General features: G+C 61.7%; 99 protein-coding genes, 1 tRNA gene and 1 pseudogene (1 of these 101 running past the window's edge). 52 read left to right on the top strand and 49 right to left on the bottom strand.

Translation table 11 applies throughout. The features are described 5' to 3' along the window. On the top strand, nucleotides 1–2,562 hold the 3' portion of the coding sequence (locus AC1DZP_RS04195) for a DUF4159 domain-containing protein (protein WP_477300309.1). The gene continues 258 nt to the left of window position 1, outside the view; the window shows 2,562 of its 2,820 coding nt (coding positions 259–2,820); its start codon lies beyond the left edge, outside the window; the stop codon is at nucleotides 2,560–2,562. A 63-nt stretch (nucleotides 2,563–2,625) separates the two neighbouring features. Further along, the gene (locus tag AC1DZP_RS04190; protein ID WP_477300307.1) at nucleotides 2,626–4,704 is read left to right on the top strand and encodes a hypothetical protein; all 2,079 of its coding nucleotides are present in this window, start codon (nucleotides 2,626–2,628) and stop codon (nucleotides 4,702–4,704) included. 2 nt (nucleotides 4,705–4,706) lie between these two features. Here the strand turns inward: AC1DZP_RS04190 and clpS are convergent, their stop codons facing one another. The 4 genes from clpS to AC1DZP_RS04170 form a co-directional block, all read right to left on the bottom strand. After that, nucleotides 4,707–5,012: an ATP-dependent Clp protease adapter ClpS gene (clpS, locus tag AC1DZP_RS04185; protein ID WP_477300305.1), complete on the bottom strand. Its 306-nt coding sequence runs from the start codon at nucleotides 5,010–5,012 to the stop codon at nucleotides 4,707–4,709. A 138-nt stretch (nucleotides 5,013–5,150) separates the two neighbouring features. After that, entirely contained in the window at nucleotides 5,151–5,516 is a 366-nt protein-coding gene (locus tag AC1DZP_RS04180; protein ID WP_477300303.1) for a hypothetical protein, read from the bottom strand. 214 nt (nucleotides 5,517–5,730) lie between these two features. Continuing rightward, a complete protein-coding gene (locus AC1DZP_RS04175; protein WP_095090827.1) occupies nucleotides 5,731–5,964 on the bottom strand; it encodes a hypothetical protein in 234 nt (77 codons plus the stop codon). Between the two features lie 39 nt (nucleotides 5,965–6,003). Then, nucleotides 6,004–6,306, bottom strand: coding sequence for a hypothetical protein (locus tag AC1DZP_RS04170; protein WP_457151218.1), 303 nt, complete (start codon nucleotides 6,304–6,306; stop codon nucleotides 6,004–6,006). A gap of 233 nt (nucleotides 6,307–6,539) precedes the next feature. Between AC1DZP_RS04170 and AC1DZP_RS04165 the strand changes: the two genes are divergently transcribed. After that, on the top strand, nucleotides 6,540–7,256 hold the full coding sequence (locus AC1DZP_RS04165; RefSeq protein WP_477300302.1) for a response regulator: 717 nt from the start codon (nucleotides 6,540–6,542) through the stop codon (nucleotides 7,254–7,256). Then, nucleotides 7,253–8,659: an ATP-binding protein gene (locus tag AC1DZP_RS04160; protein WP_477228234.1), complete on the top strand. Its 1,407-nt coding sequence runs from the start codon at nucleotides 7,253–7,255 to the stop codon at nucleotides 8,657–8,659. The genes AC1DZP_RS04165 and AC1DZP_RS04160 overlap by 4 nt, the downstream gene beginning before the upstream one ends. A gap of 60 nt (nucleotides 8,660–8,719) precedes the next feature. Here AC1DZP_RS04160 and choV read toward each other — a convergent pair whose 3' ends face one another. The 3 genes from choV to AC1DZP_RS04145 all read right to left on the bottom strand — a co-directional run bounded on the left by choV (nucleotide 8,720) and on the right by AC1DZP_RS04145 (nucleotide 11,826). Next, a complete protein-coding gene (gene choV, locus AC1DZP_RS04155; protein ID WP_095090823.1) occupies nucleotides 8,720–9,901 on the bottom strand; it encodes a choline ABC transporter ATP-binding protein in 1,182 nt (393 codons plus the stop codon). Further along, complete coding sequence (choW, locus tag AC1DZP_RS04150; RefSeq protein WP_095090822.1) at nucleotides 9,898–10,752, bottom strand: choline ABC transporter permease subunit; 855 nt, start codon at nucleotides 10,750–10,752, stop codon at nucleotides 9,898–9,900. The genes choV and choW overlap by 4 nt, the downstream gene beginning before the upstream one ends. A 138-nt stretch (nucleotides 10,753–10,890) precedes the next feature. Beyond that, complete coding sequence (locus AC1DZP_RS04145) at nucleotides 10,891–11,826, bottom strand: choline ABC transporter substrate-binding protein (RefSeq protein WP_095090821.1); 936 nt, start codon at nucleotides 11,824–11,826, stop codon at nucleotides 10,891–10,893. Nucleotides 11,827–12,084: 258 nt separating this feature from the next. On the opposite strand from AC1DZP_RS04145, the gene AC1DZP_RS04140 reads away from it, so the two are divergent. From AC1DZP_RS04140 to AC1DZP_RS04105, 8 genes are all read left to right on the top strand, one after another. Beyond that, nucleotides 12,085–12,696 (top strand): thymidine kinase, encoded by a 612-nt coding sequence (locus AC1DZP_RS04140; protein WP_457151216.1) that lies wholly within the window; start codon nucleotides 12,085–12,087, stop codon nucleotides 12,694–12,696. A 184-nt stretch (nucleotides 12,697–12,880) separates the two neighbouring features. Beyond that, entirely contained in the window at nucleotides 12,881–13,270 is a 390-nt protein-coding gene (locus tag AC1DZP_RS04135; protein ID WP_457151215.1) for a c-type cytochrome, read from the top strand. Nucleotides 13,271–13,578: 308 nt separating this feature from the next. Further along, on the top strand, nucleotides 13,579–14,667 hold the full coding sequence (locus AC1DZP_RS04130; protein ID WP_477300299.1) for a hypothetical protein: 1,089 nt from the start codon (nucleotides 13,579–13,581) through the stop codon (nucleotides 14,665–14,667). Nucleotides 14,668–14,698: 31 nt separating this feature from the next. Then, complete coding sequence (locus AC1DZP_RS04125) at nucleotides 14,699–15,844, top strand: hypothetical protein (RefSeq protein ID WP_095090818.1); 1,146 nt, start codon at nucleotides 14,699–14,701, stop codon at nucleotides 15,842–15,844. A gap of 24 nt (nucleotides 15,845–15,868) precedes the next feature. Further along, the gene (locus tag AC1DZP_RS04120) at nucleotides 15,869–17,779 is read left to right on the top strand and encodes an AAA family ATPase (RefSeq protein WP_477300297.1); all 1,911 of its coding nucleotides are present in this window, start codon (nucleotides 15,869–15,871) and stop codon (nucleotides 17,777–17,779) included. A gap of 9 nt (nucleotides 17,780–17,788) precedes the next feature. Next, entirely contained in the window at nucleotides 17,789–19,090 is a 1,302-nt protein-coding gene (locus AC1DZP_RS04115) for a DUF6638 family protein (RefSeq protein ID WP_457151373.1), read from the top strand. Between the two features lie 105 nt (nucleotides 19,091–19,195). Further along, nucleotides 19,196–20,320 carry a DUF2333 family protein gene (locus tag AC1DZP_RS04110; protein WP_477300294.1) on the top strand — a complete coding sequence of 375 codons (1,125 nt, stop codon included), beginning with the start codon at nucleotides 19,196–19,198 and terminating at the stop codon, nucleotides 20,318–20,320. 315 nt (nucleotides 20,321–20,635) lie between these two features. Then, the gene (locus AC1DZP_RS04105) at nucleotides 20,636–22,315 is read left to right on the top strand and encodes a formate--tetrahydrofolate ligase (protein WP_095090813.1); all 1,680 of its coding nucleotides are present in this window, start codon (nucleotides 20,636–20,638) and stop codon (nucleotides 22,313–22,315) included. A gap of 74 nt (nucleotides 22,316–22,389) precedes the next feature. Here AC1DZP_RS04105 and AC1DZP_RS04100 read toward each other — a convergent pair whose 3' ends face one another. Continuing rightward, the gene (locus tag AC1DZP_RS04100; protein ID WP_477228241.1) at nucleotides 22,390–23,034 is read right to left on the bottom strand and encodes a cysteine hydrolase family protein; all 645 of its coding nucleotides are present in this window, start codon (nucleotides 23,032–23,034) and stop codon (nucleotides 22,390–22,392) included. Nucleotides 23,035–23,161: 127 nt separating this feature from the next. Between AC1DZP_RS04100 and AC1DZP_RS04095 the strand changes: the two genes are divergently transcribed. After that, the gene (locus AC1DZP_RS04095; protein WP_477300292.1) at nucleotides 23,162–24,157 is read left to right on the top strand and encodes a GlxA family transcriptional regulator; all 996 of its coding nucleotides are present in this window, start codon (nucleotides 23,162–23,164) and stop codon (nucleotides 24,155–24,157) included. Nucleotides 24,158–24,218: 61 nt separating this feature from the next. On the opposite strand, the gene AC1DZP_RS04090 is transcribed toward AC1DZP_RS04095, so the two are convergent. Together AC1DZP_RS04090 and AC1DZP_RS04085 are read right to left on the bottom strand one after the other, a co-directional pair. After that, nucleotides 24,219–24,803 (bottom strand): cytochrome b/b6 domain-containing protein, encoded by a 585-nt coding sequence (locus AC1DZP_RS04090; RefSeq protein ID WP_477228243.1) that lies wholly within the window; start codon nucleotides 24,801–24,803, stop codon nucleotides 24,219–24,221. A 5-nt stretch (nucleotides 24,804–24,808) separates the two neighbouring features. Continuing rightward, the gene (locus AC1DZP_RS04085; RefSeq protein WP_457151368.1) at nucleotides 24,809–25,075 is read right to left on the bottom strand and encodes a PepSY domain-containing protein; all 267 of its coding nucleotides are present in this window, start codon (nucleotides 25,073–25,075) and stop codon (nucleotides 24,809–24,811) included. 166 nt (nucleotides 25,076–25,241) lie between these two features. Here AC1DZP_RS04085 and AC1DZP_RS04080 point away from each other — a divergent pair, with 166 nt between their 5' ends. Next, nucleotides 25,242–25,901, top strand: a complete 660-nt coding sequence (locus AC1DZP_RS04080) for a response regulator (RefSeq protein WP_477300290.1) — start codon at nucleotides 25,242–25,244, stop codon at nucleotides 25,899–25,901. After that, nucleotides 25,898–27,250, top strand: coding sequence for an ATP-binding protein (locus AC1DZP_RS04075; protein ID WP_477300288.1), 1,353 nt, complete (start codon nucleotides 25,898–25,900; stop codon nucleotides 27,248–27,250). Before AC1DZP_RS04080 ends, AC1DZP_RS04075 begins: the two co-directional genes overlap by 4 nt. Nucleotides 27,251–27,405: 155 nt before the next feature. Here AC1DZP_RS04075 and AC1DZP_RS04070 read toward each other — a convergent pair whose 3' ends face one another. Next, a complete protein-coding gene (locus tag AC1DZP_RS04070) occupies nucleotides 27,406–27,963 on the bottom strand; it encodes a sugar O-acetyltransferase (RefSeq protein ID WP_477300286.1) in 558 nt (185 codons plus the stop codon). Between the two features lie 184 nt (nucleotides 27,964–28,147). Between AC1DZP_RS04070 and AC1DZP_RS04065 the strand changes: the two genes are divergently transcribed. From AC1DZP_RS04065 to AC1DZP_RS04050, 4 genes are all read left to right on the top strand, one after another. Next, entirely contained in the window at nucleotides 28,148–28,609 is a 462-nt protein-coding gene (locus AC1DZP_RS04065; protein WP_477300284.1) for a DUF4126 domain-containing protein, read from the top strand. Beyond that, the gene (locus AC1DZP_RS04060; RefSeq protein ID WP_477300282.1) at nucleotides 28,606–29,982 is read left to right on the top strand and encodes an FAD-containing oxidoreductase; all 1,377 of its coding nucleotides are present in this window, start codon (nucleotides 28,606–28,608) and stop codon (nucleotides 29,980–29,982) included. Before AC1DZP_RS04065 ends, AC1DZP_RS04060 begins: the two co-directional genes overlap by 4 nt. A 121-nt stretch (nucleotides 29,983–30,103) precedes the next feature. Then, entirely contained in the window at nucleotides 30,104–31,282 is a 1,179-nt protein-coding gene (locus AC1DZP_RS04055) for an MFS transporter (protein WP_477300280.1), read from the top strand. 89 nt (nucleotides 31,283–31,371) lie between these two features. Beyond that, nucleotides 31,372–32,427, top strand: a complete 1,056-nt coding sequence (locus tag AC1DZP_RS04050; protein WP_477300278.1) for a M14 family metallopeptidase — start codon at nucleotides 31,372–31,374, stop codon at nucleotides 32,425–32,427. A gap of 1 nt (nucleotide 32,428) precedes the next feature. Here AC1DZP_RS04050 and AC1DZP_RS04045 read toward each other — a convergent pair whose 3' ends face one another. Beyond that, nucleotides 32,429–33,199, bottom strand: coding sequence for an isocitrate lyase/PEP mutase family protein (locus AC1DZP_RS04045; protein ID WP_477300277.1), 771 nt, complete (start codon nucleotides 33,197–33,199; stop codon nucleotides 32,429–32,431). A gap of 319 nt (nucleotides 33,200–33,518) precedes the next feature. Here AC1DZP_RS04045 and AC1DZP_RS04040 point away from each other — a divergent pair, with 319 nt between their 5' ends. After that, nucleotides 33,519–35,708: an anthranilate synthase gene (locus AC1DZP_RS04040; protein WP_477300276.1), complete on the top strand. Its 2,190-nt coding sequence runs from the start codon at nucleotides 33,519–33,521 to the stop codon at nucleotides 35,706–35,708. Between the two features lie 5 nt (nucleotides 35,709–35,713). Further along, the gene (locus tag AC1DZP_RS04035; protein ID WP_477300274.1) at nucleotides 35,714–36,661 is read left to right on the top strand and encodes a cation diffusion facilitator family transporter; all 948 of its coding nucleotides are present in this window, start codon (nucleotides 35,714–35,716) and stop codon (nucleotides 36,659–36,661) included. Between the two features lie 7 nt (nucleotides 36,662–36,668). Here the strand turns inward: AC1DZP_RS04035 and AC1DZP_RS04030 are convergent, their stop codons facing one another. Continuing rightward, on the bottom strand, nucleotides 36,669–37,760 hold the full coding sequence (locus AC1DZP_RS04030) for a hypothetical protein (RefSeq protein WP_477300272.1): 1,092 nt from the start codon (nucleotides 37,758–37,760) through the stop codon (nucleotides 36,669–36,671). Between the two features lie 102 nt (nucleotides 37,761–37,862). On the opposite strand from AC1DZP_RS04030, the gene AC1DZP_RS04025 reads away from it, so the two are divergent. The 4 genes from AC1DZP_RS04025 (at nucleotide 37,863) to AC1DZP_RS04010 (ending at nucleotide 40,678) form a co-directional block, all read left to right on the top strand. Continuing rightward, a complete protein-coding gene (locus tag AC1DZP_RS04025; protein ID WP_477300270.1) occupies nucleotides 37,863–38,300 on the top strand; it encodes a DsrE family protein in 438 nt (145 codons plus the stop codon). A gap of 61 nt (nucleotides 38,301–38,361) precedes the next feature. Continuing rightward, complete coding sequence (locus AC1DZP_RS04020; protein WP_477300268.1) at nucleotides 38,362–39,144, top strand: SDR family NAD(P)-dependent oxidoreductase; 783 nt, start codon at nucleotides 38,362–38,364, stop codon at nucleotides 39,142–39,144. Between the two features lie 62 nt (nucleotides 39,145–39,206). After that, a complete protein-coding gene (locus tag AC1DZP_RS04015) occupies nucleotides 39,207–39,521 on the top strand; it encodes a putative quinol monooxygenase (RefSeq protein WP_184874721.1) in 315 nt (104 codons plus the stop codon). 71 nt (nucleotides 39,522–39,592) lie between these two features. Then, nucleotides 39,593–40,678 (top strand): AbrB family transcriptional regulator, encoded by a 1,086-nt coding sequence (locus AC1DZP_RS04010; protein WP_477300266.1) that lies wholly within the window; start codon nucleotides 39,593–39,595, stop codon nucleotides 40,676–40,678. A gap of 119 nt (nucleotides 40,679–40,797) precedes the next feature. On the opposite strand, the gene AC1DZP_RS04005 is transcribed toward AC1DZP_RS04010, so the two are convergent. After that, entirely contained in the window at nucleotides 40,798–41,574 is a 777-nt protein-coding gene (locus AC1DZP_RS04005; protein WP_095090797.1) for an esterase family protein, read from the bottom strand. 4 nt (nucleotides 41,575–41,578) lie between these two features. Further along, on the bottom strand, nucleotides 41,579–42,745 hold the full coding sequence (locus tag AC1DZP_RS04000) for an ATP-grasp domain-containing protein (protein WP_477300264.1): 1,167 nt from the start codon (nucleotides 42,743–42,745) through the stop codon (nucleotides 41,579–41,581). Nucleotides 42,746–43,179: 434 nt separating this feature from the next. Here AC1DZP_RS04000 and leuA point away from each other — a divergent pair, with 434 nt between their 5' ends. The 4 genes from leuA (at nucleotide 43,180) to AC1DZP_RS03980 (ending at nucleotide 48,574) form a co-directional block, all read left to right on the top strand. After that, nucleotides 43,180–44,940: a 2-isopropylmalate synthase gene (gene leuA / locus AC1DZP_RS03995; protein ID WP_095090795.1), complete on the top strand. Its 1,761-nt coding sequence runs from the start codon at nucleotides 43,180–43,182 to the stop codon at nucleotides 44,938–44,940. Nucleotides 44,941–45,124: 184 nt separating this feature from the next. Further along, nucleotides 45,125–46,891 (top strand): tetratricopeptide repeat protein, encoded by a 1,767-nt coding sequence (locus AC1DZP_RS03990; RefSeq protein ID WP_477300261.1) that lies wholly within the window; start codon nucleotides 45,125–45,127, stop codon nucleotides 46,889–46,891. Between the two features lie 146 nt (nucleotides 46,892–47,037). After that, nucleotides 47,038–47,841, top strand: a complete 804-nt coding sequence (locus AC1DZP_RS03985; protein WP_477300259.1) for an alpha/beta fold hydrolase — start codon at nucleotides 47,038–47,040, stop codon at nucleotides 47,839–47,841. Between the two features lie 115 nt (nucleotides 47,842–47,956). Next, complete coding sequence (locus AC1DZP_RS03980; RefSeq protein ID WP_477300257.1) at nucleotides 47,957–48,574, top strand: hypothetical protein; 618 nt, start codon at nucleotides 47,957–47,959, stop codon at nucleotides 48,572–48,574. On the opposite strand, the gene AC1DZP_RS03975 is transcribed toward AC1DZP_RS03980, so the two are convergent. Beyond that, complete coding sequence (locus tag AC1DZP_RS03975; protein WP_477300255.1) at nucleotides 48,558–49,487, bottom strand: metallophosphoesterase family protein; 930 nt, start codon at nucleotides 49,485–49,487, stop codon at nucleotides 48,558–48,560. The genes AC1DZP_RS03980 and AC1DZP_RS03975 overlap by 17 nt on opposite strands. A gap of 52 nt (nucleotides 49,488–49,539) precedes the next feature. Here AC1DZP_RS03975 and AC1DZP_RS03970 point away from each other — a divergent pair, with 52 nt between their 5' ends. After that, complete coding sequence (locus AC1DZP_RS03970; protein ID WP_477300253.1) at nucleotides 49,540–50,037, top strand: NUDIX domain-containing protein; 498 nt, start codon at nucleotides 49,540–49,542, stop codon at nucleotides 50,035–50,037. Between the two features lies 1 nt (nucleotide 50,038). Here the strand turns inward: AC1DZP_RS03970 and AC1DZP_RS03965 are convergent, their stop codons facing one another. Then, nucleotides 50,039–51,028 carry a glutathione S-transferase family protein gene (locus AC1DZP_RS03965; protein ID WP_477300251.1) on the bottom strand — a complete coding sequence of 330 codons (990 nt, stop codon included), beginning with the start codon at nucleotides 51,026–51,028 and terminating at the stop codon, nucleotides 50,039–50,041. A gap of 270 nt (nucleotides 51,029–51,298) precedes the next feature. On the opposite strand from AC1DZP_RS03965, the gene AC1DZP_RS03960 reads away from it, so the two are divergent. From AC1DZP_RS03960 to AC1DZP_RS03935, 6 genes are all read left to right on the top strand, one after another. After that, nucleotides 51,299–51,835 (top strand): GNAT family N-acetyltransferase, encoded by a 537-nt coding sequence (locus AC1DZP_RS03960; protein ID WP_095091689.1) that lies wholly within the window; start codon nucleotides 51,299–51,301, stop codon nucleotides 51,833–51,835. A 62-nt stretch (nucleotides 51,836–51,897) separates the two neighbouring features. Continuing rightward, the gene (locus AC1DZP_RS03955) at nucleotides 51,898–52,659 is read left to right on the top strand and encodes a 3-hydroxyacyl-CoA dehydrogenase (protein ID WP_477300250.1); all 762 of its coding nucleotides are present in this window, start codon (nucleotides 51,898–51,900) and stop codon (nucleotides 52,657–52,659) included. A 6-nt stretch (nucleotides 52,660–52,665) separates the two neighbouring features. Beyond that, nucleotides 52,666–53,841, top strand: coding sequence for a CaiB/BaiF CoA transferase family protein (locus tag AC1DZP_RS03950; protein WP_477300248.1), 1,176 nt, complete (start codon nucleotides 52,666–52,668; stop codon nucleotides 53,839–53,841). Nucleotides 53,842–53,871: 30 nt separating this feature from the next. After that, the gene (locus AC1DZP_RS03945; RefSeq protein ID WP_477301146.1) at nucleotides 53,872–54,669 is read left to right on the top strand and encodes a HugZ family pyridoxamine 5'-phosphate oxidase; all 798 of its coding nucleotides are present in this window, start codon (nucleotides 53,872–53,874) and stop codon (nucleotides 54,667–54,669) included. Nucleotides 54,670–54,810: 141 nt separating this feature from the next. Further along, complete coding sequence (locus tag AC1DZP_RS03940) at nucleotides 54,811–55,155, top strand: ArsR/SmtB family transcription factor (protein WP_477228332.1); 345 nt, start codon at nucleotides 54,811–54,813, stop codon at nucleotides 55,153–55,155. Nucleotides 55,156–55,322: 167 nt separating this feature from the next. Next, the gene (locus tag AC1DZP_RS03935) at nucleotides 55,323–56,123 is read left to right on the top strand and encodes a TrmH family RNA methyltransferase (RefSeq protein ID WP_477300246.1); all 801 of its coding nucleotides are present in this window, start codon (nucleotides 55,323–55,325) and stop codon (nucleotides 56,121–56,123) included. A gap of 2 nt (nucleotides 56,124–56,125) precedes the next feature. Here AC1DZP_RS03935 and AC1DZP_RS03930 read toward each other — a convergent pair whose 3' ends face one another. Further along, entirely contained in the window at nucleotides 56,126–57,262 is a 1,137-nt protein-coding gene (locus AC1DZP_RS03930) for a coiled-coil domain-containing protein (RefSeq protein WP_477300244.1), read from the bottom strand. A gap of 107 nt (nucleotides 57,263–57,369) precedes the next feature. Continuing rightward, nucleotides 57,370–57,906, bottom strand: coding sequence for a DUF1134 domain-containing protein (locus tag AC1DZP_RS03925; RefSeq protein ID WP_246461785.1), 537 nt, complete (start codon nucleotides 57,904–57,906; stop codon nucleotides 57,370–57,372). A gap of 440 nt (nucleotides 57,907–58,346) precedes the next feature. Between AC1DZP_RS03925 and chpT the strand changes: the two genes are divergently transcribed. Both chpT and AC1DZP_RS03915 read left to right on the top strand, forming a co-directional pair. Beyond that, the gene (gene chpT / locus AC1DZP_RS03920) at nucleotides 58,347–58,976 is read left to right on the top strand and encodes a histidine phosphotransferase ChpT (protein WP_095091686.1); all 630 of its coding nucleotides are present in this window, start codon (nucleotides 58,347–58,349) and stop codon (nucleotides 58,974–58,976) included. A gap of 244 nt (nucleotides 58,977–59,220) precedes the next feature. Further along, on the top strand, nucleotides 59,221–59,589 hold the full coding sequence (locus AC1DZP_RS03915) for a response regulator (RefSeq protein WP_095090784.1): 369 nt from the start codon (nucleotides 59,221–59,223) through the stop codon (nucleotides 59,587–59,589). Between the two features lie 143 nt (nucleotides 59,590–59,732). Here AC1DZP_RS03915 and ctrA read toward each other — a convergent pair whose 3' ends face one another. Further along, complete coding sequence (gene ctrA, locus AC1DZP_RS03910; RefSeq protein ID WP_006203583.1) at nucleotides 59,733–60,428, bottom strand: response regulator transcription factor CtrA; 696 nt, start codon at nucleotides 60,426–60,428, stop codon at nucleotides 59,733–59,735. A gap of 452 nt (nucleotides 60,429–60,880) precedes the next feature. Here ctrA and AC1DZP_RS03905 point away from each other — a divergent pair, with 452 nt between their 5' ends. Next, entirely contained in the window at nucleotides 60,881–61,258 is a 378-nt protein-coding gene (locus AC1DZP_RS03905) for a flagellar export protein FliJ (protein ID WP_095090783.1), read from the top strand. 93 nt (nucleotides 61,259–61,351) lie between these two features. On the opposite strand, the gene AC1DZP_RS03900 is transcribed toward AC1DZP_RS03905, so the two are convergent. Further along, nucleotides 61,352–61,750: a winged helix-turn-helix transcriptional regulator gene (locus AC1DZP_RS03900; protein WP_477300241.1), complete on the bottom strand. Its 399-nt coding sequence runs from the start codon at nucleotides 61,748–61,750 to the stop codon at nucleotides 61,352–61,354. A gap of 89 nt (nucleotides 61,751–61,839) precedes the next feature. Here AC1DZP_RS03900 and AC1DZP_RS03895 point away from each other — a divergent pair, with 89 nt between their 5' ends. Continuing rightward, nucleotides 61,840–62,766, top strand: coding sequence for an NADP-dependent oxidoreductase (locus tag AC1DZP_RS03895; protein ID WP_477300239.1), 927 nt, complete (start codon nucleotides 61,840–61,842; stop codon nucleotides 62,764–62,766). A 134-nt stretch (nucleotides 62,767–62,900) separates the two neighbouring features. On the opposite strand, the gene sciP is transcribed toward AC1DZP_RS03895, so the two are convergent. Beyond that, the gene (gene sciP, locus AC1DZP_RS03890; RefSeq protein WP_006203587.1) at nucleotides 62,901–63,176 is read right to left on the bottom strand and encodes a CtrA inhibitor SciP; all 276 of its coding nucleotides are present in this window, start codon (nucleotides 63,174–63,176) and stop codon (nucleotides 62,901–62,903) included. A gap of 290 nt (nucleotides 63,177–63,466) precedes the next feature. On the opposite strand from sciP, the gene mnmA reads away from it, so the two are divergent. Then, a complete protein-coding gene (gene mnmA / locus AC1DZP_RS03885) occupies nucleotides 63,467–64,657 on the top strand; it encodes a tRNA 2-thiouridine(34) synthase MnmA (RefSeq protein WP_477228265.1) in 1,191 nt (396 codons plus the stop codon). Between the two features lie 65 nt (nucleotides 64,658–64,722). On the opposite strand, the gene AC1DZP_RS03880 is transcribed toward mnmA, so the two are convergent. Then, nucleotides 64,723–65,688 (bottom strand): Gfo/Idh/MocA family protein, encoded by a 966-nt coding sequence (locus tag AC1DZP_RS03880; protein WP_095081773.1) that lies wholly within the window; start codon nucleotides 65,686–65,688, stop codon nucleotides 64,723–64,725. Nucleotides 65,689–65,927: 239 nt separating this feature from the next. On the opposite strand from AC1DZP_RS03880, the gene AC1DZP_RS03875 reads away from it, so the two are divergent. Continuing rightward, nucleotides 65,928–66,004 (top strand) — tRNA-Met (locus tag AC1DZP_RS03875). Nucleotides 66,005–66,556: 552 nt separating this feature from the next. On the opposite strand, the gene AC1DZP_RS03870 is transcribed toward AC1DZP_RS03875, so the two are convergent. From AC1DZP_RS03870 to AC1DZP_RS03845, 6 genes are all read right to left on the bottom strand, one after another. Beyond that, nucleotides 66,557–66,769, bottom strand: coding sequence for a hypothetical protein (locus AC1DZP_RS03870; protein ID WP_477300237.1), 213 nt, complete (start codon nucleotides 66,767–66,769; stop codon nucleotides 66,557–66,559). 237 nt (nucleotides 66,770–67,006) lie between these two features. Then, entirely contained in the window at nucleotides 67,007–67,210 is a 204-nt protein-coding gene (locus AC1DZP_RS03865; RefSeq protein WP_477301144.1) for a hypothetical protein, read from the bottom strand. 392 nt (nucleotides 67,211–67,602) lie between these two features. Next, nucleotides 67,603–69,156 carry a response regulator gene (locus AC1DZP_RS03860; RefSeq protein ID WP_477300235.1) on the bottom strand — a complete coding sequence of 518 codons (1,554 nt, stop codon included), beginning with the start codon at nucleotides 69,154–69,156 and terminating at the stop codon, nucleotides 67,603–67,605. Further along, on the bottom strand, nucleotides 69,149–69,505 hold the full coding sequence (locus AC1DZP_RS03855; RefSeq protein ID WP_477228301.1) for an Hpt domain-containing protein: 357 nt from the start codon (nucleotides 69,503–69,505) through the stop codon (nucleotides 69,149–69,151). Before AC1DZP_RS03855 ends, AC1DZP_RS03860 begins: the two co-directional genes overlap by 8 nt. Before the next feature lie 220 nt (nucleotides 69,506–69,725). Next, nucleotides 69,726–74,165 (bottom strand): GAF domain-containing protein, encoded by a 4,440-nt coding sequence (locus AC1DZP_RS03850; RefSeq protein WP_477300233.1) that lies wholly within the window; start codon nucleotides 74,163–74,165, stop codon nucleotides 69,726–69,728. A 564-nt stretch (nucleotides 74,166–74,729) separates the two neighbouring features. Continuing rightward, on the bottom strand, nucleotides 74,730–75,023 hold the full coding sequence (locus tag AC1DZP_RS03845) for an HdeA/HdeB family chaperone (RefSeq protein WP_477300231.1): 294 nt from the start codon (nucleotides 75,021–75,023) through the stop codon (nucleotides 74,730–74,732). A 476-nt stretch (nucleotides 75,024–75,499) separates the two neighbouring features. Between AC1DZP_RS03845 and cax the strand changes: the two genes are divergently transcribed. The 3 genes from cax to AC1DZP_RS03830 all read left to right on the top strand — a co-directional run bounded on the left by cax (nucleotide 75,500) and on the right by AC1DZP_RS03830 (nucleotide 78,440). After that, nucleotides 75,500–76,594 (top strand): calcium/proton exchanger, encoded by a 1,095-nt coding sequence (cax, locus tag AC1DZP_RS03840; protein ID WP_477228303.1) that lies wholly within the window; start codon nucleotides 75,500–75,502, stop codon nucleotides 76,592–76,594. A gap of 57 nt (nucleotides 76,595–76,651) precedes the next feature. After that, a complete protein-coding gene (locus tag AC1DZP_RS03835) occupies nucleotides 76,652–77,008 on the top strand; it encodes a potassium channel family protein (RefSeq protein ID WP_095081969.1) in 357 nt (118 codons plus the stop codon). A gap of 172 nt (nucleotides 77,009–77,180) precedes the next feature. Next, the gene (locus tag AC1DZP_RS03830; protein ID WP_477228334.1) at nucleotides 77,181–78,440 is read left to right on the top strand and encodes an MFS transporter; all 1,260 of its coding nucleotides are present in this window, start codon (nucleotides 77,181–77,183) and stop codon (nucleotides 78,438–78,440) included. Between the two features lie 741 nt (nucleotides 78,441–79,181). Here AC1DZP_RS03830 and AC1DZP_RS03825 read toward each other — a convergent pair. Beyond that, entirely contained in the window at nucleotides 79,182–80,879 is a 1,698-nt protein-coding gene (locus AC1DZP_RS03825; RefSeq protein WP_477300229.1) for a tetratricopeptide repeat protein, read from the bottom strand. A gap of 403 nt (nucleotides 80,880–81,282) precedes the next feature. Between AC1DZP_RS03825 and AC1DZP_RS03820 the strand changes: the two genes are divergently transcribed. Further along, a complete protein-coding gene (locus tag AC1DZP_RS03820; protein ID WP_477300227.1) occupies nucleotides 81,283–81,939 on the top strand; it encodes a response regulator transcription factor in 657 nt (218 codons plus the stop codon). 150 nt (nucleotides 81,940–82,089) lie between these two features. Beyond that, on the top strand, nucleotides 82,090–82,449 hold the full coding sequence (locus AC1DZP_RS03815) for a response regulator transcription factor (RefSeq protein ID WP_477300225.1): 360 nt from the start codon (nucleotides 82,090–82,092) through the stop codon (nucleotides 82,447–82,449). Between the two features lie 83 nt (nucleotides 82,450–82,532). Here AC1DZP_RS03815 and AC1DZP_RS03810 read toward each other — a convergent pair whose 3' ends face one another. The 12 genes from AC1DZP_RS03810 to AC1DZP_RS03755 all read right to left on the bottom strand — a co-directional run bounded on the left by AC1DZP_RS03810 (nucleotide 82,533) and on the right by AC1DZP_RS03755 (nucleotide 98,387). After that, nucleotides 82,533–82,814, bottom strand: coding sequence for a hypothetical protein (locus AC1DZP_RS03810; protein WP_477300223.1), 282 nt, complete (start codon nucleotides 82,812–82,814; stop codon nucleotides 82,533–82,535). Between the two features lie 163 nt (nucleotides 82,815–82,977). Further along, nucleotides 82,978–84,060, bottom strand: a complete 1,083-nt coding sequence (locus AC1DZP_RS03805) for a cysteine peptidase family C39 domain-containing protein (RefSeq protein ID WP_477300221.1) — start codon at nucleotides 84,058–84,060, stop codon at nucleotides 82,978–82,980. A gap of 318 nt (nucleotides 84,061–84,378) precedes the next feature. Continuing rightward, on the bottom strand, nucleotides 84,379–85,449 hold the full coding sequence (gene ydiK / locus AC1DZP_RS03800) for an AI-2E family transporter YdiK (RefSeq protein ID WP_477301142.1): 1,071 nt from the start codon (nucleotides 85,447–85,449) through the stop codon (nucleotides 84,379–84,381). A 74-nt stretch (nucleotides 85,450–85,523) separates the two neighbouring features. Beyond that, a complete protein-coding gene (locus tag AC1DZP_RS03795) occupies nucleotides 85,524–86,840 on the bottom strand; it encodes an amino acid permease (RefSeq protein WP_477301140.1) in 1,317 nt (438 codons plus the stop codon). 103 nt (nucleotides 86,841–86,943) lie between these two features. Beyond that, complete coding sequence (arcC, locus tag AC1DZP_RS03790; RefSeq protein ID WP_477300219.1) at nucleotides 86,944–87,879, bottom strand: carbamate kinase; 936 nt, start codon at nucleotides 87,877–87,879, stop codon at nucleotides 86,944–86,946. Between the two features lie 4 nt (nucleotides 87,880–87,883). Then, nucleotides 87,884–88,888 carry an ornithine carbamoyltransferase gene (locus AC1DZP_RS03785; protein WP_095081987.1) on the bottom strand — a complete coding sequence of 335 codons (1,005 nt, stop codon included), beginning with the start codon at nucleotides 88,886–88,888 and terminating at the stop codon, nucleotides 87,884–87,886. A gap of 31 nt (nucleotides 88,889–88,919) precedes the next feature. After that, complete coding sequence (locus tag AC1DZP_RS03780; RefSeq protein ID WP_457152263.1) at nucleotides 88,920–90,149, bottom strand: arginine deiminase; 1,230 nt, start codon at nucleotides 90,147–90,149, stop codon at nucleotides 88,920–88,922. A 494-nt stretch (nucleotides 90,150–90,643) separates the two neighbouring features. Further along, entirely contained in the window at nucleotides 90,644–91,582 is a 939-nt protein-coding gene (locus AC1DZP_RS03775; RefSeq protein ID WP_477300217.1) for an amino acid ABC transporter substrate-binding protein, read from the bottom strand. Between the two features lie 38 nt (nucleotides 91,583–91,620). Further along, on the bottom strand, nucleotides 91,621–92,964 hold the full coding sequence (gene potE / locus AC1DZP_RS03770; protein WP_477228313.1) for a putrescine-ornithine antiporter: 1,344 nt from the start codon (nucleotides 92,962–92,964) through the stop codon (nucleotides 91,621–91,623). Between the two features lie 30 nt (nucleotides 92,965–92,994). Beyond that, a complete protein-coding gene (gene speC, locus AC1DZP_RS03765) occupies nucleotides 92,995–95,358 on the bottom strand; it encodes an ornithine decarboxylase (RefSeq protein WP_477300215.1) in 2,364 nt (787 codons plus the stop codon). After that, nucleotides 95,345–97,615: an Orn/Lys/Arg family decarboxylase gene (locus AC1DZP_RS03760; RefSeq protein ID WP_477300213.1), complete on the bottom strand. Its 2,271-nt coding sequence runs from the start codon at nucleotides 97,613–97,615 to the stop codon at nucleotides 95,345–95,347. Before AC1DZP_RS03760 ends, speC begins: the two co-directional genes overlap by 14 nt. A 193-nt stretch (nucleotides 97,616–97,808) precedes the next feature. Continuing rightward, nucleotides 97,809–98,387, bottom strand: a complete 579-nt coding sequence (locus AC1DZP_RS03755; RefSeq protein WP_477300211.1) for a VIT1/CCC1 transporter family protein — start codon at nucleotides 98,385–98,387, stop codon at nucleotides 97,809–97,811. Between the two features lie 428 nt (nucleotides 98,388–98,815). Here AC1DZP_RS03755 and AC1DZP_RS03750 point away from each other — a divergent pair, with 428 nt between their 5' ends. Next, nucleotides 98,816–99,691 (top strand): hypothetical protein, encoded by an 876-nt coding sequence (locus AC1DZP_RS03750; protein WP_477300209.1) that lies wholly within the window; start codon nucleotides 98,816–98,818, stop codon nucleotides 99,689–99,691. A gap of 48 nt (nucleotides 99,692–99,739) precedes the next feature. Here the strand turns inward: AC1DZP_RS03750 and AC1DZP_RS03745 are convergent, their stop codons facing one another. Then, on the bottom strand, nucleotides 99,740–100,666 hold the full coding sequence (locus tag AC1DZP_RS03745; RefSeq protein WP_477300207.1) for a cation diffusion facilitator family transporter: 927 nt from the start codon (nucleotides 100,664–100,666) through the stop codon (nucleotides 99,740–99,742). 376 nt (nucleotides 100,667–101,042) lie between these two features. Between AC1DZP_RS03745 and AC1DZP_RS03740 the strand changes: the two genes are divergently transcribed. After that, nucleotides 101,043–102,965 (top strand): sensor histidine kinase, encoded by a 1,923-nt coding sequence (locus AC1DZP_RS03740; protein WP_477300205.1) that lies wholly within the window; start codon nucleotides 101,043–101,045, stop codon nucleotides 102,963–102,965. 194 nt (nucleotides 102,966–103,159) lie between these two features. On the opposite strand, the gene AC1DZP_RS03735 is transcribed toward AC1DZP_RS03740, so the two are convergent. From AC1DZP_RS03735 to AC1DZP_RS03710, 6 genes and pseudogenes are all read right to left on the bottom strand, one after another. After that, nucleotides 103,160–104,260, bottom strand: coding sequence for a glycosyltransferase family 9 protein (locus tag AC1DZP_RS03735; RefSeq protein ID WP_477300203.1), 1,101 nt, complete (start codon nucleotides 104,258–104,260; stop codon nucleotides 103,160–103,162). Between the two features lie 140 nt (nucleotides 104,261–104,400). Next, nucleotides 104,401–105,099: a hypothetical protein gene (locus AC1DZP_RS03730; RefSeq protein ID WP_477300201.1), complete on the bottom strand. Its 699-nt coding sequence runs from the start codon at nucleotides 105,097–105,099 to the stop codon at nucleotides 104,401–104,403. Next, nucleotides 105,096–105,734 carry a hypothetical protein gene (locus AC1DZP_RS03725; RefSeq protein ID WP_245331086.1) on the bottom strand — a complete coding sequence of 213 codons (639 nt, stop codon included), beginning with the start codon at nucleotides 105,732–105,734 and terminating at the stop codon, nucleotides 105,096–105,098. Before AC1DZP_RS03725 ends, AC1DZP_RS03730 begins: the two co-directional genes overlap by 4 nt. Nucleotides 105,735–106,174: 440 nt before the next feature. Next, nucleotides 106,175–106,981 (bottom strand): hypothetical protein, encoded by an 807-nt coding sequence (locus AC1DZP_RS03720; RefSeq protein WP_477228323.1) that lies wholly within the window; start codon nucleotides 106,979–106,981, stop codon nucleotides 106,175–106,177. A gap of 610 nt (nucleotides 106,982–107,591) precedes the next feature. After that, nucleotides 107,592–109,757, bottom strand: a complete 2,166-nt coding sequence (locus AC1DZP_RS03715; RefSeq protein WP_477300199.1) for an adenylate/guanylate cyclase domain-containing protein — start codon at nucleotides 109,755–109,757, stop codon at nucleotides 107,592–107,594. A 154-nt stretch (nucleotides 109,758–109,911) separates the two neighbouring features. Next, nucleotides 109,912–110,325, bottom strand: a pseudogene (locus AC1DZP_RS03710) (LysR substrate-binding domain-containing protein); the annotation flags it as partial. A gap of 265 nt (nucleotides 110,326–110,590) precedes the next feature. Here AC1DZP_RS03710 and AC1DZP_RS03705 point away from each other — a divergent pair. The 3 genes from AC1DZP_RS03705 to AC1DZP_RS03695 all read left to right on the top strand — a co-directional run. After that, nucleotides 110,591–112,147 carry a VOC family protein gene (locus AC1DZP_RS03705; RefSeq protein WP_477300197.1) on the top strand — a complete coding sequence of 519 codons (1,557 nt, stop codon included), beginning with the start codon at nucleotides 110,591–110,593 and terminating at the stop codon, nucleotides 112,145–112,147. Between the two features lie 285 nt (nucleotides 112,148–112,432). Then, nucleotides 112,433–113,071 (top strand): response regulator transcription factor, encoded by a 639-nt coding sequence (locus tag AC1DZP_RS03700; protein ID WP_477228325.1) that lies wholly within the window; start codon nucleotides 112,433–112,435, stop codon nucleotides 113,069–113,071. 308 nt (nucleotides 113,072–113,379) lie between these two features. Continuing rightward, nucleotides 113,380–115,343: DUF5801 repeats-in-toxin domain-containing protein (locus AC1DZP_RS03695; protein ID WP_477300196.1), on the top strand; the 1,964-nt coding region annotated here is incomplete at its 3' end.

Below are 115,343 nucleotides of genomic sequence, written 5' to 3'. Positions count from 1 at the left end.
AAATTGCCGGCCGAGGGCGCGGCCGTTGCGCTGGTCATCGACAATGACTGGGCAAGTGCCGCCGACTGGAACAAGCGCGTCGCCACCGCCGAGCGGCTGATCAAAGACGCCGGCTCGAACGGCGTGCCGGTCATCGTCGCCTTCACCGCCGATAAGCCCAATTCGGAAATCGGCCCGTTCGATGCCGCCGCTGCACTCGACCGGCTGCGTGCCGCCAAGCCACGGCCGATCCCGACCGACCGGCCCGCCGTCTATGCCCGCGTCGCCGGGGTGCTGGACACCTTGCCCGGCGCCAGCGTCGCAGTGCTTGCCGACGGCCTGGCGGCGAAGGGCGACGAGGCCGCCTTCAACACGCTGTTGTCGAAAAATGCCGCCCGTGTCGTGTGGGCCAGTTCAGACCGGCTGTCGCTGACCGGCCTAACCGCCGCCGACAACCAGGTCGACGGCTTTGCACTGACCGCCATCCGCGCGCCGGGCGACCCGGCACCTGCACAAGTCATCGCCGGTGCCTTCGACGACAAGGGCCGCCGCATCGCCGATGCGACGCTGACCTTTTCCCCTGGCGAAACCACCGCCACCGGCACCATGGCGGTGCCGTTCGAGCTGCGCAACGACTTCGCCTCGATCGCGCTCGACGGCGAGCGCCAGGCCGGTGCTGTGCGCGTCCTTGACGAAAGCTCCAAGCGCCGCCGCGTCGGGCTGCTGTCGCAGGCCGAGGCCGACCAGGCGCAGCCGCTTTTGTCGCCGCTCTACTACATCAGGCGCGCGCTGCAGCCCTTCGCCGATCTCGTCGAACCCTCCAGCGCCGACCTCGCCGACGCCATCCCGCAGATCCTCGACCAGAAGCCGGCGATGATCGTCATGGCCGACATCGGCACCATTCCCGCACAGGTTCGGCAAAGGCTGGTCGACTGGGTCGACAATGGCGGCACGCTGGTGCGTTTCGCCGGCTCGCGGCTGGCCGCCGCCGGCAATGACGACGACCTGCTGCCGGTCCGCCTGCGCACCGGCGAGCGCTCGCTCGGCGGCGCCCTGTCATGGACGTCACCGCAACCGGTCACCGAATTCCCCAAGGCCGGTCCGTTCGCCGATCTTGCGCCCCCGACCGAAGTCACCGTCACCAGGCAGGTGCTGGCCGAGCCGACCCCCGACATCGTCGAGCGCACCTGGGCCGCCCTCGCCGACGGCACGCCGCTGGTCACCGGACTGAAGAAAGGCAAGGGCACGCTGGTGCTGTTCCACGTCACGCCCGAGGCGACCTGGTCGAACCTGCCGATCTCCGGCAGCTTCGTCGAGATGCTGCGCCGCATCGTGCAGTTGTCGCGCAACCAGGGCGCGGCGATCGCCAATGCCGAAGCCGCGGCCACCTCGCTGGCGCCCTACCGCATGATATCAGCCGACGGCTCGCTGGTGCCGCCGACGCCGGATGCACGGCCGCTGGTGCCGGGTCCCGCGCTGACGGTGACCTTTGAGAACCCGCCCGGCCTCTACGGCTCCGAGACCGGCGTCTTCGCCCACAACCTGCTCGATGCCGCAAGCAAGCTGGCGCCCCTGGCGCGTCCGCAAATCACCGTTCCGGTCACATCGATCCAGTATGCCTTTGACGAATCGCGCAACTTGAAGGGCGCGCTGGTCGCCGCCGCTCTGGTGCTGATGCTGCTCGACACGCTGGCGGTGTTCTGGATGGGCGGCCTGTTTGCCCGCCGGCCGCGCCGTGCCCGTGGCGTGGCTACCACCGCCGCGATCCTGATTGCGCTCGGCGCGCTGTTTAGCCATGCCGATCCTGCCCGCGCCGACGACGCCAAACCGGGCGACGAGGTCGCCATCGAGGCGATATCGAAGACCCGCATCGCCTATGTGCTGACCGGCGTGCCGGGCGACGATTCAATCAGCCGCGCCGGGCTCGAAGGCCTGACCCGCTTCCTGGTCGAGAAGACGGCGCTGGAACCCGGCGCGCCGGCCGGCGTCGACATCGCGAAGGACGAGCTGTCGTTCTATCCCTTGATCTACTGGCCGATCGATCCGGCCGCACCGATGCCGAGCCAGGCCGCGATCGCCCGCATCGACGCCTATATGCAGCAAGGCGGCACGGTGCTGTTCGATACGCGCGACCAGTTCGCCAACGGCATCGGCGCCGATTCGACCAGCCCGGCGACGGAGCGGCTGCGCGACATCCTCGGCAACCTCAACGTGCCGCCGCTGGAGCCGGTGCCGTCCGACCACGTGCTGACCAAATCCTTCTTCATCCTGCCCGAATTTCCCGGCCGCTTCAGTGGCAGCCCGCTCTGGGTCGAGGCATCGCTCGACGCCAGCAATGCCGAGAACCGGCCGGTGCGCACCGGTGACGGCGTCTCGCCGATCATGATCACCGCCAATGATTTCGCCGGCGCCTGGGCGGTCGACGAGAATGGCGATCCGCTGCTGCCGACCGTGCCGGCGGACCCGATGCAGCGCATCTACGCGCTGCGCGCCGGCGTCAACATCATGATGTACATGCTGACCGGCAACTACAAATCCGACCAGGTGCATGTGCCCATACTGCTCGAACGGCTGGGGCAGTAGGATGACATGCTTTGTTGCGTTCCCAACGCGGAATTGCCCTCCCCACAAGGGGGAGGCTAATTCATGAACTGGTCGATCTCCCTCGAGCCGCTGATCTCCTGGCCCCTGCTGGCTCTGGTGCTGGTGCCGCTGGCGCTGCTGGCGCTCATCGGCCTGTGGTTTCGCCAGCGCGGTGCCGTCTTCCGCTTCGTCGCCCTGCTGGCACTCGCCGCCGCCCTGTTCAATCCGGTGTTCCTCAACGAGGAACGCGAGCCGCTGAAAAGCGTCGTCGCCCTGGTCGTCGACCGCAGCCAGAGCCAGGATATCGGCGACCGCACCAAGCAGACCGACGAGGCACTGGCCGGGCTGCAGCAGCGTCTTGGCCGCTTCAAGCAGTTCGACGTGCGCGTCGTCGAGGCCGGCAAATCGCAAGCCGCCGAGGAGCGCACCGAGACACGGCTGTTCGGCGCGCTCGAAAGCGCTTTCCGCGACGTGCCGCCGTCGCGCATCGGCGGCGCCATCCTGATCACCGATGGCGAGGTGCATGACGCGCCCCCGGGCAGCCCCGATTTCAACGCGCCGCTGCATGCCCTGATCACCGGCAACGACCACGAGAAGGATCGCCGCATCCGCTTCGAGAACGCACCGCGCTTCGGGCTTGTCGGCAAGCCGCTCGACATGACCTACCGCGTCATCTCGACGGAAAACGAGACCGGCCCGGTCGAAGTGCGCGTCTCGGTCAATGGCGAGCAGGTCGCGGTCGAACATGCCACCGTCGGCCAGGCCATGCCGCTGCAGGTGACCATTCCGGGCGCTGGCCGCAACATCGTCGAGCTCGCCATCGACCGCGAGCCGGGCGAACTGACCGACACCAACAACCGCGCCATCGCGCTCATCGATGGCATTCGCGAAAACCTGCGCGTGCTGCTCGTCTCCGGCGAGCCGCATGCCGGCGAGCGTACCTGGCGCAATCTCTTGAAATCCGACGCCTCGGTCGATCTCGTCCATTTCACCATTTTGCGGCCGCCGGAAAAGCAGGACGGCACGCCGATCAACGAGTTGTCCCTGATTGCCTTCCCGACCCGCGAACTGTTCGTCGAGAAGATCAAGGATTTCGATCTCATCATCTTCGACCGCTACCAGCACCGCGACGTGCTGCCGATCCTCTACTACGACTACATCTCCGAATATGTCGAAAAGGGCGGCGCGCTGTTGATCGCGGCCGGCCCCGAATATGCCGGCGAAAGCTCGATCGCGCGCACGCCGCTGATGTCGGCCCTGCCGGCGATGCCGACCGGCGAGGTGGTCGACAAGGCCTTCTATCCGCGCCTCACCGACCTTGGCCAGCGCCACCCGGTGACGCGCGGGCTCGACGGTTCGGCCACCGAGCCGCCGCACTGGAGCCGCTGGTTCCGCACCATCGGCGTGCAGAATCCCGAAGGCGAAGTGGTGATGAAGGGCGCCGACAACCGGCCCCTGCTCTTGCTCGACCGCAAGGGAGAGGGCCGCGTCGGCATGCTTCTGTCCGACCAGGGCTGGCTGTGGGCGCGCGGCTTCGAAGGCGGTGGCCCGCATGTCCAGCTCTACCGGCGCATCGCGCACTGGCTGATGAAGGAGCCCGATCTCGAGGAGGAGCGGCTGACCGCCGACGGTCGCGGCATGGTGCTGGAAATCCGCCGCCAGACCATGGCCGATGCTCCCGGCCCGGCGCAGATCATCACCCCGTCCGGCAAGACCTTGACCGTCAAGCTCGACAAATCCGATCCCGGCGTCTTCCTCGGCAGCGTTGAGACCAGCGAGATCGGCCTCTACCAGGTCGCCAATGGCGACCTCACCGCGCTCGCCCATGTCGGGCCGGTCAACGCGCCGGAATTCGCCGATGTCATTTCCACGGAAAACCGGCTGAGAACGCCGGCGGAAGCCACCGGCGGCAGCGTGCGGCGACTGGCGTCATCCACGGCCCTTGGCAGTGACATTACGCTGCCCTCCATCGTGCCGGTGCGCTCTTCCGGTCAGGCCACCGGCAGCGATTGGATCGGCCTGCGCACGACGGACGACAGCGTGCTCAAGGCGGTCTCGCGCGTACCGCTGTTCGGCGGCTTTCTCGGCCTCGGCCTGCTGCTTCTGGCGATGGGTTCGATGTGGTACCGCGAGGGGCGGTAGGGCTACTCTTCCGGCTCGGTCGTGAACAGCAGCGGATAGCCCTTGGCCTTGCCGGCATCGGTCGCCCGTGTCGCCTTGGTCTCGGCGACATCCTTGGTGAAGACGGCAACAACGCACACGCCGCGCCGGTGCGCGGTGATCATGATCCTGTGCGCCTGGTCTTCGCTGAGCTTGAACTCGCCCTTCAGCACCGTCACCACGAATTCGCGCGGCGTGAAATCGTCATTGATGAGGATGACCTTGTAGAGCTTTGGCCGCTCGGTCTGCGGCTTGACCTGAGTACGCGGTTTTGTGGTGATTTCAGGCATCGGAACCGACAATTTTGCGCAAGCGACCTGGCCCGCATTCTGACACCAGCGAATTCAGCCGTCCATTTTGATTGACGCGCAAAGCCGGTCCGGAGGGCGCCGTCATTCACAACTATGTGGGAAAGTCTCGGTTGCCGTTCAACGGTCCTGGCGGCCGAAGATGCGGCGGCCGGGAATCTGCCGCGCGGCTGTGACGGACGGCAAATCGGACCGAAGGCGGTTTCCGCCCGCATCCGCCCGGCGTTCCAGCCATGCCGCGATCGGCCACGCGACGACGCAGATCAGCGTTGTGCCGGTGAGCACGATCAGCACCCAGGTCTGTGCCGGCGTGATGTAGTCCCAGTTGGTGGAAATCTCCGGCGCGAACAGCGAAGGCTCGGTGCGTCCGCTGGCCGGATCGGGCACCGGGCTGGCGGTGAGCAGGATCAGCACCCTGGCGGCGCCGGTGGCGACCAGGCCGCCAAGCACCAACGAACGCAGAGTGGACGAAAGCCGCTTCTTCATGCGGATTGTCCTACATGGCCGGCATTGCAAACGGGCTAAAGTCGGTCGGGGCGGAAGCTGCCGGCGCGAGGCTTCGGCCAAACATCGGTAGGCTAACCGTCCGCTACATCGCTGATATCAGGGCTTTCAGCGGTCGGACAGGAAGAAGGCCGCCCCAGCCGAAAAACAACTGGAACGGCCTTGTCGCAGACGGGCAAGGTATGCCCGATCTGGATTAAGCCTTCGGGGCGTCCTTCTTGACGGCCTTCGTCGGAGCCTTCTTGTGCTTCTTGGTCTTCTTGACGACCTTCTTCGGGGCAGTCTTGGCCGGGGCGGCAGTAGCCGGAGCGGTGGTGGTCGTCGAAGCAGCCGGAGCAGCGGTCGTGGTGGCAGCGGCGTTACCGAGAGCCGGCATCGCGAAGGCGAGAGCGACGGCGAGACCGGTTGCGGAGAGGATGGACTTCTTCATGGCTTCACTTCCTTTTTTAGCGGGTCGAGTTTTCGAGCGTCACTGAACCGGGTCGTTCGGCGTCACTCCAAGCAGCTTCAAAGCGTTGGCGAGCATCCGGATGCCCTGTGCCTGTTTCTTGGCGGCGCAGTACCGGTTACCCTTTCTCTGAAGTGCCTTTGCCGCGGTGACCTGCGTTGCCGCGGCATGGGTTTCGAGGGCTTCATCAAATTGGTGGCTGAGATTGGCGCACCGTTCGCTCCGGGTGGTGGGCGTCACCTTTGCGTCCGATTGTTCGACAGCGGCAGTAACCAGGCAAATGCCCAGCAACGCACCCAACAAACTGATCGACAACCTTGGCATCGGTTTATCCGTAAACCCCGAGACTAGCGTCGCAGCCGATGACCTGACCGCCACGAGACCAGTTATGCCTTTGTATTTTTTCAGGAGTTTTTCTGAACTGTAGAATTTTGTTTCTGGATTGTGTCTAAGGAAGCCGGTTGGACGCATCATCACCACTGGCCAACATATGGCCTGAATTCTATCGTGTGGGTTGCGACAGAACGGCTTGGCAATCAAACAATGACAGGGCTGCTGTGAAATCCGACGCACACATACTGATCGTCGACGACGACAAGGGCATCCGCGACCTGCTGCAGGAATTCTTCCAGAAGCGGGGCCTGCACACCTCGGTTGCCGCAGACGGCACCGAGATGGAGGCCATCCTGCGCCGCGCCCAGGTGGACCTCATCGTCCTCGACGTGATGCTGCCCGGCAAGAGCGGGCTGGAACTGTGCCGCGACCTTCGCGCCCAGTATTCGACACCGATCATCATGCTGACCGCCGTCACCGAGACCACCGACCGGGTGGTCGGCCTGGAGATGGGCGCCGATGACTATGTGCCCAAACCATTCGACCCGCGCGAGCTTCTGGCGCGCATCCGCGCCGTGCTGCGGCGCAACGGCTCCGCCGAGCCCAAGCGCGTCACCACCAAGCAGATCTACCGCTTCGCCGGCTGGACGATGGACTGTTCGCGGCGCCGGCTGATCGCCCCCGACGATGTCAGGGTCGAGCTGACCATGGCGGAATTCAACCTGCTGCAGACCTTCGTCAAGAGCGCACAGCGCGTGCTGACGCGCGACCAGCTCATCGAACTGTCTGGCGGCGACAGCGACTATTCCTTCGACCGCAGCATCGACATCCTGGTCAGTCGGTTGCGGCGCAAGATGGAAGACGACCCGAAGACGCCCAAGCTGATCCTGACCGTGCGCAGCGGCGGCTACCAGTTCCTGCCCGAGACGACCTCCGAATGAGACGTTTCCTGCCGCAGACCTTGCCTGTCTGGGTGCTGCTGATAGTCATCGCCGGCCTGCTGATCAGCCAGGTCGCGACCCTCTACATCGTGTCGCGCGACCGCGCCGCCGCCAACGACGTCGTCGACCTCTACCGTCTCAACGACCGTGCCTTCTCGCTGGTGCAGCTCATGCATGACGCCAGTCCGGAGCAACGCAAGGCGACGGCGACCGGCCTGTTCAATTCCACCTACGCGCTTACCGTCACCGACACGCCCGCGGTCACCTCGTCGATTGCCGGCGACGACGAACTGGCGGAGCTCGAAGACATCCTCGTCGGCCGGCTGTCGAAATTCGGCATCACTGATGCGCGGGTGCGGCGCGACCCGGCGACGCGCGAGGCCGACGATGCCACCGGCATGGCGCCGGGACCGGATATTGGCCAGGTCGAGCGCGACCTGCTGGTGCTGGCCGCCGACTTCGCACAGAGCGACAAGCTGACGGCGTCGCTGCGCTTTGCCGACGGCCAGTGGCTGAACTTCACCGAGCCGATCACGCCTGTCGGCCCGATCCTGAGCTTCGACAGCCTGCCGCTCTATTCGCTGATCGCAGGCCTGGTGGTGATTATGTCGATCTGGTCGTTGCGCCGGCTGACGGCGCCCTACCGGATGATGGAAACCGCCGTGAACCGGATCGGCAAGGATCTGAAGAGCCCACCGATCGCCGAAAGCGGCAGCCGCGAGGTGCGTGCTGCCGCCAAGGCGATCAATGCCATGCAGGCCCGGTTGCGCGAATATGTCGAGGACCGCGAACATCTGGCGGCGGCGCTGGCGCATGATCTGCGCACGCCGATGACAAGGATGCGTCTGCGCCTGGAGCTGTTACGCAAATCGGCCGTTCGCGAAGCGCTGGCGCACGATCTCGCCGATGTCGAGAGCATCGCCAGCTCGGTGATAGACTTCGCCACCTTTGAGGTGACCGAGGAAAAGAGCGAACGCATCGACTTCTGGTCGCTCGTCGAGTCGATCGCCGACAGCTATGACGACATCTCGTTCGATGACGACACCCGCTCGCGTGGCCTGATCTGCATGGCACGGCCGGTCGCGCTCAGGCGTTGCGTCACCAATCTGATGCAGAACGCGATCACTTACGGCAAGAAGGCGCATATCAGCCTGCGCCGCTCGGAGAACATGATCCTGCTCACCATCCGCGACGAAGGGCCGGGCATACCGCAGGCGCAGATCGACGCCGTGTTCGGCTCGTTCGTGCGCCTCGAACAATCCCGCAACCGCCAGACCGGCGGTCTCGGTCTCGGCCTGACCATTGCCCGCAACATCGCGCGGGCCGCCGGCGGAGAGATCAGCCTGTCCAACAACCCGGGCGGTGGCCTGCTGACGCAACTGCGCCTGCCGCTGGCGGCGTAGGGCGATCTGGAACCACCAGGCAGCCTTCGCTGCAGCGAAGGCTGCAGCCGAAGCCTCGCGCTACCGCCGCAGCACCGCGCTCAGCACGTCGCGGATGCCGATGGCGCCGACAAAGCGCGACTGGTCGTCGAACAGCGCCACGGGTGCGGTCTGCGAGCGATGCATGGCCAGCATCACGGTTTTCAGCGAGGTGCCGGGGTTGGCCCAGAACACTTGCGCCGCTTCCTCGGACTGGCCCTCGACATCGGCACATGACACCCAGACCGCCGGCTTGCCGTCGCGTTCGGCCGCCGCCACCAGCCCGTGGTCGTCGATCTTGAAGCGCGTCGTCTTGCGCCGGTCGAGCCACACCCAGCCATTGTCACCGTGCTCCAGGTCGCGACGGTCGCGCATCACATTCCAGGCGGTCAGCACCGACAGCGGGTTCACATTGGCGATGAAGTCGCGGACATAGTCGTTGGCCGGCCGCAGCACGATGTCTTCCGGCGCGCCGGTCTGCACGATGCGCCCGCCCTCCATGATGGTGATGTGGCTGCCGATCTTCAGCGCCTCCTCGAGGTCGTGGCTGACGAAGATGATGGTCTTCTTCAGCTCGGCCTGTAGCTGCAGCAATTCATCCTGCAGCTTGGTGCGGATCAGCGGGTCGAGCGCCGAGAACGGTTCGTCCATCAGCAGGATCGGCGCCTCGGTGGCGAAGGCACGGGCCAGGCCGACGCGCTGCTGCATGCCGCCCGAAAGCTCATGCGCGTATTTCTTCGACCACTGGTCGAGATGAACGAGCTCCAACTGCTTTTTGACGCGCTCCTTGCGCTCGGCTTCCGGAACACCGGCGAGTTCGAGGCCGAGGCCGACATTCTCCTCGACCGTGCGCCAGGGCAGCAGGCCGAACTGCTGGAACACCATAGCTACCTGCTTCTGCCGCAGCCTTCTCAACGTCACCTCATCGCACGTGACGACGTCGACGGTCTTGTCGCCGTCCTTGACAAGCACCTGACCGCGCGACACCACGTTCAGCCGGTTCACAGCCCTCAACAATGTCGACTTGCCCGAACCGGACAGGCCCATCAGCACGGAAATCTCGCCCTCGTTCACGGTCAGACTGGCGCCCGCGCAACCCAGCACATTGCCGGTCTTTTCGAGGATCTCGGCGCGGGTGGCTCCAGCGTCAATCATTGCCAGAGATCCGGCCTGGTCGGCGCCGAAGACGATATCGACGTTTCTGAAATCGACGGCGACGGTCATTTCTTGCCTCCAACGGCAATGCGGGTCATCCGGTCAAGCACGATGGCGAGCACGACGATGGCCAGGCCCGCTTCAAGCCCGAGGTCGATGCGGCGCGAGCCGAGCGCCCTGTTGATTTCAGTGCCGAGGCCGCCGGCGCCGATCAGCGCCGCGAACACCACCATCGACAGCGACAGCATGATCGACTGCGTCAGACCGGCCATGATGGTTGGCAGCGCCGAGGGCAGTTCCACCTTCCACAACAGCTGGCTCTTGGTGGCGCCGAACGCTTCGCCTGCCTCGACGATCGACTTCGGTACCGAGACGACGCCGAGATGGGTGAGCCTGACCGCGGTCGGGATGACGAAGATGATGGTGACGATGAGGCCGGGCGCGTTGCCGAGACCGAACAGCGTCAGCACCGGGATCAGGTAGACGAAGGTCGGCAGCGTCTGCATCAGGTCGAGCACCGGCAGCATGATGCGGTAGACCTTCGGCTTGTGCGCGGCCCAGATGCCGAGCGGCACCCCGATGGCCATGGCCATGGCAGCAGCAGCCACCACCAGCACCAGCGTCTGCACCGTCTGCTTCCACAGGTTCTGGTTGATGATGAAGATCAGGCCGAGGAAGACGCCAATTGCGAGCGGCCTTGAGCGCTGCAGCAGCCAGGCGATGGCGGCGATGACAAGCGCCAGCAGCACCGGCGGCACCAGCAGCAGGATGTCGACCAACCCGTCGAGCAGGAAATTGAGGCCATTCGAAAAGGCCCTGAAGACAGTGTCGAAATTGTCGGTGAGGAAGCCGAAGAACGCCTTTCCCCAGGCGCCGATCGGAATCTTGTGATCGACCATGAATTTCGAAATCGGATCCATATCGCCCCTCTCATGCAGGAGACCGCCCTGCCCTCGGCCTCTACTGTCGCAACGTCATCTTGTCACAGGATATGAAAAAGGGCAGCCTTTTCCAGAATGGCTGCCCTTTATTTCGGTCATGCCGAAATCACAGTCGGCTCAGCTTCCAAGCGCGGTCTTGATCGCCGCCGCCGCGTCGCCGCCATCGAAGGTGGTGACGCCGGCGATCCAGGGCGCAACCGCGCCGGGATTCTTCTTCAGCCAGTCGCTCGCCACCGTGTTGGCATCGCCGCCCTTGAGGATCGCGTCCATCATCTGGCCTTCCATGTCCAGATTGAACTTCAGATTGGCGATGAACTTGCCTGCATTCGGGCACTCCGTGGTGTAGCCCTTGCGCACGTTGGTAAACACGGTGGCAGCACCGAAGCCGCTGTCGCCCATGCCGTCGAGATAGGTGATCTTCATGGCGCCCATCACCGGATGCGGCGTCCAGCCGAGGAAGGCGATCCACTCATTGTTCTTCATCGACTGCTCGGCCTGCGTCAGCATGCCGGCTTCCGAGGATTCGACCAGCTCGAAGCCTTCGAGATTGTCCTTCGGGTTCTTGATCATGTCGAGGATGATGCGGTTGCCGTCATTGCCGGCTTCGATGCCGTAGATCTTGCCGTTGAACTTGTCCTTGAACTTGCCGATATCGGTCAGCGACTTGACGCCGGCATCCGCGACATAGGTCGGCACCACGATGCCGTAGCCGGCGCCGGTCAGGTTCGTGCTGATGGTCTCGACGGAGCCGTCGGCGGTGTAGTCCTTGATGTCGTTGGTCATCGACGGCATCCAGTTGCCGAGGAAGACATCAAGATCCTTGTTCTTCAGCGACGCCATGGTCACCGGCACCGACAGCTGGATCGTCTGCGGCTCGTAGCCGAGCGCGGTCAGCAGAACGGAAGCGACACCGGTCGTCGCCTGGATATCGGTCCAGCCGACATCGGAAAGACGCACCGCCTTGCAGCTTGCCGGATCGCCGGCGAAGGCAGCGCTCGTAGACAACAGAGCCGCCAGGCCGAGGCCGGCGACGAAGGAATTCATGCGCGACATAGATATTCTCCCATTGCGATTCTTAGGCGAAGCGAAGTTACGGTTTCTCTGCCCGCCTTGTTTCGTCAGCCAAACACCATTCTGGTGTGGTTTCAAGCATTAAGGCAATCACGATCAACGGCGCAGGCTGGCCAATCAGCGACACGCTTCCTGCTTTTGCACTGCGCGGCTGTCGTTTTTTGGGAGTCGGGGTCTTTTTTGGGGGAATGCGGCGGCGCCCCCTCCCCGCACCGGGACAAGTCGGCTTAAAAGGGCGGCATGGCCAAGCTCTACTTCCACTATGCGACGATGAACGCCGGCAAGACGACGATGCTGTTGCAGGCGTCGTACAACTATCGCGAGCGCGGCATGCGCACGATGCTGTTCGTCGCCGGCCACTATCGAAAGGGCGACAGCGGCCTGATCTCGTCGCGCATCGGCCTGGAGACCGAAGCCGAGATGTTCCGCGACGGCGACGATCTGTTCGCCCGCGTGGCCGATCACCACGAGCATACGACCGTGCATTGCGTCTTCGTCGACGAGGCGCAGTTCCTCGAGGAGGAGCAGGTCTGGCAGCTCGCCCGCATCGCAGACCGGCTGAACATCCCGGTCATGTGCTACGGCCTGCGCACCGATTTCCAGGGCAAGCTGTTTTCCGGTTCGCGGGCGCTGCTGGCCATCGCCGACGATTTGCGCGAGGTGCGCACCATCTGCCGTTGCGGCCGCAAGGCGACGATGGTGGTGCGCCTCGGCCCCGACGGCAAGGTGGCACGTCAGGGCGAGCAGGTGGCCATCGGCAAGGACGTCTATGTCTCGCTCTGCCGCCGCCACTGGGAGGAAGAGATGGGCCGCGCCGCGCCCGACGATTTCATCGGCTTCACCCGGGCCTGACGGGCCGGCGGCCCAATGCATGTCACCCAAAGTGCGCAGCTGTCTTGGGACAACGACGTGCATAAAGACAAGCGCCTCTGCCCGGTGCGGCCGGATCTGGCAACTTCCCAATCCCGCGACAATGCAGCGTTTGTTAAGGCCTCGGTCCTATAAGACCGCCAGCCAGAGCTCTCCGGGGTCAGCCATGTTTCGAGCCGCTTCGTCTGCCAGCATTGTTCTCCTAGCCACATCGCTTGCCGCTCATGCCGGCGGCGACCCGGCACTGGGCAAGCATGTCTTCAACCGGTGCATCTCCTGCCATGAAGCGGCCACCGACCGCGACAAGGTCGGCCCGCATCTGCTGGGCGTCGTCGGCCGCACCGCCGGCAGTGCCGAGAGCTTCCTTGGTCACTACTCCGAGGCGATGAAGAGCGCCGGTGCTGGCGGCCTGGTCTGGGATGAAGCCAACCTCGCCGAGTATCTCAAGGCGCCTCGGCTCAAGGTGCCTGGCAACAAGATGGCCTTTGCCGGCCTGACCAACGACGACGACATCGCCAATGTCATTGCCTATCTGAAGGCCGATCCCAAGCCCTGAGCAACAGCCGGCTGCGTTGCATGACGACGCAGGCTTGGCCGGATATGTTACGCCCGCAACTGGAATTCCAGAGCGTCCGCGCCAGCGGAGATTGACTGCTTTGCTGACACAGAAGTTCAATGACAGTTGAACTACGCTTGACTGTAAGCTAAACACGCCATGACCACGCCTTCACTACCTTTCAAGACCGTGGCGAATTCTTTTGTTTTCGGGGCGGGTCTTGTCTTGCGTCTTTCAATCCCCGGATGCCCCACATATATTCGCCGCTGTTCGCGACCAGCGACGTGATGCCGAAGCGGGAGGCCCCAATGGCGACATTGCAGAATTTCGATGCCGAAATTGCCAAGACCAAGCAGGTCGTGCAGGACATGCGCACCAAGATCGAGCAGTCCGGCACCGTGCTTGATACGCTGGCCACCGCCGACAAGAAGATCGGCGACGCCAATTTCGACATCGAGAACGCCCGCATCGAGGACGTGCTGAAACAGCAGAAGGTGATGGAAGGCAACATCGCCGACCTGATCATTGGTCTGGAGGACGCCACCAACGTCTTCGGCGCCGAATTCGAAAGCATGAAGAACTACACCGGCTGGGAAAACTTCGTCGGCATGTTCTCCAGCCAGAGCAAGCAACGCATGCGCACCGATCGCGTCCGCAACATGTCGCTGGCCGGCAACCTGCAGGAACTGTTGGCCAAGTCCGACACCATTGTCGGCATCCTAAAGGCGCAGAAAGAGGTCCTCGACCAGCGCTACAAGACCTCCGAGGCCAGCCTGTCGCAGGTCATCGAGCGCCGCAAGACCACCATGTCCAACCTCGAAGCCGTGCAGAAGCGCATCGAGGAACTCAACCCGATGCTGCTCGACATCGAAAACAAGATCGGCGCGTCCACCAGCCAGAAGGACCGCACGCAACTCGAAGGCGAACGCTCCAAGCTGGCGACGGAATACAATGAAAAGCAGGCCAAGGAGCAGGAGTTGCTGGCCGAGAGCCAGACGCTGGAACGCTACACCTCGATGTTCCAGACCTTCGTCGATTCTCTCAACAACCAGATCGCCGCGCAGTCGACGCTGATCAACAAGCTGACCATCGATACCGAACAGCGCATCGTGCTCTACAAGGCGCTGGAGGATTCGCTGAAGACCGCCGCCCAGCAGGACGTCGCCCACAAGATCAACACGCTTGGCAGCCAGGTCGACAACACAGCCGAAGAAACCATGGCCGGCATCGGTGCCGCCTCGCAGAAACACATCGGCGACCTGCTTGAAATGCACGAGAAGAACATGGTCGCCAGCTCCGACATCCAGCGCCGCAAGAAGCTGGCCGACGATGCCTTTGCCCGCCGCTTCGACGAGGTGCTGAAGAAGCACAACGCGTCAAATTACGTGCAGTCCTAGGGGTGACTGGACTGCCCGCGAGCGCACAGGCATGACCCCCGAAAACGAAGCGGCCGCACGGTATTTCTCGGCCATTACGGCCGCACTGAGCGGCCTTGAAGTGTTCATGCGCGACGATCGCTCGCCGCTCTACCGGCATGGCATCGTCGCCAAGATCGTCGCCGAATACATCGCCCGGCTCGACAAGTCCTTTGCCTGCTGGCGCAACCGGCTGGGCTTCATGGACACGTTCCGCATTTCGCGCGCCGAAAGCGGTTTTCCGGTCTTCCAGAACCTGCTCGAACTCGAAAACGACCGTCGCCAGGCCGACGCGCGGCTTGCCAACATTCCGCTGGCCGGCGAGTTGCGCGAGGAAATGGCCGACTTCATCCTGCGCCACAAGGAATTCCCCGAGGCGCTGCAGAAGTCGATGGCCGAACGGCTCTATCTCGAGGACGTGAAAAGCGAGAACACGTTCGGCCCCTTCACCCTGGCGCAGACGGCCAAGGTCTCGGTCAATCCAAAGACAGCGCGGCCGTATTACCTCGTCCACTGGGCAACGTTCGACGGCAGCGCCAACCTGCCGCTGGTCTACATGGTGACGGTGGAAGATTCTTCCGACGCGATGGTGCGTCAGCTCGTCGACAGCAACGGCAAGCTCAATGACAAGGTCGACATTCCGCTGCCGGTCGATGGCCTGCTCAACCCCGAGCTGGCCCACCGTTTCGACGATTTCACCGAGAAGAACTCAGCCTACACGCTGTCGCCGGCGACCATCGCGGTCAACCTCGACAAGGATTTCGAGCCGCTGCATCCCAAGCAGTTGCGCCGCGTCGTGCTCGGCCCATTCTATTCGGCGGGGATCACCGACAACAATTCGACGGTGACCGAAGTGCTGGCCAAGGTGCGCAAGCCGGAAAATGCCTGGCTGCTGACCTGGACCATCCAGGAGGTCTATTCCAAGAGCGAGAAACCCGGCCGCAAGGGGCTGTTTTCGAGCGAGAAGACGACGCAGGAATTCTTCATCAACACCGATGATCTGGAAGCCGCGCGCCAGGGCGTGTCCAGCTACGAAAACCATGCGCTGATCCCGCACGAGGCCTACCAGGCACTCTACGCCGCCGGCGAGGCGCAGAAGATCTTTGCCGGCTACAAGGTCCACATCCTGTCCAACGGACAGGTCATCTCAGACGTCTGACCGTCACACCACGGAGCACTCTTCATGGATACCGGCCTGACCACCATTCCGGAAGCTTCGATCGAAAAGCACCGGGCCACCGCGCAGAGCTTCATCACCCGCATCGTCGTGCTGGAAGACCCCTCGCGCGAGTCCGGCACGGCGCTGGCCGGCACCAACCGCCGCTTCGTCTCGACCGTTTCGGTCGGCTCGGTGCGGCGCACGCGCGAGGTCGAGCTGTCGAAGACCGTCGGCGCCGTCCATCCCGACGACCAGCTGCTGACCATCCCCCAGCACACATTGTTGTTTCGCGCCCGGCGCGGTACGGCCATCGCGTTGGCCATATCGGACGTCTTTGCCGAAGGCTCGGACCTCGAAAGCCTGCAAGCGAAAAACACCCGCGCGCCGCTCGAGGGCGACGAGGCCTCGGCTTTCAAGAAGCTTCTGTCGGCCTCGGCCTACATCTCCGCCTTCAGCCTCGCTTCCTATCTGTTCCAGCTGATCGACAGCGATGGCGAAGCGCCCAACGACATCCCCGAGCCCGACTTCCTGTTCGACACGCCGCAGGATGCGGTGAAGTCGATCCTGGCCGGCCTCGACAAGGCGATATCGGGCTCGTCCGACGATGCCGACCTGATGACCAGGGCACGCGCCTTTGCCCGCGTCGCCATCGACGGGCTGTTGGCGCGCAAGGGTCGCTTCGACGGCATTGGCCCGTTCGAGAACGCGCATATCCGCATCGATGCCGACAACTTCACCCTCGACGGTTTCGACGTCGCGCCGGGCAAGCGCTCGAAGCCGCTGGTCATGACCTTCAAGACGCCCGAAGAGGTGGTCGGCAACCACATCGCCAAATACCAGTCGGTCAAGCTCGCCAAGATGCTGATGGCCTACGACTTCGAGCGTGAGCTCAACCCCTTCGTCGAACTCGGCGGCTTCCTGTTTACCTTCATCGGCGACGGCGCCCCCGGCACCGGCAAGACGACGTTGATCCAGATGATCGCCGGCCTCGTCAACGGCTACTGCCAGGTCGCCGGCTATCCCTTCGCCTATGAGAATTTCGGCGTCGACCAGATCTCGTCCTACCAGGGCAAGTCGGGCCAGAACTGCCGCCAGTTCATCAACAATGTGCTCAATCCGCGCGTCATCGGCTTCGGCACCATCGACGACATCGACCAGGTGGCGGCGCGCCGCTCCGACGACCGCGCCTCGGCTGGCCAGCAGGAGATCACCGGCGTGCTGATGGATGCCTTCGCCGGTGCCGGCACGGTGGTGCGCGGCAACTGCTCGTTCGGCATGTTCTCCAACTATCCCGAAAATGTCGACGATGCGCTGCGCCAGCGCGCCGGCGCCCGCTGGCTGGTCGACGGTCCGCAGACGCGCGATGACTACATCGACATCTTCGTGCTGCTTGCCGGCAAGAACCACGAGATCCCGCTCGGCGACCACGATCTCTACGCCGCGCAGGAGATCCAGCGCGCCGTGACCGAGGCCTACGAGGAGCATGAGAAACCGCAGGAAGACGGGCTGATGAAGGTCTACGAGCGCTACATGAAGGAGAACGGCGCCCCGAAATCGATGGCCGATATCGGCACCTATCTGCACCTGATCAAGGATGCCGAGCCGCGCTTCACCGGCCGCGCCATCAAGAACGTCACCGACGCCATCAAGATGCGCGCCATGGATATCGAGCTTCCCGACGACTGGTTCGAGAAGCCGGAAGCCTTCATGCACAAGGGCTATGACGAGAAGAAGGCGATGATCGAGGAACTGCGCGGGCCGTTCTCGATGGACATGGTCATGCAGGAGATCAACCGCTACGCCGACAGCGAGTTCCGCTATTCCGACAAGTCCGACGACGCCGCCGTCGAAAAACTGCTGCGCGACGCACGCCTGCGCGAACGAGCCGCACGCGAGATGGAGGAAATGAAGAAAAAGGGTCTGTGGAATGCGTGAAGGTACGCAATGACCGCCAAGAAGCCCGATCTGCTGCGCGACAATGAGCTGATTTATGGCCGGCTGCTCACCGTCGACGAGCCGCATTTGATCCAGCGCTACAACAAGGCGCTGGCGGCGTTCGGCCTGAAGCCGACGAAGTTGAAGAGCTTCCAGATCGACCGCACAGGGTTCTCGCCAGAAGTGGCCGAGGAATGCGGCGACTATGACTATCTCGACCCCAACGAGGTCAATCGCCGCTTCATCATCCTGACGCCGTCGCAGATCGACCTGCCGGTGGTGCACACCGCCTTCTCCAACACCTCGCAGTTGATGTTCGAGTTCATGTCCAAGAACCAGCGCGCCATCGACGCGCTGACCATCAAGGACGTGATCTACGGCGAGATCGAGGATTCCGTTCCCAAGGTCAACGACATCGAGGACCTGCTGTCGATAAGCCAGGTCGAGTTCAAGGTGCTGTCGGCCGAGGACGTGCTGGGCAAGGCTGCCGAGCTCGGCAAGCTCGTCGACCGGCTGAAGCAGGAGCCCGACGCCTGGCGCGACAACGCCATGCTGACCCGCATGGTGGAACTGGCCAAGATCTGCGGCGACATCCGCGAGAACGCGCTGGTGCCGGACCAGGTGATCTTCCGCCACAATGCCTACTGGACCAGCCATTTCGGCGGTCTCTACGTGTTCGTCGATCCGGACATGACGACGGTGATCGGCGATCCGGCCGCACCTGGTTTCCGCCGCTCTCGGCCGTGGCAGGTCAGCTATCTTTCGATCAACGACGCCGACAAGGTGTTCAAGTTCCTCGCCACCACCGGCCGCGTCGAGCTGCCGCGCGCCTCCTGGATCGAGGCCTCGGGGTATCTCGAGCATCGCGCCGAGATGGTGGTGCGCGCGCTGATCCGCGACGCCGAGCCGGACCGCAACCTGACCGATGTCGACAAGGTCTGGCTGCAGACCTGGATTCAGAGCCATGCCGACCTGATCACCAGGAACGGCAATTTTCCCTTCCTCAACGCCGCCAAGCGCGAGATCGCCCAGCTCGGCTACCTCAAGATCGAGGATGTCTTCCCGCAGCAGCGCTTCCTGGTGATCCGCGCCAAACCGGACCATCCCGACGCCTGGCTGACCAACCGGCTGATCTCGGACTTCGTCCCGTCGGACTTCGTCTCGCGCTACATCTTCAACAAGCAGGGCTTCTACAGGGACTATGACGGCTTCAGCGACGCCTGGCGATCGCATGTTGTGGACGTTCTCAAAACCACATATTTGAAAGACAAGGTGGCGTTTCGCACACGCCTCTACGGCCTGACTGACTAGAACGAAATGAACCGTCATTTCGTTCTAACTTGTTGTTTTGGCGCATGATGCTATCCAAAAAGTCTGCAACTTTTTGGCATCATGCTTTGAGGGGGTGACATCGCCATGCTTGATCCGATCGTGAACTTCTTCACTTGGATTTTCCAGTGGATCGGCCGTGGCATCGGCCTCCTGATCGGCGTCATCCTGTGGCCGTTCATGTGGGCCGGGCGCTGGTACACGCAGCGCGGCTGGATCCTCAAGGCGGTGGTCGGCGTCGCCTTGCTGGTGCTCGTCGGCCTCTATGCCAACTTCTTCTACGCCACCCAGTGGTGGAACAATTTCAACCCGAATTACCCCGACACCTACACTTTCGAAAAGCGCAACGTGTCCGCCGGCGAACAGGTTGCCGCCGGCTCCGGCACGGATACCGCCAAGACCTGCGGCAACTCCGGTATCGCCCAGATCGCCGCCGACCTGACCGACTTCAACGTCAACCAGAATGCCTGGATCTCATCGATGATCCTCTACAAGCTCGGCCTGTTCGGCATCGACTGGGACCACACGCCGTGGATGGATAACAAGGCCTCGTTCCAGCGCGGCATAAACCAGGCGGTGCGGCGCACGGCGACGGAACTCGCCGACAATCTCGGCCGTGTCCGCACCACGTCGCAGATCGATGCCGATCTGCAGGACGCGCGCGGCAATCTGCAGTTCGACGAATACACCTGGTATTTCGGCGTGAGCCCGTTCGGCCCGAAGACGCCGACGCCGAGCTATTACCGCGACGCGGTGCGCAAGCTGCGCTCCTTCAACGCCCGGCTCGCCACCTGCCAGGCGACCTTCGATGCCCGCGCCGACAATCTGAAGCAATATATCGATCGTATCTCATCCGACATAGGCTCGACGTCGGCGATCCTCAAGGAGCGCGCCGAGAACCACAACGATGGCTGGTTCGATTTCCGCGCCGACGACCGCTACTGGTTCGCCTATGGCCAACTCTATGCCTATTACGGCCTCATGAAGGGTGCCCAGGCCGACTTCGACGACGTCATCAAGGAAAAGCACCTGCAGAGCCTGTGGGACACGATGGACGCGCAGTTCGTCTCGGCGCTGCGCATCCAGCCCTTCATCATCGCCAATGGCCGCGAAGACGGCTGGCTTTTGCCGACGCATCTGACGACGATGGGCTTCTACGTGCTCAGGGTGCGCTCCAACATGGTCGAAATCAGCAACGTGCTGACGCAGTAAGGCTTGCCGGCCGCAGCCGAAGCGATGGCGAATTTGCGCCGTCGCTTCTGTCGCATTCGGTGCATTGTGCGGCTGTTTTGAGACGGCGGAACGACGCGTCCTCTGGCTTCTATACGGCGCGGCAACGGAGCCGGGAAGAACCGATGACAGGTCGGCCGGTCCGCAGATGAATTTTCTTCATAGGAAACATAGTTGCATGCAAGTTGACGCCGCGGCAGCGACAGGGTTAAAACATGCCCGCGCCCCGGTTCCGGCCTGCATGCGAGTGAGATCAAACCCCGTCCCCTCCACCGACCAATCCAGAGGAAAGCCGTCATGGCCGAAGTGAAGTCCGACATCGAGATCGCGCGCGGCGCCAAGAAGAAGCAGATCCAGGAGATCGGCGCCAAGATCGGCATTCCGACCGAACACCTTTTGCCCTACGGCCACGACAAGGCCAAGATTTCCGCCGAGTTCATCAAGTCGGTGAAGGGCAACAAGGACGGCAGGCTGATCCTCGTCACCGCCATCAACCCGACGCCGGCCGGCGAAGGCAAGACGACGACCACCGTCGGCCTCGGCGACGGCCTCAACCGCATCGGCAAGAAGGCGATCGTCTGCATCCGCGAGGCTTCGCTCGGCCCGAACTTCGGCGTCAAGGGCGGTGCGGCCGGCGGCGGCTACGCACAGGTCGTGCCGATGGAGGACATGAACCTCCACTTCACCGGCGACTTCCACGCCATCACCACGGCGCACAACCTTCTGTCGGCGCTGATCGACAACCACATCTACTGGGGCAATGAGCTCGGCATCGACACCCGCCGCGTCGTCTGGCGTCGCGTCATGGACATGAACGACCGGGCGCTGCGCGAGATGATCTGTTCGCTCGGCGGCGTCGCCAATGGCTTTCCGCGCGAGGGCGGCTTCGACATCACCGTCGCCTCGGAGGTCATGGCCATCCTGTGCCTGTCGACCGATCTGAAGGACCTCGAGAAGCGCCTAGGCGACATCATCGTCGCCTATCGCCGTGACAAGTCGCCGGTCTATGCCCGCGACCTCAAGGCCGACGGCGCCATGGCGGTGCTCTTGAAGGACGCCATGCAGCCGAACCTGGTGCAGACGCTGGAGAACAACCCGGCCTTCGTCCATGGCGGCCCGTTCGCCAACATCGCGCATGGCTGCAACTCGGTCGTCGCCACCACGACGGCGCTCAAGCTTGCCGACTATGTCGTCACCGAAGCCGGCTTCGGCGCTGACCTCGGCGCGGAAAAGTTCTTCGACATCAAGTGCCGCAAGGCTGGCCTGAAGCCGGCCGCTGCCGTCATCGTCGCCACCGTGCGCGCCATGAAGATGAATGGCGGCGTCAAGAAGGAAGACCTCGGCAAGGAAAACATCGAGGCGGTGAAGAAGGGCTGCGCCAACCTTGGCCGCCACATCGAGAACATCCGCCAGTTCGGCGTGCCGGCGGTGGTTGCCATCAACCACTTCTATTCCGACACCGACGCCGAAATCCAGGCGATGAAGGACTATGTCGCCTCGATGGGCGAAGAGGCGATCCTGTGCAAGCACTGGGCCAAGGGTTCAGCCGGCATCGAGGAGCTCGCCAACAAGGTGGTGGCGCTGGCCGAATCCGGCGCCTCGCAGTTCGCGCCGCTCTACCCCGATGCGATGCCGCTGTTCGAGAAGATCAACACCATCGTCCAGCGCATCTATCGCGGCTCGGAAGCGATCGCCGACAAGTCGGTGCGCGACCAGCTGCACGCCTGGGAGCAAGCCGGCTACGGCCACCTGCCGGTCTGCATGGCCAAGACGCAGTATTCCTTCTCGACCGACCCGAACCTGCGCGGCGCGCCGACCGGCCACACCGTGCCGGTGCGCGAGGTCAGGCTGTCAGCCGGTGCCGGCTTCGTCGTCATCATCTGCGGCGAGGTCATGACCATGCCCGGCCTGCCCAAGGCGCCATCCTCGGAGAAGATCTTCCTCAACGAGGCCGGACAGATCGAAGGCCTGTTCTGAGAATTTCGAGATCGTTGCGAGATTTGAAAGGGCGGCCACTGGCCGCCCTTTCTGCTTTCCGAGGACAAACCTGGCTACGCGGCGCTGCGCGCTAGCGCCCGTTGGTTGGAGGCATAGATCGTATCCCGCTCGGGCAGCGTGCCGGTCTTCAGGCATTCGATCCATTCGGCGGTCTTGAGCACCGCCGCGAAGCGCGACTGCAGGATGATCGTCACCACGCGGTGGATCTCTTCGGCCGAGGCATAGCCGGCGCTGTTGGCGTAGGGCAGCGATCCGGTCGCGTCGGACAGGAACTCGACGGCGAAGCCCATATGCACGGCGTGGATGATGGTCGACAGATCGCAATTGTGCGTCATGTAGCCGACGACAGTAATCGTATCGATGGCGTTGGCGCGCAGCCAGTCTTCGAGATCGGTGCCGGTGAAAGCGCTTGGCATGGTCTTTTCGACGTAGTGGTCGCGGCTTCGCCTCGCTATCTCGGGATGCAGTTCGGCGCCATGGCTGCCCTTGGCGAAAACTGGCGATGTCTCGGGAGCCAGTTGCTTGATTACCACCACCTTGACGCCAGCCGCGGCGGCCGCGTCCATGGCGCGTGCCACATTGACGACGCTGTCGCGGAACGGCGGATGCTGGATGGCGAGATTGCCGCCATCATAATCGTTCTGGACATCGACGACGACAAGCGCGCGACGTGGCGTGGCGTTGGCTGGGTCAGACATGGTGTTTTCCTTTCCGGCTTTAATGCGATGGGTCGAAAATAGGCGACACACCAAGCGGTTGAAAGTGTCCCGATTGACATCATTCGAAAGAATTGGGACAATCCGCATCCACTCGCCGGAAGCCCCCATGACCGACCCGATCATCGCCGTCCTTGCCTTCGACGGCATCAGCCCGTTCCATCTCTCCGTGCCATGCCTGGTGTTCGGCGAGGACAGGACATCTCTTGGCCTGCCGCGCTTCGAGTTCCGCATCTGCGCGGTCAAGGCCGGCCCGATCCACACCGAAGCCGGACTGACGGTTGCCGTGCCGCATGGGCTCGAAGGGCTCGACGGCGCCGACATCGTCATCATCCCAAGCTGGCATCGTCTTGGCGAGGCGCCAGCGCCAGTGTTGATGGAGGCGCTGCGCAGAGCACACGAGCATGGCGCATTGATTGTCGGCCTGTGTCTGGGGACCTTCGCCATCGCTGCGGCCGGACTGCTTTCAGGCCGCCGTGCCGCGACGCACTGGGCCTATTCCGAGCGGCTGCAAAAACTCCATCCCGACATCGCGGTCGATGCCACGGTGCTCTATGTCGACAATGGCGATGTCGTGACCTCGGCCGGCGTCGCGGCTGGCCTCGACTGCTGTCTCCACATCGTGCGCGCCCGCTATGGGGCGGAAGCCGCACTCCGGCTCGCCCGCCAGATTGTGCTTTCGCCGCACCGGCAAGGCGGGCAGGCGCAATTCATCGAGCATCCAGTCGCAAAAGGCGCTGACGCCGATCGGTTCACCCAGGCGCTTGACGCGGTTCGCGCGACGCTTGGCGAGACGCACAACCTAGACCGCGTCGCCGAGGCCGCCGGCCTGACCCGCCGCACCTTCACCCGCCGCTTTCAGAAATCGATCGGCACCAGTTTCGGCGAATGGCTGACCAGCCAGCGGATCGAACTGGCGCAGCGGTTGCTGGAAGCGACGGAGAAATCGATGGACATGGTGGCCTTCGAGGTCGGCTTCGGCAGCGCCACGTCGCTGCGCCAGCATTTTTCGGCACGGCTCAAGACGTCACCGGCGCAATACCGTCGCGAGTTCTCGAGGCGAGCCGATCAGGACGAACCAGTGCCGCACGCGCCGCCTTCCTGAAAAAGAACGGCCAAAGGCGCCGCATCACTGCGGCGCCTTTGGTATTCCCTGATCCAGGCCGTCAGGCGACGTCTCCCGGCGATGGCGCGCGCTTGCGGCCGGTGAGCATGGCGCGAACCAGATTCTCACGATGGCGCAGGCTGGCCAGCAGCACGCCGCCGACATGAAGCCCGACGAGCACGAGAATTCCATTGCCTAGGATCTTGTGCGTGTCCTCCACCCAGGCCACGCCCCACCAGGTATCAGTGGTCTGCATCCAGCCGGTAAGCGCAATTCCCGCCACGCAGGTCAGAAGCGCCAGCACCATGGCGCCGCCGGCAGGGTTGTGGCCGAGATGACGCTTTTCGCGACCCTGCGCCACATCGGCTATGTACAGGCTCACCGTGCGCGGCCCACGCACGAACTGACGGAAGCGTGTGTGACCCGATCCCGCCAGCCCTGCGATCAGCCGCGAGGCTATCAAGACCCCCGCGCTGTAACCGGCCAGTTCATGCAGCTTCATGACTTCTCCCGAGGAAAGCCAGGCCACCGCAACGCACAGGACCAGCGACCAATGAAAGAGGCGGACGTAGGAACTCCAGACCCTGACCGAGCCTTCTCGTGTCGACTCGACCGAGGCTTCTCGTGTCGATGCGGTGGCGTTCATGGCGATCAACCGTCGTCGGAATCGGCGCCGACCGACTCGAGCGTCTTGGGATTGAACACGGCTTCCAGCTTCTTGCCATTGGCATCGAGTGCCTTGGCTTCGTAGCAGCCGTTCTCGGTCTTGATGCTGCGCACCTTCCAGCCTTCGCTTTCAAGCTTCTTCTGCAGCGCCTCGCGTGGTTGCCACTGGTCGGTCGGCACATCGCATTTGTCGGCGGCGAAAGCCGGTCCGGCAACAGCCATCACCAGCGCGGTCATGATCAAGGTCTTCATCTTGTTTTCTCCATCGGCCAATTCCGATGTCGCGAAACCTGACCGTGAAACCTGACAGCAGCCTGAACGCGTATCGTATCGCTCAAAAGCCGCAGTTGGCTTTCGTTCAGGTTCCTGTCAGCCTTGTTCCGCATGGAGGTGGCGTGTTGCTGAACACGGAGGCAAGGTGCGCGTTCTACTGATCGAAGACGACCCCGTGCTGGGCGAGGCGGTGCGCGATCATATCGCCGCCGACGGTCATGCCGTGGACTGGAGCACGACACTTGGCGATGCCGGCGATCACCTTCATGTCGTCTCCTATGAACTCGTCCTGCTCGATCTCCATCTGCCGGACGGCAGGGGGCTCGAATTCCTGAAGACGCTGCGCCGCGAAGGCACCGATACGCCGGTCATCATCCTGACCGCGCGCGACCAGCTCTCCGACCGGATAGAGGGGCTGAATTCCGGGGCAGACGACTATCTGGTCAAGCCGTTCGATCTCGGCGAGTTGTCCGCGCGCCTCGCCGCGGTCGCGCGGCGCTATGCGGGAAACCCAAATCCCCTGGTTCGGCTCGGGCCAGTCGAAATCGACCAAGCCGCCCGCCGGGTTGTCGTGGACGGCAGGGAGGCCATGCTGACGTCCCGCGAATGGGCGGTGCTCGAGCAGTTCTTGCGCCGGCCCGGCATGACCGTGAGCAAGAACCAGATCGAGGATGCGCTCTATGCCTTCGGGGCGGAGATCGAAAGCAACACGGTCGAAGTCTATGTCAGCCGCCTGCGCAAGAAGATCGGGCGCGAGGCCCTCACGACCGTAAGGGGGCTGGGCTACCGTCTGGCGTTCCCATGAGGCTCTTCGACAGCCTTGCCGGTCGTCTCGTTGCCTCGCTGATCCTGGTCACGGTCGCCTTCGGCCTGGTCGCCGCGGTCACGGGAAGCATCACTCTGCATCGTGAAATCAACGAAGCCATGGACAATTCGATGCAGGAAGCGGCCCGCCGGCTGCTGCCGCTGGTCATCGACGATCTTTTCGGGCGCGAGGTTTCGCAATCGCCCCGCAGGCTGGCAGAGGCCGTCTCGGACGATATAGGCGGTCGCCTCATCTTCCAGGTGCGGGACGGCAGTGGCCGTGTTCTCCTGCACTCCTACAATGCTCCCGCGGAGCCGCTCACGGCTGAACTCGCGCAGGGCTTTTCGGAGGCCGCCGGATGGCGCATCTACACTGAGCCCGCGGTTGGCCGCACGATCTTCATCCAGGTCGCCGAGCTCGATGCACGGCGCAATGAGGAAACCTTCGAAGCCGCCACCGGCTTCCTGATACCGATGGTCATGCTGATCCCGTTGAGCGCACCTGTCGCGTGGCTGACCCTGGCGCGTTTCCTGAGGCCGATTGCAACATTGCGCGGCGAGATCGGCGCCCGTCACGGCGACAACCTCGCTGCGATCCGCACCACCGAACTGCCTTCCGAACTCGCCGCCATTGCCAAGTCGGTCAACAGCCTGATGCGGCGCCTGCACATGGCGCTTGAGGCGGAAAAAGAATTCACCGCGAATGCCGCGCATGAATTGCGCACGCCGATTGCCGGCGCACTGGCACAGACGGAGCGCCTGATCGCGGAAGCTCCGGACGACGCGGCAAGAAAACGGCCGCGCCAGATCAAGGCAGCGCTGTCCAATCTCGCCGGCCTGTCCGAAAAGTTGATGCAGCTGGCGCGCGCCGACGCCGGAGTGGCCGCCGCCGGCAAGCCTGCCGACCTTGCCGCGGTCGCCGCACTGGTGGTCGAAGACTTCGAACAGCACAGCGAAAACAAGGGCCGCCTTCGCCTCGAAATGCCGGTGAAAGGCAAGGCGCTGGCCGCGATCGACACGGATGCACTGGCCATCGTCCTGCGCAACCTTATCGAGAATGCCTTGCGGCATGGCCCCGAAGGCGGAGAGGTTGTCGTGCGCATCGACGAAGACGCCCGACTTAGCGTGATCAACCAAGGTCCGGTGGTTCCAGCCCCAGGCAGCCTGATCAAACGGTTCGAGCGCGGCGCAACGCGCGCCGAGGGATCAGGTCTCGGGTTGGCGATCGTCAGCCGGATCCTGCAACAGATCGATGCGACACTGGTTTTGAACTCACCGGCATCCGGCCGGCAGGACGGCTTTGAAGCGACGATCCGGTTTCCAGGCTTAGAGCCGAACTCGAAGAGATAGAGCATGATGTCGTCCGAAAACCGCTTCACACATTTCGGCATCATGCCCTAGAGCAATTCCAGGAAAAGTGTGAAACGGTTTTCCGTCCGGAATTGCGTCAAAACAAAGAGATAGAGCGGTTCGGCGTTTCCGTGAAACGGTGAACCGCTCTAGCGTCAGCCGCGCTTGACCGCCCGCGCCGGATTGCCGACCACCGTGGTGTTCGCGGCGACGTCGCGCGTCACCACCGCGCCGGCGCCGACGATGGCGCCCTCGCCGATGCTGACGCCGCCAAGGATGATCGCGCTGCCGCCGATCCATGCATTGGCGCCGATCTCGACAGGCCTGGCGATCTCCAGCCCCGCTTGCCGCCCGGCGGCCTCCTTGTGGTGCTCGGCGCAATAGATCTGCACATTGGGGCCGAGCAGCGTTCCATTGCCGATGCGCACGCTTGCCGTGTCGAGAATGGTGCAGCCGGCGTTGAGAAAGGCGGCATCGCCGAGAAAGATGTTGAAGCCGTAGGCGCAGTGGAACGGCGCCTCGATGCGGGCGCCCTCGCCCGTCCTGCCGAGCAATGCCTTCAAGCCCGGCCCGAGGTTTCCGCGCTGCCGGGGTGGCAGGCAATTGTGCTCGAACACCGCGTCGCGCGCCATGACGCGCAAGGCCTCCAGTTCGTCATCGAGGCAGGTGTACCATTCGCCGGCCGCCATCTTGGCGCGCTCGCTTCCAGCCATGACGGTGTCCTCCCTTTGGCATCCCCGCCAAAGCACAAATGCCGCGGACGGAGAAGTGCCAGCTTCTGCCAATTCCGGGCGCAAAATCCATTCCGATTTTTCGAAGTCATGTCTGGTCAAAGGCCAAGCCTATGCTAGCCTGCTCTTGCTGGGCTGTCCTGGCCCGGCGATGAGGGGATCAATCATGCTGTATATTCTCGCACTTCTGATCGGCGTCATTGCCGGCCTTCGCGCGATGACCGCGCCGGCCGCCATCGCCTGGGGGGCTTATCTCGGCTGGCTGCCGGTCGCCGCCACCTGGGCCAGCTTCATGAGCCACTGGGCGGCTGTCGGCATCTTCACCATCCTGGCCATCGTCGAACTGGTCACCGACCAGTTGCCTTCGACGCCGAGCCGTAAAGTGCCGCAGCAATTCGGCGCCCGCATCATCATGGGCGCGTTTACCGGCGCTGTCATCGGCGCCACCGGCGGTTCCACCATCGGCGGCCTGATCGCCGGCGCCATCGGCGCTGTCATCGGCACGCTGGGCGGTGCCGAAGCGCGCGGCCGGCTGGCAGCCGCCTTCGGCAAGGACCCGCCCGCCGCCTTCATCGAGGACGCAGTGGCGATCATCGGCGGCCTGCTGATCGTGGCGGCGGTGGCATGACGGCAAAGACCTTCGACGCCATCATCATCGGCGCCGGACAGGCCGGCCCGTCGCTGGCCAGCCGGCTGAATGCCGCCGGCATGAGCGTGGCGCTGATCGAGCGCAAGCTGGTCGGCGGCACCTGCGTCAACACCGGTTGCATGCCGACCAAGACCATGGTCGCCAGCGCCTATGCCGCGCATCTGGCGCGGCGGGCGGCCGACTATGGCGTCACGCTCAGCGGCCCCGTCGGCGTCGATTACAAGGCGATCAAGGCGCGCAAGGACAAGGTGTCGAACGACGCCCGCATCGGGCTCGAAACCTGGATCGCCGGCATGGACAAATGCAAGCTCTATCGCGGCCATGCGCGTTTCGAATCCGCCAACACCGTGCGCGTCGGCGACGACCTTTTGACCGCCGAAAAAATCTTCCTCAACACCGGCGGCCGCGCCTCGGTGCCCGACCTGCCCGGCATCCACGATATCGACTATCTGACCAACTCCTCGATGATGGATCTCGACGTGCTGCCGCGCCATCTCGTCGTCGTCGGCGGCAGCTACATCTCGCTCGAATTCGCGCAGATGTTCCGACGCTTCGGCAGCGACGTCACGGTGATCGAGAAGTCTCCCAGGCTGACCGGCCGCGAGGACGAGGATGTTTCCGACGCCATCCTTTCCATCCTCGAAAACGAAGGCATTACGGTCCATCTCGGTGCCGACGACATCGCCTTCGCCAAACAAGGCAACGACACTGCCGTGACCTTCTCCGCCGGCAAACCGCCGGCGGTCGGCTCGCATGTGCTGCTGGCTCTGGGACGCGTGCCCAACACCGACGATCTCGGCCTCGACAGAGCCGGCGTCGAGGTCGACAAGCGCGGCTTCGTCACCGTCGACGACCAGCTGCGCACCAGCGTGCCCGGCATCTGGGCGATGGGCGATTGCAACGGCAAGGGCGCCTTCACCCACACCTCCTACAACGACTACGAGATCGTCGCCGCCAACCTGCTCGACAACGATCCGCGCAAGGTCAGCGACCGCATCGAGGCCTATGCGCTCTACATCGACCCGCCGCTCGGCCGCTGTGGCATGACCGAGGCCGCGGTGAAGAAATCCGGTCGCCGGGCGCTGGTCGGCCAGCGGCCGATGACCCGCGTCGGACGCGCCGTCGAAAAGGGCGAGACGCAGGGCTTCATGAAGATCCTCGTCGATGCCGACACCAGGGAGATCCTCGGCTGTTCGGTGCTTGGTCCCGGCGGCGACGAGGCGGTGCATTGCGTGCTTGATCTGATGTACGCCAAGGCGCCCGTCGACACGCTGGCGCGCGCGGTGCACATCCACCCGAATGTCTCGGAACTGCTGCCCACCATCGCCCAGGAGCTGAAGCCGCTGGTGTGAGAACCCTCATACTCGCGCCAAGCTGTGGACTTTATGCATTGCTGCGTTGCAGCAATGCATATTGCGCGTAGCGCGGCTACGCGTTCAATCTGAATTTGAACCGATTCAGTCTGGACGCCCCATGCCTTTGCCGATCCTTGCGCTTGCCATTGCGTCCTTCTGCATCGGCACCACCGAATTCGTCATCATGGGCCTGCTGCCGGAGGTCGCCGCCGACCTCGGCGTGTCCATCCCTTCGGCTGGCCTGCTGGTCACCGGCTATGCGCTGGGCGTCGTCTTCGGCGCGCCAATCGTGGCAATGGCCACCGCGCATTTGCCGCGCAAGCCGGTGCTGGTTGGCCTCGCCGCACTGTTCGTCGTCGGCAATCTGTTCTGCGCCATCGCGCCCAACTACTGGATGCTGATGGCCGCGCGCGTCTTCACCGCCTTCGGCCACGGCGCCTTCTTCGGTATCGGCTCGGTCGTTGCCGCCAGCCTAGTGCCGCGCAACAAGCGCGCCAGCGCCATCGCGCTGATGTTCGCCGGGCTGACGCTGGCCAACATCCTTGGCGTTCCCGCCGGCACCGCCCTGGGCGAAGCCTTCGGCTGGCGCGCCACCTTCCTCGCCGTGGTCGGCATCGGCCTGATCTCGGTCGCTTGCATCGCCTGGCTGGTGCCATCCGACGTCGCTGAACCGAGCGGTGGCGGCCTGCGCGGCGAATTGCGCGTGCTGGGCAAGCTACAGGTCTGGCTGGCGATGCTGATCGCCGCCCTGGCCTCGGCCAGCCTGTTTGCCGTCTTCACCTACATAAAACCCTATCTGACCGACGTCTCCGGCCTGTCCACCTCCGCCGTCACCTGGGTGCTGCTGCTGTTCGGCGCCGGCATGACCATCGGCAACATCATCGGCGGCCGGCTCGCCGACTGGAAATTGATGCCGACGGTGATCGGCACGCTGCTGTTGCTGGCGCTGCTGTTTGTCGGCTTCACGCAGTTCGGCGCCATAGCCGGCGTTGCCATCGGCATCGTTTTCCTGTGGGGCCTGCTCATCTTCGTCGTCGTGCCGCCGCTGCAGATCCGCGTCGTCGAGGCCGCCTCCGAAGGGCCGAATCTTGCCGCCACGCTGAACCAGGGCGCCTTCAATGTCGGCAATGCCAGCGGCGCCTGGATCGGCGGCGTGGCCCTTTCCGCAGGTGTTTCCTATGCCAATCTGCCGCTGGTCGGCGCGGCATTGGCGCTGCTGGCGGTCATCGTCGCGGTGCTGTCGCAGACACTGGATGGGCGCGCGCCTGCCGTCCCGCTTCAGGCTGCCGCGGAATAACCGCTTGCGCCCATAGCGCGGCAGGCTGGACCAATCGACATCGGCGCCTTCAAATGGGCATGTCTTGTCGCTCTTGATGGAGGAAAGTCATGCAGAAATCGATCGAGCGCATTGCCGGCGAAAGCGAAGGTGTTTCCTACGAATTTCCGCTGTTCCGGTTTGCTGGAACCGGCAAGGCCGCTCCGTCAGCCTATCTGCAGGCGGCACTCCATGCCGGCGAGTTGCCGGGCGTCGTCGCCATCGACGCGCTGATGCCGATACTGGCCAAGGCCGAGGCCGAAGGCCGCATCAAGGGCAACATCACCGTCGTGCCCTGGGCAAACCCGATCGGCCGCGCCCAATATCATTTCGGCGAGCATCAGGGCCGCTTCCATCTCGGCACCCGCACCAACTTCAATCGCGGCTTTCCGCTGCTTGCCGCGCCCGACGCAGCACTCTTGCCCAACACCACGCTTGGCTCCGTCGACCAGCGATTGAAGGCCCGGCTGGTGCAGCTTTCGCTTGGCCACGACATCGTGCTCGACCTGCATTGCGACGACGAGGGCCTCGCCTATCTCTATGTCCATACCAGCCTGTGGCCGGCGATGGCCGACTGTGCCGCCGCCATGGGCGTCGACGCGGTGATGCTGTGGAGCGAAGACACCGACGGTACGTTCGAGGGCGCCTCGATCATGCCCTATCAGAACGTTCCCGATGACGTGGCCAAACTCGACCGTCGCGTCGCCACGACGGTCGAATATCGCGGCATCCTCGATGTCGACGGCGCCTTGGCCGCCGCCGACGCCGAAGGTCTCTACCGGCTGCTGGTGGCGCGCGGCGTGATCTCCGACACCGCCCTGCCCGCACCCGGTCCTTTCACCGGTGTCGTCGCACCACTGGAAAACATCGAGATGATGCCGGCACCCCGGGCGGGCGCCGTGCTTTATGACGTGAAGCCCGGCGACCGCGTCGCCAAGGGCGTCCGCCTCGCCACCATCGTCCATGCACCGGGTGAAACCGATGGCCGCACCGAAGTCTTCGCACCGCAGGACGGCATCATCCTGACCCGCCGCTCGCGCCGCATAATCCGCGCCGGCGAAGATTTGTTGAAGCTGGTCGGCGACAGCAAGAGCGCCGACGCCAGGTCGGGGACACTGGAGGACTGAATTAGCCGGAAATAGCCAGCCGCGCCTTCGCCTCCAGCCATTCGGCCATCTGCCGGTAAGGCACCGGCCCGTGGCTGATGCGGGCGACGCCGAGTTCCGCCAGCCGCTGGCGCGGCGGCACATGCGCCAGCGCAATGATGTTGACCGGCAACGCGATTGCCTTGCAGAGCGCCTCGATCAGGCTCTCATCGCCAAGGCCCGGCGCAAAGAAGCCGTTCGCTCCGGCCCTTTCATAGGCGTGTGCTCGTTCGATCGCCTGGTCGAGCAGCGCCTTGTCGTGCGTATCCGGTTTGGCCTTGAGGAAGATGTCGGTTCGGGCGTTGAGGAATGCCGGGATACCCGAGGCCTTGACCGCAGCGGCGGCGGCTTCGATCCGCTTCACCTGTAGCGCGATGTCATGCAGGCCGGTGCCGCCGACGATCTGGTCCTCGAAATTGAAGCCGATGGCGCCGGCCTGCACGGCACGCGTCACGGTCCGGGCGACGGTTTCCGGTTCAACGCCGTAGCCGCCCTCGAGATCCATGGTCACCGGCAGGTCGACCGCCCCTACGATGCGCCTGATGTTATCGAGCGCCAGCTCCAGCGGGATCTTCTCGCCATCGGCGTATCCGAAGGCGGCCGCGACCGGCCAGCTTCCCGTGGCGATCGCCTTGGCCCCTGCTTTCTCGACAATCTTGGCCGAGCCCGGGTCCCAGGCATTGTAGAGAACGATCGGGTTTCCCTTGGCGTGGAGGGAATGGAACGTCCGTGCGCGGTCGATCTGCTCGGTCATTGGTGTTATCCCATATTTCTGCCGTTGGACATCCAGCCTAAGCAGGACCGCCGGCTCTGGCGATGTGCCATGAGCCGCAGAAGCGGCGGCCACCGAGCAGAATTCTCAAACCTGTTGCGCATCCGGTTTTTCGCAGCTATGGATTTCGCCATGAACATGCGTTCGACCAAGACCATTTGGTGGTGGGCCTGCTGACAGCGGCCTGTTCGAACGCGTGCGCGTGAAAATAGAGGGTGGCCGCAACGGAATGTCCGGGCGGCCATTTGTTTTTTCAAGCCATTCCCGGGTCCGTTGCCCCAAGAAGCTGATGGAGACGGCAATGACGATGAAGGTTCTGGAAAACGGGGCGGAAAGTTTCGTGACCGGGGGTGGCATCACCATCATCCGCGAGCGCCACGACCAGCCCTATGCGGGCGCCATCGACGCCTACGTCGACGGGCTGAACGCTCGCCGCGGCGCGGTGTTTTCCTCGAATTACGAATATCCCGGCCGATACACCCGCTGGGATACCGCCATCATCGATCCGCCGCTGGTCATCTCGGCGCGCGGCCGCGCTGTCCGCATCGAGGCGCTGAACGGTCGTGGCGAGGTGCTGTTGCCGGTCATCGGCAAGACGCTAGGCAGCCTGGCCGATGTCACCATCGCCGAGAACTCGCAGAAACTGATCCGCCTCGACGTCGCCAAACCCGGCCGTGTCTTCACTGAGGAGGAGCGCAGCCGCGTCCCCTCGGTGTTCACGGTGCTGCGCGCCATCACCGCTCTGTTCAAGACCGAGGAAGACGCCAATCTCGGCCTCTACGGCGCCTTCGGCTACGACCTCGCCTTCCAGTTCGACCCGGTCGACTACAAGCTCGAGCGCAAGCAGAGCCAGCGCGACCTCGTCCTGTTCCTGCCTGACGAGATCCTGGTCGTCGACCATTACTCGGCCAAAGCGTGGACCGACCGCTACGACTATTCGGGCGATGGGTTTTCGACGGAAGGTCTGCCGCGCGATGAAATCGCCGAGCCATTCAAGACCGCCGACCGCATCCCGCCGCGCGGTGACCATGAGCCGGGCGAATACGCCAACCTGGTTCGCAAGGCCATGGATTCGTTCAAGCGCGGCGATCTGTTCGAGGTCGTGCCCGGCCAGATGTTCTACGAGCGCTGCGAGACGCAGCCGTCCGAGATTTCGCGCAAACTGAAGTCGATCAACCCCTCGCCCTATTCCTTCTTCATCAATCTGGGCGAAGGCGAATATCTGATCGGCGCCTCCCCGGAAATGTTCGTGCGTGTCAACGGCCGCCGTGTCGAGACCTGCCCGATCTCGGGCACCATCAAGCGCGGCGACGACGCCATTTCGGACTCAGAGCAGATCCTGAAGCTGCTCAACTCCAAGAAGGACGAATCCGAACTCACGATGTGCTCGGACGTCGACCGCAACGACAAGTCGCGGGTCTGCGAGCCGGGTTCGGTGCGCGTCATCGGCCGCCGCCAGATCGAGATGTATTCGCGCCTGATCCACACCGTGGACCACATCGAGGGGCGGCTGCGCGAAGGCATGGATGCCTTCGACGCCTTCCTGTCGCATGCCTGGGCGGTCACCGTCACCGGCGCGCCGAAACTGTGGGCCATGCGCTTCATCGAGCAGAACGAGAAGAGCCCGCGCGCCTGGTATGGCGGTGCGATCGGCATGGTCAATTTCAACGGCGACATGAACACCGGCCTCACCCTTCGCACCATCCGCATCAAGGACGGCATTGCCGAGGTCCGTGCCGGCGCCACTTTGCTCTTCGACAGCATTCCCGAGGAAGAAGAAGCCGAAACCGAACTGAAGGCATCCGCCATGCTCTCCGCCATCCGCGACGCCAAGACAGGCAACTCCGCCAGCACCGAACGCACCACCGCCCGCGTCGGCGACGGCGTCAACATCCTGCTCGTCGACCACGAGGACAGCTTCGTCCACACGCTGGCCAATTATTTCCGCCAGACCGGCGCCAACGTCTCGACCGTACGCACGCCGGTGCCGGAGGAAGTCTTCGACCGGCTGAAGCCCGACCTCGTCGTGCTATCGCCCGGCCCCGGCACGCCGAAGGATTTCGACTGCGACGCCACCATCAAGAAGGCGCGCGCCCGCGAGTTGCCGATTTTCGGCGTCTGCCTCGGCCTGCAGGCACTGGCCGAAGCCTATGGTGGCGAGCTCAGGCAACTGCATGTCCCGATGCATGGCAAGCCGTCGCGCATCCGCGTCTCGAAGCCGGGCATCATCTTCTCCGGCCTGCCCAAGGAAGTCACCGTCGGCCGCTATCACTCGATCTTCGCCGATCCGGTGCGCCTGCCCGATGATTTCATCGTCACGGCCGAGACCGAGGACGGCGTCATCATGGCCTTCGAACACCGCAAGGAACCAATCGCCGCGGTGCAGTTCCACCCGGAATCGATCATGACGCTCGGCCACAATGCCGGCATGCGGATCATCGAGAACATCGTTGCCCACCTGCCGCGCAAGGCCAAGGAAAAGGCCGCCTGACGACCATGGCCGAAACCGAGAACACGATGGCGATCGCGGCCAAGGCCGCGGCGAAGCGCAAGGTCGCCAACCTTGCGTTCTGGTCGATCATCATTGCCGCAGTCGTGCTCGGTCTGAAGCTCGTCGCCTGGTACATCACCGGCTCGGTGGCGCTCTACTCGGACGCGCTGGAATCGATCGTCAACGTCATCGCCTCGATGGCCGCCTTCTGGGCGATCCAGGTCAGCTACAAGCCCGCCGACCAAGATCATCCSTTCGGCCACCACAAGGCCGAGTAYTTCTCGGCKGTGCTSGAAGGCGTGCTGATCGTWCTCGCCGCGCTTTTGATCCTCAACGAGGTCTGGCGMKCCTGGCAGATGCCAGCGCCCATCGAAAAGCCCTGGAACGGCCTGGCGGTCAACGGCATCGCGACGGTGATCAATGCCTTCTGGGCCTGGACGCTGATCCGCGCCGGCAGGGCCGAGAAATCGCCTGCGCTGGTTGCCGACGGCAATCACATCATGACCGATGTGGTGACCTCGATCGGCGTCTTCGGCGGCTTGGTCGGGGCAATCCTCACCGGCTGGCACATCCTCGACCCGGCACTCGCCGTCATCGTGGCGCTGAACATCCTGTGGCAGGGCTGGCACGTCATCGGCTCGTCGATGAACGGCCTGATGGACCGTGCCGTCGACACGCAGGCGCACATGCGCATCCGCGACGTCATCTCGGCCAACTGCAAGGGCGCGCTGGAGGTGCATGATCTGAAGACGCGCATCGCCGGCCGCGCCACCTTCATCGAGTTCCATCTGGTCGTCGACGCCGACATGTCGGTCGGCGCCAGCCATGTTATCTGCGACCGTATCGAGGACGCGTTGAAGGCCGAAATCCCCTCGGTGCGCGTCACCATCCATGTCGAGCCCGACGACGAAGCCAAGTTGCCGAAAGGCACGACGGCCGTGCCGTTCGCCTGAGGTCAGCTCACGGTGCGCAGGCCGATTGCGGCATCGGCTGCAGCCGGTAGACCTTGTCGTCGGATTTCGTCTTGCCGTCGGCGGCCTTCGAACACAGATCGACGATCGCCAGGCTGCTGTTGGGATTGGCCAGCATCATCGTGCCGTTGACGCCGCGCTTGAGGAAAATCTCCTTCTGCGCGATGTCGCAGGAAAAATCGCTCATCTTCGAACTTGCCGCGCAGCGCCACTGGTCGGCCTCGCCCTGGCAGGAATAGGTCTGCGTGACCTTGGCCGATTTCTGCCGCGTGGTGACGGTGACGGCAATGTCGGCACCATCGGGCCAGTTGGCTGCGTCGCCCCCTGAAGCAAAAGATGCCAGCTCCACCGAGCCGCGGAAAACCCGGATCGACTGCGTCAGCTGATCGGGGTGCGAGGCCAGGTGCGACGCGTCGTAGTCGCGCCCATAGCAGAAGGCCTGGTCCGGCTTCAGCCGTTCGCGCAGCGGGGCCCCGAGCGCCGGGTCGATCGGATCGATGCGCGCGAACTCCGCCTTGCAGGTCGCGGCCGGCATCGGGTCGAGGCGGAAATTGTCATCTTCCTTGCCCAGCGCCTGCCTGTCATATTCCGCTGCACCCAGTTCCTCTTCCGACCCGGCATCCAGATAAAGATCGGGCTGCACGTCGGTGAGGATCAGGCTTCCTTTGGCATCGACTTTCAGCGATGCGAGCGTCCGGTCGCAGTCCATGCCGCAATGGATCGGGCCTGATTTGCCGTCTTCGGACTCGTGATTGCACCAGCCGCCGGCCCATTCAGGCGCCTTGGCGCCGCGCACGGTGGTGGCAACGAAGGCATTGTACGATGAGTCAGAATTCGCGGCCGGCTCTTCATTCGGCCGGCTGACCGGATCATGGCCATAGTAGAAGAATATCCGCGCCACCTTCTGCTTCGGATGCGCCTTGAGGTGTGCTGCGTCATAGACGCGGCCGAAACAGGCGTCGGCACCATTGGGGCTGAGTTCGGTGAGCTTCAGCACATCATCGGCCAAGGCCGGGCCGGCCAGCAGGCCGAGCAGCGCGACACCCCAGGCGCCGCCCGCCAATACCTTACAAAGCGTCACGTGACCCCTCCTCCGCATCGACAGGACGTAGCGTCAATTTATGCTAGTATTGCGGCCGCAGCCACGCATTTTGCGGTGCGCCGTCAAGCGGAGGAGATTGCGATGCGCCGGCGCGATATGTTCCGCGCGGTTCTTGCCGGAACCGGAACGTTTCTTGGCCTGCGGGTGGTGCAGGCAGCCGCCACGGAGCCCGCCAGGCAGAAGGTCGTCTATCATCTCAGCGATCTCGACAAGGTCAATTTCGTTCTCGGCAACATCAAGAACCACTATGACGGCACCGGCGGCAATGTCGACATCGTGCTGGTCGTGCATGGTCCAGCCCTTGCCGCCTTCAAGTCCAAAGGCATATCGGCCGCGATTTCCGGCCGCTTCGCCGGCCTGGTGCAGCAGGGGCTCGATCCGCATGCCTGCGCCAACACCATGCAAGGCATGGATATTTCATTGACCGACCTGCTCGACGGTTTCCACGCCGCCGACAAGGGTGGCGTCGTCAAACTCGCGGAATTGCAGGGCCAGGGCTACGCCTATCTGCGCCCGTGAGGCTTGAACATCTGGGCAGCAAAGGCCTACGAAGGACCGGCAGAAATCCCGGAGGACACGCGTGCCAGCCACCACCACACTCAGCATTCCCGATCTCGCCGGCAAGGCGGTACTGGTCACCGGTGCATCGACCGGCATAGGCGCGGCCCTGGCGTTGGCCTACGCCGCGCAGAAATGCCGCGTAGCGCTGCATTACAATTCGAGTCGCGACGCCGCCGAGGCTCTGGCCAAGACCATTGCCGACAAGGGCGGCGAGGTGTTCCTCGTCCAGGGCGATTTCTCGGTTCCCGCCGATGTCGAACGCGTCGTCGAGGACAGCGCGCAGCATTTCGGCCGCCTCGACGGGCTGGTCAACAATGCCGGTGGCATGCTCGGCCGCGTGCCCTATGCCGAGCAGACTGAGGCGCACTACGACGCGGTGATGGACCTCAATGCGCGTTCCGTGCTGACCGCCTCGCGCAAGGCGATCCCGTGGCTGAAGAAACAGGGCGGCTTCATCGTCAACACCTCGTCGATCGCCGCGCGCAACGGCGCCGGCGGCGGCGCCGGCCTCTACGGTTCGGCCAAGGCCTTCGTCTCCAACGTGACGCGCGGCATGGCCAAGGAACTGATCGGCTTCGGCGTCCGCGTCAACGCAGTGGCGCCCGGCACCATTCTCACGCCGTTCCACGAACGCTATTCGACCGACGAGCAGATAAAGGGCATGGTCGCCACCATTCCACAGGGGCGCGCCGGCACTGCGCAAGACTGCGTCGGCGCCTACCTGTTCCTCTCTTCCGACCTTCTGAGCGGCTACATCACCGGCCAGGTGATCGAGGTGAATGGCGGCCAGTTGATGCCTTGACCGGCTATCTGCATACTGACGATCTGCATATCTTGTCGAAAACCTCGAAGGGAGACAAAGGAATGTATGGACTGATCGGCAAGATGCGGGCATCGCGCGGCCAGCGCGACGCGGTCATGGAGGTCCTGCGCGCCAGTACCAGCACCGGCGCCCTGCCGGGTTGCCTGAGCTACATCATTGCCCGCGACCCTGCGGATGCCGATGCGATCTGGGTCACCGAAGTGTGGACCGACGCCGAAAGCCACAAAGCCTCGCTGCAGCTTCCGGAAGTCCAGGCGGCGATCGCCAAGGCGCGGCCGTTCATCGCCGGCTTTGAATTCCAGGTCGAAACGCACCCTGTCGGCGGCTTTGGCCTGGCCGACGGCAAAAAAGCCTAAGCTCACGCGAGGCATCCTTTTTTCGGCGCAGCGGGGTTCGCATCGCCCCGCTTCAAGTCTAAGACCAAGACATGGATTCCCTGGACCAGCCCGTTGTCGAGCGCATGGCGCGGATGCGCAAGGCTTGGCAATGGCTGGCGATCCTGACCGTCTCCGCCCTGTTTGCCGGCGCGCTGGAGCTCGCCGCCCTGCCGGCCGCCCTGCTGATCGGACCGATGCTGGCGGCCATTGTCGCCGGCACCAATAGCGCCACGGTGCGCGTGCCACGTCTTATGTTCGGCGCCGCCCAGGCAATTGTTGGCTGCCTCGTCGCCAGCTCGATCTCGGCCGACATCTTTCCGGTCTTCTATCGGGAATGGCCGCTGTTTCTCGGCGTCGTGGTGGCCACCGTCACCGCCTCCAGCCTGCTCGGCTGGCTGATCAGCCGCTGGCGCATCCTGCCCGGCACCACCGCCGTCTGGGGCTCCTCGCCAGGTGCCGCCACCGCCATGGTGCTGATGGCCGGTGCCTTCGGCGCCGACCAGCGGCTCGTCGCCTTCATGCAATATCTGCGCGTCATCTTCGTCTCGATGACGGCGGCTCTCGTCGCAAAGATGTGGGTCGACACGTCGGGGGTCGAAATCCCGCCCATCATCTGGTTTCCGCTGATCAATCCGCAAACCTTCGCTGCCACCATCGGCATCGCGCTTGTCGGCGGCCTGGCGGGAAAGCTTTGCCGGCTGCCTTCGCCCTACTTTCTCGGCACCTTCATCTTTGGCACCGTCATCCATCTTGGCCTTGGCGTGGAGATGCAGTTGCCGCAATGGCTGCTGGCGGTCAGCTATGCGATGGTCGGCTGGTCGATCGGCTTGAACTTCACCCGGCCGATCCTGCGCCATGCGACGCGCGCCTTGCCGCAGATCATCGCCTCGATCATGGCGTTGATCGCCTTTTGCGGCGGCCTGGCCTTCATGATCAGCCATCTCTTGGGCATCGACCCTTTGACCGCCTACCTGGCGACCAGCCCAGGCGGCATGGACAGCATCGCCATCATTGCCGCCGCCGCGCAGAACGTCGACATCTCCTTCGTCATGGCGCTGCAATCGGCGCGCTTCCTGATCGTGCTGCTGGTCGGCCCGAGCGTGGCGCGGCTGGTGGCGAGAAGCATCAGGGGGTAGCCAACGTTCTGAAATCACAACCAGGTTGCGATTTCACAGCCAGGAAGCCCGTCAGCGGTGCTGCCGTGCAACGGCGCACCGACGTTTCCCGGCCGGCATCACCCGAATATCAATGCGCCCTAATCCAGCCTGTGCATCAGGTCCTCATCCAGCCAGCGGCCGAAGAAATAGACCAGTTGCTTGTGCCACCACGGCCAGTCATGGCTGACATCGCCGCCCCAATAGTCGACCCAGGCGGGAATGGACCTGTCGCGCAGGATCTGTTCCAGCTTGCGCGTCTCGACCAGCATCCGTTCCTCCCAGGCGCCCTGTCCGCAGCAGAAGATCAGCCTGAGCGCCTTCAGGCGGGCAAGCAGTTTAGGGTCGACGATGCCGGGCAGATAGTCGAGCGGTGAGTTGTAGAAGATGTCGCCTTCAAGCGCCTTGCCGAAGAAGTCACGGGCCGAATAGACGCCCGACAGCGAGATGACGCCGCTGGCGAGTTCGGGAAAGCGGAACACGAAGTTCGACGAATGATAGCCGCCCATCGAACAGCCTGTGAACAGCGGCTTCAGCTTGCGCCCGCCATTGGCCTGCGCGGCCGTGGACAGGAATTCCGGCAGCGCCTCCTCGCGCACATAGCGGAAATAGGCCTCGTGCCGGCCGATGCGGTGTGCGGCGTCGGCATGCTTGTCGAAGAAGGATTCCGAATCGATGCCGTCGACCGTGAACAGCTGGATGCGGCCGGTGTCGATGAACTCGGCCAATGCCCCTACCCCGCCGGAATCCTCGAACTGGTAGAACCGCCCTTGCGAGGTCGGGAACACCACCACCGGCCGGCCGGCATGGCCGTAGCGCTTGTATTCCATGTCGCGGCCGAGATTGCGGGCGAAAGTCTTGTGATAGGAAACGTCCATCGCCTCACGCCTTTTCCGCGTGGATGTAGGCGACCGCTTCGCGCAGCGCCGCTTCGTCCTTCGAGCGCATCTGGTAGGCGTAATTTCCCATGGCGCGGCTGAAAACCTCTTCGATGGCCTGATGGTGGACGATCTTGTCGCGATGGGCGGCTAGCACGTCCTCATGGCTGTGCAAATAGCTGAGGCGCCGCTTGCGGCTGGCATAGGCGGTGAAATACTTGCCCTCATAGGGGCCGCCGGCGGCATCTTTGACCACCATGTCGGCCCACGCTGCGTAGACGTCGATGTCGAAGGTGTAGTTGATCGCATCGGTCATCCAGGCGCCAGGCGGACGCATGTTGACCTCCAGCGCGATGACGCGGTCGTCCTTGGTCTCGAACAGCTCGATGTGGAAGAAGCGCTCGCGCACGTCGAACGCCTTCAGGATCTTGCGGCCGGCCTCCTCGACCGCAGGGCTGATCCGCGGAAAACAGGTGTAACTCATGTGGCGGTCCTTGTTGACCACCTCCATGACGCTCTGGTCGTAGCGGTGGCTGGCGGCCAGCACCACCTCGCCATCGCGGTTGACCAGCCCGTCGAAAGTCACCACCAGCCCCTCGATGAACTGCTCCATGACGAAGGTCACATCCTCGGGCTTGTCCCTGAAGAACTGGTCGAGCTCCCCAGAGTTGGAAATCTTGAAGGTGTTCGAGGCGCCAGAGCCGCTATCGGGCTTGACCACCACCGGATAGCCGACGCGGCGGATGAAGGTCATGGCGCCGGCCCGGTCGGAGCATTTGCGTTGCGCGATGGTGTCGACGCCGCTCTTGCGGAAGAAGGCGCGCATGCGGCTCTTGCGCTTCAAATTCTTCACGAAATCGAGCTTGGTGCCGTAGATGTTGAAATCAGTGCGGATGTTGGCTTCCAGCTCCAGCCAGTGTTCGTTGAGCGATTCAAAACGGTCGATACGGCCCCATTTGTGGATGAAATGCCCCATCGCCCGGAACACCGGATCGTAGTCCTCCATGTCGGCAACACGGTAATATTCGCTGAGCGCCGCCTTCAGCTTGCCGTCGAGCGCCTCATAGGGTGCGTCGCCGATACCCAGCACCCTGGCCCCGGCCTTCTTCAACCGGTCGCAGAAATCCGCGCCATTGACGGGAAAGTGCGGCGAGAAGAACACGAAATTCATGGATGACCCCCCCTGCCGATAGTGACCCCGACAGGGCCAAGTCTGGCGCATTTGCTGCGCGTGGGGAAGAGCGCACATGTTAGGGATGATTTCCAACAGAAGCTCGGCCCGCCATGCGGCCCCCACTTGCCTCCCACAAGCCGCTCCTGTATGAGAACCGCCATGAACACGCGCGCCACCAACGCTTCCCGTCCGACCGGTTTTTCCGGCGAGACCGTGCGTGCACTGGCTTCGACCCTGCTTCTTCTCGGCCTTATCGGCGATCGCCGGGTTCGCTGAAGGAGCGCCCGGCGGTCGAACCGCCGCGCAAGCGCATGCTCCTTGGCCAGTCACAAAATTGGCACGTCACATCAAGCGAACGAAATTCTGGTAAAGGCGCCGCTCGCCATCAATCCATCTGAGGGTGGATCCGTGAGCCGCCGGGAGAAACGACGATGAACGCACGAGAAGAAATCCGTCCCGATGCCGCGGTAGCCGGCAAGGATGCGGCAAAGGGCACGCCTGAGGCAGCCCGAGGCATGCCGGACGCGGCGCGCAAATATCAACCCTACCCCACGGTAGGCCTCACCGACCGCACCTGGCCCTCGAAAGTCATCGACAAGGCGCCGATCTGGTGCTCGGTCGACCTGCGCGACGGCAACCAGGCGCTGATCGATCCGATGGGCCATGAGCGCAAGGCGCGCATGTTCGGCCTGCTGCTGGACATGGGCTTCAAGGAGATCGAGATCGGCTTCCCGTCGGCCTCGCAGACCGACTTCGACTTCGCCCGCTGGTGCATCGAGGAAGGCAACGTACCTGCCGATGTCTCGCTGCAGGTGCTCGTGCAGTGCCGGCCCGAACTGATCACCCGCACCTTCGAGGCGCTCAAGGGCGCCACCAACCCGATCGTCCATTTCTACAACTCGACCAGCGAGTTGCAGCGTCGCGTCGTCTTCGAAAAGGACGTCGGCGGCATCAAGCGCATCGCCACCGACGCCGCCAAGATGATCACCGACATGGCGGCCAAGGCCGGCGGCGGGTACCGCTTCGAATATTCGCCGGAGAGCTTTACCGGCACCGAACTCGAAGTGGCGCTGGAGATCTGCAACGCCGTCACCGAGATCGTCAGGCCGACACCCGACAACAAGCTGATCATCAACCTGCCGTCGACGGTCGAGATGTCGACGCCCAACATCTACGCCGACCGCATCGAATGGATGTGCCGCAACCTCGACAACCGCGAGAACCTGCTGGTCTCGCTGCATCCGCACAATGACCGCGGCACCGGCATCGCCACCACCGAGCTCGGCCTGATGGCCGGCGCCGACCGCGTCGAAGGCACGCTGTTCGGCAATGGCGAGCGCACCGGCAATGTCGACATCGTCACGCTGGCGCTCAACATGTACACGCAAGGTGTCGATCCGGGGATCGACTGCTCCGACATCAACCGGATGAAGGATGTCTACGAATATTCGAACCAGTTGAAGATCCCCGAGCGCCATCCCTATGTCGGCGAGCTCGTCTACACTGCCTTTTCCGGCTCGCACCAGGATGCCATCAACAAGGGCATGAAGGCGCTGAAGAAGGCCAACACGAGCCTGTGGGAAGTGCCCTATCTGCCGATCGATCCGGCCGATGTCGGCCGCAGCTACGAAGCGATCATCCGCATCAACTCGCAGTCTGGCAAAGGCGGCATCGCCTATGTGCTGCAGGCCGACCACGGCCTCAACCTGCCGCGCAATTTGCAGATCGAGTTCAGCCAGGAAATCCAGGCGATCACCGATGCCGAGGGCAAGGAAGTGCCGGTCAGGCGCATCTACGAGCGCTTTCTGGAGACCTATGTCGACCAGCCGCGCGCGCGGCTGAAATTCCTCGACCACCACACCTATCCCAGCACCGAGACCAAGGGCCGGCGCGTCGTAGAGGCGGTCATCGTCGACAACGGCAAGGAGGTGACGATTACCGGCACCGGCACCGGCCCGATCGACGGCTTCGTCGATGCACTCTCGCGTCACCTCGGCATCGAGATGTCGGTGCTCGATTATTCCGAGCACTCGATGCAGCGCGGCTCGAACGCCTCGGCCATCTCCTATGTCGAGATGGAACATCCTGATGGCAAGCTGTTCGGCGCCGGCATCAACACCAACATCGTCGCCGCCTCGCTGGAAGCGGTGATGTCGGCGGCGAACCGCATCGTCGTCAAAAAGGCCGGTTGACGCACGACCAGAACGAAGATCGGAACCCTCCCCATTCGGTGATCGGTTCCGATCTTTCGTATCATTAACCACCGAAGAATTATCCGGTGGGGTACGTGATCGCATAATGGGTGAATACTTGTGTGGCGGTGCGGGAACTATATGATCGCGCCTCAACCTGTGCCGACTTCGAGAGGATCGACACTTGCAGCATGCCACGCCTGCCGCCCCCGCAGTGCGCGAGACACTGGAGCGACTTCTTGCCAGCCAGACGTTCGGGCGATCCGAACGCGCGCGCAAGTTGCTCCGCTACCTTGTCGAACGCGAACAAGCCGGCGAAGCCGACAGGCTCAAGGGCTTCTCCATCGCCATGGATGTTTTCGGCAAGGACGGCGATTTCGATCCGGCCACCGACGCCGTGGTGCGGGTTCAGGCGGGCAGGCTGCGCGAACTTCTGCAGCATTATTTTGCCAATGAAGGCGTTGCCGAGCCGGTCCGCATAGCCATTCCGCGCGGCGGCTATGTTCCCGCCTATGAATTGAACGCGATCCGGCTGCCGGCTGGGGCTGTTCCCGAACTCAGGCTGGATGGCGCCACGTCCGCCGATCGGGCCAACGATGCCAGCACGGGCATGCCGGATGCGGTGTCGCCGGCTCTCGCGAAGCCCACCCCCTCGGTGGCGCGCCAACTCCGCTTCTTCTGGATGGCGATCGCCTTGGTCATCGCCATGCTGGGCCTGCTGATCCTTCGTCAGGGCAGCAGCGCCTTGCTGACCGGTGGCGGCGACATGTCGGCGACCCTCGAGACCGCCGGCGCAACCAGCAGCATCGCGCCGTCGGCAACGGCCGACGCCCTGCCGCTCGTCTATATCGACCTCAAGGCCGATGGCGCCGATGCCAGCCGCGTCGCCGCCTCGCTGCGCGCCGGCCTGAGTGGCTTCGATACGATCGACTTCATCGGTCGCGACACACCCACCGATCCGGCTGACGACGCCACCAGCTTCATATTCGACATGCTGCCCGGGCCGAACGCGGGCGATATCACGATCGAACTGCAAAGTATGGCGTCCGGACGGGTGCTTCTGTCGCGCAATCTGACCCCTGCCGACAGCGCACCGGCCGTGGTCGAAGACCGGATCGCCGACATGCTGAGTTCGGCGCTTCCCGCCTCGGGCACGATCTACAACTATATCGAGCAGACCGGTGCCCCAAACGGCCTGACGCAATGCCTGCTGCTCAACGACAAATATTATCTCGACCAGAACGCCAGAACCCATGAAGCTGCCTATCGCTGCCTCGAAGAATTGGCCAATGGCGGAACGAAGTCCTCGCTGGTCTATTCGGAACTGGCGTCTCTGCAACTCGAGGCGGTCTCCGATCACTACGCCTATCCGCCCAATGCAACGATTGAAAAGGCCGTGGAGTTTGCCCATCGCGGCGTCCAGATGGGGCCGACCAGCCCTTATGCGCATCGCTCCTACGGCTATGTCAGTTCGCGTCTCGGCAATACGGACGAAGCGATCCGCTGGATGCGCAAGGCCTATGAACTCAATCCCTACGATCTCGGCATGGCTGCCGCCTACGGCTACGGGCTGATCTTCGCCGGTCGATACGCGGAGGGAACGCCGATCCTGGCCCATGCGGCGGAGACCTTCAGCGGCCACTCGACATGGTGGGACTACGGGCTGTTCGTCGGCGAATTCATGCTCGGCAACACGAACAAGGCGGTCGCGGCCAGCATGGCACTGAGAACGACGGCAACGAAATCGCACTATCTTGCGGCGCGGTTGATCGGTGCGAAGGCTGCCGGACAGGACCATCTGGTCAGCACGCTGCTGGGCGAACTGAACACCCAGTTCCCTAAATTTGCCGCCGATCCGCGCGCGACCTTCGTCGAGCGGAAATATCCGGCCGACCTGACCGACCGGCTGGTCCAGGCTCTGCGCGCCGCAGGGCTCGGCAACGCAAGCTGACACAATCGACATCCACAGATTACGCGCGCCGGGTCTGTCCGCGACCGTACAAATCGCGAAGATTTTACTGGTCATCACGCTAGACTGGGAGCAATTCAGCCACGGTTGGTGTCGCGCATCCTGCAATAACAAAAAAATCAGCTTTCATGACCGCATCGCTTTTTGTCGCCGAACAGGGTGTTGGCTCGAAGGCCATCGTCCTGCTGCATGGTTTCGGCGGCTGCCACGATGTCTGGCGTGAGGTGATTTCTTCCCTGGCGCCTGCCACGCGCACGCTGGCCTATGATCTGCCGGGGCATGGGCTGTCGCTCGATTTTCCCGAAGCCGGTCCAGCCAAGGTGGCGGCTAGGGCCGTGCTGGCTGATCTCTCGGAACGCAGGCTGAAGCGTGTTCATCTCGTGGGCCACTCGATGGGCGGTGCGGTGGCAATGCTGATGGCGCTGGCCGAGCCTGGAAAAGTCGCGTCGCTGACGCTTCTGGCGCCGGGCGGTCTTGGCCCCGAGATCAATGGACCGTTGTTGCGCCGCTATGGCGGCGCAACGAACCGGTCCGAAATCCGCGCCTGCCTTGCCGCCATGTCCGGCCCCCACAACCCGCCCCAGAAGCGTGTCATGGACGTGCTTTGCCGAATGCGCGGACGTCCAGGCCAAGTGCCGAAGCTGGTCGAGATCGCCACCGCCATGACCATGGACGATCGGCAAGGCGTCATCCCGCACGATCGTCTCGACGGATTGAACATGCCGGTGATGGTGGCGTGGGGAACCGACGACGCAGTGTTGCCCTTTACCCAGGCGGATGATCTGCCTGCGCATTTTCATGTCCACCATGTGCTGGAGGTCGGCCATATGCTGGCCGAGGAAGCACCCGACCTCGTCGCCGAGATCATTCGCCGCAACACCAACCGGCGCGCCAGGCCGCTGCGCCAGAAATTCGCTGCTGCTGCCAGCTGACCTTTTTCGCGCACAGCCGCTTACTGAACACGCCTCGATCCCGTTGCTCTCGCCAGTGCATTTTACAGGCGGCTGTGTTAACCCCGTGTTAACCAAACCCGTGAGGCGAACGCCGATGAAGGACGCAGGCGAGAAAACCATCGATCAGTCAAGGAAACTGTCCGATGCCGTCCGTGATGTGAAGAATGCCTTCGCCGACCGCGACGACGTCGTCGTCGACATGCGCGAAGCCCATCGCATGCGCCTCGATCTGCTTGCTGCCGAACTGGCACCGGTTTTTGCCGATGTTCCCGCCGACATGGACAATTTCGACTTTGTCGTCTCGTCCGGCTTGCAGCCACGCCTGTGGATCGACGCCGTCAGCCATGTCGCCATGGGGCGCGATCGCCGCACCTATCGCTTTATCAGGGACACCCGCATCGGCCGGGTGGTGCTTGCCGAATCGACCGACATGAAGCCCGTTGCTGATCAGGTGACGCGCTATGTTGCCGAGCGGATCGTCGAGCGCCAGAAGATGATGGAAGGCGGGGTCGAGCCGGCCGTCGCCGGCATGAAACGCACCGATGTGTCGGAAGCCGAACCGCCACTGCGCTCGAAGACGCGCAGCAAGGCCTGGTCGGCGTTTCTGTCGGGCCTTGGCCTGGTCGCCGCCGGCGCTCTGGTCGGACTTGTGGTGTCGGTCATCCTGTTGTGGGACCGCATTGTGGCCATGGTTCTCAACGTGCGGCCATAGCCGCACCGGCCTCCGCGCCAAGCTCCAGCGTCTGCAGATCGGATGGCGGTATGGACGGCCCGGTCAGGCCGCGCCGTGTCAGCCGGATCCGCCAATTGCCCTTTTCGCCATCGATGTCCAACAGATTGTACTGCGCCGCCGGGTGCTTGCCGCCCGGCGCCTGGCCGGCGGCGGCAACGCCGACCACAGGAACCTTGGCGCCCCGGTTGCCGATGAAGAACAGCGACGGCAGATGCGAATGGCCGTGCAGGACAAGCTCGGCGCCATGGCGGCGAATGATCTTGTGGAAGCGGGCAATGCCGAACAGCCGCTTGTGCTGCGAGACCGCGCCGCGCACCGGCGGATGATGGATCATGATCGCGCGAAACAGCCCTTGCCCGGCCGTGGCGTCGAGCAGCTTGCCAAGCCGCTTCGCCTGACCCTCCATGAAGAAGCCATTGGCCATGAACGGCGCCGTGGCACGCGCTGTCGAGATGCCGATCAGCGCGATATCGCCGCGCACGCGCAGATAGGGGAATGCGTTGCGGTCGACCGGCGTGTTGACACCGTCGCCACTCATCCACGCCGCCCAGGACCGGCAGACCTTGTCGAAGGCGCCGGGAACATAGGCATCGTGGTTTCCAGGAACGACCGAGACATCCTGCGGCGATCCCAGCGTTTCCAGCCAGTGCCTGGCCATCTCGATCTCGCCGTCGAGCGCCAGATTGACCAGGTCACCGGTGACGGCGAGGTGGTCAGGCGCGTTCGCCTTGATGTCGGCGACGATCGCGTCGATGACGGCATCATGCATATGGCGGCGGCGGTTGCGCTGCCAGTTGACGTAGCCGAGCACGCGCTTGGAGGCGAGATCGCGATAGGATACATCGGGGAGCGGCCCCAGATGGACATCGGAAATATGCGCGAGCCTGAACATCCATCCTTCATATGCGACGCGCCCCCCGCTTTCCACCACGGTTTCGCACCTGATGCAGACTGATCCGGAGAAGACCTTCCGTCAGACCGGTTGGGCGGGCCTCCGGGCCCGGTTGTTCCATCTCTATTTCGTGCTGCGGCGGCCGATGACGCTCGGCGTGCGCGGTCTGGTCCACGACACGGCATCCAATTCCGTCTTCCTCATTCGCCACACCTATGTGCCGGGCTGGCAGCTTCCCGGCGGCGGCGTCGAAGTTGGCGAGACGCTTGGTGAGGCACTGGCGCGCGAACTGGCCGAGGAAGGCAATATCGCACTGACGTCGCCGCCGGCGCTGAGGTCGATGCATTTCAACCGTCGCGCCAGCCGGCGCGACCATGTCGGTTTCTATCTGATCGAGCATTTCAGTCAGACGGCGCCGAAGCTGCCGGACCACGAGATCGCCGAGTCCGGCTTCTTTCCCCTGGACCGTTTGCCGGAAGGCACGACACCAGCGACCCTACGGCGGATCGCCGAGGTTTTTGGCGGCGAGCAGCGATCGCCCTACTGGTAGATCACGCCGCCTTCTTAAACCGTCCCCGGTCATGCCGCGCGTCATAGTCCAGTTCCGGCCCTACCGGCACGATCCGCGTCGGGTTGATCGTCTCGTGGCTGCCGTAATAATGCGACTTGATGTGGTTGAGGTTCACGGTCCCGGCGACGCCCGGCACCTGATAGAGGTCGCGCAGATAGTTGGACAGGTTCGGGTAGTCGGCGATGCGGCGCAGATTGCATTTGAAATGGCCGACATAGACCGGGTCGAAGCGCACCAGCGTGGTGAACAGCCGCCAGTCGGCTTCGGTGATGTGATCGCCCACCAGATAACGTTGCCTTGAAAGGCGGCCTTCCAACGTGTCGAGTGCCGCGAACAGTTCGCTGAACGCTTCCTCATAGGCGCCTTGCGTGGTGGCGAAGCCGGCGCGATAGACGCCGTTGTTGACGGCGGGATAGACCAGCGCGTTGATCGCATCGATCTCGCCGCGCAGCGCCTTGGGATAGAAATCGAGGCTGGCATCGCCCCATTCGTCGAAGGCCGAATTCAGCATCCGGATAATCTCGGGGGATTCGTTGGAGACGATGGTCTGCTCCTTTTTGTCCCATAGCACCGGCACCGTCACGCGGCCGGAATAGGCAGGATCGGCCTTGGTGTAGATCTGGTGCAGAAAATCGAGGCCGTAGAGCGTGTCGCCGGTCGCGCCATCCTGCGCCACAAACGTCCAGCCATTGGCGCCCATGAAATGATGCACCACCGACGCCGAAATGATGCCTTCCAGCTTCTTCAGCGCGCGAAAGATCAGCGTCCGGTGCGCCCATGGGCAAGCGAGCGACACATAGAGGTGATAACGGCCGGGCTCCGCTTTGAAGCCGCGGCTGCGGCCCGCAGGCGGCGTCCCATCGCGAGTGATCCAGTCGCGCCACTGCGATTGCGTCCGCACGAACTTGCCTCCGCTGTCCTTGGTGTCATACCAGCGGTCCTGCCATTTGCCTTCGACCAGCAATCCCATCGCATGTCCTTTCCTGCTTCCCTGACATGTAGGGCACGAAGCCACGCCGTGGAATCACCTGGTGCTGAACAGACCGTCAAGCGGTCGGGTGGACCATCAAGCCGCCGATTGCAGCGGCAGGAAATTGATGCTAGCGGACAATCCGCATGTTCGACTTTGCTTTGATCCGGTTTGACCGACGACGAAAGGGCGCCCGCGCTTGATGAAGCGCTGACTGGCGAATGCTGCCGTTTGCAGCAAACCTTTCCTCCCTATCGGAACGCAAAGACCATGAGCCTTGCCGACGTGAAATACCTGCCGGAAACCCCGGCGCATGACCTCCAGATCGAAGCCATCAACGACGAAGCCTTCGGGCCCGGCCGTTTCGTGCTGGCCGCCTACAAGATCCGCGAGGCCGGCGGGCACGAACGCTCGCTGTCGTTCGTCGCCGTCGACGGAGACCTCGTCGTCGCCTCGGTGCGCATGACCCGCATCGCCGCCGGTGCCGGCCGCGCATTGATGCTCGGACCGCTTGCGGTGCGGCCAGCCTTCAAGAACCTCGGCATCGGTCGTCGGTTGGTGGCGATCGCGCTGGAGGCGGCCGCCAAGGCCGGTGCGCCAGCCGTGATGCTGGTTGGTGACGAGCCCTACTACGGACCGCTCGGTTTCAAGCGCATTCCGCGCGGCCAGATATCGATGCCGCGCCCCGTCGATCTTGACCGGCTGCTGTCGCATGAGATCGCGCCGGGCGCGGTTGCCAGGCTTTCGGGCGAGGTCTGCCACGCCGATCAGGCCAGGGTTGGCGACCATATCGCAGCGATGGCTTGACCTTCCCCGCCGATCTGGCGCCTGATCCGTCCCACTGTTCCTGAGATTAAAAGGATGTCGGCATGAACCCGAATGGCCAGATCGCGATCATTACCGGCGGCGGCTCCGGTCTTGGCGAGGCAACGGCGCGCGCGCTGGCCGCCAAGGGCGCCCGCGTCGCCATCTTCGATGTCGGTATCGATCGCGCGGCGAAGGTCGCGGCCGAGATCGGCRGTATTGCCGTTCAGTGCGACGTCAGCAACGCCGATAGTGGGACTGCCGCTCTCGCCGAGGTCGCGGCTAAGCTTGGCGAGCCGCGTATCCTGGTCAATTGCGCAGGCATCGCCATCGGCGTGAAGACGATCGGCAAGGATGGCCCGCATCCGCTCGATCAATACCGCAAGGTGATCGAGGTCAATCTGATCGGCACGTTCAACATGATCCGCCTCGTTGCCGACCGTGCCGCGAAGCTCGATCCGCTGCAAGGCGGCGAGTGTGGCGTCATCGTCAACACCGCCTCGGTCGCCGCCTATGACGGCCAGATCGGCCAGGCCGCCTATGCAGCCTCCAAGGGCGGCGTCGTCGGCATGACACTGCCGGTGGCGCGCGATCTCGCCCGTTCCGGCATCCGCGTCTGCACCATCGCGCCCGGCATCTTCAAGACGCCGATGATGGCCGGCATGCCGCAGGACGTGCAGGATTCGCTGGGCGCCGCCGTGCCATTCCCGTCCCGTTTGGGCGAGCCATCCGAATATGCGGCGCTTGCCCTGCACATCATCGAGAACCAGATGTTGAATGGCGAGACCATTCGTCTCGACGGCGCCATTCGCATGGCGCCGAAATAGCCGGTCGTGAGCGCCGGTCTGTCAGCTGCCGGGAAGACCGGTCCACTCGCCGGACTGAAGGTGATCGAGATGGCCGGGCTTGGTCCCGTGCCGCTGGCCGGCCTGATGCTGTCGGAGATGGGCGCCGAAGTGTTGCGCGTCGAACGGGCCGGGGCGAGCCGGCCTCTCCCGTCGATGTCGGATGAATACAACATCGACCGTCACGGCCGCGCCATCCTGCGCCTCGACCTGAAACGCCGGGAAGGCACCGATCTGATGCTGCGCCTTGCCGAAAGGGCGGACATGTTGCTCGAAGGGTTTCGCCCCGGTGTCATGGAGCGGCTGGCGCTCGGTCCGGAAGCGGTGCTGGCGCACAATCCGGCGCTGATCTACGGCCGCATGACCGGCTTCGGCCAGGACGGGCCGCTCGCGGGCCGCGCCGGCCATGACATCACCTACCTTGCCTATTCGGGCCTGCTGCACGCAGTTGGCCACGACGGCGGCCGTCCTGTCCCACCGCTGAACCTCATCGCCGACTATGCTGGCGGCGCCATGATGCTGGTCGCCGGCGTGCTGGCCGCCCTTTTCCAACGTTCGCGCACGGGCAAGGGCGAGGTCATCGACGCCGCGATGGTCGAAGGCGCCTCGATGCTGGCGGTACCCTTGCATGCGCTCATGGCGGCCGGCTTGTGGAGCGACAGGCGCGGCGCGAACCTGCTCGATTCCGGCGCCCCCTTCTACGACACCTATGAGACATCAGACGGACGCCATGTCGCCATCGGCTGCCTTGAGCCGCAATTCTTCGCCGAATTCGCCAGTTTCCTGCCGCTCGACGAGCCCTTTGTACGCGGCCAGTATGACAAGGCACTGTGGCCGCCGATGCGCGCGGCCATTGCCGACCGGGTCCGGCAGAAATCGCGTGACGACTGGGACCGGCTGTTTGCCGAAACCGATGCCTGCGTTGCCCCCGTCCTGTCGCTGCAGGAGGCGAAGCATCACCCACACAATCGGGCGCGCAACGCCTTTGTAGCGGCGGGTGGATTTGAGCGCCCGGCCCCGGCGCCGCGTTTCTCCGGCTCGCGGCCGACAGTTGCGACAAAGCCCGCCGACAACGATCTCGTCCCGTCGACAGTGCTTGAACGTTTCGGGTTTTCGAAAAACGAGATTGACGACCTTGTCAAATCCGGTTTGTTTGACAGATAAGCGGAGAAGGACGATCAACTTATTGTGGTGATGCCTTTGGACGAACCGAAGAAGGACGTGATCCGCGAGACGGATGCCGAGGCGATCCGAATGGCCAAGACACTTCTGCGCAGCGCCCGCTTTGGTGCGCTGGCGGTGATCGAACCTGAGACAGGTTCGCCCCTGGCCAGCAGGGTCGGCGTGGCCACCGACATCGACGGCGCGCCGCTGATCCTTGTCTCGATGCTCTCGGCGCACACCGGCGCGTTGCTTGCCGATGCACGCTGTTGCCTGTTGCTTGGCGAACCCGGCAAGGGCGACCCGCTGGCGCACCCGCGCCTGTCACTGGTCTGCCAGGCGAAACGGCTTGAGCGCGGATCGAGCGAGCACGCCCGTTGCGAGCGCCGTTATCTCAACCGCAATCCCAAGGCGAAACTCTACGCCGGTCTCGGCGACTTTTCGATCTTCCGCCTCGAGCCGCAACGCGCCAACCTCAACGGCGGCTTCGGCAAGGCCTATCAGCTCGATCGACCGGATCTGCTCACCAGTGGACCGATCGTCGAGGAGCTTGCGGCGACCGAACAATCCGCCATCGGCCATATGAACGCCGACCATCTCGACGCGATTGCCGTTTATGCACAGCATTTCGCGAAAGTGTCCGACAACGGCTGGATTATTGCCGGATTCGATGCCGATGGTATGGATCTGGTGTCGGGTGACGATGTTTGCCGGGTTTTCTTCCCGAAAACTTTGCAGGCGGCACGCGAATTGCGGCCTGTTCTGGTCGAAATGGCCAGAAACGGACGGGCCGCGGCCGACACGGAGACTGGGCTTAATTACATTAGATAAAAAGCAACACTTGAGATTTGAACGAAATGCTCTACCTTTTGTCAGTGACGCTGAATCGCAGCGGCTATACGCAACTGAGTTTATGGAATCAGATGCCATTGCCCCCATGGCGTCAGGATGATCAAAAAGCATGGGGGATCGATGGTCTCGTCTAAGCTAATCGCAAATGCCGGATTGGCAGCCGAATTTCTCATGCTGATGGGCAATGAGAAACGGCTGTTGATCATGAGCCATCTGATCGACGGTGAAATGTCGGTCGGCTCCATCGCCGAAAAGGTGATGCTCAGCCAATCCGCCCTGTCGCAGCATCTGGCCAAGTTGCGGGCGCTGGACCTCGTCGACACCCGTCGCGATCGGCAGATGATCTACTATTCCTGCAAATCCGATGCCGTGCGCGAACTGCTCGGCATGCTGGACGGCATTTTCGGCAGCGGCAAGGAGGACCTCTCCCAGATGGCGCACCGTTTGCGCCGCGCCGGAACCTGACCGTCCTGTAGCCACTTACCTCGCAACGCTTTCAGGGCGATGTGCGTCCATCCGGGCGCACAGAGGTGGCTGATCGTCCTGAATTGTCGCATCGTGGTTCCCAGCCGACGGTGAGCGCCGGCAATCCGTGCGGATTTTCGGGCGGCTGCGGTGACCGCGAGGAACGCATGGATCCCATTCGCATCGACGACTCGCAAGACCCGCGCGTTGCCGCCTATCTGGATATCCGCGAGCGTGACCTCGCCGGTCGGCAAGGYCGCTTCGTCGCCGAAGGCAAGGTGGTGCTCGACCTGCTGCTCTCGTCTGGGCGTTTTGGCGCCGAATCGGTGCTGGTCCTGGAAAACCGGCTGGCCGGCCTCGAAGGCATCCTGAGCAAGGCGCCGGCGGACCTGCCGGTCTATGTCGCCACCGGTGCGGTGATGGATGCAATCGCCGGGTTTCATATGCATCGCGGCATCCTGGCCATCGGTCGCAAGGGGACACCGCAATCCGCCGAGGCCTTGCTCGATGCCTTGCCGGCCCAGGCGCTGATCGTGGTGCTTGTCGGCATCGCCAACCACGACAATATGGGTTCGATCCTTCGCAACGCCGCCGCCTTTGGCGCCGATGCGGTGCTCATGGATGCGACATGCTGCGATCCGCTCTATCGCAAGGCGATCCGGGTTTCCGTCGGTGCGGCGCTCAAAATTCCCTTCGCGTCGTTCACCGACGCCGCCGGCTTCACGGCAACGCTTGACCGCCGCGGTTATGGCCAGTTTGCGCTGTCGCCGGGCGGGCACACCGACATTCGCGATGCGCGGCGGAGCGAGCGCCTTGCGCTCTATCTCGGCACCGAGGGCGAAGGGCTGCCCGAAAGCCTCGCGCGCTTGCAAACGGTGCGGATCACCATGTCGGAGGGTTTCGACAGCCTGAACGTCGCAGCGGCGTCAGCCATCGCGCTGCATCATTTCTCGGCAAACAGGAACTGATTTCAGCTTGCTGCGTCCGCTTCCTGCAGCGCCCGCACGCGATCTGCAAGGCTGCGCTCACCGTTGCCGGAGCGTGCATCCGAAGGTACTGCCAATGCCTTGGCGATCGGCGAATCAGGTCCCTCGAGCTTGGCCGTAAGATGGACCACCTCCGCTGCCAGTTCGTTCATCTGCTCGCGCAAGGCGGAGCTGCCATCCGCGGGATTGGACACGACCAGCGCGGTGAGATCCGCCTTCAGCTGCTTGTTCTCGCGCGCCAGCACCGTCAGCCTCGCCTCGAGCCGCTCACGGTCGCCGTCGAGCTTGGCGATTGCCTTGTCGACGTCATCGCTCTTGGCGACATCGCCGCCCCTGCCGACCAGCCGCAGAGCCGGCGTGCTATCCTCGGCTTTCGACTTTTCTCGCAGCCGCGCCAGTTCCTTTTCGCGGCGGTCGAGCTTGTCTTCGCGATCGGCAAGAGTGGCCAGCAGCCGTTCGACCTTCTTGTCGAGGTCAGCGGTCTTTTTCTTCTCGGCTTTCACGGCATCGCGCGCAGCCTTGCTTTCGGCCGCGATCTCTTGGCCGCGCCTGTCCGCCTCCTTGCGCTGGCCGCGCAGCAACGCAATGTCGCTCGCAAGTTTCTGCATCTCGGATTCGCGCGCCACGAGTTCGATCTGCCGGCTGCTGGAGGAGAAGCTCGCGTCGTCATACATGCTCTCCAGCTTTTCAAGCTCGAGCGCGCGCTTCTCCAGCTTGCGTTCAGTTTCCTTGAGCCGGTCCGACAGACGAAGTAACTCGTCCTCGCGCTGCCGCAGCATTTCGCTCTTGGCCCCCAGTTCGCTCAGTACCTGGTTCTTCTCCATGCGCTCGATCGCCAGGCCCTTCATCGCCTCGTGGCCGCGACTGATCTCGACGAGCTGTTCGGCCACCTTCTCGCGCAACGCCTTGACGCTGATTTCGAGGCGGCGCGTCGACATGGCGTACTCGGCGCGAACGCGATCCTTGTCGGCCAGGATCTCGGTTTGCGTCAGAGGTATCGAGGCTTCGATGCGCTTGCGCGTCAGGGCGACGGCGCGGCGCCATATGGCCGGAGCAATCATAAGCGCCAGGAAGCCGGCGCAGAGAAAGCCGAGGACGAAGAACAGGACCGATTGGACCAAGTGACTACCCGTTGTGGACGGCAACCGCTAATGCTGGACTGTGCCACGTTGACATGGCGGAAATCCAGCGTTGCGGCAAGGCTATGCCGCAACGGAACGGGATTAGCTCAGAACGGATTCCACGTGGCGCGTTCGGTGAGCTTCAGATAGCCGAGATTGACGCCGAGCCGGGCACCGACGCCGGTGCGGATCGGCACCAAAAGCACATTGTTGTTCTTCAGCACGTTGAAGCCGACGCCGGCCACCACATAGGCCGAACCGGCGACGCCGCCATAGCGGTTGTAGAGGTTGCTCACATCGTCGAGATTGTAGACCAGCATCATCACCCGCGACCCCTCGCCGCCGAAATCCCAGCCGAGCGACGGGCCTTGCCAGAACACTTTGTGATCGCCGGCATTCTTGGTGTAGAGCGTGCCTTCGCCATAGGTCAGGCCGCCGATCAGCGCGCCCGAGCCCTCTTCGCCCAGCAGATAGCCGTTGGGCAGTCCGTAGGAAGCAAAAATCTTCTCGATAACCGTGGCCAGCCCGCCCGACGTCGCGCCGAAGAACTTGTGCCCGGAATCGACAATCTCCTGAGCGGTGTATTCCTGGGCCCGCAGGGCCGAAGTCGAGAAGACGAGAACGCCCATGAGCGCTATCGCCATCGAGATGACACGGAGAAAGCTCCGGCCTTGGACGACACGGACAAAAGTCCGGTCCGGGATGACACGGAAAAAAGTCCGGTCGCAGAATCGGGAAAACATGCTTCCAATCTCCGTCAGGGAGCACTTTCGCCGACGCCTCACACCCCGTACGGCTCTTTTAGCCGGCCGTTAAGGGTAACTGTTACGGGCAAACTATGCCGTAATCCTTTTTCAACCATTAAGCTCCCACATGAACATGGCGGTTCAAAGGCTGTTTGGGACGCTCAGGTGGGTCGGCAGCCTGTGTGAACACGCCATTTGCCACCACAATTTCGGATTTGTTGCCGCACGCACGGGCGCTGTGTATTCAGGATGCCCGAGGAGAGTGCGTGATTCGTGTGGGCAGGCGACGAATCGATCGCTCGGCCATGAGTTATGAAATTTTGCAGGGATTTTCGCCGATGGCCGATCTGTTTGCCCTTTCCGCACCCGATCTGGCGGCACTTTTGTGCAGCCGGGTGTGCCACGACATCATCTCGCCGGTCGGCGCGATCAACAACGGGCTCGAACTGCTCGACGAAGGCGGCGCCGACGAGGACGCCATGAAGCTGATCCGCCAGAGCGCCCGCAACGCTTCTGCCCGCCTGCAGTTCGCCCGCATCGCTTTCGGCGCCGCCGGGTCGGCCGGCATGTTGATCGATACCGGCGATGCCGAAGCCGTCGCCATCGCCTTCCTCAAGAACGAGAAGCCGGAACTGAGCTGGAACGGGACCCGCGCGCTGCTGCCCAAGAACAAGGTCAAGCTGCTGCTCAACCTGCTCCTCGTCGCCAACGCCGCCATTCCGCGCGGCGGCAAGCTTTCCGTGACGCTGGAAAACCTCGAAACCGAGCCGCGTTTCGCGCTTGCGGCGAGCGGCCCGATGCTGCGCGTGCCGCCGAAATTCCTCGAGCTGCATTCCGGCCACAAGCCGGAGGAACCGATCGACGCGCATTCCGTGCAGCCCTATTACACGCTGCTCCTGGCGCGCGAAGCCAACATGACGATCTCGATCCACGCGACGCCGGAAGAAATCGTGCTTTCAGCCGCCTGAATCCACGTCATTTCCCTCGAGAAGCGAAGTATTCCGATCCGCAATACCTGCGGTGGCGCTTCGATCGAAGTGAGATGAGCTTCACCTGGCTGGTCGTGCCGAAGCATTGCGAAGAACAGCCCGCAAACGGCCTCTTTGCAAAAATTTTACCTAAACGCTTTTCGGCTTCTTTACCAGATCGGCGTATGGTGCCTTTCAGATGCCCCGACGCCACCGGATTGCCAACAGGCAAGAGGACCCGGAAATGAAACGCTGCATGTTCGTCGACGATTCAAGCGTCATCAGGAAGGTTGCAAAACGCATCCTGGGCGGCTCCGACATGGTTGTCATCGAGGCAGCCAGCGGCCTTGACGCGCTGGAGATGTGCGCGGCCGACATGCCCGACATCATCGTCGTCGACGGCGCCTTGCCGGACGTGGCGGCGGTCGATCTCATCCGCCGCGTGCGCGCCATGGAGAGCCCGATAAGGCCGCAGATCCTGATTTCACTGGTCGAGCTCGATATCGCTTCGATCATGCGGGCCAAGCGCGCCGGCGCCCAGGGCTATCTCCTGAAGCCGTTCAATCGGCCGCAACTGCTCGAGCGTTTTCGCACCTTGAAAATCGCCGCCTGATTCGGGCGGCCTAGAGCAATCTTCGAGGAAAAATGTGTAGCATTTTCCGTCCAAAATTGCGTCAAAACAAATAGTTATCAGCCCATCACGAAAAAACCCGGCCGGAGCCGGGTTTTTTGTCGAAGAAAAGTTCTGCTCGCCGCTCAGGCGCTGACGCGGATGTCTTCCGGTTCGCGCAGCACATAGCCGCGACCCCAGACCGTCTCGATGTAATTCTGGCCGCCGGATGCCGCGTCGAGCTTCTTGCGCAGCTTGCAGATGAAGACGTCGATGATCTTCAGCTCGGGCTCGTCCATGCCCCCATAGAGGTGATTGAGGAACATTTCCTTGGTCAGTGTGGTGCCCTTGCGCAGCGAGAGCAGCTCCAGCATCTGATATTCCTTGCCGGTGAGGTGCACGCGCTGGCCGCCGACTTCAACGGTCTTGGCGTCGAGGTTGACCACCAGGTCGCCGGTAGTGATGACCGACTGGGCATGGCCCTTGGAGCGCCGCACGATGGCATGAATGCGGGCGACCAGCTCATCCTTATGGAACGGCTTGGTCATGTAGTCGTCGGCGCCGAAGCCGAGGCCGCGTACCTTGTCCTCGATGCCGGCCATGCCGGAGAGGATGAGGATCGGCGTTTTCACCTTGGACAGGCGAAGCGTTCTCAAGACTTCATAGCCCGACATGTCAGGCAGGTTGAGATCGAGAAGGATGATGTCGTAGTCGTAGAGCTTGCCTAGATCGACACCCTCTTCACCGAGATCGGTCGTGTAGACATTGAAACTTTCCGATTTCAGCATCAGTTCGATGCTTTGTGCGGTTGCACTGTCATCTTCTATCAGCAGAACACGCATTTCATTCCCCTTTTCTGCTACCGGACCATTTCACGACCCGTCCGGACCCGGAGCAGTGGTTGCCTTGTGCAGAGGCTGCCATCAAATGGTTAACAAAACCTAATTTCCCGTCGAGTAAGGTACCAGATTTTTTAACCTCTTTCTACACCCTCTTGAATCTAATAACGAATCCCAGAACCAAATTCCTAATGCAACACATTAACAACCTGGACTAAGCGACTCCAGAGACTCATTGACGCGGCTCCCGCATCAGCGGCCGGAATTTTTACCCGGCCTTAAGTCCTGAGCCGTATGATTAACAATGCCCGTAAACGAATGGTTACCGCCGGCAAAAAACTTTAGGGTTTTGTTTCCTATAGTTCGGGGAAAGCCGGTGGACACGGGCAAGGCCTGGGCCTTTCCAGGCGGTTTGGACGATATGTGCGGGTGTGCGTTTCCGGGAGTACCGAATCATGAAGTCACGTGAAAACCTCGTTCGGCTGAAACAGTTTCAGGTGAATGAGAAGCGGCGGCAGCTGCTGCAGCTCGACATGATGATCGCCGAGTTCGAACGCATGGCCGTCGAACTGGAGCTTCAGATCACCGCCGAAGAAAAGAAAGCCGGCATCACCGACATCAACCATTTTGCCTATCCGACCTTTGCCAAGGCGGCGCGTTTACGTCGCGACAACCTTAGAAATTCGCAAAGCGACCTCGCCCACCAGCGAAGCACTGCCGAATCATTACTCGGCGAAGCTGAAGCGGAGCTTTCCAAGGCTGAGATGCTCGAATCACGCGACACCAAGATTCGCGAGGCCGAGGTCGGCGGCCGCAGCGCCATGATCGGCTGAAGTCCGGCCTGTCCGCGACGTCGGCGCTTGCCGGCGAGCGCAAAATCCCGCTTCCGGCCTTTGCCGGACGGCTACGAAAGACTCGGATCGAAGCTAGGCGGCCCAGTCGCCCTCATTTACAGCAGTCGCCCGCGCCCTGGCTTCCTTGATGTCCGGCGCATGCTGTTCCGACCACGACCTGATCTGGTTGAGCAGTCCCGCCAGGTTCTGGCCAAGCTCGGTCAATTCATATTCGACGCGCGGCGGAATGACCGGGAAGATCTCGCGCCGCACCAGACCGTCGCGCTCAAGCACGCGCAATGTCTGCGTCAGCATCTTCGGCGTGATGCCTTCGAGCTTGCGGGCAAGCTCGCCGTTGCGCAACCGGCCTTTGCGCAGCGCGCAAACCACCAGATAGACCCATTTGCTGGCCAGCATCTCGAGCACGGTGTGCGAAGCACACGTCCGCCGGTACGCATCATAGCCGAATGGAGATTGGTCATCACTATCCATAGGGTACCTATATATCAATGAGGTACATACTGGACAAGAGACTATTACTATCCAGATGATAGTGGCACCAACCAAGCAGGAGACATCCCATGCGTGCCGTTATCCAGAATTCCGTCGGCGGACCCGACGTCCTGGTCATTGCCAATCAGCCCGACCCTACGCCAAAGGCCGGCGAGGTGCTGGTCCGTGTCAAGGCAGCCGGCATCAATCCGGTCGATGGCTCCGTCCGCGCCGGCTATTACCCCCTGCTAGGCAAACCACCCTTCATCCTGGGCTGGGATATCTCGGGAACCATCGAGGCGCTGGGCGCCGGCGTCACCGGCTTCAAGGTCGGCGACGAGGTGTTCGGCATGCCGCGCTTCCCCAAGCAGGCCGCCGCTTACGCCGAACTGGCGGCTGTGCCAGCCGATGAAATCGCGCTGAAGCCGAAGGGCGCCGACCACATCGAGGCAGGCGCATTGCCGCTGGCCGGCCTCACCGCCTGGCAGGGCTTGGTCCGCCATGGCGGGCTGAAATCAGGCCAGCGCGTGCTGATCCACGCGGCAGCCGGCGGCGTTGGCCATCTGGCGGTGCAGATCGCCAAGGCGCGAGGCGCCTACGTCATCGCCACCGCCAGCCCGCAAAAGCTCGATTTCGTCCGCTCGCTCGGCGCCGATGAGGTTCTCGATTATACCAAGGGCGATTTCGCCGACACGGTTGGCGACATTGATCTCGTGCTGGAGCCGATTGGCGGCGACCATGCCGATCGTTCGCTGAAGGTGGTCAGGAACGGCGGCGTGCTGGTGTCTTTGCTGAACGTGAATGACGCCACCAGGGCGCAGGCCAGCGCGCGCGACATAAGGGTCGAGCGCATGTCGGTAGTGCCTGACCGCCAAGGCCTGCTGGAACTTGCCCGGTTGATCGATGCCAAAAAGCTCGCCGTCCATGTGGCGAAAAGCTTCCCGCTCGAGCAGGCAGGTGCGGCGCACGCCTTTCTTGCCACCAAGCCGATCGGCAAAGTGGTGCTGACGGCCTGAGCGCCAAAAAGACTCGCTTTAAAACAAAAGGGCGCGGAGTGCCGCGCCCTTTGATCTTTGTTCTGACCGGCTCGATCTCAGTGTTTGAGCAGGATCTTTTCCGAAAACCGGATTCCACTTTTCGGGATGATGCCCTAATGCCGGTATTGCTGGATGCGCGTGGTGCGCAGACCGGCAAGGCCATATTCGTCGATCGACGCCTGCCAGGACAGGAATTCCTCGGTGGTGAGCTTGTAGCGCTGGCATGCCTCTTCAAGGCTCAAAAGCCCGCCGCGCACCGCCGCAACCACTTCCGCCTTACGCCGGATAACCCAGCGACGTGTATTCGTCGGCGGCAGATCGGCAATCGTAAGAGGGCTGCCGTCAGGCCCGATAACATATTTGACTCTCGGTCTAACCAGATCGGTCATCGTACTCTCTACAAAAAACTCAAAGACCCAATCCCCGCCACGTTACCGCCACAGCTTTAAAAATTGCCTAAGCAGACCCTAATGACTAGGTAAGGATCATGAACGCCGCGTTAGTCTTTTCGTCGGCATTTGAAACATCAGCCGGGAAGCGCAGCAGCGGCGCGGAAAAATCTCTCAATCCGCCGGAACCGGTCGCTGCCTGTCGATCGGCCCTGCAAGCTGGCGTAGCCGGAAAGCTTGACCTATATTCGCGTCATTGGCATTCAGGCGCCGCGCAGAACGAAAGAACCATGAACAGCCTCGATCTTCCCGGACGTCCCGAAAACACCCGCATCGTCGTCGCCATGTCGGGCGGTGTTGATTCATCGGTCGTCGCCGGCCTATTGAAGCGCGAGGGCTATGACGTCGTCGGCGTCACCTTGCAGCTCTACGACCATGGCGCGGCAACCCACAGGGCCGGTTCATGCTGCGCCGGGCAGGACATCGATGATGCGCGCCGAGTGTCGGAGACGCTCGGCATTCCCCACTATGTGCTCGACTACGAGGAACGCTTCCGCAAGGCGGTCATCGATCCCTTTGCTGAAAGCTACGTCGCCGGCGAGACGCCGATCCCGTGCGTTTCCTGCAACCAGACGGTGAAGTTCGCCGATCTTCTGGCCACCGCCAAGGAGCTTGGCGCCGACGCGCTGGCCACCGGCCATTATATCCGCTCCGGCGCCAATGGCGCCCACCGCGCGCTTTTCCGGCCGGTCGACGCCGACCGCGACCAGAGCTATTTCCTGTTTGCCACCACACAGGCGCAGATCGACTATCTGCGCTTCCCGCTCGGTGGCCTGTCGAAGCCGCAGGTTCGCGCCATCGCCGAGGAGATGGGGCTAACGGTTGCCGCCAAGCAGGACAGCCAGGACATCTGCTTCGTGCCGCAGGGCAAATATTCCGATATCATCGCCAAGCTGAAGCCGGCTGCTGCCAATCCGGGCGACATCGTCCACATCGACGGCCGCGTGCTCGGCCGCCACGAGGGCATCCTGCGCTACACGATCGGCCAGCGCCGCGGCATCGGCATCGCTTCCGGCGAGCCGCTTTACGTTGTCCATCTCGACGCCGACCGCGCCCGCGTCGTGGTCGGCCCGCGCGAGGCGCTTGAGACGCACAAGATCTATCTGCGCAACATGAACTGGCTGGGCGACGGGCCGCTGGCCGATGTCCCCGCCGGTGGCCTGGAGCTGTTCGCCAAGGTCCGTTCGACCCGCCCGCCCCGCCCTGCCGTGCTGCATCACCGCGCTGGCGCCACATGGGTGGAACTGGTCGACGGCGAGTCCGGCATCGCGCCCGGACAGGCCTGTGTGCTCTATTCCGATGACGGCAACGAGGCGCGTGTGTTCGGCGGCGGCTTCATCGAGCGTTCGGAGCGTGGCGCCGAGGCCGAGGCCATGCTGACGCGGCTTTCCGCCAGGCCGGCGCAGATCCCCGCCGAGTAATCCGCTACCCGCTCAGTGACTGTTTCGGAATTCGCGCCGGCGAGTGACAGAGTCCAAACGGTCTCTCAGGAATTGGGCGTGGTATGCGTGACCGTCCCCGCGGTCAGGATGCGCAGCACCCTGATCGCTTCCTCGCCGCTGGTGCGCGGCTCGGCCCGTGTTTCGATGCACTGGATGAAATGCTCCAGCTCACGCGTCAGCGGCATGCCCTGGGCAACCGCGACATAGGACGGCTCATTGGTGGTGAAGGCCCATTGGCCGCTGTCCTGCCACACAGCGTGGCGGTAGACGGCAAGCTTGCGTTCCCATGGTTCGACGTCGTCGAACACCGCCATCGCCTTGGTGCCGACCACGGTCAGCCGCCGCTCGCGATAAGGATTGAGCCGCGAGGTGAAGAGATGGCTGCGCAGGCCGTTGGGAAAGCGCATGTGCAGATGCGCGAAGTCGCTGAGATTGTCGAGCAGGGCAGCGCCCTCGCCGCGCACCTCGATCGGCTCGGTGCCGGTAATCGCCAGGATCATCGACAAATCGTGCGGGGCAAGGTCCCACAGCGCGTCGTTCTCGGTGTGGAACTTGCCGAGGCCGAGCCGATGCGAATGGATGTAGCGGACTTCGCCGAGTTCGCCCTTGTCGATCAGCCCCTTCAGCGTCTCGAAGGCGGGATGAAAACGCAAGACATGGCCGACCATGAAGACGCGGCCATTGTCCTTGGCCGCCTGCACCGCGCGCTCGGCGTCCGGCACCGTCAGCGCGATCGGCTTCTCCACCAGCACGTCCTTGCCGCTCTCGGAGGCGCGCACCGCGAGGTCGGCATGGAATTGCGGCGGCAACGCCATGACGATGGCGTCGATATCGTCACGGACGAACAGCTGGTCGGGCTCGATCGCCAGGCAATCCTGCTCGCTGGCGAAGCCTTCGGCGCGAGCCCGGTTGGCGTCGGACACCGCGTGCAACGCGCCGAGCGCCTTGAGGGTGCGGATGTGGTTGCTGCCCCAGTATCCGCAACCGAGGACTGCAATGCGCGGTTTCATCTGTTTCAACTCTTAAAACTCGTGGCCGAGACATAGCGACGTGCCCCTACGAACTCAACCCCGGCGGCAGCAACCAAATGTCTGCGCGGCAAAGCTTTTCGACAATGACAATAAGCCGGCGCGCCGGTTGCTTCGAAGCTTGACAGGCTCGCCCTCCCAACCTTATATCCGCGCGACCTTGGCGAACGCCCCCGACATGCCTTTCGATTTAAGGCGGATTTCGGGCCTTTCGCCGCCCTGGCGGGGTAGCTCAGTTGGTTAGAGCACGGGAATCATAATCCTGGGGTCGGGGGTTCAAGTCCCTCTCCCGCTACCACCTTCAAAGTCCAAACAATTCTCCGGTCGCCGCACGGTTTCCCGAAAGCCCAGCGTTTGCGGGGTGTGCAGCCGAAAGCCGGGGAATGCGGAAACGACGTTCTTCCCCAAAACGCTCTCTGAATGCCCATTATTCTCCAAAGCTGGGGAGTAGCCCTAAAAATCCCTAGGTTTTGACGACAGCAATATCAATGCTTTAGCGCCGGCCTTGCTGCGGCAGTTTGCGGTTCGCTCGCCTGTCAAAAACGACCACAACCATACCATCGCTAGGCCTGGCTTGCGCCATGAGCGGGCGCTTGGCGGCATCGGGGTCGCGGGCCGACTGTCCGCTCATGGGCGTCGAGGGTTGAATAGCTGCCGTAAAGCGGCTGAACTCGACGGCGGCTTCTGGCTCAGAGCGGACGCTCACGCTGTCAAGCTACCATGGCTATCCTTGATCTAGGAGGTCGGAACCTTGCGGCTCACTGACACTGCTAAGGGGCACTCTGCACGAATTGCAGACAATCTTAGGACCGCTTTCGATCATCCGCCACGCCGCCCATGTTCTGAACAGCTAATGTGATCGACCTCTCCGCGAAAACAGTTCAGCAGTGATTTCGTCTCTGTCTCCACCATGGCTAGCGATCAAAGCCAGCGCTTCCTGGCGGCTGATGTTGCCGAGCTTCATGAGGTACGGAACCTCAAACGTTCTCTTCTTGAGGCGCCATTCTGGCACGCGCCGTATTGCCCTTTTTGGCGCTGCTGTTGTTCCATCTTGACGCATCATTTTTCACTCCTCCCTGATATGATGATGCCGCCGCAATTTCCGTGCCACGTCCCGCTTGGCCTGGTGTCGCCGATAGTCTTAGTTGCGCAGCTGCTAATATGCTCATAACTTAGGCAGCGCGGGGGACGATCCCAAAAAAACGCCCGATCCCAGTGGCCGGTGTGGCCGCCAGCATCCCAAAATAGCCCAGCCGCACCGGCCATTCTTCAATACGTGAAACGCGCCGGAGCGGCGCTTCTAACGCCCCAACGGCTGCTTTGAAAGCGATACCAACTCCGTCTCGTCAGTCACGCCGGCCATGTAATTCGCGATGATCCGAGACGCGAGTGCGTCCCTCGCAGGAGTCGGCTGGTCGGCGACCTTGAGCTGCTCGAAAACTCGTCCTAACAAGGCCAATTCGGACGGGTCAAAAATACCGGCTTCCGTAGCTTTTTGTCGAATAGGCGATCATGCTCCCCACTCTCCCTTAAATAAGCTTTGGCTAAAATAGTTCCGGAACCTTTACCGTGGTCGGTGGTTCGAGCGTCCATGACGAAGCTCTCGGAACTCGGGCCGCCCATCGTCGGCCGACGCCACGGCGATCAGCCAAAGGATGATATTGACCCCTTTCACATGTGCCCGGTATGTGGACAGACGGTCAACCGGCGCGATTTGAGGCGAGTCATCTGGCACGATGAGCCAAGGCACGAGCCATTGGAGATGGACGCGTAAAGCCCTGCAAGAGGCCTTCGAATGACGACCGATAGCCAAGCCTTCCCGACTTTTACCATGGAAGAACTCGCGCCACCCGGAACGAGCCGTGTCGGCCGCGGTCGAGATCGTAGTCCGATCTTTCATTCCGTCGGTGCCGGCATCAGATCGAGCCGCGGGACAAATTCCTCCAGCGAGTCGTCAATCAGCGGGGGTTCCTCCTCAGCCTCCTGCTTGGGCTCGACCATCAGGAGACCAACGACGACCAGTGCCAGAGAGGCCCATGTCACAGCTGGTATGGCCTCTCCAAGCAAAAGCATACTCCAGCCTATGCCGGCTGCTGTCCCCGCGTAGGCGTTTTGGCTGGCAAAGACGGCACCGGTGCTGGAGATCAACAGGATGAAGAGCAGCATCGCCAAATTGCCGGCGGCAGCCATCAGCACGACGATGACGCCAAGCCGACCGGTCAAGAGATCGAACGGTATGAAGTCCTGATAAAAGACGGCAAGCGGAATCAGCATCAAAACCGAGACAACGAGCGTGATGCCGAAAAGCGCGACGTTATCGATATTGGCGGGTTTGGACTCCGCGAGGTAGATATCCTCGGTCGCGTAAGTGACGGGGATTACAAGGGCAATGACAAGCCACAGCCAACTGGTGGCCATTTCCCCGGGCTCTCCGTAGAGAAGTATGATGCAGATGCCGACGAGACCCAAACCAAGCCCTAAAAAACGCTTCAAATTCGGCGCTTCGGTCCGCATCAGGGCGGCGAACAAAAAGACTGCAAATCCCTCGAGTACGATGACAATGGAGACGATAGAAGCTGGAAGCTTGCTTGCCACCCAATACACAAGGACCTGGTTGATCACGGAGCTGATAAACGCAAAACCAAGGATGAACTTCCACTCCGCCCGCGTGAGATCCTTGAGATTCGGCATTGTCCTACGCTTCACGCTTATCCCAATGCAGAACACAGCTCCAATAACGTCAATAAGGATTGCCAGTCCGACCGGATGAGCCTCGACGAGCGAAGCCATCTTGGAAAGCGGCACAACCACGCCCCATAACCCGCCACATGCCAGCAGCAGTAAAGCGCCACGAAAAGTGCGGATGTTCTGCCGCATCTTTCGTTCGCGCTCGTAGACCTTCTGAGCCATTGTCGCGAACACCGTGGCGAGCTTGCCGAGACCATCTGTACGGCCTGCGACATCGCGGATGCCGAGCTTCGAAGGATTGAACCGCCCGGTCTCCAGGGTGGCGGCCGCCCTGGTCAGCTTGGCCACCTGCCGCAGATATTCCGTTTCAACGTCGCGGAGTCTTTTCTTCTCAATGCAGGTCGCAACGCGTGCCTTGAGGAGAGCGAGTTCAAAGTTCTTGGGCAGAAAGTCCTCGGCACCAAGCTCAATCGCCTTGACGACGCTGCTCATCTCATCATCGAGCGCTGAGATCACGATGACCGGCACATCCCGCGTCCTGGACGACGCCTTGAGGCTCTTGAGCACCTCGAAGCCGTCCATCACGGGCATGATAATGTCGAGAAGAATGAGATCGAAGCTTTCGCCAGCAAGCCGGTCGAGAGCCTCGCGGCCACTCTCAACCGCCTCGGCTTGATGTCCGAGTGCTTCGACCGACTTCTTGAGCTTGATTCTTATGGTCCGGGAGTCGTCTACTATGAGGATCTTGCCAGGGTTACGCACGACGTCCTCCCAGACCGAAAATCTCTCGAAGCTCCGTGACAGCCAAGTCGAAGGCGTCCTGCGCGCTGTCGATCTGCTGCAAATCCGGCTGTTCCCGACTTTCGCAGCGCCGCTCCAGTCGAGCGCAGATTTCGGCGAGGTCGATAGCCCCCATGTCCCTGGCATTGGATTTGAGAGAATGCGCGGCCCTGCGGGTGGCAGCCAAATCCGAGGCCGCAACAGAAGCCTGCAGGTCTTGCATGATGGAAGGCCCTTCTTCGAGGAAGGACTCCACCAGTTCTACCAGATCGGCTTCCTCGCCACCTACAAGCTCGCGAAGCTTTGCAAGCGCCTCTCTTTCGATAGCCAAAACGACCCCCAAATGCGCCGCTATCTCCTGGCTCCTCAGCCCGTGACCGCGAACTTTTCCCGTTTGTTATTGAAGTGATATCGAAAATCGAACCGCTTCCCGAGATTATCAATGTCCCCTTGTGCTCAAGAAGCTAAATGTCGCAGCAATTCTAATTTAGTGATAGCTCATAATTCGAAAACAATGCCGCCACGGAGCCTGGGGTTGTTGCGCCAGCCGCCTAATTTGCCTCTTCACCGCTTGGTGTGCCGGGCACCGCGAAATCCTTTGCTGCGCCAGCGGGTCTGCGCCCACCAGACACTACCGCCTTGTTCAACGAGGCGATGAGGTCCTCGACGCGTAGCGGCTTGCTGAGATAGTCGTCCATGCCGGCGTCCAGATACCTTTCCCTATCGCCGGCCATGGCGTTGGCGGTGAGGGCCACGATAAACGGCTGACGCGCATCCTGGATACCAGACGCCCGGATCAATCTTGTCGCCGCAAGACCGTCCATGTCCGGCATTTCGATATCCATCAAAATGACGTCGTGGCTGCCTTGCGTGTATGTGGATACCGCCGACCGGCCGTCGATTGCCAGGTCCGGTCGGTAACCAAGGCGCTCCAACACTTTGAAGCCAAGCTTTCTATTGGTGTTGTTGTCATCGACAAGCAGTATGCGAAGCGGAAACTTTTCCGCCATCGAACTATCTAGGGCCGGTCCCTTCGGCTGATCGGTCCGGGCGGGTCGCACAGGAGCCTCCGCAAAGACTGACATGAAAGCATTGAGGAGTGGCGAGGGCTTGATCGGCTTGGGAAGCATGGCCGCGAATTTGATGCTTTCGATGTCCGCCTTGTTCCTCTCATCGAGGGGTACGAGGGAACTCAACAATATCAATGGCAGATCACCGCTTTGACCAAGCCCACGTAATCGTTTGGCCAGTTCAATACCGTCCATCTCTGGCATGTTCATGTCGAGCACGACGGCGTCATAATGTTGGCCGCTTGCAATCCTGTCGAATGCGTTAAGCGGCGATTCGGTTGTATGTGGCACCATGGCCCAGGATTGGGCCTGCAGAGATAGGATTCGCCGGTTGGTTGCGTTGTCGTCCACGATCAGCAACCGTTTGCCCGCGAGTTCAACTTTGGCCACGGACATTTGCGCCTGCCTAGGAGCGGGCGCAGCGGCGGCGCGGATCGTGAAGAAGAATGTTGTACCGGCCCCTTCAACACTTTCCACCCATACTTGCCCACCCATCAGTTCTGCCAGGCGTTTGCTAATCGCCAACCCTAGCCCCGTCCCGCCGTAGCGCCGCGTCGTCGAGGCATCTACCTGGCTGAATGACTTGAACAAGCGATCCAATCGGTCCTCGGGAATACCGATGCCGGTATCGCGTACTGAAAACTGCAGGGTGGACAACCCCTCCGCGCTTCCGCTGTGGGCTGCGCCCGCACCCTCAGTTGCGTGCGGAACTTTCATCACCGATAGTACGATTTCACCTCGTTCGGTGAATTTCACGGCATTGTTGAGGATGTTAAGCAAGATCTGTCGCAGCCTCGTGCTGTCTGCGACAATCCCGTCGGGAGTACCGGGCTCCACCAGGTAGGCAAGGTCGAGCCCCTTCTCCGCGGTCTTGGAGGCTACGAGGTCAATCGCGCTCTCAAGGCATTCCCGCAGTTCGAAGGGCCTTGGATCGAGCTCCAGCTTGCCAGCCTCAACTTTGGAAAAATCAAGTATATCATTAATGATCGTTAGCAGCGCCTCCCCGCTGTGGCTGATCGTCTCGCTGATCTCGCGTTGTTCGGGGTCAAGGTTTGTACCGAGCAGCAAGTTGCTCATTCCGATCACGCCGTTCATTGGTGTGCGGATTTCGTGGCTCATGGTCGCCAGAAAAGAACTCTTCGCCTCATTTGCCGCCTCGGCCGCCTCCTTTGCTTGCTGCAGCGCAAGGGATAGCTGTTTGAGCTCAGTAAATAGCTGCGCGTTATGCAGGGCAGCACCGGCATTGGCGGCAATGGTGGAAAGCAAGCGGAGCGAGTCGTCGGTAAATATTCCCTCCCGGGTAGTGCTCTGCACGCTGATCACTCCTAGCGTGCCTTGCGCCGTCTTGATCGGAACTCCCAGATAGGACAAGGCATCCTTGCCGACGGGGGTAGCCCCGATCTGAGCACCGCGTTCTGCAACATCCTGATTGATAAGCAGCGGGTGGCCAGTTTCTATGATCTTGCTTGTCAGCCCTTCACCGAGGGTTAGCGTATTGAAGGCCTCGCCAAACTGATAGGGGAAATGGATTAGCTTGGTTTCCGGGTCGAGCAGAGCGACATAGACGATATCTGCATCGAAGATTTCCTGCATCTGGTCGCCGATCAGCTGGATCGTGCTTTCGAGTTCGGATTCCGCAATCAGCGCCTGGCTGACCGTGCTGATAGCACCAAGCTCGGCGGCGCGGGCCTCGGTCACTCGTAGCAGGCGCTGTGTTTCGTTAAATAGGCGGGCATTGGCAATGGCGACCCCCATGTTGGAGGCGACCGTCTGCAGAAGGCGTACGTCATTTTCGTCAAACGCATTCTCCAGGTAGCTCTGTACACTGATAACCCCCAGCGTTTTTTCGCCAGACTTGATGGGTACACCTATGTAAGATGCAGTCCTGTCTCCTTCGTTTGGAAAGTACGCGCCAATCTCTCTTCCTTTCGCGAGGGTCTGAAAGACCAACGGCCGCCCTGTTTCTATAATTTTGGACGCTACACCGATGCCGAATGGAAATGGATCAATTACTCTATATTGCCTGAAGTACGCATAAGGGACATGGATCAGGCCGGATTCGCTGTCGTGCAACAAGATTTCGCTGACCTCGGTGCCGAAGGCCTCCCGCACCTTGTCGCCTACGAGGCGAATGACCGTGTCCAGATCCAGCGACTGCGTCATGGCCTCGCCGACGTTATTGAGAATGGCTAGTTCTGCTGCGCGGTCCTCTGTTACTTTCAGCAAGCGCCGCGTCTCGGTGAAGAGCCTCGCCTTTTCAATTGCAATTGACGTCGCATTGCCGATCGTCGTGAGCAGGTTCACGTCCGATTCATTGAAGGCGTGCTCACGATCAAGGTTTTGCAGCGAGATGACGCCCTTGGCCTGTCCTTCGATGATCATCGGTACGAACAGGATCGACTTCGGCGCCTTTCCCTGCGCCACGCTCGGGTTGCCGTATTTCTCGGTCGCGGCGATGATCCCCTCATTGAGCAGCAATGGCTGCCCCGTCTCTAAGACATGCTTGCGAAAGCCAACGAGCGGGATCGGCTCATCGGGGAAGCGAACGTTCCGCTCGATCGCGTAGGGGAAATGCAGGAGGTTGTCGTCCGGGTTGAAAAGTCCGATATCCACCACCTGGGCGTCGAATATCTCATGGATCTTATCGCCGATCTGGTCATATATCGCCTGCATTTGCACATTGGAGACGAGCACCTCCTGAACGCCATTCACGAAGGCCAGTTCAGCGTTGCGGGCCTCCATCATTTTCAACAGGCGCTGGGTCTCATCGAACAGGTGGGCGTTGGCGATGGCGATGCCCATGCTGGATGACAGCCCCTGCAACAGACGCACATGATCTTCATTGAAGACATTCTTCTCGTAGCTCTGCACGCTGACTACACCCAGAATTCTGTCACCGGCGATGATCGGCACGCCCAGGTAGGATTCGGTCCTGTCCTCCTCGGTAGGTATGAGCGCGCCCAGGGCAACGTGTTGCTCAGTCGTACCCAATACCAATGGTTTGCCTGACGATATGACCTTTGACGTAAGCCCTTCGCCCATCGCAAATGGCTCGGGATCCTGATAGTCCTTGTAAAATGCATAGGGTACGGTGATCAGGTCAGACCTATCACTACGCAACAAGATTTCAGTAACGTCCGTTCCGAATATTTCGCGGACCTTATCGCCGACGATGCGAGTGACGGTCTTGACGTTCAGCGTCTTGGCCATTGCTTCGCCGACGCTGTTGAGGATCGCGAGTTCTTTTGCGCGCCCCTCCGAAACTTTCAGCAGGCGCTGCGTCTCATCGAAAAGACGAGCATTGGCGATGGCCACGCCCATGCTCGATGAGAGCCCCTGCAACAGACGGACATGATCTTCGTTGAACGCGTTTTTTTTGTAGCTCTGCACGCTCACAACGCCCAGAGTTTTGTCTCCGGCGATGATCGGCACGCCGATGTAGGATTCGGACCGCTCATCTTCGGTGAGGACAATGACACCCAGTTCAACCGCTTGCTCGAAGGTGTTGAGAATCTTCGGTTTACCCGAGAGGATAATTTGGGAAGTCAATCCTGCACCCAAAGGGAACGGTTCGACCTCCACATAGTCTCGATAAAACGAATAGGGGACACTGATCAAACCAGAGGCTTCATCGTGCAATAGGATTTCAGTGACGTCGGTTCCGAATATTTCTCGCACCTTATCACCGACAATACGAGTCACAGTCTTTACCGTCAATGTCTTCGACATTGCTTCGCCGACACTACCAAGGATTGCGAGTTCCTTTGTGCGCTCCTCAACTACTCTGAGTAGGCGCTGGTTTTCGACTGAAAGTTTATCAAGTTCAGTCGCTGCAGTGGCCTTTGCGATTTCCAGTTCGACTATTTTGCGGTTGGCGTCTCCTAGACGGCTCACGAGGTCCATTTCGACTAAGCTTGGCATTCGGCCTCTTCCCCAACAGACATCCCGCCGTTTGAGGGGAGCCTTGCTTGCCGCCTGAAGGATATTAGCAGATACTGTTACACGCCAATCGCCCGATTGACAGTGCCTTGCGTTCTGCCCCCCAATGACCTGCCTAAAGAGCACAGCGGCCATAACAGTTGAGCCGCGCCGATAATGCCTGTTCCGCTACAGGATAGCTTCCAGCCGGATGAGGATTACCTACGCATCGACCTACGCATCGAAGCTGCCAATATCTGGTCCTGGGGCACTTCAACTTGGTCGTCGACGATGACTGCTTTCGGGAATCGACAAAGTCGTCTCTGCATCCGATTTGCGGCGCAAAGCGGATGTTGATCATGCAGAGAAGATTGGTTCTGGGTTCGTGTCCCTCTACCACATTTCAGCAAATTCAATCAGTGGCTTAAGTGCCATCAAGGCATAAGGGCGCGAGTAGCCGGGTCGTCACAGGGAAGCCCGCCAGTGCGTTTCCTGAACAGGGTCCGGTCCGACACCGGTTAACCGCGAGTCCAGGCGCCCGTCAGTTAGGCTTCATTTAATCTTCTGCTACATCTTGGCGACCGCCTCTAACGCGCTCGCCACCGTGGCGTCGGGGTGCTTCTTGCAATAAGCAGCGATCTTCTCTGCATTGGCATCTGTCTTGTCAGTGTCGATTTCGGGGTTGCCAGCTTTGCCATGGACATAGCCGTTCACCCACATGGCAACGCGAGCAATCTTGGCGGGCCGCATAGCAATCACCTCCTTGCAGGTGAGCGTCGACATGTCCACTTCCTCCGCCATTGCGTGGCCGGTCAAACCGATAATCGCAACTGCGAGTGCAATCGGAAAATAGCGTTTCATGGTCAGAGTCTCCTCCCGAAAGCCCCGCCTTTGGCTGGCTACCAAGAAACAGTAGTATTCTGTTGGAAGTATGACATTCACGCCCCGTTGCTCTTCGGCGATAGATCAGCCCGATGCCTTGCATACGCACTCTTCTGACCGTGGCAGGTTCAGTTCGCCAGCAACCAAGTCGATCGATTCGGCCACATCCGGATCGAGGTCTATGCCTTCTACGTTTCGCAGCAGCAGAGCTGCCCGCCGGAGCAATATCTGCAGGTCGTATGGCCAAAACCTGAGCCCGCCATGCCGGGCGGCCGAACAAGATCGCGGACGACGCTTTGCTATCTCGTCGAGCGCTGGTATCATCGAGGGCGTCAAATGCGGCTATGGTGTGAGTTTCGGTTATCCGCCGGCGGATCTTATAATCGCTACCCGTAGCCAGGTGCATTGTCAGGGCAAACACCGATCCGTCTGGGCGACCGAACAGGAGTGAACAGTTGAGCCCCCTTCTGACGGAGATTCGCCAAAGCCCCATGCTTTGGTTGCTGGTCGCTGTGCCGGTGGTGTTCGCCGCCGCGAAGTTCACTCCCGAAGCCCACACGGCGCTCTTTGTCTTGTCGGTGCTTGCCATCGTACCGCTGGCGGGGTTGCTCAGTCACGCTACCGAATCCGTTGCCGCCGAGACAGGTGATGCCGCCGGTGGGCTACTCAATGCCACCTTGGGAAATCTGACCGAGCTGGTCATCGCACTGGCCGCCCTGCGCGCCGGAGAGTACACGTTGGTAAAGGCATCCATTGCCGGCGCGATCGTCACCAACACGCTGTTCATGCTGGGGGCCTCGTTTCTGCTCGGCGGACTCAGATACCATTTCCAGGAATTCAATAGAGCCAGCGCGCGTCTTCAGTCGGGTCTGCTTTTCTTGGCAACAATCGCCCTCCTCATGCCTTCGGCTGTCGCAGAAGTGGACTCGACCTCAACTGCAGCGGTCACCCAAAAGCTCAGCCTTGGCCTGGCCGTTCTGCTGATCGTCGGATATGGACTAGGCCTGTTGTTCTCGCTCCGTACACATCGTGAGGTCTTTGCCGCGGCGGAGCATGCCGAAGCAGGTGAAGCACCGTGGCCGATTAGACTGGCCCTAGCCACGCTGGTCGGTGTCACAGTACTCGTGGCCCTGGTCAGCGAGATCTTCGTCGAGTCAGTTCAAAAGGCAGCCGAAGCTTTGGGGATGACCCCTGCTTTTGTCGGCTTTATCGTCGTCGCACTGGTTGGTGGCGCCGCCGAAATGGCCTCGGCGTTTTCCGGCGCGCGCAAGAACCGGCTCGACTTGAGCGTGGGGATCGCGCTGGGAAGCGCTTCCCAGATCGCTTTGTTCGTTGCACCCGTGCTGGTGCTGCTGAGTTACCTGGTCGGCCCGTCGCCGATGGACCTGCAGTTCTGGCCGGGTGCCGTGGTGATGGTGCTAATCGCGACCCTAACCGCGATGTTCGTCACGAACAGCGGACGGTCGGCATGGTTCGTCGGCGTCCTCGTGTTGATGGTATACATAATCTTCGCCATGACGCTGTACATCCTGCCGCCGGCTATACCGTGAAGTCAACGTGACCATCGGCGGCGTTCCTGACCGTGAACAGCAGAAAGGTCGGAGATCATGTCGGCAAAGACACGCGACAAGCCGCAAGCAAGGCAAATGAGGCGTCTGTTCTTCTTGGCGCTCGTCCAGCAACTTCGTGTGGTCTGGCCCATCCTGTCGGGGATTCTCCTGGTCATGGTTGGGTCCGGGCTTATGATCTGGCGCATAGAGAGTTGGCGGATCGACGAGGCCCTCTACTTCACCTTCGTGACAGGGCTCACTATCGGCTATGGCGACTTTACGCCCAAACATGTTTCGGCGCGGTTGCTGTCATTGGTGATCGGTTTCGCAGGGATTGTGCTGACTGGGCTCGTTGCGGCTGTCAGCGTGCAGGCTCTGAGGGTGACGGACCGCGATAGCTCAGGATCGGATTAGCCCAGCCATACCTCAAAACCATGCCCTTGAGGTGGCGCGAGGTTCAGGCTGCGTGCTTCTCATAAGACAACAACGTGCCCTCTTTGCGCACTTATGTATGGCTCATGTGTTGACTTTGGGCGGCCGGCGGCCAGTTAGTGTGGGTGCCAAGTCTGTTGAGCCCGATCGGAAGATGCTGGGTTACCTCTTACCTATCGGCTACCGCCCGATCCTGTCGCTTCTTCGCGGCACTGGATTCCTGCTTGCAGCGACAGGGTTGCATGGCTTGCTCTTGCCGTTGCGTGGGCAGGCGGAGGGCTTTTCGACAGCGTCGCTTGGCCTGCTCGGAACTGCCTGGGCGGGCGGCTTCGTCGCCGGCTGCATCTTCGCACCTAGGCTTGTCCGTCGGATCGGGCACGTCCGTGCGTTCGGCACCTTTGCAGCGGCTGGTGCAATCATCGCGCTGCTGACGGGTTTGATAATCGAGCAGTATGTGTGGATCGCTCTGCGCGCCTTCACAGGCTTCGCCATGGCCGGCGCCTATATGGTCATCGAGAGTTGGTTGAACGAGAAGGCGACCAATGACAACCGCGGCCGCGTCTTCGGCCTCTATATGATCGTGTCCTATGTCTCGATCATGGCCGGCCAGATGATTGTCGCCATAGGCAACATCGGGGACGCGTCATTGTTCATGGTCGCGGGGATCTTCTTCTGCCTCGCGTTGATCCCGACGGCGGTATCATCGGCAGTGACACCGCAACCGCTTGAGGATGTCACTCTCGATCTGAAAGGTCTTTATGCTACTTCCCCGATCGCTCTGGTCGGCTGCCTCATGACAGGTATTGCCAACGGAGCCTGGGGGACGCTCGGAGCCGTCTATGGTGCCCGCATCGGAATTGGCAACGCGGGTATTGCACTGATGGCAAGCGTAGTTGTGCTCGCCGGTGCCGCTCTCCAGTTTCCCGCGGGTCGACTGTCCGACATCACCGACCGCCGCTTTGTGCTGGCCGGCGCGGCGGTCGGAGCGGCCGCATTCGGACTTCTCATCTTCGTACTCCAGCCACGATCGGCGGCACTCGTGATTGTCACCACCGCAGCCTACGGGGGCCTGGCCTACACCCTCTATTCGGTCGCAGTGGCGCATGCAAACGACCACGCCCGCCCGGACGAGTTCGTCAAGGTGTCGAGCGGTCTGCTGTTATTCTATGGGTTCGGCACAATTGTCGGGCCGATGCTGGGAGCCGCGGTGATGACCAAGATGCGACCGGAGAGCCTGTTCCTCGCAACGGCCCTCCCTCACGCAGTGCTCGCCGCATATGCTCTCCTGCGTATCAGCCGCCGCGCTCCGGTATCGCAGGCTGCAAAGGGGGCGTTCAGGACACTGCCGGCCGAACGGGCTGTCACGCCCGAGTCGCTGCGGCTCGATCCACGCACCGTCCCGGCCGCAGAGTGAAACAAAGCGCGGTTGGCGGGCAAATCAGCTGATAGGAACGCCTATGCCGGATCCCCGAAACCGCGTTCTATGTGCGTGAACGAACACAAGCGGAAGAAGCTAGGTTTTCCGAGTCGAATATGTCCCCTCTAGGAGCACTACTCGGCTCGCGGCCGCATACGCATGCGCGGCAGCATAGTTCGGGTCGAGCAGACGCACCGAGCCCGTTTCGCGGACTACGATCAGACTGGCTGTCCGCCTCCTTCAGGCACCAGATGTGGTGGCGGCCTTGCTTGCGTACGGCACCCTCGACCTCCTGTCATCGGGCGATGACAACACGGCGTAGGCGATCAGTGGGGCGATGCTGGCATAGATGCCGGTCTCGGGGGGCAGTCCGGCCATAGCGGGATAGGCGCGACCGCCAGCCCGCGCGAGCGCGAGATTGTTGGCCGGACTCTTGCGGCTCCTCGGTTGCCGGTGTTTACGAGCCTCTCGGGCTATCGATTGGGCTGGTTGCGCAGCGACGTGTCGGCCGGACTCGCAGTGGCAGCCGTGGGGCCTCTTTGTCGTTTCCGAGCAAGTGGATGCAATCGGCGCCATCGGCATCGGGCCAGTTCGGCGCGCTGGTCGCGAAGGTGCAGCGGATGTGCCACCAGCGAGCGGGTAAGGACAGGAGGAAGAACTCATCGCCGGGACGGCGACGAACTCCGAGCCGGAAGGATGTCGTTCGAATGCCGCCGATCCGTGCCCTCGTCACACGGTTCAGTGGCGTGTGACCTCCGTCGAAAGCCCGGCTTCTCGCAATGCTGCCAAGACCTTGTCGGCCAGGTCGGGATTGGCGTTGACGCCGGCCAAGTCGGCCAGAATGCCGCCGCCACGACAAGGAGCGAGTTCAACAATCCTCTGGACAGCCCGGGCGGCCTCTTCCTTCCGCCCGAGGCGAACGAGGGAGATCGCTCGGGCCACAAAGCCATGCGTCACGTCCGGCATGTCCACATCACGCGCTTCGGCCAGCGCCTCTTCGTAGCGTCCGTTCACGAAATGATAGAGGGACAATCCCACGCAGTTGGCGCCGAGCCGCGACAGTTGTTGTGCGGAGGCCTTCTCGAGCAGTGGAACTCCTTTGCCCCATTCACCCAGCAAGGACCAGATCAGACCCAGATCGGTCATGATGTCTGTCGCGTTGGGGTTGAAGGCGAGGGCCATCTGCATGGCCTTCAGGCTGGCGGGCACGTCCTGAGCAAACCAATAAGCCAGTCCCCGAGCATGATGGCCGCGGCTGGAATCGGGAGCCAGCTGGACCGCCCTATCCGCAAGCTCTATGGCCTGCCGGCGCAGTCCAGAGGGGGACTCCGTGGGTGCGAACCCAAACCGATGCCCATCGGTGTACAGTTGAGACAGGCAGGCGAACGCCTCGGCATAATCCGGGTTGGTGATTGCGGTTCGTTCGAGACACTGACGCGCACCTGAAAAGAGGTCCCTCCGGTAGGTCCGCTTGTACTCGTAAAACCTGATGACGCACTCGACAGGACTTAGGGACCGCGGTTCCTTCGCTTGGGCAGCGGCATAGGCTATGCTGCTGATGACGCCGTAGGGTTGTGCCAACGCGCGCACAAGCGAATTCGCCACCTCGTCGCGGATGCTCAGCACATTCCCGCATTGGAGGTCTCGTTCGAAGCTCTGCCCCCAGAGCACCCGCCCGGTCCGTGCTTGAACTAGAACGGCTTTCACGTTGAGAGAGCCGGCGAAGAGTGCGGTGCTGCCGCTCAGGACAAACTCCCCATTCGCATTACGGCGTTGCTCACTGGCTGCCGCCGATGCGTAATGCGCGTCCGAAGGCCGTTCAAAGACGGCGATTTCGGGGAAACGAGCTAGACCGATTGTAACCTGTTCGGCAAATCCGCGATTGAAATGCAGGAACATAGATTGATCGCCTTCGGCATCAAATGGCGCCACAAGGATCGTCGACGCGCGCTCCGTTCCAGCCGGTTCGCTGGGGGCATTCGCCTGTGCGTCATTAGCTGACGGTGACCAGAGGGCAGCAGTCTGAAACTCGGGCACATAGCCGCCTTTCGGCATGGCAATCCTGATCGAGCTGTTGTCGCCGCAGGTGAGATAGAAGCGCTCAAGCGATCTGCGCAACCGGCGGGCTTCCATCCGTACCACCGGATCAAGCTGGGGATCAAAGTTGACGTCGCGGCCAAACACTTCGGTCGCGATGTTGTATGCCTTGATGCGCCCTCCCCTGCCTGCCAGCGCTTCTTCGACCACATATGCAAGGAACCGCCGATTGCGCTCAGACGCGTCGAACCGAACGGAATCCATCACGCGGTCCAACTCGCGGTGGATTTCATCGGAGCGCKATGTTGCAGGATCAGCAGTCGCTGCGCCGTCATAGCGGTCCAACGCAGCGGCGGGAGAGGGGGTAGTCAGGCAGCGCATCTCGTCCGCGTCAATCATTTCGACCCTCCACGAAGGCAGAGACCTGCTCATCGACTCTCGACCGTTGACATTCGCGCGAATGGGAGCAAGCTCTAAACTTAGAGCGGGGAGATGGGAATTGTACCGGCGATCAGTGGCCGTCAAGACATTGTCCCTAGGGACAAGTTACAACCAGGTAACGCACCGCCGAAAAGAAAGAATGCTTTTCACGTTAATACAAAGTTAGGTAGTGCGATTCTGCCTAAGATAACGTCAAATGGCAATTTTGGCATGGGCACCTTCGATGAAGCCCTGAGCGACCAAGTTCATGCTGAGAACGCGAGCTGGGCGCCGGCTGTGGGTTGTCGCTCTTGACTGAGAAGGATTGCGGCGCGGCGTTCTACATCACGCTGCTCGCGAATGCCGGTGCGATGTGATTCCGATGGGCAGCCTAGTTCATATTGTAGACGACGATAGCATGTTCCGTCATGCAACCGCGCGGCTGCTGCGCCTGCACGGCTACGAGGTTGCCGAATACCCCAGCGCAGACCAGTTTCTGGCGCAGGTTTGCGCCGGGGCGGAAGTTGGCTGCATTCTCCTCGATGTCAGCCTGCCCGGCTTGAGCGGGCCTGCCCTGCAGCGGCGACTGGTCGAGATTGGTTCGCCGTTCCCGATCGTCTTCCTCACGGGTCACGGCGACATTCCGACCACGGTCACTGCGATCAAGTCCGGCGCCGAGGACTTTCTGACCAAGCCGGTGGCGGGTCAGGTCTTGCTCGAAAGCATCGGACGCGCGATCGCGCGGCACGATACAGAGTCCAAGCACCAGCAACGGATGCGAGATGCGCACGCACTGCTGGAAACGTTGACACCGCGCGAGCGCCAGGTGTTCGACTTCATCGTGCGGGGGCGCCTGAACAAGCAAACGGCTTACGCTCTCGGTATAACCGAACGGACGATAAAAGCACATCGGCACAGGATATTCGAAAAACTTGGCGCCCGGACGATTGCCGACCTCGTCTCGCTCGCCGAACGCTTGGGAATTCTGTCAGAGCAGGCCGACGCCGACCTGAGCTCGTCCGCGAAGTCGCCTGCCTGACGTTTTTGCATTTGCTGTAAGATTTGCGTCCAACATGTCCGACTGGACAATAGCAGCGATCGCGTTCGCCTTGCTATTCTGGATCGAGATCAACCCCGACAACCGAGTTGAGCAGCTACTCTGGATGTCCAATCTGGATGAATAGGGTCCATGCGCATACTGGTCGTCGATGACGATCCCGGTTTTCTCAAGGGAATCGCGAGGCTGCTGAGAGCAAAGGGCTTCGAGGTTACCGGGTATTCCTCCGCCGAGGAATTTCAAGCGTATGCAGACCTGCGCGATGCGGCCTGCCTCATCCTAGACATCCATCTTAGCGGCATCTCGGGAATAGAACTCGCGCTTCAGCAGCGCAGATCAGGTTCCGATGTCCCGGTCATCTTTATCACCGGCAATGGGCATAAGGCGACCCAAGACGCCGCCATGGCTGCAGGCTGCGCAGCCTATCTCGAGAAGCCGTGTCCGGCAAAAACATTGATGGACGCCTTGTCTGCCGCCCTGCAGTCCCGCTGAGCCACGCTTGCCTCTCTGGCGCGGTTATGAATGAAGGCATGTGATGAGGCGCGCCCCAGGATGTATGGCATCCGACATCGCCGCTACTCCTTGTTAACCGTCGGCCGTTCTTCGTCACCCAGCAAGCGGCGGATGATCTCGTCTTCGAGTTCGGACACCAGGGTCGTGTATTCGGAAATCTCTGCCGGCCGCCTTGGCTTCGCTTTCTTCAGTCTGGTGAGCGTCGCGCGAGCCAGCCGGTAGTCTTCACACATATCCCGCAAGACCTCGTCCGAGATGCTGCGGGCCTTGATCAACTCCGCCACATCAACGAACCGGACCATCGCGGCCGTCAGCGGCATTGACCTGTTGCTCGGGTCTTTCATTGGTACTTCGCAGACACTCGCATTAGTTTGCCCCTTCGCCTGAAGGATGCACAGCGGCGACAAGTAAGTTACAGTAGCCGGCGCAACGGCCGTGAGGCAGTTGCGCCTTCCATTTCGAAACTCCTGGCGGCTCACCGGAAATACCGCTGCCCGAGCCGCCGGATCACGCGGTTGATGGCACAATCCAACCGCCCATTTTCGCGAGGGCAGCGGCAGAGATCATCTTCTGTTCGGCAACCGTGCCTCCGTGACGGCGCGTCACATCGTAGAACCGCGACTCCCAACGGTTCTCCAACAGAACGACGACTTCGGAATGCCCAGGACGCAGTCGCTCCGCGCGCCGGCGAAGGTCGTCAGCAGACAGACCAAAGTCACCGGCACCAGCCGCTCGCGCCGCCGCCTTTGCGCTCGTCCGGATTTCTGCCGTGTCGCCGCGCGCTTGGGCTGCAAGCGCTGCGATCAAGGCATTGACCTCGACGACGTCCTCGCCGTCCTCCAGGTGCCCACCTTGCATTCCCGATATCCTGCCCTCGCTGTCCTTTCTCGTAATCGCGAATGCATCCGGGCGAACCAACCCGCCCTCGAACAGCTGTTTCAGTTCAGCGAGGAAATCGAACGGCAGCAGATATCTCGGGAAATGGATGCTTATCAGATCTATGGAACCTAGCTGGCTCAAATCGAGCTTTGACAAGTCGAATTGATCGGTGCCTGGGCGTATCGCCGACTCGTTTCCTTTTATGAATATTGCGACGCGATGCATTTCGGCAGACCTGGCATGCGCGATGCCTCCCATGATCTGATGCCAATGCTCGTCGAATGCCGATCTGGGCACGAAGCCCTTGCCCATCCGTATGTACGGGTCCTGGAAGTAGACGTAGTCGGCGTCGACCGAGAGAACCACAATGTAGTGCCCGCAATCCCACTCGTCGGCCGCCGATTCCGGCGTGTCCTTCTCGCTCCTCCAGACCTGCCCCAACGCGATCACCGGATGACCGGCGGACGTGAACCGCTCCAGATCGTCGAGACTAGAGTTCTCTTTCATCTCGGCATCGAAACCCAGCGCACGAGCACCACGAACCAGATCTTGAGGAAAGGTGCCAACCTCGGGGTTAGTGCCGAGGAGCCTCATCAGAGCCTCCTCTTCCATCTCCTGGCCCCAATAGCTGAACACCGACTGCAAGGCCGATGCGCCGCAGGAGTACTCGGTCATCTGTCGGGTCTGTTTCAAAAGGCGGAAATGCGACATGACCCGTTCCCATGTGGGGTGGGCTGCGGCCGTCGCCGGATTATGCGGGCGCTGTAGCCGAGCGCTGAAAGAGCCTGCAGTTTGCTCTGCTATATTGATCGCGGTGTCACCCGCCACGATCAAGAAGCAGAAGGTAAGTTACGGTAGCACAAGGCACAGCTGCTGGCCGTCGTTCGGCGGCTCAGATGTTGTCCTCCTCGGTCGAGGCTCCGCTCGCTGCCGGCATTTCCCGTCAGGCCCCGTTTCCATGCGCTGATCTCCCGCGGACGTGTTGCTGACGAAGACGCTTTCTTGGTACATCGCCGCGTTATCGGCGTATCACTGCCTCGCCACGACAGGCGTCGGATCTTCCTGCATCCAGGCGTTCAGCAGGGTATAGGCCACGGCTAGGACGGTAGGGCCTATGAAGATGCCGAGGATGCCGAACGCAATCAGCCCGCCAACCACCCCGGCAAGGATCAGAAGCAAGGGCAAGTCGGCCCCTCTCCGGATCAGGATCGGTCGAATGAACTGGTCGATCGTCATGGCGACAATTGCGAAGAGCAGCAGAACGGTCGCGCCGAGGGTGCTGCCTGAATAGTACATCCAGATTACTGCCGGGATAAGCACCAAGCCTGGACCGAGTTGTATCAGGCAGAGCACGAACATCAGCGCTGTGAGCAGCACCGCGAATGGCAGGCCGACCAGCCGCAGGCCGATGCCGGCTATGATGCTCTGTGCCAAGGCCGTCACAACGACCCCCAGCGCCACACTGCGAATCGCCTGACCCGCCAAATAAATGGCCTTCTCTCCACGATCGCCGGCCAATCGTCGGCCGAAGAGTATCATCGCAGCCGCCGCCTGTTCCCCCTTGGCGTACATTACCGCCGCGATGGCGGCAGTCAGCAGGAATTGCAGGAGCATGCTGCCGAGGCCTCCGGCAGCCGATGCGATCCACTGTGTCAGCGCGCCAGCATAGGGAGTAAGCTTGGGTGCCAGTTCATCCAGGCCAGCCGAAGACAACCTGCCCCATGCCTCGGCGGCCCGAGCCCCAACCACGGGAATTCCGGCCAGCCAATCCGGGGGGGGCGGTACCCGCAGGGACAGCAGCATGCGCGCCATGTCGCCGATTACATCTATGTTGGTGACGACTGTGCTCACCGCCGCCCAAAGCGGCACGATAAGAACCAGCAGCACCGCCAAGGTCATCACTAATACCGCAATGCCACGGCGGTTGCCTGCGTAGCGCTGCACGCGAAGCAACAATGGCCAGGTCGCGAGAACCAGCGTCGTAGCCCAAAGGAGCGCCGGCAGGAACGGCCGCATGATCCAGATGCTGGTAACAAGCAGACCGCCGATGAACAGCACGGTCAACGTGATCCGCCCAAGGTCCTGGTGCCGGGAGGTCACCGCTGGAACGCTTGGCGGCGTAGGGTTGTCCGATTCCAGGAGAGGACCACCGATCGGCATGACTGGAGCCCCTATCAGGCCATCGTGATGGCGCGTCGCCGCTGCCAGACGTACACCGGAATACCGAGCAGCAACAGGACCAAGCCATAGAGGACCGGCTCCGCTCCGCAACCATAGAGCGTGAACATGGCGAATACGAACGCCACAAGTTCGACGGCGGTCACGCGCGGGATACGCGCGCCGCCGCTGACACGTGCCGAGACAAGGCTGCCTGCCAAGGCGCAGAAGGCGTAAGGGATGACCGCTGCCATCGTGCTCAAGCCAACGACCAGTGTGTAGAACGCCGAGAAGCCTCCTGACCCGGCAGCCTGAACGAGAACGAGCAGGGTCGCCAACACAGCCGAAACCACGATTCCGATCGCCGGGACATTTCGCGACGACAGGCTGCCGAAAAGCGGTGGGAACAGCCCGTCGCGCGCCGCCGCCATTGGCACCTGCCCCATCAGCAAGGTCCAGCCATTCAGCGCACCGATCGACGACAGGATCACCGCGATCGCAATCGAGATCGCGCCTGCGCGCCCCCACATCACACGAGCTGCGTCGGAGAACGGAGCGATCGAATGGACGAGTTCCTGCCGCGGCAAGACGCCCATGACCACGATCGTTCCTAACACATAGAGGGTCGCAGCGATTGTGATCCCCAGCACCGTTGAGCGGGGAATCGTGCGCTCCGGGTCGCGGACATCGCCGGCAGGGACAGTGGCCGACTCGAGCCCCAGGAAAGCGAACATTGTCAGCGGCGCAAGCGCCGCGCCTGCTTGCAGGATTGGCAGGCCGCTCGGATTGAACTCGCTGAAGTGCGAGGTGTCGACGTAGAGCAGGCCCACCACCGCGACGGCTCCGAACGGCACCAGCTTGGCGTAGGTTGTGACCTGCGACATGAGGCCGGCGGCGCCTACCCCTCGCAGGTTGACGAAAACGACAACCCAGATCGCGCCCAAGGTAAGGGCGACGACCATCCCACGACCCCGCAGCATGGGGAACAGGTCGACCACAGCCCCAGCAAGGGCGACGGCGATTACCGGCAGCGAAGCCCAGATCGATATCCAGTAGCCCCACGCGATGAGAAAGCCGGGAAAGTCGCCATAGGCCAGGCGGGTATAGGCGTAAGGTCCGCCCGTCGCCGGAGCCAAACGCGCCAATCTGGCGAAGGTCAGCCCCAGACAGATTGCCCCTGCGCCCATTACAATCCAGGTCAGGATCGCAAGGTTGCCATAGGGGGCGACGGCAGCGGGCGACAGGTAGAAACCCGACCCGACCATGTTACCGACCACAATCGCCGTGCACGCCGCTATCCCGAGGCTTTTGCGGCTTTCCGAATGCGGTGGCAGGCCCTGTTCGGGTGCGGAAACGACTCGCCCGGTGGCGGTTTCGCTTTTGGTCGGATCCAAGGCTTGCATTACCAAGAATTCCAATCTGTTGGGCGGGAGATGCCTAGTGGTAGCTAAGGCCCGTGAAGCCCCCACCGATAATTGTGCCCTTCTCGCCCCGCACGATCGCCTCGATGTCGGCAAGTGCGCCGATGGCTGCCATGTGACCCGTCGCCCTCGCAAATTGACAGGCAGCATCGACCTTCGGACCCATCGAGCCGGCGGGGAACGTGTGCTCCGAAATTGCTTCTGGACTGGCCCTGTGGATCGCCTTGGCCTGCGGCGTGCCCCACCCCAGGAATACCGCCTCCGCGTCGGTCGCCATCACGAGCAGGTCGGCATCAAGCTCGCGGGCAAGGAGCTCCGTACAGAGGTCCTTGTCGATGACCGCCTCGACGCCAACGAGCTTGCGGTCGGAATCGGGCGCGTACATCGTAGGAATGCCGCCACCGCCGGCGCAAATGACGACCGTACCTTGATCCAGCAGCCAGCGTATCGGCCGCATCTCGAAGATGCGCTTCGGTTGCGGCGATGGAACGACGCGGCGCCACATTGTGCCGTCGAGCTTGAACGTCCATCCCTTTTCGGCCTTGATCTGTTGCGCTTGCGCCTCGTCGTAGATAGGGCCGACAAACTTGGTTGGATTCTTGAACCCTGGGTCGTTACCGTCGACCTCGACCATGGTCAGCAGTGTGGCGAATGGTACCTCGAACGGCAGCAGATTGCCGAGCTCCTGTTCGATCATGTAGCCGATCATGCCTTCCGTCTCAGCACCTAAGACATCCAGCGGATAGGCCTCGTCCGCCTTGTAGGCTGCCCCTTGCAGTGCGAGCAGGCCAACCTGCGGACCATTGCCATGGCTGATGACCAGCTGGTGTGCGGAGGCAACCGGCGCCATAGCTATAGCCGCGGTACGGATGTTCCTGCGCTGGACTTCCGCCGTCATCGGTTCGCCGCGTTTCAAAAGCGCGTTGCCGCCAAGCGCGATCACGACCCGCATTCGGTCAGTCCCCCAAAGTCGCGACGAGAAGTGCCTTGATCGTGTGCATTCGGTTCTCCGCTTGCTCGAACGCGACGTTGGCTTCCGACTCGAACACGTCGTTGGTAACCTCAAGTCCGTCAGCCATGCCGTAGTTCTCGGCGATTTGCTTGCCAAGGACGGTTTCCGTGTCGTGGAACGCAGGGAGGCAGTGCATAAACTTTACCTGCGGGTTGCCGCTGGCTTTCATCATGGCAGAGTTCACTTGGTAGGGCTTGAGCAGCTTGATACGCTCGCCCCAGACCTCCTTGGACTCGCCCATCGAGACCCAAACGTCCGTATGGATGAAATGCACGTCCTTCACCGCGGCCTTGACGTCCGCAGTGATCGTCAATCTCGCGCCGGATTTCTCAGCCAGCTTCTTGGCGATGCTCGTGTATTCATCGGACGGCCAGAGTTCCTTGGGACCGCAGATACGCACATCCATTCCCATCAGGCATCCGACAATCATGAGCGAATGCCCCATGTTGGAGCGGGTGTCTCCGACGTAAGCGTATTTGATGTCGGTGATCGGCCTGTCGCCATTCTCGCGCATGGTCATGACGTCGGCGAGCATCTGAGTCGGGTGGTATTCGTCGGTCAGCCCGTTGTAGACCGGAACTCCGGCATATCTTGCGAGGTCCTCCACCCCCTTTTGCGCCGATCCCCGATACTCGATCGCGTCGAACATGCGTCCCAACACGCGCGCTGTGTCCTTGAAGGACTCCTTGTGCCCGATCTGGGAGCCGGCCGGATCGAGATAGGTGACGTTGGCGCCCTGATCGTAGCAGGCGACCTCGAAAGAGCAGCGCGTGCGCGTCGAGGTCTTCTCGAAGATCAGGCAGATCTCCTTGCCTCGAAGATGCATCTGCTCGGTGCGGGCATATTTGGCGCGCTTCAGGTCGCGGGCGAGGTCGAGCAGATGCTGAAACTCGCGCGGCGTATAGTCCTGTACCGTCAACAGCGAGCGGTTGCGGAGGTTGAAGCTCATGCGTTCTCTCCCTTGAGAAGTGGTGACCGGTTCAGTCGACAGGGTCACGCCAGACAGGACAGGTCATGCAGTGCCCGCCGCCACGGCCTCGTCCAAGCTCGGCGCCCCGGATGGTGATGACTTCCACGCCGGCCTTTCTCAGAAGCGTGTTGGTGTAAGTGTTGCGGTCGTATGCAACGACCACCCCAGGCTCGAGGGCGACGACATTATTGCCATCGTCCCATTGCTCGCGTTCGGCCTCAAATGCGTTGCCGCCGGTCGGCACGGAGCGGAGCCGTTTCAAGCCAAGTGCCTCTTGTACGACCGCGAGAAGCGGCTGCTCGTCGCGACGGACTTCGAAATGCCCTTCGTCGTCCAGGGGGTGTATGCTGAAGCACCTGACCTGATTGACGACTTCCTCGAAGATCGTGACCAGATCGCGGTCGCAGAACGTGAACACGGTGTCGAGATGCATCGCTGCCCGGCTCTTGGGCATGAGGCACCCGACGACGCGCGTGGCGGCCTTGTTGCGAAAGAGCTCGAGAGCCAACTGGCCCACGGCCTCATGGGTCGTCCGTTCGCCCAGGCCGACGAGGACGACGCCRTTACCGATCGGCATGACGTCTCCGCCCTCGATCGACGCGCTGGCGAACGACTCGTCGGAGTCGCCCCACCAGATCTTGAAGTCAGCCTCTCGGAACGACGGATGGAATTTGTAGATCGCACGCTGAAGCAGCGTTTCCGGCTTGCGCGCGGGCCAGTACATGGGGTTGCAGGTGACGCCGTTATAAATCCAGCACGACGGGTCGCGCTGGAACAAGGTGTTGGGTATCGGCGGCAGGATGAATTCAACTCCTCCGAAGGCCTCGACCATCATCGCCTTGCCGATCCCGTCAGGCAGGTCGGAGATCGTAATCCCGCCGATGAGGTGCTTGCCAAGTCGCGTCGCCTCAAGCTCGTCCAGCCAAGGCCGCATAAACGAAGCGTTCTGGAAGCCGACCGAATTCGGCGTGATCAGCCTGTCGAGCACGAACCGACGCCCGTCGGCCTGCTCCAGGGTCTCGGCAAGAAGGTCATGCAATTCAAGGACTTCGATCCCCCGCTGCTGCATTTTGAGCACGAAGTCGAAATGATCCTTCTGGGCCTCGTGGACCCAGAGCACGTCATCGAAAAGCAGATCATGGCAGTTCCCCGGCGTCAGGCGTTGATGAGCGAGAGAAGGTTTGCAGACCATGACCGTCCGCAGCTTGCCTACCTCCGAATGCACCCCAACTGTCCTCATGCCCCTCGTCCTTCAAGGTACTGGCGTGGCCCAGCCCGCGATCACGTATGAAGTCCTGCGCCGCGAGACGGCACACGCCACCGGATACTCGTTCTCCCGAACGGCTCGCTGTGTCTGACATCGGACCAAGGAGAACTGGCGCTTGAAGCATTGATTGTCGTCGGCGACGTCGCAATCAAGGATCAGGGAGTAAGTTACCGTAGCGTTCCCTGCCCCTTGCCGGGAGCTCCGGCAATTGGTGATGCCGCGCGACACGTAGTCGGTCGTAAAGGCAGCCCCAAAAGAGACGTTGAAGGAATCTGCGGAGTTGCAACGATATCCTGGGGCATCGGCGCCGGCGGCGTCTCAGGCCCAAGCTCCTCGTCATGAGCGCAGGCTCGCCCTGCAATCAGGATGGCGGCTGCATTGACTGCGCTATCTCATTTTTTGGCTGGCGACGTGCCGATAGGCACCACCTGCTCATCTAGCGTGGTAATATATATTCTACGTGAGAACTATTCTGGCAATGCGCTCTGACGGAAAAAGGCTGTTACCTCGTCATCTGGTGCCCCGAACCATTTCGTGTACAGATCGCGAAACTCCTTTGATGAGAATTGCAGGCTAAGGGATCGATCCACGACCAAGCGAAAATCATCGTCGTTTCGCGCCATCGTCAGCGCAATCGGCTGAGAGGTGAACTGCCTGTCGAGAACCATCAAGTCGGCACCTGACGGGTTGCCGGCAGCGGCTTCAACGAGGATCGACCGATCCCCGAAGAACACGTCGCTCGTGCGGTCCAGCACTCGCATCGTGCCGGCATCGTAGCTGTCCACAGGAACTACCTCTGCCGTCAGTTGGAATTCGTTCAACCGCTTCTCAAGCCATGACTGCCCAGTAGTGCCGGAAACGACCGAGAAGGTCTTGTCCTCGAGGATCTGCGCCGGCGAACCACGCCAGATGGGGCCGGATGCCGGCCGGCCAGCGAGGACATCCTGCAGCGCCCGCGGAGCATCCGACCTGAGCATCGCAGCGATGCCACCGGGAAAGATGGGTATGGAAAACGACACCTGCTTCCGTCTTTCCAGCGTGACCTCTGCACCGCATAGGAGATCGATCTTGCCCTGCTCGAGCGTAGCAAAGCGATCTTCGACAGCGACCGGAACCCATTCAACTTTCAGGTCGGCAATGCCAAGCTCTGTTTTGACTTCGTCTGCCACGTTTTGGCAAAGCGTAATCGAATACCCGGTGGGCTTGCCCCCGTCGTCGAACGAGAACGGCCGGGCGTCGGCGCGATAGCCGAATACAAGTTTCCCGGCTTGGCGAACCCGATCGAGGGTAGCGGCTGAAGCCGGGATCGCGTCAAGGAGCGCAAGGCCAACGCCGATGCCCACGGCAAGGAGGCCAAGGGCACCGATACCATGCCGGCGAGCGGCTTTCTGCTGTGCGGCTTGCATGTGTTGTCCTCCTGTCGAGCGCATTGCCATGCCCCAGTTCAGGCTGCCGCTGCACGCGCCGGCGTGCCTGCCTGCCCGCTGAAACGAGGCGCAAGGAAACCCCAAATGATGAAAGCGAGCGCCGTCACCAGCATGCCGCCCATCACCGCCGAGTGGCCCGAGGCGTAGAGTGCATAGGTGCTGTAGAGCATCGCCACCGTCACGATGAACACGTTGAATGCGTACTTCGATCCGGACACGCCTGCCGACTTCATCATGATCACGAGAGCCGAAAGCGCTATGATGTATGGCAGCACGTTGGTGACGACCGCCAGGTTCACCAACGCTGCGAACTGTTCGCTTAGTGTCGGTGAGATCGTCATCAGTGCGAGCAGCGATTGCACGACAGCCATCACGATCATGCCGGTAACCGGCGCCCCCATGCGGTTCACCTTGGTGAAGAATGCTGGGAACATCCTTTCGTCGGCCGCCGCCTTGCCGGTCTGGGCGATCGTGAATTGCCAGCCGAGCAGCGAGCCCAGACATGCCATGACGGCCAGAGCCATGATGATCGATCCCACGAACGGGTTGAACATATGCGCATAGGCCAGGCCGAACGGCCCGGTCGACTTGGCTAGTTCCTCATTCGGCACGATGCCCTGAATCACAGTGGTCGACAAAATGTAGATCGCTGCGGCCCCAAGCGTTCCGAACAGGCATGCCAAAGGCACGTCGCGTTTTGGGTTCTCGACCGCGGCGGAGTTCTGGGCGGCAGATTCCATCCCCAGGAAAGCCCAAAGCGTCAGCGCGATGCTGGAGCCCATACCCCCACCCAGGCTCAGCCCGTGCGGATTCCAGGCCGCGCCGAAAGTGCTGGGGCTAAACCAGAACCAGCCGAAGACAGACAGCAGGCCCACCGGGATAATGACGCCCCAAACCGTGATCGACCCGATACGCCCGGTTATGCTTGGGCCGCCGAAGTTGGCAACTGTCGTAAGCCAAAGCAGGAAGATCAGGCTGACACATGTCGCCACCGGCGTCGCCGAAAGCGCGGGCAAGAACGACGACAGGTATCCGACAGCCGATATGCCGATGGCGACGTTTCCGATCGCAAGGGACAGGAAATACAGGATGAAGACGAGGAAGTACCCCGACTTGCCATATGCATCCTCGGCGTATGCCGACATGCCGCCCGGACGCTGATTGAAAAGGCCGGCCTGGGCAAAGCCGTACGCGATTGCCATTGAACCGAGCGCCGTGACAATCCACGACAGCAGGGATATCGCACCGACCTTTGCCATATTGGTCGGCAGCATGATAATGCCGGAGCCCATCATGTTGACCGCCACGATGAAGGTCAGCTGCATCAAATTCATGCGTTTCGGCTGCGGTTCTTGTGGCATGGTGCTCCTCCTCCGGTGTGGATCCGGCCCTCACTCTTTGACCACGTAGGTGTGGAACTTGATGCGGCCGTCGATCCTCTCCTGGTAGACGCCCTGCACTTCGTAATTGAATCCGGGAAAGCGATTGAACGACTCCTCGAATGCAAGGAAGTAATCGAGCATCGGCCGGGCTTTCTCATCCCAGCGCTCGCCCGGGACCACCACGCCGATGCCTGGCGGGTAGATCAGCGCAAGCGTGGCCGAGATGCGGCCCTTGATGGCGTCCAGCGGGACGTAGTCGACGTCGTTCGCGACCAGCGCCTCGTATGCCTTCTCGGAAGACATCGCGAGTTCGGGGAAGCTGGACGCCCTGAAGCTCTGCCGCTGCAGGTCCTTGACGTTCGCCGCACGGTAGAAATCGTGCATCTCCTTGCAGATCTTGCGGATCGTATACCCGGCATAGCGCTGGCTGTGCGCCGCGCTCACGGTCGGCAGGATCTCGGGCAATGGCGCATCGCGATCCCACAGGTTCTTGAACTTGACCAGCTTCGCGATCAGCGTGTTGAGCTTGCTCTCGTCTTCGGCCGGAGTCATCAGGAACAGCAAACTGTTCAGGTCGCACTTCTCCGGCACGACCCGCTGCTCGCGCAGATAGTTGGCGACCACCGTCGCGGGAACGCCGAAGTCGAGATAGTCGCCGGTCTTGCGGTTGATCCCGGGGGTCAGTAGCGCCAGCTTGTTGGGATCGACCATCGCGTAGCCGTCGACGTAGCCGGAATAGCCGTGCCACTTGGCTTGCGGATGGAAATTCCAGCACTGCTGCTCCCGTTTGAGCACATCCGTCGGCAGGCTTTCCCAGGGCACGTCTTCGACGTCCGGGGAAAAGGCCGAGTTGCGGATTGTCACCCTGTCCGGCACGAATGGGTCGAAGAACCACTTCTCTTCGTCACCCTCTCCATTCTCCTCATAGAAGCGGCTGAATTCGCGCAGTTTCTTGCGGCATTCGATTCCAAGCGCGATGCAGCGGTCCCACAGCATCTCGCCGGCCTTGCCCTCATGCATCTTGGCGTTCACCTCCAGCGAGGCGAACAAGGGATAGAAGGGCGAGGTAGAGGCATTCATCAGGAACGATTCGTTGAAGCGCTTGTGCTCGACGAACCGACGCTGGCCGCTGATATGCTCGTCGCGCTTGTGGATCTGCGAGGCCTGCGAAAAACCGGCGCCCTGCTTGTGGACGGACTGGGTCGAGAACAGCCCCGGCATCTCTGGCCCCAGATCCTCGATACGCATGGGACTGTGGTCTTCGAACAGCGGGTGGAAAGCGTTGTAGCCGATCCAGGCTTCATCCCACAGGACGTAGTCGCAGAGGTGTCCGATTTTCTCCATCACCTTGCGAACGTTGTAGACGGTGCCGTCATAGGTAGCGAGTTGGATGCAGGCGAGGCGGAACGGCCGCTTGGCCTTGTACCTCTCCGGGTCATCGACCAGCGGATTGTTGCGGATTTGCTCGCGCAGATAGTCCTCGTCCCAGGCACTCCAGTCGACGGCGCCGATCATGCCGAACGAGTTGCGCGCGGTCGGCAGGAAGGTCGGTATCGCGCCGGCTTGCACCAGGGCGCCCTGATGCAACGATTTGTGGTTGTTGCGGTCGAACAGTACCAGGTCGCCGCGCTTCAGCACGGCGTTGGCAACGATCTTGTTGGAGGAGCTGGTGCCGTTCAGGACGAAGTATGTCTTGTCGGCGCCGAACACGCGAGCGGCGTAGCGCTGTGCCTCGACCGCCGGACCTTCGTGGATGAGGAGGTCTCCGAGATCGACATCGGCGTTGCACAGATCGTTGCGGAAGATGTTCTCGCCGAAGTGTTTGAAGAACAGCTGACCGGTTGGCGACTTTCGGTAGAACTGGCCGCCCTGGTGGCCGGGGCAGTCGAAAGCGATGTTGGCCTCCCCGTCATAGGCCATCAGCCCCCCGAAAAATGGAGGCAAAAGGGTCTTTCCGTACATCAGTAGGCTGGCAACGACCTGCTTCGCATAGAAGGCAGGGGTCTGCTGGCCAAGGTAGATATAGCCGTCGACCTCGCCGGTCTGGGCGAGCACCGCCATGTCGGCGAGTTGCCTTGTGTCGGCCAGCGCCCAAAGCGGCGTACGGAACCCGATGCCCCGCACCGCCCTGCCTAGGCTGCGTGCGCCTTCGAGGCGATCCCCGTCGATCGATGCGATGTAGGCGCCCACCGAGGCATCCTCCGAGACGTCACGATCGGGACTGTCGGCAATCTCGATCTCGAAGCCTTCGGCCGCAATCTGGTCGAGCAGAACTTTTGTCTGGGGATTGGTGTCGTCGACAATCGCGACGATCTTGAGAAGCTTGTGGAAGGGGATCGCAGTGGTTGGTGATTTGACGTCACGCGGGATCATCGCTCACCTCGTTCGCTATGCAGTCGACAAGGTAGCGCCGGCCACTCGGCGTCGGCTCGAAGCGCAGTCCGTGAATATCCGTTTCGAAACCGGGGAATTTCGTATCGAAGTCGCGCGCGTAGAGCAGGTAGTCGTGAATCGACTTGGTCGCTTTGGTGAGGCGTTCGCCAGGCATGATCAGCGGAATGCCCGGCGGATATGGCACCACCATCACCGCAAGCGTCCGTCCCATCAGCCCGTCGATCTCGACGCTTTCCACCCGGCCGCGCACGAGGTTCTCATAGGCATCGGCCGGCCGCAGCGCCATCTCGGGCAATGTCGTGTACATCTCGCGCTGAGCCTTCGGCAGATTGTCTGCGCGGTAGACTCTGTGCACCATCTCGCACAGATCCTTTAGGCCCGTTTCGGCGTAAGCAGCGGGATGCGCGTCGACCAGAGCAGGCAGCACATTCTTCAGTGGCGCGTTGGCATCGTAGAGCTGCTTGAAGTTGAGAAGCTCCGTCACCAACGTGCTCCACTTGCCCTTGGTAACGCCCATGGAGAACAGCACGAGGAAGGAATAGAGCCCGGTCTTTTCGATCTCGATGCGCCGCGCCGACAGGAATTTGACGACCACCGCCGCCGGGATGCCATGCTCCTGCATGTCGCCGTTTGCCGACAGTCCGGGGCTAAGGATCGTGACCTTGATCGGATCCACCAGCACATGGTTCTCGGCCAGGCCCTCGAAGCCATGCCATGCATCACCGGGTTTCAGGACCCACTCCGATTTGTCCTCGGCCGGCCGTTCGGCGATCGCATCGGGCTGCCATACGTCGAACCACCAGGAGTCCTTGACTTGATTTCTGACCGCCGTCATGGCGCGACGAAAGCTCAGCGCCTCTTCTATCGTCTCCTGAACGAGGGCACGGCCCGCCGGTTGCTCCATCATTGCCGCGGCGACGTCGCAGGAGGCGATGATGCCGTATTGCGGCGACGTCGAGGTGTGCATCATGAACGCGTCGTTGAAGCGGGCCATGTCCAGCCGCTTGTTCTCGGCGTGCCGGAGGTGGATCATCGAGGCCTGCGACAGGGCGGCCAGAAGTTTGTGCGTCGAATGGGTGGTGAAGGTGATCGCGTTGGGTGGTCGGCTCGGATCGGCTGAGGAGATGCCGTGATAGCCGTCGTAGAATTCGTGGAAATTGGCGTAGGCGTACCAGGCTTCGTCGAAATGCAGTATTTCGACGGAATCGCCGATCGTCTGCTTTATCGCATCCGCGTTGTAGCAGAGGCCGTCATAGGTCGAGTTGGTGACGACCATCAGGCGGACCTTGCCGCCCGTCCCGCTGGCGAACTTGTTCGAAGCGATCTTCTTCTTGATGGATTGCGGCGTGAACTGATCCCTGGAGATCGGGCCGATGATGCCGAGACCGTTGCGCGACGGTATGAGATAGATCGGTGTGGCGCCCGTCATGATCAGCGAATGCAGGATCGACTTGTGGCAGTTGCGGTCACAGAGAACCAGGTCGCCGCGGCTCACCGTCCCGTGCCAGATGATCTTGTTGGCCGTCGATGTGCCGCCCGTGACGAAGAGCGTCTCGTCCGCGCCGAAAATGCGCGCGGCATTGCGCTCGCCCTCCGCAATGGGGCCGGTGTGGTCGAGAAGCGAGCCGAGCTTGCCGACCGACACGGAGATATCCGAGCGCAAGGTGTTCTCGCCGAAGAACTCGTAGAAAAGCTGCCCGACCGGGCTCTTGCGGAACGCAACGCCACCGCCGTGTCCCGGCGTGTGCCAGGAGTAGCTGGCCTGGTACGTGTATTCCATCAGCGCCTTGAACATCGGTGGCGGAAGGCCCTCCAGATAGAGCTGTGCTGCTCGCACAATGGCTCGCGCCATGAACTCGGCTGAGTCCTCGAACAGCCGCATGAAGGCATTCGCGTGCTTGAGCACGCTGGTCGGAACCATTTCGGCAGTGAGTTCGTCGCCGAACAGGAAGATCGGCAGCCGCTCGTTGCGCTTTCGTTTGGTAGCCAGGACCTCTTCGAGCACCTGCCATCGTGTTTCGGCGTCTTCCGATCCGTCGACGGAGATCAGCCAGCAGGACTCGTTGTTGAAAATTTTGACGAGCCGCCGGGCATCCTTGTAGGTGATGCCGGAGACGACACGGAAGCCTTCCTTCTCGATTGCGGCGGCAAGCTCTTGCATGCCCCGACCGGCGGCGCTCTTGCCTTCGAAGTCCTCGTCGATGATGGCGATCGGGAATGCTTGGACTTCACGCATGATCTGCTCCCAATGCCTCCATATGCCCGGGCTTTACGTGCCAGCAGTTAGGCCTAGTGGCGGGTTCTTGCACTCAGGCAAAGGTTGTCGCGCAGGCCAGACGACCTAAACAAGGAACGGGGTGTATGTTACTGTACTACATCTGCGCTCGGTCCCGACGCACTGTTCACGGCAAGATCGCGGCGCCCGGCCCTCATCCGCCCAGCGCGATAGTCAGGGCGACCAGCAAGCAGCCGAGCAGAACCATGGCAGCGGCAGTCAGCCATGGTCTGTACCCAATCAGTTGTCCAAACGCGTAGCCGGCAAACAACATCATCGCCACAGCGATGGCGTTGGAGATTCGAAGCGCGGTCCAAGCGTCCTGCAGGAACAGGAAAGGCACTACGATCGGGATCGTCGAGGCGAAAACGAGAAGGAAGACGGCGACCGCACCCAGCAAGTCTTCGCGCTTGAGTCCCATCGACTCGCCTGGCATCCGCTCCTTCAACAGTGCTGCATGCATTCTGTCGAGATCGGCGTCCGTCAATGCCGACGCTGCCGCGGAAGGCAGGTTCTGCAGGATAGCGGTCCTCGCCTCTTCGGCGGTGGCGGCTTGCTGCACTTTGGCAACTATGCGCCGCTCGGTGGCACGGTCAGCCAGGCATCCCATCAGATACATGATGGCATCTACGAGGCCCCAGGCGAGATTGCAGCCGAGCGCGCCGACCAGCGTGGTGCGCACCTCAGATCGGTCACTTACAACACTCAAAGTCCCGGTAAAGGCCAATGCCATGATTAATCCGAAAAGCACTTCGGATATGCGCTCGATGGGTTCGAGCACCCGCCTGGAGGACACTGCATGTCCAGAGGACATCGGTTACCTCGCTCGAAGATTTGGCTGCGGCTGGCTGGAGCCTGCAGGTATCGCGGCCATCGCTGCGGCGCCGGAGTTGCCGACCCGCCCGCATTTCAGTTTCGCGCCAGTCGATACCGGGTGACGTGGCAGTCCGAGCGTCTCAGAGTTTGGGATCGTCATGACCTGAACGTCAACCTTGCAGCAAATTTCCGCAAGATTGGTCTTCCCTGCAGGCGGACCACATCGACGTAAGTTACAGTAGCATTTCAGCCCAGACCCTTGCTGCACTGGCCGATCGGCAGTAGTGCCCAGTCGAATCGAAGCTCGACACGTCATGGCGTCGCAAGTTCGACAGGAGGCGGTCCATGTTGATTTCCAGGGATCCGCACGTTCAGAGCGTAGTGCGGATAGACTGCGACGCGGCTGGCCCGCGGGTCGTCATGTTCTGCGGCATTCATGGAGACGAGGTCAGTGGCATTCATGCCATCGAGAAAGTCCTCTATGACCTTTTCGGGGGCACGAGACTTTTGCTGCGCGGCTCCCTGACACTTGCCCGCGCGAACGAGCGCGCGATCGCTGCGGAGTGCCGCTATGTCAAACACAACATGAACCGCATGTTTCGCGAGGACTATGGACCAGAGATCGACCGCGGCTCCTACGAATTCCAACGGACGCAGGAGCTTAAGCCGTTGCTGGAGAGCTGCGACTATTTTCTGGATTTCCATTCCGCGCCGATCGCAAACGAACCGTTTCTGGTCGCCGAGCAAGACGCCGTCGAGTTTTATCGGCATCTCGGAATACCAAAGATGATGACCGGCTGGAGCAAGTTCTCGAGCGGGACCATCGGCGGCGATACCGAGAATTACGCCAATGCGCGTGGCGCAATGTCAGCGACTCTGGAATCCGGTAGCCACTTCGACAAATCTTCAAACGATGTCGCCTATCGGGCTGCCATTTCGCTGCTGTCCCTCCTGGGCATGATCGGGCACGATCCTCGTCCGGCGGCCGTCGATGCGGAGATCGTCGAGATGTATTCCGTCGTCACGAAGGAATTCGACGACTTCCGTTATGCGGGTGAGGCAAGCAATTTCAAGCTGTTGCCAAAAGGACAAGCGTTCGCCCATCAGAATGGACAGGCAATGACGGTGTCCGAGGATAGCTACCTGCTCATACCGATGAAGCCGAGCGACACGAAGCTTCACGAGGAGGTTTGCTACCTGGGCCGGAAGGTGCGGGGCTGACCTGGCACAACGCGATGCCCGACATCGGTCTGGCGCGCCACCCGGCTTTCACTCCGCCCAGTTGACGTCAGCGGTAAAGGCGATGGTCAGCCACCGATTGTGGCCTTCGTCCCCGATGGCCGCGCCGATCTGGTCGCGGGTGCGGTCCCACTCCTCGATGGTCCTCGGGGGCAAGTCCTTCGGCACGATGAAGTAAAGCTCTATCTGCGTGGCCCGCCCGACCTTGGCGACGTATGCCCGATGGGACAGGAACCCCTCGCGCTGCACTATTTCGGCGGCCACCCGATCGACGTGGGCCTTGAGATCCACGGGGGTGATGAGCAGGATCTCGGACAGGGCCTTGCGCACCGCCCCGACGGGAATAGGAATGATCACGAGGCAGACCAGCGCCAGTACGACAGGGTCCACGTATGGAGAGATCCAGCCAAGCGGCGTTCCGCCCGCCGCCTGTCCGATCAGGAATGCGATCAGAAGTGCCGAGGTTATTCCCGCCGACATCGTCCAGGCTTTAACGTCCAGGGCAACGAAGTCTGACTGCAGTCTCCTGTTTGCCCGCGCACCGGCCATAGCCATGGCTATACAGACCACCAACGTGATTGCGGCGTAGACGATGGCGACACCGAAGCGCAGCTCGTTGCCGCCGTACACAATGGTGATCACGGCGTTGATGAGGGCGTAGCTAGCGACCGTCATCAGCAAGGTGCCGTTAAGGCCCAACACAATAGGCTCCAGGTGCCAGAACCCCATCGTGAATCGATTGCGCAGCCTGCCCGACAGCGCGTCGGCCTTTGCCGATCGTACGATCAGGCTCGATACCCAAAGCGCCAAAATCGTCATTCCGGCATCGACAAGAGAATAGGCGCCATCAAAAGCGATGGAGAACGACCCGGACAGCAGGCCGAAGACGATTCCGAACGCCGCGACGCCTACCGTCGCGACAATCGAGGCTCGGAGGAAGCCCTGCTCGGTCAACATCTTGCCCTCTGAAAGCCTCAGCAACATCGTACATGCAACCGGCGCTATCGCAATAGTACCTGCAGTGGCCGTGGCCTGACCGCAAACTGGCGGTCGTTTCCCAAGCTGCCAAGCAGATCAACCCCCCGGGACAGCGCCTCGCCCAGTGCAAGCATCGCTGTTGCGGCCTCATCCACCAGATCACTTCGGGCATGTGTGGACGGCTCCTCGCTGGCAAGGGATTTCTTGACCTACTGCGGTCTCGGTTGGTGCGACCAGCCCACATGGTCAGGCTCATCTTGCTAATCCCCACCAATAACGGCAGTCTAGGCTCTACTGGCTCGTCATCGGGTGGATGTCAGGCACCTTGGATGCTCCAATCGGGCGCCCGCAAACCATGGATGGACTGATCGCCACCGATAGAGGCCGTGTAGTCGCATCGGGCTCATTGATGATGAATTGGCTGGTCAATAGGTGGATCGCCACCGCCGTCATTCTTTTGGTCTCGATTGGCGAGCCTGCCGCTCAGCCTAGGTCTGGCGAGCCTTCCGTTCAGCCGAAGCAAATCCTGTTCCTATATTCGTATGGCCGGGGTTTCCAGCCGTGGGCCACATGGGCCAGGGAAATCCGCAATGAACTGAACCAACAGTCGCCTTGGCCGCTGGACATCCAAGAAGATTCCCTCGTCACGGCTCGGGATGGCGACGACGCTGCTGAGGCCAAATTTGGTGAATATCTCAAGGCGCTCTACGCAACACGACGGCTCGATTTGATCGTCGCAATAGGTGCACCCGCGGCTCGCTTCGTCCAGAAACGGAGAATAGACCTATTTCCGACAACGCCGATGCTGCTTGCGGCTGTCGAAGTGCGCCGGGTTGGACAATCCATGTTGTCCGAGCGGGACGCCGTGGTTGGCACGCGCGTCGATCACATCGCCCTTGTCGAAAACATTCTACGGCTGTTGCCGGAGACGAAGGCCATCGCGATGATAATCGGGAACTCGCCCCCTGAGCGATTTTGGATCGGCGACGTGCAACGGGAACTGAAGCCACTGCTAGACAACAAGGTTGAATTGATCTTTTACAACGAGCGGCCGTTCGAGGAGATCCTGAAGAAGGTTGCGAGTTTGCCGCCCCACAGTGCAATCTTTTACCAGCAGATGATGGTGGACGGCGCAGGTGCCGTCTATGGAGACAAGGATCCATTGAAGCGCATCTATGAGGTCGCCAACGCTCCCATTTTCACGTTCGACGAGTCTCTTTTCAACGGTCAAGCTGTTGGCGGCCCGATGTCTTCACCGACCGAGGGTGCCCGAGCGACGGCGGATGCCGCGGTCCGGATATTGGGAGGTGAGAAGGCAGGTGACATCAAGGTTCCTCCAATCGAATTCTCAGCACCGAAATACGATTGGCGACAGCTGCAGCGCTGGAACATTAGCGAGAGCCGCCTGCCCCCCGGGGGCGAAGTCTTGTTTCGGGAGCCAACGGCGTGGGAACGGTATTCCTGGCAAATTTCCCTTATTACTGCGGCTATTCTGCTACAGGCCGGGCTTATCCTGATCCTGTTGAATGAACATCGTCGGCGTCAAGCAGCCGAAGTGCAGTCGCGGCAGCGCATGGCAGAGCTTGCTCATGTCAATCGCTTCTCGACCGCTGGCGAGCTGACCATGTTAATTGCCCACGAAATAAACCAGCCTCTCGGCGCTATAATGAGCCACGCCGAATCCGCAGAACTTATCCTGCAATCATCGAGCCCCGATATCGCTGCACTCGGGGAAATCGTGAGCGATATTTTGGAGAATGACCAGCGTGCCAGCGAAGTCATCCAGAGGATGCGGAGCCTCCTGAAGAAGGTACCTTTTGAACTGAAAAGTCTCGATCTCAACGACCTTGCGCGGGAAACCGTCGAATTTCTTTCGACGTTGGCTCGCGGGCGAAAAGTCGAACTTCTTGGCGTGATCACGCCGGATGCGCTTCCGATACTCGGCGACCGCATTCAACTTCAACAAGTCATTCTGAACCTTGTGGTGAACGGGATCGACGCGATGAAGGAGACGCCGAGCGAAAATCGCATCATCAGCATCCGGACTTCGCGCGACCAAGAGTTTGCCGAGCTGTCCGTGTCTGATAGCGGACCGGGCATTCCCGACGACAAATTAGAACAGGTCTTCGAACCGTTTTTCACCACCAAGGCGGAAGGCATGGGCATGGGGCTATCCATCGCGCGCAACATTGTCGAGGCGCACGGTGGGCTGATGCGTGCGAAAAATCAGGATCACGGTGGTGCATCGTTCCGGATTAGACTTCCTCTTGTTCGATAGTTGGCAATCTAATTTCTGCCAAGCGTTTAGCTGGGTAGCAAGGCCAGCGCCCGAGGCGAAGCGGCATTGATCGGTGAGCGCACAAGGTCGCGTTAGCGTCTGGAAGCTGACGTCGCCGGACGTGCACGATCCTTGTCGACATAGGCCTGCAGGGCCTTCTTCACGGTTTCAAGCGGGCCGGTCATGGCTGGAGGTCAATTGGCCGTCTTATTGGCCAGTTGTCTCACTGCGTCTATCAAGTCTCGTGTCGCTTGAGCAACCTTGGCAACTGGTAGTCGATGAACGCAGTAGACGCCGCCCGGGTTGTCGGGTTTGCACAATCCGGGCGCAACACACTGGCAAGGCAACGGCGGCTCAACGGTGCGGTGAAGCACCCCAAAAGGCCCCCAGATGTCGGGGGGCGTCAGGCCATACAGGCCCACAACCGGAGTTCCGACTGACGCAGCCAGGTGCATTGGGCCGCTCTCGTTTCCCAGAAAGATAAATGCATCCGAAAGCAATGCTGTTAGTGTCTCAAGCGAGGCTTTGCCAACAACGCTCACCAATGGCGACGCTGCCGCATTCAATATAGCTTGCGCGGTCGCGCTCTCATCAGGTCCACCAATCAGCAATGACCGCAGGCCCTTGGTTGCATAAACCTCGTCGATTACTGCAGCGAACCGTTCAGGTTGCCAACACCGCCCTTCGAACCTTGCTCCGGCGTGTACTGCGACGAAAGCCTTTACGGCCAGATTGCTTTGCGCCAGAATCTGGGTAGATGCGCTTCGCCCGACTGGTGTGGGTTCAAGCCTCGGTGTCACTTCTCGCAATTCTATCCCAAGCGCTTCAAGCGGGGACAGATATCGGTACAAGTAGTGCGCGCCTCCATGGCCGAACGTTTCAGCAAATATATTAGCAGGCTGAACTTCCCAAAATTTCATGGGCTTTTCCGGGGGATTGTATCCAACGCGCAGGGGGGCGCCGATTGACCTGTGCAATATCCGTGATGTCTTCGAGTCGGTTACGTCAATGGTGAGATCGAATTTTCGGCGGCGCAGGTCAGCGACCAAGCCTGAATATTCCTTCACTCGCTGAGGCAGACTCCTACCAGCACCTCGACGGTCGAATCCGATGGCCACGTCTGCGATATTCTGGCTGACTACGAAGTCTCGCAGGCCAGAAGCGCAAAGCATGGCTATCGCAGCGTTTGGGTAAGCGGGGCGCAGATTTCGCACGAGCGCCGAGGTCAGAATGACATCCCCGATGAACTTCGTCTGAATAACGAGAATGGACTTGATAGCCAGCCGATCAGCCATCGAGATATTCAGCACATCGACCTCACGAAGGGCGGCGGGTCAAATTGGTCATTGGTGGGCGCCCAACGTCCAATCGAGCTCACGGTTCCGGCTAATGGATATCCCTCTTTTCAACAGCGAAGCAAGGTCGTCTGTCGTCGTCATGGCATCTGTCCCTGCCACAAGGGCAATCCACTTTCTGCAGCGAAGTCTCTATCCTCTGCGTAGATTGGCTCGCCTCTTTTCACCACCCGTCGAAGCAAATCCGCATCTTCGTCGGCATGATATCGAAAGGCATTTCGGGTGTCGTATCCATGCCCGGCTTGGGACAGGGAAAACCCGCTGACGACAACAGGAGCGAAACCGGCGAAACGCGCCAGCATGATCGCGAAGGCTCCGGTGGAGATTTTCCGGTGCCAGCCGCGCGACACATGATATTTGCCGCTAAGCCGCCAGACGATGTTGGCAAGCTGCCACTTTGTAAGCGCCTGCAAGGTGTCATGGCGATAATCAAAGGTGCGACAACCGGCTATCAGCTTGTCTTCAACGTCCGGCCAAATCGGGATGATAAGATGCTTTGCCTGCCGTCCTTTCAACAAATCGCGCTTGTAAAAATCCTGCTCGTCCTGGCCGACCAAAATGCCGCGGCGGAGCACGGCGATGTCGGGAACTGGGAGACCGAAGGTTTCCGCCAAAAGCTGGGAAGCATTGACCGTCACCAGTCCCCAATCGGCATCATGCCCCTGCGGGAGGCGAAAATTCGGCGCTGCCCCCATCACCAAGGCGGGACCGGTGACACTGGGCAAGCGAAGAATTGGCTTTGAGAAGGTTGGCAAGAGGTCCGAAAGCGGAGTTTTCATGCGGGAATCTGAACCGCATGTTCCTCAAACGCGCGCAGAATGCTCTCTTCTCGGCTCCACAATTCGTCCCATTGCGTGGCGCCGGACCAGCCCGCAAACCAAGGACCGCCGAGCGTGTAGTGCGCCAGCGAGACATCGGCGGGGTCGAGTTCGGTAGCCGAAGCCCCTACGAGGTAGTTCCATGCCAGAGGCAATTCCCCGATCTCATGGTCCTCAAGCCATTTGAAGGCGTGGAGGTCACGTCCGGGCCACGTATTGAGCATCTCGTTGGTCAGCCGTTTGTTGGCCGGATGATCCAGATTCCACAAAACGACCGACGACCAGTTTTTGCGGCGATAGAACGTCTGCGTTTGCCCGTCCATCTTGACCGCTTCGGATTCGCGTTGCTGGTGCTTGACCGCCATAATCGCGTAGGAAGGATCGACCAGGTCGAGCAGCTTGACTGGATCCTTCAGAAACAGGACGTCGCAATCGCAGAACATGGCCCAGCCGCCTTGCCTCATGAACGGAACGGCAAAGCGCGATATGGCAAACTCGGTCGACATCGGTGCCTCGGAAATCGGGCACCAGAGCTTGCCATCACGTACCACCATCGGTCGCTTCATGATTCCTTGGGCTTCAAGGTCTTTGAGCACGAGTGGCTGTATCTGCAACGGCGTGCTTGTCCGCCGGTAGGCGCTCCATCGCGCTACGTCTAGAACTCGGGATTCGCGTGGGTCATACCCAATGTAGATTGGTATCACGTGGCAACTCTATAATTTGATGTGAATTTACTCGAATTAAGCATGGCAGCACTGCAAGCGGAAGACCGAAGTACAGTGCCACAAGTCACTCCCACCCCACGCCTGCCGATGAACCGCCGGCGGCGCCCCTCGGGCGCGCCTTCGCGGCGCGCCGGCTGAACGAGCCCGGCCCGATGAACAACCGGGCTTGGTGATGATTTCGTCGCCGCGGATGGCGGCGAAGTCGGAGATGTCCTGCTGGTCAAGCCGGTCCAGCCACTCGCGGCTTCCCGTTGTCGGTTCAGGCATCAGTCGGCGATCCTCGGTCTTCGACATAAAACGCGGCTACCAACTCATGTGCCCGGTATGAACCAGCCCAAATTCCGGATCTCGTTGCCGATAAAGTTGCCCACCCGTTTCCCCCGGTTACGCAGGATGCGCAGCAACCCGCTATCCACAAAATACGTCAGGAGGATGCTGTCCCGTGTTGTCACTTCCGGCCCCACTATGTCCGCCGAGTGCCACGTGTCCTTGTCTACCGCGAAAGCATAGCCCGTGTTCGGCGCGAAACGCATCTGCATCTTTTTCGCCAGCCCGCCGCCCGGCAGCTCCTCGTGAAAGATCGTCCCGATGTTGGTGTGCGCCTCGTCTGGTGGCAGGTAAAGCTGCACCGTGATGCCCTTCCAATGTGTATCCGTGTGCGGCGGAATTTCGTAGCCCGGAATGTCACGCGTTAGGATGGGGATTGGAAACATGCCCACCTCGGCCAAGCCGGGCCCGAACCGTCGCCCCATCGCCGGTGCCAGTCGGCGACGGAAAGCGTTCTTCACCGGCTCGGAACAAAGCGCTTTGCCAACCACGTTCCACACCGTCCGCTTCGCCGACGGCAGATGTCGGATGTTTTCCGGAAAGAGATCAATCTTCACCCGCGTGGACGCACCCATCGCATCCCGCTGTTTGGACCGGCCGTGCATCGGTCGGTAATCCGCATACACCGGCAGCGCCGCCAGCATGGATTTATAAACATCCTCCGGAAAGACCCGGTCGAACTCGAGATGGTAAAATGGCCCTTCCACCGCGCGCGCGGCCTCTACGGACTTCGCTACAAATTCCGCCAGCTTTCCTGCGGTTATAGTTTGATCAGCATTTGGAACACTCATATCGTCTCCTATTGAAGCCATACATAAAACAGCCCAAATCCGCCCACAAGCACATTTGGAAATGCCGCCGCTTGCTGCTAAATCCCGGCGCATCGGTCTCCGACCCGGCATCGGCCGTGGTCAGCTCAGCATCGCCTTGCCGCAATAGCTGCGGTTGAAGTCATGGGAGTCCTTATCTACTCGGTCGTAGCTCGCATAGAATACGGTGAGGCCGCCGCTATGATAACGGCGACCTTGTTGGGAGGTGGGCTAAACGGGCTTGCTTAACCGCAGACGAGCAAGCGATAAACTCACCGGCGGCGCTTGGCTGTCGAGTATGCGGGCAATCTGCTCACAGGTCCTAATTCGCTGGCTGCGCGCGTTACGCTCCTTTCACGCATCATCACATCGAACACTCTTAGCAAATTGAGGTCGATATCATCGAAACTCATGAGACCTTCCCCGTTTTCATTGTGCCTCGCTCGCACAATAACATCGTTTCCAACGCGCCGGACGAACGATGCCGCCGAACGATGCCATTGCAAACACAGGGGTGACTTGAACGCGACCTTTGGCCTGTAGGAGCAAATCGCGAACAGCTCTGATATTCGCCGGCAGGTCCCGGGAGGTCTTATTTGACGGCCGAAAACTCAAAACGATCGAAACGGAAGACTGCCGTATACTCGTTGCGTCGCTCCGGCGTCCCGGCAGGATTGCGGAAGATCGCGCCACAGGTTGTCTGAGTTTTCGGAATGGCATCGCACAGGAAGTTCTGCTGCACCCAACTGGTTCCTTTGTCTATCCATGCGCCTCCCCCGCGCAGGTCACGACCGAGGATGAGCGACTTGATCTCCGAACCGGTAAGCCGGTCCTTCGCATCCAGATCGACCGCTTCCGGCAACTCCGGCAGACCGGCCTTGTCCAGGCCGTCCAGCAGACGCCCGATGTCAGCCGGGTTCTTGAACACGAAATACCTCTGCGTGACCAGTTGATTTGCCCCTCCATCCTTTCGTTCCAGCATGACGTTCCTTAGCCTGTCACTATAGGCCGCGACCTGGTCACTACGCCCCAGATGCGCGTAGGCCGAAACCAACACCTGCAGGCCGTAGAATTTCGGCCATGGATCGGGCGATTGGAGATCGATCCTTTCAAGGTAGCCGACGGCTTCCTCGAAACGACCCCGACCAAATTCAGCCAGCCCCGCCTGGTAGTGCCGATGGTCATTGCCGCCTGGATCGACACGGTTGGCGGCGACGAGATAGTCGCGCGCCTCGTCCGGCCTGCCGTTGAAATTCAGGGCTTCCGCCAGCCCGACATAGTTCAGGGGATCGCTCGGGTCGAGCGCCACTGCCTTGAACATAACCGCGACTGCCTCGTCGGACCGGTGCTCGCGAACCAGCAAACTGGCGACGAGCTGATAGTAGGACGGCGAGGGATGCTTGGCCGCCTCCCCCAGGTACTTGTAGACGTTGTACAGCGCACTGATGTCCGAAGCGGCCAAAGCTTGGACCCGCGGCCCGTCCATGTCCCAATAGGCCCATGCGAGCGAGGCTGCCGCCGCGCCGAAATTCGGATCGAGTTCCAGCGCCTGCTGGAATAACCTCACCGCCTGCGCAAACTCATCTGGAGTATTGCGACGATTGTAGATCTCCATGCCCTGGAGGTAAGCTTCGTAGGCTACAGGATTGCGCGTGCCGCCCGCGACATCTGCCTTGCCTTGGGCGCTGACGAGACGAAGCTTGAGCGCGCCTGCGATGCTGACGACGACCTTGTCCTGCAGTGCAAACACATCCGTCCACTGGCCGTCGAAACGTTCTGCCCAGAGATGACCGGTGGTCGAGCCGTCGATCAATTGCGCGTTGATACGCATGTCGTCGCCGACCCGACGTATCGAGCCCTCCAGTATGTACCGGACACCAAGCGCTGCGGCGACCTCGGCGGGTTTTGTCTCCGTGCCCTTGTAGGTGGAAGCCGCGTTTCTCGATACGACGAACAGGCCGGGCACGCGTGCAAGTTCTGTGGTCAGGTCCTCGGTGAAACCGTCAACCAGATAACCTTGCGCCTTGTCGTCGCTGAGATTGTCAAATGGAAGCACGACGAGGGATGGCCGGGTGTCGGCTTTCGCATTGGCCGTCAGAGCGGTGGACCGAAGCGGTGGCTCCCAAGGTCGCCACCACGCTGCTGCAAGGCCGACTGCGACGACAAGGGCCCCAATAGCGATGGCCAGATTGCGCCTGAAGCGTGGGTGTCGATTGACGGCCATGGGCTTTCCCGCCGACGCGGGATCGAGCAGCACCCGGTACGCCTGCACCGGTTCGGCGATGTTCTTCAGCTTCTGTTGGCCCATCGGCTCAAAGCCGAAAGCCAGCTTCTTCTCAACCTCTTTTGCGACCTTTGCCGAGACACAGATGCCGCCAGGATCCGCTAGTTGTTGGAGCCTGGCAGCGACGTTGACACCCTCGCCATATCGGTCCTCGCCCTCGACAATCACCTCGCCGAGATTGATCCCGATCCTGACGCGAATCCGATGATCCTCGGCAACGGCAGCGTTTCGTTCCGCCAGGGCGTGCTGCAACCACACGGCACATTCGACCGCGTCCACGACGCTGCCGAATTCGGCCAGCAGTCCATCGCCCATCAGCTTGAAGATGTGGCCGTGGTGGCGGGCAATCTCAGGCTCGAACAGTTCCTTGCGTTGAGCACGGAGGCGCTCGAACGTGCCGGCCTCGTCGCGTTCCATCTGGGCGGAATAGCCCACAACATCGGCAGCGAGAATGGCGGAAAGCTTACGGTCCATCGATCTGGCCTGTCCCTCGTCGAGTATAGACCTGGTCATACTGAAATGAAACGACCGACCTCTCCGGCGTCCGTCGCCGGTGTCTCGGGATCATCCAGCAAAAGCCGTCGATGGCCCTGCTCCGTACCGTCGCGGGGCCGATAGAGGCGATGCTCTATCCAAAATGTTCGATCAGCAATTCGGTGAGGACGCGGATCTTCCGCGCAGGGTGCTGTCCAGGTGGGCGGACGACGAATATGCCGGCCTCGGGGAGCGGATAGTGTGTCATCACTGGGACCAGGGCGCCGGAAGCAAAATGGCTCTCGGTAACGAAATCCGGCAGCGAGGCGATGCCGAGCCCCGCGACTGCGGCGGCAAGGGCGGTGCCGCTATCCGCCTTGAACCGCCCCTGTGGGTGAACGGTGATCGTTTTGTCGCCGTCCATGAATTGCCAGGTTTCCGTCCCTTGCATGACGGTCTGGTGGGTCAGGAGTTCGTCCGGCGTCTCGGGTGCCCCATGCGCCTTGATATCGTCCGGGCTGGCGACGAGCTTGCCGCGGATCGGCCCGATGCGACGCGCGATCAGGTGTTCCCGCAGCCGTCCTTGGAAACGATCCGGCGGTGCCCGGCGGCCGCCGTGTCCTGTTTGCCTCAGGCGACGAGCCATCGGCACGGGCCACCATTATCGACCTGATCGAGCGCCTCGGCTTCGCCGCAGTCGATCTAGGTGGTATCACCGAAGGCGGCCGTGCCCAGCAATTCGGCGGCGGCGTTGCCGCAAAGCAATTTGTTCAACTCGGATGACCAGCACTCGCCGATGATGGCAAGGAACGGTTGAGGAAGGCATCGACCGAATGACATCGGGCATCCACCACATCACGCTGGTTACACGCAAGGTCCAGGCCAACGTCGATTTCTATGTCGGCTTTCTCGGACTGCGTCTGGTCAAGCGGACCGGTGGTTTCGAAGACGCCGAGCAACTCCATCTGTGCTACGGCGACAGCATCGGTTCACCGGGATCTCTGATCACCTTCCTCGTATGGGAGGACGGATCACCCGGCCGGGTTGGCCTCGGCCAGGTCGCCGAAATTGCGCTTTCCGTCGAGCCCCGCAGCATCGGCTTCTGGCTGACGAGGTCACTGCAGTTCGGACTGAATGCGAGCGGGCCAACGCAGGAATTCGGCGAGCCAGTGCTGCGCCTGACCGATCCGGACGGTGTAGCAGTCAAGATCGTGGGAAGCGCACTGCCCGCACATGCTTCACCGGCCGACAGCCGAGGAATCGCGCCGGCCGATGCAATCCGCCGCGTCCGTGGCGCGACGATTTTCTCGGCGGTTGCCGAGCAGACGTCGGCATTCCTGCAGGACTATTTCGGCTATCGCCCGCTCAAGCACGCCGGGGCCGTGCAGCGCCTCGTCTCGGACAGCGGGGATGTTGTCGATGTCCGTGATGCCGTCGGTTTCTGGCCAGGTGCGCCCGGAACCGGCGTCGTCGACCATATCGCCTTCCGCACGCCGGACATTGCTGCCCTGGATACGGTGGAGCGCCGACTTGCAAGCCGCAACTCCAGCGTCACCAATGTTCACGACCGCAAGTATTTCGTATCTCTCTATGTCCGTGAGCCGGGAGAGACCCTGTTCGAACTCGCAACGGACGGACCCGGGATGACGGTCGATGAACCCATCGAAACCCTCGGCTCGGTGCTCTTCGTTCCGCCTTCCGACGCCGAGCGGGCCGACGCCATCCGCACGCGGCTGCCGCAGTTTTCGATGCCTGGCGAAGATCGCATCCGGTATCTCGACCTGCCCTTCGTGCACCGGTTCCATGTGCCATCCGACCCTGACGGCACAACGCTCGTCCTGTTGCATGGGACCGGCGGTAATGAAGCCGACCTGATGCCGTTCGCGGCAAGCCTGGCGCCGCGCGCTACCTTTCTGGGGGTGCGCGGGCGCAGCGTCGAGGAGGGCACCTTGCGCTGGTTCCGCCGATTTTCGGCTACCTCGTTCGATCAAGCCGACATAAGGGCCGAGGCAGCTGCCTTTGCCGCCTTCATGGATGGCGCAATCAGCGGCTATCGGCTTGTCCCGGAGAAGCTGGCGTTCCTCGGATATTCCAACGGCGCCAACTTTCTGGCGGCGGCCATGCTGCTCCATCCGCCCCTGGCCCAGCGCGCGATCCTGCTTCGCCCCTCCTTGGTCCTCGAGGCCCGACCGGACGCGGATCTGTCCGGCTGTCGGATAGTGATGATCGAGGGGCGCGATGACCCCTATGCATCGCTTCTCCCGGGTCTTGCGGCGTTGCTGAKCGCGCATCATGCCACAGTGTCCGCCCTGACAGTGCCTGCTGGCCACGAACTGAGCGATGCCGATCTGCACGTCCTGGGATCGTTGATAGAAAACTGGCTTGCCTGATGCATGAACTGCGCTGCGAACTCATGGGGAGTTGTGGCAGCGGTTGCGAGCATAGCGTCCACGACCTCGGCCCCCCATCGTCGTCGGAATGCACTGCCGCACAATCCGGCGGCGTCAGCCTGGTCTACAGCCCTGCGGCCGTGTCCGCTCGGGTATGCTCGACAGCCTCGGGTCGATATTATAGCATTAACTATATTAGTGATTGCTTGACAAAATGTCTAACCTCTGGTTTCCTGACTTGCCGGGTATTGAAACAAGTTTGTTGCGTTTCCGGACGGTGTTCGCATGTCGACCTTGGTTGTCGCGGACCCGCGGGGGGTGTATCTCGCCGGTCTGGAATGGGTTCTGCGGAAGGCTGGGCACGATGTCGTCGCTCAGTGCCGCCGTCCTGTCGACATTGTCCCCAATGTGGAGCGCCATCGGCCCGATATCGTGATCGTCGGCCTGGATATCGCGGACCCGCGCATGGCCGGTATTTCCTCCCGGCTGAAGGCCTGCGACAGCGCTCTCGGCATCATCTTCATCGTGCAGCCGAACGGCAGGCTCGACATCAAGGAAATACAGGCGCTCGACGGCGACGGCCTGCTTCTGGACGGCATCAGCCATCGCTATCTTCTCGAATGCGTGAATGCGGTGGCGGCAGGCAAGAAATGGATCGACAACAAGATCGTCCAGCAACTGCTGATGCCAGAACCGCAGCACCAGCCGACGTCCAGGCTGACCGGGCGGGAGACCGAGATCGCCGATCTCGTCTCGCGCGGGTTGCGCAACAAGACCATCGCGCAGCGGCTGCATGTATCCGAAGGCACGGTGAAGATGCACCTGCATCATGTCTACGAGAAGCTGCATCTCGATGGCCGGGCCGAACTGGCCTGGGTGTCGCATGGCAAGGGCGCCGAGCGTCCAGGAACCGGCCCGCTCTGATCATCGCTTTCCGCTGGCATCGACAGGGTGCAGCTACAAAACGAAAAGCCGCCTGACGGCATCGACCTCGATGCCGTCGAGATCGCCGGCGGCGCCCGCGCCGGCCTGATCTATTGAACGATATATATCGTTCGATCGGGTATGGGCATTCACCCCAATACTATCGAACCGAGAATGGACGCGCCCACTTCATTGGCGGCAAATTGACGGATTGAAGGCCGCAGATTCAGTGGGCCAGGGGATGCGCTGGGGTGGGTGCATCGGCATCTGGGGGCTGGGCCCCCGTCACGTGATAGGGGAGCACAGCAATGACCATCAGCTTTATTCTCAACGACGAGGCCGTCAACGACCAGACCACCGGGCTGCAAACCGGCGACAACGTCGACGATGCCTTTACGGACACCGATGTCGCGTACTCCGCTTTGCCGGCCTCGTTCCGGACCTATCTCGAATCGACTCTCGGGCTGAATTCCGCGTTCCCGGCCAGCATCGGCGTCGCGACCAAGACGAACTCGGTCACCGTCAACGCCACCGCCGGCTCCCAGCTCGTCGGCACTACGTTCACCGACGGCAACGGCGGCACCCTCAATGGCGACGATAGCGGGCTCAACACCCTCAACGGCAAGGATATCCTGCTCTTCGCCGATGGGAACAACACCGTGATCGGTCGCTATGACAGCGATGGCAACGGTATTGTCAACAATCTGGACGCGATCGCCTTCGTCGTCTTCAAGCAGGATGTGATCAACGCCGGCGCGACCAGCGACCAGGTGACCTTCAACATCGTCACCTATGTTCCGATCTTCCATGGCGGCAACCCCAACCCGGATGACGCGGTCGATCTCGGCAACACCCTCAAGCTTGCGGCGAGCGAGACGCTCAACTTCGGCTTTGCCGGAGCGCCCTCCGGCAGCAACCTGTTCATGACCTTCGGCGATCCAAACTCCACCCAGATCGTGGTGATAGGGAAAGATCCCTTGAATCAGTCCCAGGGCGGAAACATCTCGACCAAGGATGTGCTCAATATCAGCCAGGCCGGCAGCACCACCTCGTTCGGCGTCAACGGCAACGCGATCAACCCTACCGAGGGGGCCTACATCACCTACGTCTCGGGCACGAACACGAACTTCCTCGTGCCGAATCTGGACCAGAACGAGGCCGATGTCGAAGCCAACATCGACTTCCAGAATGTCGTCAGTGCGACGGCAGCATCCTTCACCGTCAACCAGACCAATCCGGGCATCGGACCCGTGACCGTCAAGATCTCTGCCTTCACCACCGCCTCGGAGTCGGGAGTGGGTTTCGTCGACGGACTCACCAACGACGCGCACGTCGCCATCACGTCGTTCTCGCTCACCAACGTCGTCGTCAAGACAGGCAATACGCAATATACTCCGGCCGCCTCGATCGACGCCAACGGCGACTTGATCATCACAGGCCTAAGCAGCGGCGACACGGTGCAGTGGACGACAAGCGGAACCCATAATCGGGTGCTGATCGAAAACATCAGCAACGCGGATAGCGATCCCAGCAACGACAACAACACTTTCGACATCGGCGGCTTTGGCATCGTGACATCCAACTCCGCCTCGGAGTTCGTCGGCCAGCAGATCGTGATCGAAGATGACGGCCCGACGGCGGGCATCGTCCAGGGCGCTCCCAAGGTGGCGCATGACGAGACCGCAGGCGTCCAGGCAGATGCCGACGACACCACGGCACCCGCGGTTGTTGCCCTGTTTGCGGGCGTCAGCAATGTCAGCTCCGACCTGAGCCCGACCGGCTACGCGCAGGACCCAGGCGCGGTGGTGAGCTCCACCGGGAGCTCGTTCGGCACCGATCAGGCGGGTGGCACGACGGCATTCTCGCTGGCGGTGTCCGCCGCCGGCGTGGATTCCGGCCTCGACACGACCGCCGGCACCAGTATCTTCCTGTTCAAGGAAGGCGACCTGGTGGTCGGCCGCATCGGCGGCGCCGCTGGGGCGGCGGCGTTCGCCGTCGCCATCAACAGCACGACCGGCGTCGTCAGCGTGGCGCAGTATGCCTCGATCCTTCATCCGACCCCGGGCGCCAGCCACGACGAATCGGTCAACATCACCGACAGCGCCCTGCTGGCGGTGGTGACGGTCACCGACGGTGACGGCGACACAGCGACCAGTTCGACCGGTATCGGCGATGCCGTGCAGTTCCAGGACGACGGCCCGACGGCGGGCATCGTCCAGGGCGCTCCCAAGGTGGCGCATGACGAGACCGCGGGCATCCAGCCAGATGCCGG

The sequence above is a fragment of the Mesorhizobium sp. P2_F8 genome (genome assembly GCF_056403655.1).
This window is presented reverse-complemented; position numbering and strand designations above follow the sequence as displayed.

Coding starts and splice junctions, on each gene's coding strand:
- AC1DZP_RS04040 (WP_477300276.1), top strand. CDS start 33,519: ATGACGATGAAGGTTCTGGAAAACGGGGCGGAAAGTTTCGTGACCGGG.
- AC1DZP_RS03755 (WP_477300211.1), bottom strand. CDS start 98,387: ATGGCATTGGCCTTTACCGGGACTTTGAGTGTTGTAAGTGACCGATCT.
- AC1DZP_RS04060 (WP_477300282.1), top strand. CDS start 28,606: ATGACGGCAAAGACCTTCGACGCCATCATCATCGGCGCCGGACAGGCC.
- leuA (WP_095090795.1), top strand. CDS start 43,180: ATGAACGCACGAGAAGAAATCCGTCCCGATGCCGCGGTAGCCGGCAAG.
- AC1DZP_RS03970 (WP_477300253.1), top strand. CDS start 49,540: ATGCAGACTGATCCGGAGAAGACCTTCCGTCAGACCGGTTGGGCGGGC.
- potE (WP_477228313.1), bottom strand. CDS start 92,964: ATGCCACAAGAACCGCAGCCGAAACGCATGAATTTGATGCAGCTGACC.
- AC1DZP_RS03895 (WP_477300239.1), top strand. CDS start 61,840: ATGCGTGCCGTTATCCAGAATTCCGTCGGCGGACCCGACGTCCTGGTC.
- chpT (WP_095091686.1), top strand. CDS start 58,347: ATGGCCGATCTGTTTGCCCTTTCCGCACCCGATCTGGCGGCACTTTTG.
- AC1DZP_RS04120 (WP_477300297.1), top strand. CDS start 15,869: ATGGATACCGGCCTGACCACCATTCCGGAAGCTTCGATCGAAAAGCAC.
- AC1DZP_RS04175 (WP_095090827.1), bottom strand. CDS start 5,964: ATGAAGAAGTCCATCCTCTCCGCAACCGGTCTCGCCGTCGCTCTCGCC.
- AC1DZP_RS03940 (WP_477228332.1), top strand. CDS start 54,811: ATGGTCTCGTCTAAGCTAATCGCAAATGCCGGATTGGCAGCCGAATTT.
- AC1DZP_RS04170 (WP_457151218.1), bottom strand. CDS start 6,306: ATGCCAAGGTTGTCGATCAGTTTGTTGGGTGCGTTGCTGGGCATTTGC.
- AC1DZP_RS04010 (WP_477300266.1), top strand. CDS start 39,593: ATGGATTCCCTGGACCAGCCCGTTGTCGAGCGCATGGCGCGGATGCGC.
- AC1DZP_RS04125 (WP_095090818.1), top strand. CDS start 14,699: ATGACCCCCGAAAACGAAGCGGCCGCACGGTATTTCTCGGCCATTACG.
- AC1DZP_RS04015 (WP_184874721.1), top strand. CDS start 39,207: ATGTATGGACTGATCGGCAAGATGCGGGCATCGCGCGGCCAGCGCGAC.
- sciP (WP_006203587.1), bottom strand. CDS start 63,176: ATGACCGATCTGGTTAGACCGAGAGTCAAATATGTTATCGGGCCTGAC.
- AC1DZP_RS04160 (WP_477228234.1), top strand. CDS start 7,253: ATGAGACGTTTCCTGCCGCAGACCTTGCCTGTCTGGGTGCTGCTGATA.
- AC1DZP_RS04135 (WP_457151215.1), top strand. CDS start 12,881: ATGTTTCGAGCCGCTTCGTCTGCCAGCATTGTTCTCCTAGCCACATCG.
- AC1DZP_RS04115 (WP_457151373.1), top strand. CDS start 17,789: ATGACCGCCAAGAAGCCCGATCTGCTGCGCGACAATGAGCTGATTTAT.
- AC1DZP_RS03870 (WP_477300237.1), bottom strand. CDS start 66,769: ATGATGCGTCAAGATGGAACAACAGCAGCGCCAAAAAGGGCAATACGG.
- AC1DZP_RS04110 (WP_477300294.1), top strand. CDS start 19,196: ATGCTTGATCCGATCGTGAACTTCTTCACTTGGATTTTCCAGTGGATC.
- AC1DZP_RS04130 (WP_477300299.1), top strand. CDS start 13,579: ATGGCGACATTGCAGAATTTCGATGCCGAAATTGCCAAGACCAAGCAG.
- AC1DZP_RS04075 (WP_477300288.1), top strand. CDS start 25,898: ATGAGGCTCTTCGACAGCCTTGCCGGTCGTCTCGTTGCCTCGCTGATC.
- AC1DZP_RS03925 (WP_246461785.1), bottom strand. CDS start 57,906: ATGGCGATAGCGCTCATGGGCGTTCTCGTCTTCTCGACTTCGGCCCTG.
- AC1DZP_RS03720 (WP_477228323.1), bottom strand. CDS start 106,981: ATGAGTGTTCCAAATGCTGATCAAACTATAACCGCAGGAAAGCTGGCG.
- choW (WP_095090822.1), bottom strand. CDS start 10,752: ATGGATCCGATTTCGAAATTCATGGTCGATCACAAGATTCCGATCGGC.
- AC1DZP_RS04050 (WP_477300278.1), top strand. CDS start 31,372: ATGCAGAAATCGATCGAGCGCATTGCCGGCGAAAGCGAAGGTGTTTCC.
- AC1DZP_RS03735 (WP_477300203.1), bottom strand. CDS start 104,260: ATGGCTGATCGGCTGGCTATCAAGTCCATTCTCGTTATTCAGACGAAG.
- AC1DZP_RS03745 (WP_477300207.1), bottom strand. CDS start 100,666: ATGTTGACCGAGCAGGGCTTCCTCCGAGCCTCGATTGTCGCGACGGTA.
- AC1DZP_RS03700 (WP_477228325.1), top strand. CDS start 112,433: ATGTCGACCTTGGTTGTCGCGGACCCGCGGGGGGTGTATCTCGCCGGT.
- AC1DZP_RS03775 (WP_477300217.1), bottom strand. CDS start 91,582: ATGCAAGCCGCACAGCAGAAAGCCGCTCGCCGGCATGGTATCGGTGCC.
- clpS (WP_477300305.1), bottom strand. CDS start 5,012: ATGCCTGAAATCACCACAAAACCGCGTACTCAGGTCAAGCCGCAGACC.
- AC1DZP_RS03730 (WP_477300201.1), bottom strand. CDS start 105,099: ATGAAAACTCCGCTTTCGGACCTCTTGCCAACCTTCTCAAAGCCAATT.
- AC1DZP_RS03850 (WP_477300233.1), bottom strand. CDS start 74,165: ATGCCAAGCTTAGTCGAAATGGACCTCGTGAGCCGTCTAGGAGACGCC.
- speC (WP_477300215.1), bottom strand. CDS start 95,358: ATGATCCCGCGTGACGTCAAATCACCAACCACTGCGATCCCCTTCCAC.
- AC1DZP_RS03880 (WP_095081773.1), bottom strand. CDS start 65,688: ATGAAACCGCGCATTGCAGTCCTCGGTTGCGGATACTGGGGCAGCAAC.
- AC1DZP_RS03815 (WP_477300225.1), top strand. CDS start 82,090: ATGCGCATACTGGTCGTCGATGACGATCCCGGTTTTCTCAAGGGAATC.
- AC1DZP_RS03810 (WP_477300223.1), bottom strand. CDS start 82,814: ATGAAAGACCCGAGCAACAGGTCAATGCCGCTGACGGCCGCGATGGTC.
- AC1DZP_RS03900 (WP_477300241.1), bottom strand. CDS start 61,750: ATGGATAGTGATGACCAATCTCCATTCGGCTATGATGCGTACCGGCGG.
- AC1DZP_RS04070 (WP_477300286.1), bottom strand. CDS start 27,963: ATGGCTGGAAGCGAGCGCGCCAAGATGGCGGCCGGCGAATGGTACACC.
- AC1DZP_RS04005 (WP_095090797.1), bottom strand. CDS start 41,574: ATGGACGTTTCCTATCACAAGACTTTCGCCCGCAATCTCGGCCGCGAC.
- AC1DZP_RS04025 (WP_477300270.1), top strand. CDS start 37,863: ATGCGCCGGCGCGATATGTTCCGCGCGGTTCTTGCCGGAACCGGAACG.
- AC1DZP_RS03820 (WP_477300227.1), top strand. CDS start 81,283: ATGGGCAGCCTAGTTCATATTGTAGACGACGATAGCATGTTCCGTCAT.
- AC1DZP_RS03835 (WP_095081969.1), top strand. CDS start 76,652: ATGTCGGCAAAGACACGCGACAAGCCGCAAGCAAGGCAAATGAGGCGT.
- AC1DZP_RS03740 (WP_477300205.1), top strand. CDS start 101,043: ATGGATGGACTGATCGCCACCGATAGAGGCCGTGTAGTCGCATCGGGC.
- AC1DZP_RS04045 (WP_477300277.1), bottom strand. CDS start 33,199: ATGACCGAGCAGATCGACCGCGCACGGACGTTCCATTCCCTCCACGCC.
- AC1DZP_RS03715 (WP_477300199.1), bottom strand. CDS start 109,757: ATGGACCGTAAGCTTTCCGCCATTCTCGCTGCCGATGTTGTGGGCTAT.
- AC1DZP_RS04055 (WP_477300280.1), top strand. CDS start 30,104: ATGCCTTTGCCGATCCTTGCGCTTGCCATTGCGTCCTTCTGCATCGGC.
- AC1DZP_RS03915 (WP_095090784.1), top strand. CDS start 59,221: ATGAAACGCTGCATGTTCGTCGACGATTCAAGCGTCATCAGGAAGGTT.
- AC1DZP_RS04190 (WP_477300307.1), top strand. CDS start 2,626: ATGAACTGGTCGATCTCCCTCGAGCCGCTGATCTCCTGGCCCCTGCTG.
- AC1DZP_RS03830 (WP_477228334.1), top strand. CDS start 77,181: ATGCTGGGTTACCTCTTACCTATCGGCTACCGCCCGATCCTGTCGCTT.
- AC1DZP_RS03960 (WP_095091689.1), top strand. CDS start 51,299: ATGAGCCTTGCCGACGTGAAATACCTGCCGGAAACCCCGGCGCATGAC.
- AC1DZP_RS04140 (WP_457151216.1), top strand. CDS start 12,085: ATGGCCAAGCTCTACTTCCACTATGCGACGATGAACGCCGGCAAGACG.
- AC1DZP_RS03945 (WP_477301146.1), top strand. CDS start 53,872: ATGCCTTTGGACGAACCGAAGAAGGACGTGATCCGCGAGACGGATGCC.
- AC1DZP_RS03980 (WP_477300257.1), top strand. CDS start 47,957: ATGAAGGACGCAGGCGAGAAAACCATCGATCAGTCAAGGAAACTGTCC.
- AC1DZP_RS03905 (WP_095090783.1), top strand. CDS start 60,881: ATGAAGTCACGTGAAAACCTCGTTCGGCTGAAACAGTTTCAGGTGAAT.
- AC1DZP_RS03785 (WP_095081987.1), bottom strand. CDS start 88,888: ATGAGCTTCAACCTCCGCAACCGCTCGCTGTTGACGGTACAGGACTAT.
- AC1DZP_RS03805 (WP_477300221.1), bottom strand. CDS start 84,060: ATGTCGCATTTCCGCCTTTTGAAACAGACCCGACAGATGACCGAGTAC.
- AC1DZP_RS04065 (WP_477300284.1), top strand. CDS start 28,148: ATGCTGTATATTCTCGCACTTCTGATCGGCGTCATTGCCGGCCTTCGC.
- AC1DZP_RS04090 (WP_477228243.1), bottom strand. CDS start 24,803: ATGAACGCCACCGCATCGACACGAGAAGCCTCGGTCGAGTCGACACGA.
- AC1DZP_RS03985 (WP_477300259.1), top strand. CDS start 47,038: ATGACCGCATCGCTTTTTGTCGCCGAACAGGGTGTTGGCTCGAAGGCC.
- AC1DZP_RS03965 (WP_477300251.1), bottom strand. CDS start 51,028: ATGGGATTGCTGGTCGAAGGCAAATGGCAGGACCGCTGGTATGACACC.
- AC1DZP_RS03845 (WP_477300231.1), bottom strand. CDS start 75,023: ATGAAACGCTATTTTCCGATTGCACTCGCAGTTGCGATTATCGGTTTG.
- AC1DZP_RS03975 (WP_477300255.1), bottom strand. CDS start 49,487: ATGTTCAGGCTCGCGCATATTTCCGATGTCCATCTGGGGCCGCTCCCC.
- AC1DZP_RS03750 (WP_477300209.1), top strand. CDS start 98,816: ATGTTGATTTCCAGGGATCCGCACGTTCAGAGCGTAGTGCGGATAGAC.
- AC1DZP_RS04105 (WP_095090813.1), top strand. CDS start 20,636: ATGGCCGAAGTGAAGTCCGACATCGAGATCGCGCGCGGCGCCAAGAAG.
- choV (WP_095090823.1), bottom strand. CDS start 9,901: ATGACCGTCGCCGTCGATTTCAGAAACGTCGATATCGTCTTCGGCGCC.
- AC1DZP_RS04085 (WP_457151368.1), bottom strand. CDS start 25,075: ATGAAGACCTTGATCATGACCGCGCTGGTGATGGCTGTTGCCGGACCG.
- AC1DZP_RS04000 (WP_477300264.1), bottom strand. CDS start 42,745: ATGAATTTCGTGTTCTTCTCGCCGCACTTTCCCGTCAATGGCGCGGAT.
- AC1DZP_RS04100 (WP_477228241.1), bottom strand. CDS start 23,034: ATGTCTGACCCAGCCAACGCCACGCCACGTCGCGCGCTTGTCGTCGTC.
- mnmA (WP_477228265.1), top strand. CDS start 63,467: ATGAACAGCCTCGATCTTCCCGGACGTCCCGAAAACACCCGCATCGTC.
- AC1DZP_RS04180 (WP_477300303.1), bottom strand. CDS start 5,516: ATGAAGAAGCGGCTTTCGTCCACTCTGCGTTCGTTGGTGCTTGGCGGC.
- AC1DZP_RS04095 (WP_477300292.1), top strand. CDS start 23,162: ATGACCGACCCGATCATCGCCGTCCTTGCCTTCGACGGCATCAGCCCG.
- AC1DZP_RS03760 (WP_477300213.1), bottom strand. CDS start 97,615: ATGCGTGAAGTCCAAGCATTCCCGATCGCCATCATCGACGAGGACTTC.
- ctrA (WP_006203583.1), bottom strand. CDS start 60,428: ATGCGTGTTCTGCTGATAGAAGATGACAGTGCAACCGCACAAAGCATC.
- AC1DZP_RS04145 (WP_095090821.1), bottom strand. CDS start 11,826: ATGTCGCGCATGAATTCCTTCGTCGCCGGCCTCGGCCTGGCGGCTCTG.
- arcC (WP_477300219.1), bottom strand. CDS start 87,879: ATGCGGGTCGTGATCGCGCTTGGCGGCAACGCGCTTTTGAAACGCGGC.